This is a genomic window from Streptomyces sp. MK7 (genome assembly GCF_032658145.1).
Classification (GTDB): Bacteria; Actinomycetota; Actinomycetes; order Streptomycetales; family Streptomycetaceae; genus Streptomyces; species Streptomyces spiralis.
Genome location: NZ_JAVACL010000004.1, coordinates 228,080 through 340,872 on the forward strand (window position 1 = coordinate 228,080; position 112,793 = coordinate 340,872).

Here is a 112,793-nt window from a genome sequence, read left to right on the forward strand (position 1 = left end):
TGACAAATATGAGCAGACGGGACACGGACGACCGTCCCGCGGTCATCGAACGGGTCGTGACACTGACGGTGAACGGCCGCCCGCACACCCTGCGCCTGGACACCCGGGTCACGCTGCTGGACGCGCTGCGCGACCGGCTGGGCCTGACGGGCACGAAGAAGGGCTGCGACCAGGGCGCCTGCGGCGCGTGCACGGTCCACCTGGACGGTCGCAGAGTGCTGGCCTGCCTCACTCTGGCGGCCCAGGCCGAGGGCCGGGACGTCACCACCATCGAGGGCGTCTTCGGCACCGACGGCCGCCCCCACCCGGTGCAGCAGGCGTTCATGGAGCACGACGGCTTCCAGTGCGGCTTCTGCACGCCCGGGCAGATCATGTCCGCGATGGCACTCATGGCCGAGGGCCGGACCGGCTCGGACGAGGAGATCCGGGAGTTCATGAGCGGAAACCTGTGCCGGTGCGGTGCCTACCCCAACATCGTGGCGGCGATCCGCGAGGCGGCCGCCCGGGGAGGACACGATGCGCGCCTTTGACTACGTCCGGGCCACCGACACCCGCGAGGCGGTGCGCCTGCTGGCGGACGACCCGGAGGCGTCCTGCCTCGCGGGCGGCACGACACAGCTCGACCTGATGAAGGACGGGGTCCTTCAGCCGCCGCGGCTGATCGACATCACCCGGCTCCCCCTGCACGGCATCGAACACCGTGACGAGTCCCTGCACGTGGGTGCGCTGGTGACCATGGAGGAACTGGCCGCCGACGCCACGGTGGCCGAGCGGCTGCCCATGGTGCGCGAGTCCCTGCTGCTGGGGGCGTCGGTACAGCTGCGGAACATGGCCACCATCGGCGGCAACCTGCTCCAGCGCACCCGATGCCGCTACTTCCGCGACCCCACGGTCCCCGAGTGCAACAAGCGCGCGCCGGGCTCCGGCTGCGCCGCGGTCCAGGGAGCGGCGCGCATGCACGCCGTGCTCGGCGCGAGCGAGCGGTGCATCGCGCTCCACGCCTCCGACCTCGCCGTCGCCCTGGTGGCGCTCGACGCGATCGTGCACATCCAGGGGCCCAGCGGGTCCCGCACCGTGCCGCTGACCGAGTTCTACCTGACGGCGGACGTCAGCCCCGAGCGCGAGACCGTCCTGGAGCACGCCGAGCTGATCACCGGCGTCGAGATCCCGTTGCCGCCGCCGGCCGCCCGGTCGGGCTACCTCAAGGTCCGCGACCGGACGTCGTACGAGTTCGCCCTGACCTCGGCCGCGGTGCAGCTCGTCCTGGACGGCGGCACGATCCTCGAGGCCCGCATCGCCCTGGGCGGCGTAGGGACGAAACCGTGGCGGGCCCACGCGGCCGAACACCTGCTGACCGGCGCGCCCGCCACGACGGCGACGTTCACGGAGGCGGCCGAAGCGACCATGCGCGACGCCTGGACCGTCCCCGGAACGGCGTTCAAGGTGCCGCTCGCCCGGCGCACCCTGGTGCGCGAGCTGCAGACCGTCTCAGGAGTGACCGCATGAGCACCGTGGAGAGCAGGACGCGGATCGGCGCGGGCGTCAACCGCGTCGACGGCCCGCGCAAGGTCACCGGCACCGCCCCGTACCCGATGGACTTCAGCGTCCCCGGCCAGGCCTACGGCGCCCTGGTGCAGTCCACCGTCGCCGCGGGCCGGATCGTCCGCATGCACACCGAGGCCGCCGAGGCCGCCCCCGGCGTGATCACCGTCCTCACCCACGAGAACGCCCCGAAGGTCGGCACGGGGCCGGCCACGGTGCTCGGAGCGTCGCCGCCGTCACCCCTGCGCGACGACCGGATCCTCCACCACGGGCAGCACATCGCCTTCGTGGTGGCCGACACCCCCGAGCAGGCCACCGCCGCGGCGCGCCTGGTGCGGGCCGACTACGAGGCCACGGAGCCGCTGCTGGACCTCCAGGACCCGCGGGCCGAACAACTCGTCGACCCGTGGGGGACGGACACCTCGCGCGGCGACGCCGCCGCGGCACTGAAGTCCGCCGAGGTGACCCTCCAGGCCACCTACACCACCGCCGACAACACCAACAACCCGCTCGGCCTGTTCGCCACCCTGGCCGCCTGGGAGGGCGACGCCCTCACCGTGCACGACACCAGCCAGTGGCCGTCGATGGTGCGCACCACGCTCGCCATGGCCTTCGGCATTCCCGAGAGCTCCGTACGGGTCCTGGTGCCCTACGTCGGCGGCGGCTTCGGCGCCGGGCTGCGCGTGTGGCCGCATGTGATCCTCACCGCCATGGCCGCCCGGATGGTCAATCGGCCGGTCAAGCTGGTGCTGACCCGCCCGCAGATGTTCACCTCCATCGGGCACCGGCCCAGCGGGGTGCAGTGGCTGAGCGTCGGCGCCACCCGCGACGGCGAGCTGGTCGCCCTGGACCACCGCAGCCTCAGCTCCCTGAGCATGGAGGACAACGACTACGAGCCCTTCACCTGGGCGACCTCCTTCGCCTACCGCTGCCCCGACGTGACCACCCAGGACCGGCAGGCCCGGCTCAACATCGCCGTTCCGACATCCATGCGCGCCCCGGCCGAGGCACAGGGCAACTTCGCGCTGGAGTCGGCGCTCGACGAACTGGCCTGCAACCTGCGCATGGACCCCCTGGAGCTGCGGCGGCGCAACCACGCCGACGTCGATCCGCGCAACGGGCTGCCCTGGTCGGGCAAGGCACTCCTGGAGTGCTACGAGGTCGGCGCGCGGCGCTTCGGCTGGTCCGAACGGAACCCAGAGCCGCGCTCCATGCGCGACGGCAACTGGCTCGTCGGCTACGGCATGGCGGGCGCGCTCTTCCCCTACTTCGCGCAGCCCTGCGCGGCGCAGGCCACCGTCCGCAGGGACGGCAGCGCAGTGGTACGCAGCGCGGCCACCGACATCGGCACCGGCACGTACACCGTGATGGCCCAACTGGCCGCCGAGGAACTCGGGCTGTCCCTGGACCAGGTCCGCTTCGACCTGGGCGACTCCGACATGCCCCACTCGATGATGGCGGGCGGCTCAGGCCTCACCGGCGCGCTGGGCAACGCCGTGCACGACGCCTGCCGCCGACTGCTGCGCCAGTTCGCGGAACTCGCACGCGACGACGCCGACTCGCCCCTGCGAGGCTTCTCCCCGGACGACATGGAGTGCACCGACGGGCGGATCCACCCCACGGGCCGCCCCGACCTGGGCGAGCCCTACGCCGACATCCTGGCCCGGCACGAACTGACGGAACTCACCGCGAACGGCAACAGCACACCGCCGGTCCCCACCGAGCTGGGCATGTCCCTGGCCGGCGCGTACGGCGCGAAGTTCGTCGAGGTCAGGGTCGACGCCGACCTCGGACTCATCCGGGTCACGCGGGTGGTCTCCGTGATCGACGGCGGCCGCATCCTCAACGAGAAGACGGCGAGAAGCCAGATCATCGGCGGCACGGTCGGCGGCATCGGCATGGCCCTGCTCGAGGACACGGCCACCGACCCGCGCACCGGGCGCATCGCCAACGGCACGTTCGCCGACTACCTGGTCGCGGTCAACTCCGACATCCCCGACCTGGACGTGGTCTTCGTCGGCGAACCCGACCGCGCCACCGCCACCGGCACCAAGGGCGTAGGCGAGGTCGGCCTGGTCGGCATCGCGGCCGCCATCGCCAACGCCGTCCACCACGCCACCGGAAAGCGCATCCGCGACCTGCCGATCACTCTGGACGCCCTGCTCTGAGCCTGCCGGCGCGACGCCGATGGGACACGGCACCCAGGTCCCGACGAGGCCTTCGGCCCAGGCAGCTCCTGGCGTGCGGAAACGACGACGGGCAATTGCCACAGCGCGTCGAACGGGGGCACGATGCGGACGATGATGATCAGTGGGTCCCGCGGTGCCACGAGGAAGTAGAACCAGCCTCCGGCGGCGTCCATGCGGCGCAGGCCGCCCGGACGGGGGCCGTTGCCGAGGTCGCTGACGTCGATGCCGGTACTGGCAAGGTCGACGAGTTGGCCGGCCAGACGCTCTACTTCCGCCACCACCTGAGCGGGGATGCCGCCCGCCACGTGGGCGTGGTCGGGGTCGTACTCCCAGCGCCACTCCGTGCTCACCGGGCCGACAGGCCGATGGCCGCGTGGGCTTCGTCCAGGATCCGCCCGATCTCGGAGGCGGCTTGCCGTGCCTGGAGGGCGTCGCCCGACTCGGCGGTGTCTTCCCAGCGGCGGAGGTCCGCTGCCAGGTGGGGCTGGCGTTGGATGTGGACGTAGACGGCCCATTGGGCGATGAACCGCTGGAGCGGTGCCAAATCCGAGCTCTGCCGGGACTGATCGGCGGCCTGGTCCAGTTCCCGGGTGAAGGCCGGTAGCGCGGCAGGCGCGATCTGACGGATGGCCTGCCGCAGTGCGGTGACCGTGGCGGGGGGCTGGGGGATGAGCGGTTGCCCAGCGGCGGAGGTGGTCATGGCTGCTCCCATGGGCACGATTCTGATCCCGCGCCTCAGCGTATCGGGCATGGGCGCTTTTCCACCGCTCGAACGAGTGAGGGAGAAGCGATACAGCGACCGAGGTCGTCCCCTCGGACCACATGAGGGTACGACCTCGGTTGCTGTTGACGCGGGGGTGACGCGTGCTGTTCCGGGCGGTCGCGCGTGCGGTGGGCGACGCCACGGCCGCCCGGTCCGTAGGACGGTCCACCGATCTGTGGCTTCCGGTGCCGGCACGACCCCCGTCGGGCAGGATGCCGGATGCCTCCCAGTTCGTTTCGAACGCGTCACTCAGCTTGACCCCCATCCCACCCGGACCGCAGTAACCCGCTGGGTTCTTGTCGCGGTATTGGTGGTGCCAACACTCAACGGTCAAGGCGCGTCTCTGCCGCGTACGTGAGGAGGGCGGCGAAACGCGGCCACACCAGCAGGTAGGTGTTCAAAGGGGTGCAGCCGGGGTTGATGAGGCGGTGGATTCCGCTCACGGTGTCGGTCAGGGCTCGTTGAGTCGGGCGGTCCATCTGTCCGAGGTCCGTGAGACAGGACCCGGCGCAGGCGTCGAGGCGGGCGTGCAGTTCGGCGAGTTGTTGTGCCCGGCTGTGGTCGCAGAGCGTCTCGTCGGGGAACGGGTAGCGTTTGAACGACTCGTGGCGGTCGGCCGCAGCGGCGATGAGTCCCAGATGCGAGGGTGCTGTGTCACTGGGCCAGGAGAGTCCGCGCGGGAATGCCGTGTCGACAGGCCGAGGGGTTCGTCGGCCGGCCGCCTTTTCCACAGAGCGGCGCTCGGCGAGGGCCCGCACCTCCGTGAGCCGGACCGCGCGGCCGGCTTCCAGAGTGTCCAGCCCGCGGAGCATGGCCGCCGGATCCGTGCGCAGATCAGGGGAGGGGCAGGCGGTCGCGGCAAGGTAAGCCCAGGTCGCGTCGAAACCGAGCGGGCAGTAGTGCCCGACGGCACATCTGAGGGCGGTGTGCCGTCGAACGAGGGGCAGCTGCTCGTCGCGCACCCTGCGCGCGTAGGTTCTGAATCCCCCCCGGAGCTGTCAGCCCTCGGCCGGCGCCACACGGATCGGGCAGGACACACCCGTCCCGCCCAGACCGCAGTAACCCGACGGGGGGCACGTTTCGGCGGGCCGCAGAGCGAGACGCTGGGCCGCGGCATCACTCTGGTGGACCAGCGCGGGGCGTCCCATCGGGGCTTCCGTCGCCCGCGGGCTCGTTCGCCCAGTGGCCGACAAGGCCGTAACCGCGCGGCACCTGCGCGTTCCGCGGCGGCCAGTGGACGTCATGCGTATCCACCGGGGTGCTGCGACGATCGTCGGTAACCGGTAGCCGGCCGCGTACGAGGCTGGGCCCGCCGAGGTCCCAGCCCCCAGGCCGCAGGTGCCGTGTCCCACTGACCTGAGCCGAGGTGAGAAGCCCAGTGATCAGCAGACGGATCGTTCTTCATGCGGCTTTGGCGGGCGGAGCGTCACTCTTCTCCGTCCCCGGCACGGCGAGACCGCGGGTTTCGCCGACGGAAGCAGGCCCCCTTGATGCAGCGGCGATACCGAAGTACGCGGCCGAACTTGTGATACCCCCCGTCATGCCGTTGGACAGCGGGGCCGACCGGGACATCTACACGATCGGGGTCCGCCAGTTCCGTCAGCAGGTGCTCCCCCCGGGAATGCCGGCCACAACGGTGTTCGGATACGGCTCGACCGGGCGTCCCGAAACGTTCCACTATCCTGCCTTCACCATTGAAGCCAGGTACGGGCGGACAGTCCAGGTCACATGGGTCAACCAACTGGTCGACACAGACGGCCGCTATCTGCCGCATCTGCTGCCCGTCGATCCCACACTGCACTGGGCGAACCCACCGGGCGGGGCCAGGTGGCGGGACTCCCGGCCCACCTTCCCCTCGACACCCGGGCCGTACCACGGGCCGGTGCCCATCGTCACCCACCTGCACGGCGGGGCGAACACGGAGGAGAGCGACGGCTACGCCGAGGCCTGGTACCTGCCCGATGCGCGGAACACCCCCCGTGGTTACGCCCGAGTCGGATCCTTCTACGAAGAGTTCGCGACGAAGTCCGAAGCGAAGTTCGGCCAGTCCTGGGCCCCCGGCGAGGCCGTCTTCCACTACGCCAACCTGAACCGGGCCGCCACTTTGTGGTTCCACGACCACGCCCTGGGCATCACCCGCCTGAACGTGTACGCCGGAATGTCGGGCTTCTACCTGCTGCGCGGCGGACCGTCGGACCTGGGGGAGGGCATTCTGCCAGGGCCCGCGCCGAGGCTCGGTGATCCGCCGGGCACGCGCTACTACGAGATCCCCATCGTCATCCAGGACCGCTCGTTCCGCACCGACGGGACCCTTTTCTACCCGGCGAGCCGGGCGTCCTTCGACGGCTTCAAGGGCCCTTACTCGCCCGGCAGCGACATCCCGCCGATCTGGAACCCGGAGTATCTCGGCAACGTGATGGTCACCAACGGCAGGACCTGGCCGGTGCTGACGGTGGAGCCGCGCCGCTATCGATTCAGGTTCCTCAACGGCTGCAACGCACGCAGCCTGATCCTCAAGATTGTCGCTGATCCGTTGGGCCACAGGCCTGTGCCGGCAAAACTTGCCCTCTGGCAGATCGGAAGCGACGGAGGCTTTCTGCCCGCACCCGTGCAGCGCGACCAACTGCTGCTCGCGCCCGCTGAACGTGCCGACGTCATCGTCGACTTCTCCTCGGCCCTGGTCGGCACGGAGCTGTACCTGATCAACGAGGGGCCGGACGTCGTGTTCGCAGGGGGAACGGTCGGCGCCGGCTTTCCCGCGGCGAACACGAAGACCACCGGGCAGGTCATGAAGTTCGTGGTCAGACCGCTCGTCGCGGCGGACACCACGACGCCCCCGGCGCGGCTCACACTGCCGCCTTTCGAACCCCTCGGCGCCGCGGACCGTACCCGGCGGGTCAGTCTCGGCGAGGTGGCCTCGGCGCGTGTGCCGGGCGTGAGCCCCCGCGAAGCGCTCCTCGGCGTCATCGGTCCGAACGACAAACCGAAGCTGCTGGGATGGGCGGATCCCATCACGGAGAACCCTGCCGTGGGATCAACGGAGATCTGGGAGATCCACAACCTGACCAAGGACGCCCACCCCATTCACATCCACGAAGTGCAGTTCCAGGTCGTCGACCGGCAAATGCTCCCCGCCGGAGGTCGTCGTCCCCCGGAGGCGTGGGAGCGCGGTTTCAAGGACACGGTGCTCGCCTATCCTCAGGAGGTAACCCGGGTCAAGGTGCGCTTCGGTCAGGCCGGCCGGTACATGTGGCACTGCCACATCCTGGAACACGAGGACAACGAAATGATGCGCCCCCTGCGCGTCGGCCGGCCTTGAACCCGACCAGAGGACCGTCGGGGCCGCTCCGGGGAGACCTCACGGGACGTCCGGCGCCGGGGCGATGCCCGTCGGACAGGGCGCTCCCTCAGTTCGCTCCGGACGGGGCACTTGGCTTGACCCCCGTCCCCGCGAGCCCGTGATGCTACGTGACCTGTCGCTCACCCGGCGCGGCGGGCAGCCTGGCGGACGACACCACGCTGTCGGATGCTCGGCGCTCGACGGAGCGAGTCGGCCACGCGGTGATCGGCTCGCTGGACGCCGCCGTGGGACCGCTGGCCTTCCCCGCCAGGTCGAACGTCACTGGTCGTCGGAGCGGCGTGGTGTTGTCATGGGTAGGGAGACGGGCGTGGACGAGCGGTCGCGAAGGCCGGGCGCCGCGCCGTCGTGAAGCGGAGGAGGCCGATGCCATGCTGCACCGCCGTACGGTCGGTGACGTGATGACCGAAGAAGTCATCACCCTCAGCCCCGACACACCGTTCCACGAGATCGCCTCCCTCCTGGACGCGAACGACATCGCTGCGGCCCCGGTCATCGATGACGAGGGCACCCCCATCGGTGTCGTGTCCGCGTCCGACGTACTGCGGCACGAGACCGGCATGCCCGATCCGCAGGGGCAGGAAGGGAACGACGAGCGCGCGTGGGGCAAGGCTCGGGCCCGGACCGCGGGCGCGCTCATGAGCAGCCCTGTCTTCACCGCCCGTGCCGATTGGACGATCCCCCGGGCCGCGCGGGAACTTCGCAGGCGGCACGTCAAGCAACTGCCGGTTGTCGGCGACCACGGGCTCCTGACCGGCATCGTCAGCCGTAGCGACCTGCTGAACGCCTTCATCCGCTCCGACGTCGACATCCGCGGTGAGGTCGAGCGGGACGTCCTGGGGCGCATCCTCGGTCTGGAAGAGGGCAGCGTTGTGGCCGAGGTCCGGGACGGTGCCGTTACCCTGCGGGGCCACGTCCCGGAACCGCGTCTTGTCCCGGTGGTCGTGGGCCTGTGCCAGGGCGTCGACGGCGTCGTCGCCGTGGACGCCCACCTCGCGGCGGCCCGGGCGGGCTGAATGGTCGCTGCTCCGCGAGCCCGAGCGGTGCACGTCAGGGCGTCGCCCGCGCCTGATCGCTCGATGTCCGGGACTCACGGAACTGTCCAACGAGCTTTAAGAGCCCGGTCCTTGTGGCAGCGTCTTCGTCCGTGGTCAGCGGTCATGTCTCGTGGGCGCGTGGTACAGCGTGGAGTCAGCCGTTTCAGGCGGCCACTGATTTTCGACTGCCGTTCGCTGCGACGGAGAGCACCGGCCGCGGCATCGTGCATGCGCATTGCCGGTGCCACGGCGCCCGCTTCAGTATCTGCCGCACCACCCCCTACTTGTCCGTGACCTCCGGCGCCGGAGCGATGCCCGTCGGGCAGGACGCTCCCCAGTTCGTTTCGAAGGGGGTACTCAGTTTGACCCCCGTCCCGCCCAGCCCGCAGTAACCCGGTGGGTTCTTGTCGAGGTACTGCTGGTGGTAGGCCTCCGCCGGGTAGAAGGGGCGGTCGGTGGAGGGGAGGATCTCTGTGCTGATCGTGCCGTGGCCGGCGGCGGTGAGGACCTGCGGGTAGGCGGCTCGGGAGGCCTCGGCGGTGGCGGCCCGGGCGGGGGCCGAGCAGCGGGTTGCCGAGGACCGTGTGGCGGTCAGGCCGTGAACGCCGGCTCCGGGCGGCCGCGCAGAGCCTGCTCGGGGCTCGGCAGTTGCGGCGTACGGCTGTGCAGGAACATGCGGTCTCCAACCGGGGGTCCGATCTTCAACATGTGGGGGCGCCGGTGAATTCCGGCCGGCGGCCCGTCACGCGTTCCGCGCCGGCGCCTCAGTGCGGCAGCGTCGCCGGGCTGCCGCCGTTCGCCTCGTAGCCCGCCACCGCCAGGGCACGGTAGACCGCGAACTCCGCCGCCGGGTCCTCGGACAGGGTCCAGGGCAGCGCGCCCACGTGGCCGTCGACGCCTATGAGCTGGTTCATGGCCTCCGCCCAGCGCTCGGAGCGCACCAGGAAGAAGATCAGCAGATGGCGGACATGTGCCACGACCGGGTCGCCGGAGGGGGCCGAGTGGACCGCGTGCAGCGCGCCGTGCACCGCCTTGGTCACGACCTCGCTCTGGTAGAAGGTGCTGACCAGGTTCACCTCGGGCAGGTGCTCGAAGACCGCGAACAGGGGCAGCGCCGCCAGCAGCGAGCCCTGCGGCGCGCGGGCCGCCGCCGCCTCGGCGAAGGCCATCGCCAGCTTCCGCGAGCCGTGCCACTTCTCGCACCAGTAGTGCAGCGCCGCCAGGTGCGCGCCCATGTGGACCGGCGCGCGGTCCAGGATCTTCAGCCACAGCTTCTCGAACTCCGGCTGGGAGTAGGCCAGTCCGCGCGCCACCGACAGCTCGACGATGTACGGGACCGGGTCGCCCGGCGCGAGCAGGGCGGCCTGCCCGCACATCTCCCGGGCCTCCTCCATGATGATCCGGAACTCGTCCGTCCCCGGCGTCGCCGTCCGCCATGCCTGCTGCACCAGGAACTCGGCGTGCACCGCCGCACCACCGGGGTCCTTGGGCTGCTCGGCCCGCCACACCCGCAGCCACTGCCCGCCGGGCACCTCGTGGACCCCGCCCGGCCGGTGCCGCAGCTCGAGCGCCGCGGCACCGGCGAAGGCCTGCACCCGCTGCCAGCGCAGCTCGCCCTCCGTCTCCGTACCCGCGAGGAGTTGGGCGGCCGCGCGGTAGTCCTGCGTGCGCTGCACCAGGTCCAGCACGTCCAGCAGGTCCTGGTCGGGGCCCGGCATGCGCACGTCGAGCTCCTCCTGCGGCACGAACCCGTAGTTCGCCGGGTCCGCGGCGTCCGGATGCCCGGGCGGCACCTGCTCGATGACGCCACGCCTGCGCCTGAGGAACGGAAGCAGCACGAAGCCCAGCATGACCAGCGCCACCAGGACCCAGAGAATCTCCATGTCTCAAGCGAACCAGACCGCGCCGACAATTGGCCAACCCGTGCCCCGGGCCTGTGGAAATGGTCTGTGGAAAACTCCCGCGTTCCCGGCTCCTCTCCGCCCGCCCGGGCCCCGCCGCCGCGTGCCGCCACGCTCCGCTGCCCGGCTGTCCGCCACCAGCCCCGCGGGCGCACTACCCTCGGCCCCATGAGCGACAGGCACATCAGTCAGCACTTCGAGACCCTCGCGATCCATGCGGGCAACACCGCCGATCCCCTCACCGGCGCGGTCGTCCCGCCGATCTACCAGGTCTCGACCTACAAGCAGGACGGCGTCGGCGGTCTGCGCGGTGGCTACGAGTACAGCCGCAGCGCCAATCCGACCAGGACCGCCCTGGAAGAGAACCTCGCCGCCCTGGAGGGCGGTCGCCGCGGGCTCGCGTTCGCGTCCGGACTGGCGGCCGAGGACTGCCTGTTGCGTACGCTGCTCAGCCCGGGCGATCACGTGGTCATCCCGAACGACGCGTACGGCGGCACGTTCCGCCTGTTCGCCAAGGTCGTCTCCCGCTGGGGTGTGGAGTGGTCGGTGGCCGACACCAGCGACCCGGCCGCCGTACGGGCCGCGATCACCCCGAAGACGAAGGTGGTGTGGGTGGAGACCCCCTCCAACCCGCTGCTCGGCATCACCGACATCGCCGCCGTCGCCCAGGTCGCCCGGGACGCCGGCGCCAGGCTCGTCGTCGACAACACGTTCGCCACGCCGTATCTGCAGCAGCCGCTCGCGCTCGGCGCGGACGTCGTCGTGCACTCGCTGACCAAGTACATGGGCGGCCACTCGGACGTCGTCGGCGGTGCGCTGATCGTCAGTGACGCCGGGCTCGGCGACGAGCTGGCGTACCACCAGAACGCCATGGGCGGCGTCGCCGGACCCTTCGACTCCTGGCTGGTGCTGCGCGGCACCAAGACGCTCGCGGTGCGCATGGACCGGCACAGCGAGAACGCCGCGAAGATCGCCGACATGCTGTCCCGGCACGCGCGCGTGACGCGGGTGCTGTACCCGGGTCTGCCCGACCACCCCGGTCACGAGGTCGCCGCCAAGCAGATGAAGGCGTTCGGCGGCATGGTCTCCTTCCAGGTCGAGGGCGGCGAGGAGGCTGCCGTCGAGGTCTGCAACCGCGCCAAGGTCTTCACTCTCGGCGAGTCCCTGGGCGGCGTCGAGTCCCTGATCGAGCACCCCGGTCGCATGACGCACGCCTCGGCGGCGGGCTCCGCCCTGGAGGTCCCGGCCGACCTGGTCCGCCTGTCCGTCGGCATCGAGAACGTCGACGACCTGCTGGAGGACCTGCAGCAGTCCCTCGGCCGCTGAGGCCCTGCCGCCAGGTCTCCACCGCCAGGCCGCCACGGCCAGGTCTCCACCGCCAGGCCGCCACGGCCAGGCCCTCCCCAGCGGTCCGCCGGGCCGGCGGCAGCTCCTTCAGGGGCGGCCGCCGTGGCCCTCACCAGTCGCTCACCGGTGGAGTCGTCTGCGACGGCGGCTCCACCCAGGGCCGTACCGTCAGCGCCCACACGGTGAACGCGACCACCGCGGCGAACAGCAGCAGCCACATCGCGCGCCGGGCGAGCGTCCGGCGGCGCAGCAGGCGGCCGCCGCGGCGGACCACGTCGGCGTACAGCTCCGCCGGAACCTGCGGCGGGGTCTGCTCCAGGAGCCGCCGCACGGCCGCCTCACGTTCCACCCGGTTCACGTCCGCCTCCCCTGACTGGCCGCCGCCCGTCCGTTTTCTGGGTCTTCGTGTGCCGCCCCGACTCTGCGCGCCGCTACGACCGGGCCACCTCCGGGTCGCGCACCGCCGGGACGGGGCGCGCGGGCGGGCGGGTGAGCAGGGTGATCGCGCGGTCGCAGATGACGCGCACGCGTTCCGGGGGCAGGCCGAGCAGTGCCGCCGCCTGCTCCTCGGCGACCCCCTCGTACAACCTGAGGACGAGGACGAGGCGTTCCTGAGGGGTGAGGGCGGCCAGGGTGCCGGGGGGCCGGGGCCGGCCGCGGCCCAGGCCGTGCTGGTGCCACGCCTCACGGGCGAAGCGGGCGGCCATGTGCTGGCGGGCGCACGCGTAGGGGTCCTCTCCGCCCAGCCGGTCCCAGCACGCGTACGTCTGCGCGAGGGACAGGGTCAGCAGGCGACACGCGCGCGGGTTGTCGTCCGGGGCCTCCGCGGTGAGCAGTGTCGCGGCATGCAGCAGCCGCCCGGCCGCGCCCGCGACGAACGCCTCGAACTCCCGGGCCCGGCGAACGCCTTGGGACGCCTGCCGTTCCTGCACCGCGCCTCCCGCCAGGGGCGATCCTGAAGAAGCGGGACCCGTCCGCCGTACGGGATGCGGAACCGTGTGCGACAAGGACCCGGTCTCATACCAGGCCAGCAGCGGCCCGTGAGTCAAGAGCCGCGCGCCCATGCCGACGGGACGATCGGCGGAACGCGGCCCGCCGACGGGGCTCAGGACGCCGTCACGGCCCGGGACATCCGGGAGCGCATGGCCTCGTCACGCTCGGGACATCCGGGAGTTCGTGGGGCGTCGTCACGCTCGGGACATCCGGGAGTCCGTGGGGCGTCGTCACGCTCGGGACAGCGGGGAGCTCAGGACTCAGGACGCCGGCGCCGTCTCCGCTCCGGTCCCCGTGCCCGACACCGCCCCTGCCCCCGCCTCCGGCGCCGGCCCGCCGCCCTGGGTGGCCTGGCGGGCCGAGAGGGCGTGGTTGAAGCGGGTCAGGAGCGCGCAGAAGGTCTCCCGCTCCTCCGGCGCCCAGTCGTGGGTGAGCTCCGCCATCAGCTGGCGCCTGGAGGAGCGCACCTCCTCCAGCCGCGACACTCCGCGCGGGGACAACTGCAGCACCACGGCCCGCCCGTCCTCGGGATGCGAGGTGCGCTTGACGAGCCCGGTGTCGACGAGCGGCGCCACCTGCCGGGTGACGGTCGAGGAGTCGATGCCCATGCTCGCGGCGAGTGCCTTGACGCCCATCGGGCCCTCCCGGTCGAGCCGGTTGAGCAGCAGATACGCTGCACGGTCCATGGAGTTGCGCACCTGCCCGACCCCGCCGAGCCGGGTCTGTTCCGCACGGCGGGCGAACAGGGCCACCTCGTGCTGGAGGGTGTCGAGAAGACCGGTGTCACCGACGGTCGTCATGTCCATCGACATTTCAGGTGTTGTGGGCATGGCCGGAGGCTCACTTCTGAAGGGCTGCTGGGTTGGGGGACAGGGTACGCGGCCGGGCCGCAGGTCGTACCGGCGCTGAGCAAACCGGTCCCAGACGTTGGTCACACCGGCCCGTCGTGCTCGTGAACTGCGAGACTTGGCTCATGAGCTATGGCACGGCTGTCTCCTTCCCTCCCGTCACCCTCGACGACGTGCGGGGCGCCCAGAAGATGCTCTCGGGGGTGGCGCGGGTGACCGCGATGGAGACCAGCAGGCACCTGTCCCAGCTGGTGGGCGCGCCGGTCCACCTCAAGTGCGAGAACCTCCAGCGGACGGGCTCGTTCAAGCTGCGCGGTGCCTACATCAGGATCGCCGGGCTGCTGCCCGAGGAGCGCGCCGCCGGTGTGGTGGCGGCGAGCGCCGGCAACCACGCGCAGGGTGTCGCACTGGCGTCGTCGCTGCTCGGGGTGCACGCCACGGTGTTCATGCCGAAGGGCGCCCCGCTGCCGAAGATCAGCGCGACCCGGGACTACGGCGCCGACGTGCGCATGCACGGTCAGGTGGTCGACGAGACGCTGGCCGCGGCACAGGAGTACGCGGCCCAGACCGGCGCGGTGTTCATCCACCCCTTCGACCACCCGGACGTCATCGCGGGCCAGGGGACGGTGGGGCTGGAGATCCTGGAGCAGTGCCCCGAGGTGCGCACGATCGTCGTCGGCATCGGCGGTGGCGGGCTCGCGGCCGGCATCGCGGTGGCGGTGAAGTCGCTGCGCCCGGACGTGCGGATCGTCGGGGTGCAGGCGGTGGGCTCGGCGGCGTACCCGCCGTCGCTGGCGGCGGGGCACCCGGTGGCGATCGAGAACCCGGCGACGATGGCCGACGGCATCAGGGTGGGGCGGCCGGGCGACGTGCCGTTCGGGATCATCGACGAGCTGGTCGACGAGGTGCGCACGGTCAGCGAGGACGAGCTGTCCGCGGCGCTGCTGCTGTGCCTGGAGCGGGCCAAGCTGGTCGTCGAGCCGGCCGGGGCGAGCCCGGTGGCCGCGCTGCTGGGCGATGGCGGCGGTATCGCGGGCCCGGTGGTGGCGGTGCTGTCCGGCGGCAACGTGGATCCGGTTCTGCTGCAGCGCGTGCTGCGGCACGGCATGGCCGCGCAGGGCCGCTACCTGGCCGTTCGCCTGCGTCTGACCGACCGGCCGGGGGCGCTCGCCACGCTGCTCGGGGTGTTGTCAGTGGTCGACGCTAACGTCCTCGATGTGAGCCACGTACGGACCGACCCACGGCTCGGGCTCACGGAGGCGGAGGTGGAGCTGCACCTGGAGACGAAGGGCCCGGAGCACTGCGCCGAGGTCGGTCAGGCCCTGCGCGACGCGGGTTACACGGTCATCGACTGAGCGTCGGGCAGCGGAACACCGAGGTCAGCACCCTCTTCGTCACCCGTTCGGAAAAACCGTTGAGAGACGCGATACATCGCGTTATGGTGTGTCGCACACGTCGTGGCAGTCCGCGCCACCCATGCCATTCGCGCTCCACCGGCATGGACGGCGTCGGTGTCGCCGTGACACACCCGCAGGCCCGAAAATCCCAGGCGCACCAAGGTCAAGGCCTGCGAACCTAGGCTTTTCGACCCTGACCCATCCCCGATGACGTGGAGACTCACATGCCAGGCGCCATCTACGCCGAAGGTCTGGTGAAGACCTTCGGTGACGTAAGGGCTCTGGACGGCGTCGACCTCGATGTCCCCGAGGGCACGGTGCTCGGACTGCTCGGGCCGAACGGCGCGGGCAAGACCACCACCGTCCGCTGTCTGACCACCCTGCTCCGACCCGACAGCGGCAAGGCCGTCGTCGCGGGCATCGACGTGCTCAGGCATCCCAACGAGGTGCGCCGCTCGATCGGCCTGTCCGGTCAGTTCGCCGCGGTCGACGAGTACCTGACCGGCCGCGAGAACCTCCAGATGGTCGGCCGGCTGTACCAGATGCGGGCCAGGGCGGCGAAGGACCGGGCGCAGGAGCTGCTGGAGCAGTTCAACCTCGCCGACGCCGCCGACCGGCCCGCGAAGACCTACTCCGGAGGCATGCGCCGCCGGCTCGACCTGGCGGCGGCGCTCGTCGTCTCCCCGCCGGTGATGTTCATGGACGAGCCGACGACCGGCCTCGACCCCCGCAACCGCCAGCAGTTGTGGGAGGTCATCAAGCAACTGGTCTCCGGCGGTACGACCCTGCTGCTGACCACCCAGTACCTGGAGGAGGCCGACCATCTGGCGCACGAGATAGCGGTGGTCGACCACGGCCGGGTCATCGCCCGCGGCACCTCCGACCAGCTCAAGGCCCGCACCGGTGGCGAGCGCGTCGAGGTCGTGGTGCACGACCGCGAGGACGTCGCCGCCGCCTCCGAGGTGCTGCGCGGCTTCGGCAAGGGCGACACCACCGTGGAGGAGCACACCCGCAAGCTCACCGTGCCCGTCACCGGCGGCGCGAAGCTGCTGGCCGAGGTCATCCGCGAGCTGGACGGCCGCGGCATCGAGATCGACGACATCGGACTGCGCCGGCCCACCCTCGACGACGTGTTCCTGTCCCTGACCGGCCATGCGGCCGAGGAGAAGCCCGAGGAGGCCACCAAGTGAGCGCCGTCGCCGACGCCCTGCGGGTCGCACCGACCGCCAACCCCGTCATCCAGTCCTTCCGGGACTCGATGGTGGTCGCGAAACGCAATCTGATCCGTATGTCGCGGATTCCCGAAATGATCATTTATGGGCTGATCCAGCCCATCATGTTCGTGGTGCTCTTCACCTACGTATTCGGCGGTTCCATGCAGATCGGCGGCAGCACCAGCGCCACCGACTACAAGAACTTCCTGATGGCCGGCATCTTCGCGCAGACCGTCACCTTCGCCACCGCCAGCTCCGGCGCGGGCATCGCCGACGACATGCACAAGGGCCTCATCGACCGCTTCCGCTCCCTGCCCATGGCGCGCGGCGCGGTGCTCACCGGGCGGACCCTCGCCGACCTGGTGCAGACGGCGCTGACCCTCGTCGTCCTCGCCGTGGTCGCCCTGCTGGTCGGCTGGCGCGTCGGGTCGAACGGCGACACCAACGTGGGCAAGGTCCTCGGCGCCTTCGGACTGCTGCTCCTGCTCGGTTACGCCTTCACCTGGATCGGCGCCCTGATCGGCATGTCCGTGCGCACCCCGGAGGCGGCCACGTCCAGCGGGCTGATCTGGCTGTTCCCGGTCACGTTCATCTCGAACGCGTTCGTGGACACCAGCCACATGACCCCGTGGCTGCGCCACATCGCCGAGTGGAACCCCTTCAGCGCCACCGCGCAGGCCTGCCGGGTGCTCTTCGCCAACCCCGGTCAGTCCCAGTCGGACGCCTGGCCCATGCAGCACCCGGTGTGGGCCTCACTGATCTACTCGGTCCTGATCCTCCTGATCTTCCGTACGCTCGCGGTCCGCAAGTACCGCCGGGCGGCCGAGTGATGGTCCCGCGCATCCTGTCCGGGTGAAAGCCCGGACAGGGGCGTGCGGCCGTCGGACGCCGCCGATTGCGGGGCGGCAGCCGCTGTGGGCAAATAGGAACATGTCTGCCGCTCTGGTCCCGGAGGTGCGGATCATGACAGAGACCGGCCTCCGGTGACACCCTCCTCATGACTGCACGGCCGCGCGACGCCCGGCTCGTCCTCCATCCCGGCGGCTGCCGGCACCTTGCCCGGCTTGAACCGGTGGCCGGTCATCCTGGAAGCGATCATGTGCACCATCATCTCGGGCGCGAAGATCTCCTCGTAGCGCCCCGCGATCTCCAGATGGCGGTGACGGTGGTAGGCCTGGAGCATGAACCGGTGCCGGGGGTTGTCCGTGATCTCCAGCAGCCGCTCCACCGCGCCGTTCGTCCTGGTGATGTCCAGCTCGGCATGACGATCCGGCCTCTCCCGTCCCGGCCCCTCCGGCCCGTCGTGCTCGGCGGCGGAACGCCCTCCCAGCATGTGGTCGGTGTCCGTGACCAGCAACTCGAGGGCAGCGGTCGCCCGGCCGCGGTGTGCGCGCTGTCCCGTGCCGGTCACGCCGGTCACGCCGGTCACGACAAAGCCCCCGGTGCGCTCAGCGGGGCGCCGGGGGCTTCGTCGAAGGGGTGTACGCGCGGGTGCTCAGCCCGTGTACGGCTCGGCCTTGAGGATCGTCACCGAGGCCTTCCTGCCGTTCGGCAGCTCGTACTCCGCGTCCTCACCCACCTTGTGGCCGATCACGCCGGAGCCCAGCGGGGACTGCGGCGAGTAGGTCTCGATGTCGGCGCTGGCGTACTCGCGCGAGGCCAGCAGAAAGGTCAGCGTGTCGTCCTCGTCACCGTCGAAGGCGATCGTGACGACCATGCCCGGCGCGACCGCGCCGTCCGCGGACGCCGGAGCCTCGCCGACCTGGGCGTTCTCGAGGAGCTGGGTCAGCTGGCGCACGCGGAGCTCCTGCTTGCCCTGCTCCTCCTTGGCCGCGTGGTACCCGCCGTTCTCGCGCAGGTCGCCCTCCTCGCGCGCGGCCGCGATCTTGGCGGCGATCTCCGTGCGCGCAGGACCAGTAAGGTACTCAAGCTCGTCCTTGAGCTTGTTGTACGCCTCCTGGGTCAGCCAGGTGACGTTCTCGCTGGTCTGGGTCACAGGTGCTCCTCGTCGGTACTGGGAATACAAAGCATCGCCCTACCCAGAAGAATGTTCCCTCATGGATGGGCGAAACCACGAGCCTAACAATTCACCGGGGAAAGGGGGAGGACATAAGCCTCAGAATCACGTCAACGCAGGTCAGTGCCTACGTATTCCGGAGGGCACCGGAGCGTTCAGCCGGCGTGGCAGCCCAGCAGCTCGCCGGTCGTCCCCCGGGACGTCGTACGCAGCGTGAGGACCTTGTCGATCCGCTTGGCGTGCTCGTCGAACCGGAAGTCGGCGCGGCCCACCTCGTCGCCGTCGGCCGCCTGCGAGCGCAGCGTGCAGTAGCCGCGGGTGCCGGCGTCCTTGTGGACCTCCAGATGGACCCGCACCGCGTTGTCCGAGGTCTCGAACGAGACGACCTGTGCGCTGATCTCGTTCTGTGTGACGTAGTGGTAGCCGAACCAGCCGAGCAGTGCGAGCAGGACCGCGCCCAGGACGGCGCCCGTGATCTTGAGCTTGTGATCGGCGCGCTCGTCCGAGGAGCGGCCGTAGCGGCCCTCGGGCAGCCGGGTGCTCGCCGTACGCATGATCGTCCTCTCGGCCGGTGCGGGACACACGTCCCGCGAAGGGCTCGCGGAGCCGTACTCCGGAATTATTCCGCCCCCGATTCGGTCACTATAGAAGCCCCGGCGCGCCCCTCGGCCGCCGCCCCGCAACGACGGACACCCACCGGGGCGGCGCCGGCTCATGCCCGCCGGCACCGGGCACCGACCTGACCTTGAGGAATGAGCCTTGACTGACCAGCTGCGACTGATGGCCGTGCACGCGCACCCCGACGACGAGTCGAGCAAAGGCGCGGCCACCATGGCGAAGTACGTGTCCGAGGGGGTGGACGTGCTGGTGGTGACCTGCACGGGCGGAGAACGCGGCTCCATCCTCAACCCCAAGCTCCAGGGCGACAAGTACATCGAGGAGCACATCCACGAGGTGCGCAAGCGGGAGATGGACGAGGCCCGGGAGATCCTCGGCGTCACTCAGGAGTGGCTCGGCTTCGTCGACTCCGGCCTGCCCGAGGGCGACCCGCTGCCCCCGCTGCCGGAGGGGTGCTTCGCCATGGAGGACGTCGACAAGGCCGCCGGCGAGCTGGTGCGGAAGATCCGCGCCTTCCGCCCGCAGGTGATCACCACCTACGACGAGAACGGCGGCTACCCGCACCCCGACCACATCATGACCCACAAGATCTCGATGGTGGCGTTCGAGGGCGCGGCGGACACCGAGAAGTACCCGGAGGCGGAGTACGGCCCGGCGTACCAGCCGCTGAAGCTGTACTACAACCAGGGCTTCAACCGCCCCCGCACCGAGGCGCTGCACAAGGCCCTGCTGGACCGCGGCCTGGAGTCCCCCTACGGCGAGTGGCTGGAGCGCTGGGAGAAGTCCGGCCACAAGGACCGCACGCTCACCACGCATGTCCCCTGCGCCGACTTCTTCGAGATCCGCGACAAGGCGCTGATCGCCCACGCCACGCAGATCGACCCCGACGGCGGCTGGTTCCGGGTGCCGATGGAGATCCAGAAGGAGGTCTGGCCCACGGAGGAGTACGAGCTCGCGAAGTCCCTCGTGGACACCTCGCTCCCCGAGGACGACCTCTTTGCGGGCGTCCGCCGGCCCTGAGGGACAATGCCTGACATGAGCGCAAGCGCGAGCCTGGCAACGACGCACCTGGTCACTCTGGCCGAGTTCGACAAGGACAAGGTCACCCCCGGCGTCCTCGGCTTCATCGTCTTCGCGGTGATGGCCCTGGCCGTGTGGGGCCTGATGAAGTCCATGAACCGCCACATGGGCAAGGTGGACTTCAAGGAGACCCCGGAGACCGAGACGAACCCGCCCCGCAAGGGCGCCCCGGGAGGCGGCAAGGCCCAGCCCTCCAAGGGCTGACACAGCGGCTCACGCCCGCCTGCTCACCTAGTGCCGCAACAGGGCAACGTTCGCCCCGTCGCGACGCCCGGCATTCCCCCACTGCCTTGACGGCGTGGGAGGTGCCCCCACTCGCCGCACCGGGCACAAGCCCAGGGACGTCCAGTACGAGGGCTTGCACCCGGCACGGCGAGAGCACGCACCGGACGCCGCTCCTTGACGGGCAAACGTCGCCTGCCGCGGCACTGGAGTGCGGTGCCCGTGTCACCCCGCAGGGTGACGTGACGCCACGCCACCCTGCGGCGTGACACGGGTCACGCCGTGCTGCCGTGCCGCGCCCGCGGTCTCACCCCCGCACCCGTGCGACCTCCACCCCCATCACTTCGCGGGCGTGCCGGTCCGGCGCCATGCCCAGACGCCAGGCCTGCCAGCCCGCCTCCAGGTCGACACCGCGTTCCAGCAGCAGCTGGTAGGCGTCGATGTACTGCTCCAGCTTGCCGTCCCGCAGCGCATGACCGGCGCGGGCCAGAGCGGACAGCTCCTCCTGGGCGACCGCCGTGCCGACCTCCACCCCGCCGGGCGCCGCGTACGGCAGCAGCGTGCAGCGCAGGAAACGCGCCCAGTCCTCGCCGCGGCGGTCGCCGTAGGAGGCGAACAGGGCCAGCGCCTCGTCGCACAGGCCCAGCGCCTGCTGGGTGCGGGCGTTGCCCGCGTCCACCACGGCCAGCTCCAGACACGTCCAGGCCTCGCCGTGGGCGACACCGATCCGCTGGAAGTCGGCGCGCGCGTCGGCCAGCAGTTGGCGGGCGAAACCGGAGTTGCGCAGGGAACCCGTCTGCGCCGCCCGCTGATCGCGGGTCACCCGCGCCGAGTGGTGGCGGGCGCACGCCAGCCCGTAGACGTCCCGCATCCGGGAGAACATCGTGCGGGCCCGCTCCAGCTCGCGCACCGCCCGGTCCAGATCGCCGGTCTCCTCCAGGGCCTGGCCCAGGTGGTACAGCGTCCACGCCTCGCCGCGCGCGTCCTCGTTGTCACGGTGCCGGGCCGCCGCCCGGCGCAGCCCGTCCACCGCCTCGGAGCCGTCACCGGCCACCAGCCGGGCCCGCGCCAGCTGCGTCAGCGCCCACGCCTCGCCGCGGGCGTCACGCGTACGGCCGTAACGGTCCAGGGCCTGCGCCAGATCGGCCTCCGCGCGCTCCACCTCACCCAGTCGCAGCGCCAGCTGGCCCAGCTGGAAGTGGGCCCACGCCTCACCGTGCACCGAGTCGCCCTCGCGGTGCAGCACCAGCGAACGCGTCAGCAGGTCCAGCGCCTGGGTCAGGTTCCCCCGGTCCCGTTCCACCGCCGCGAGCGCGTGCATCGTCCACGCCCGGTCCGTCGCCAGCTCCTCGGCCGCCTGGAGCTCCAGGGCCTCGCGCAGCCTGGCCGCCGCCTCCGTGAGATGGCCCTGATGGTGCAGGGTGATCCCCAGGGAGTTCAGCGCGCGGGCCGCGCCCGCGTCGTGATGGGCCTGCATGTACAGATCCACCACCGACGTCAGCGTGGTGCGCGCCTTGTCCAGCTCGCCCAGCTGACGGGCCGCGATACCGGTGCGCCACTGCACCGAGCGGACCAGCAGCCCCTGGTCGACGGCCTGCGTCAGCTCGCTGATCTCACCCAGGCGGTACAGGTCGCCGCGCAGCAGGCAGTAGTCGCACAGCGCGCCCAGCAGATGCAGCACGGCCGCCTGGTCCACGCCCTCCGCGTGCTTCAGGGCCGCCGTGATGAAGCTCGACTCGTCGTCCAGCCAGCGCAGCGCCTCGTCCAGCGAGGTGAAGCCGTGCGGGCTGAAGCGGTCCGAGCGGGTCGAGTTGTTGCCGTCGACCAGGCGCAGTACCGAGTCGGCCAGCTCGGCGTAGTTCCCGATCAGCCGCTCCTGCGCCGCCGTACGCTCGTCGGGGTCCTCCTCGTCCAGCAGCCGGGCGTGGGCGAAGTCCCGCACCAGGTCGTGCAGCCGGTAGCGGCTGCCCCGCACATGGTCGATCAGGCCCGCCCGGGCGAGTTCCGCCAGCCGGCGGGACGCCTCCTCCTCGTCCGTGGCCAGCAGCGCGGCGGCCGCCGCCGCGCCCAGCGAGGTACGGCCCGCCAGCGCGAGGCGGCGCAGCAGCCGCCGGGCCGGCTCCGGCTGGTCGGTGTAGCGCAGCCACAGCACCCGCTCGACGGGCTCCACCGGCCCGTACGCCCCGAGATCCGTGGCCAGTTGGCGGGGCGAGCGCGGGCCGAGCGAGGAGCCCGCGATCCGCAGCGCCAGCGGCAGCCCACCGCACAGCCGGCGGATCCGCTCGGCGGACTCCGCGTCGTACGGCCCCGAGACATCCTGTGCCGCGGCGCCCAGCAGCTCCTCCGCGCCCGCCTCGTCCAGGGCCTGGACAGGCAGCTGGTACACCCACGCCGGCAGCTCGGCCGGCAGCCGCAGCGGTCTGCGGGCCGTCACCAGGACCAGGCTGTCGGAGCGCTCGGGGATCAGGGCGCGGACCTGCTCGGCGTCCTGGGCGTCGTCGAGCACGATCGTCACCGGCAGGCCCGTCAGATGCTGGTCGTACAGCTCGCCCAGCCGCTTGACCTGCTGGTCGGCGGGGGACCGCTCACGGAACAGCAACTGCTCGCGGGGCGCGCCGAGCCGGTTCAGCAGATGCAGCAGGGCCTCGCGGGTGGTCAGCGGCGCCTCCTCCGTGTTGTCCCCGCGCAGGTCGACGACGACCGCGCCGCGGAACTGGTCCTTGAGGTCGTGGGCCGCCCGGACGGCGAGGGTGCTACGGCCCGAGCCCGGCGCGCCGTGCAGCACGACGACCGTCGGCCGGGTCTCGCTGCTGGCACGGGCCGCCTGCACCCACTGCCGGATCCGCGCCACCTCCTGCCGCCGTCCGGCGAACACGCCGTCCGGTTGCGGCAGTTGACCGAAGGACTGTTCCAGCACGTTGCGCCTGCGGGCTGCCGCGCTCTTGTCCGTGCCGCGCAACCGGGGCGCCGCCTTCTTCGGCGCCGTGGAGGCGGTGAGCACGCGTTGCTGATCGAGGAAGGGACGGATCCCGCGCACCTCCAGCGCGGTCAGCCACTGCAGCCGCAGCTGCTCGGTGCCACCGGGCTGACCGGCGGCGCCCGCCCGGTGGTGGGCCGCGGGCAGATGCGCCGCGGTCACCTTCACGACGGTGGCCGCCGCGCCGGCCACGCCGGCCACGGCGCCCGCGCCGACGGCGGTACCCGGGCCGGTGCCGAGGGCGGCATCGGCCACGGCGGCGGCGAACGCGGCGACGACCGCGACCATCAGAGTGGTCCCGGCACCCTCGCGCGCATACCGCTGCGCGAAGGTGAGCTGCCCGGCCGCCGCCTCGTCCAGTGCCCGGGTGTACGCCTCGTACTCCTCGGCCGCCGGCTCGGCGAGGGTCTCCAGGGCCGCCCGGGCCCGTGACAGCAGCACCCCGCCGTCCACCCGGCCGCCCGACCGCCGCACCTCCTCCTCCACGGCGCGAGCCAGCAACCGCTCGGCCTCCACCCGATGCCCGTCCCGCATGAACCGTCCCCCTCCGGCGACAACTCCTGTGCCTACGAGTGTCCTTCGCGCCATCCACGAACGCGAGAGGGCGACGATCACGGCGGTGGAGGCGGTCCGGTACCGCCCGGCGGCGATCACGTTCCGTGCCTGGCCGGTGCGGGTGAGGCAGGATGGGGGTATGCCGAACCGACTGGCTCATGAGACGTCTCCGTATCTGCTCCAGCACGCCGGGAACCCGGTCGACTGGTGGCCCTGGTCAGGGGAGGCGTTCGAGGAGGCGCGCAGGGGGGACAAGCCCGTGCTGCTGAGCGTCGGGTACTCCAGTTGTCACTGGTGCCATGTGATGGCACACGAGTCCTTCGAGGACCAGGGCACCGCCGACTACCTCAACGAGCACTTCGTCAACATCAAGGTGGACCGTGAGGAGCGGCCCGACGTCGACGCCGTGTACATGGAGGCGGTGCAGGCGGCCACCGGGCACGGCGGGTGGCCGATGACCGTGTTTCTGACGCCGGAGGCGGAGCCGTTCTACTTCGGTACGTACTTCCCGCCCGAGCCCCGGCACGGCATGCCGTCCTTCCTGCAGGTGCTCCAGGGCGTGCGGCAGGCCTGGGAGACCCGGCGGGAGGAGGTCGGCGATGTCGCCGGGAAGATCGTGCGGGACCTGGCCCAGCGGGAGATCGACTTCGGCGGGACCCGGACGCCGGGCCCGGAGGAACTGGGACAGGCGCTGCTCGGGCTGACCCGTGAGTACGATCCGCAGCGCGGCGGATTCGGCGGGGCCCCGAAGTTCCCGCCGTCCATGGTGCTCGAGTTCCTGCTGCGCCACCACGCCCGCACCGGCTCCGAGGGGGCCCTGCAGATGGCCCGGGACACCTGCGAGCGGATGGCCCGCGGCGGCATCTACGACCAGCTCGGCGGCGGCTTCGCCCGCTACTCCGTCGACCGCGACTGGGTGGTGCCGCACTTCGAGAAGATGCTGTACGACAACGCGCTGCTGTGCCGTGTCTACGCCCACCTGTGGCGCACCACCGGTTCCGGGCTCGCGCGCCGGGTCGCCCTGGAGACCGCGGACTTCATGGTCCGTGAACTGCGCACCGGCGAGGGCGGCTTCGCCTCGGCGCTCGACGCCGACAGTGACGACGGCACGGGCAGGAATGTGGAAGGTGCCTACTACGTCTGGAAGCCGGAGCAGTTGCGCGACGTCCTCGGTCCGGAGGACACCGAACTCGCCGCCCAGTACTTCGGGGTGACCGAGGAGGGCACCTTCGAGCACGGAGCCTCCGTGCTTCAACTGCCGCAGCAGGAAGGCGTGTTCGATGCCGAGCGGATCGCCTCCGTGCGTCGCCGGCTGCTCGCCGCGCGTGCCGAGCGGCCCGCCCCGGGCCGGGACGACAAGGTCGTCGCCGCCTGGAACGGGCTGGCGATCGCCGCCCTCGCCGAGACCGGCGCGTACTTCGACCGGCCCGACCTGGTCGAGGCCGCGGTCGGCGCGGCCGACCTCCTCGTGCGGCTGCACATGGACGAGCACGCCGGGCTGTGGCGCACCAGCAGGGACGGGCACGTCGGCGCGAACGCCGGGGTACTGGAGGACTACGCCGACGTCGCCGAGGGCTTCCTGGCGCTGGCGTCGGTCACCGGCGAGGGCGTCTGGCTGGACTTCGCGGGCCTGCTCCTCGACCACGTCCTGGCCCGGTTCACCGACCCGGAGTCGGGTTCCCTGTACGACACCGCCGCCGACGCCGAGAAGCTGATCCGCCGGCCCCAGGACCCCACCGACAACGCCGCCCCCTCCGGCTGGACGGCGGCCGCCGGCGCCCTGCTCGCCTACGCCGCCCACACCGGCTCGGAAGCCCACCGCACCGCCGCGGAGCGGGCGCTGGGCGTCGTGCGGGCGCTCGGCCCGCGCGTGCCGCGCTTCATCGGATGGGGGCTCGCCGTCGCCGAGGCGGCGCTCGACGGGCCGCGCGAGATCGCGGTCGTCGGCCCCTCGCTCGCCGACGAGGCCGCGAGGGCCCTGCATCGTACGGCACTTCTGGGCGCCGCCCCCGGTGCCGTGGTCGCCTACGGCGTCCCCGGCAGCGACGAGTTCCCTCTGCTCGCCGACCGGCCCCTCGTCAACGGCGCGCCGACGGCGTACGTCTGCCGCGACTTCACCTGCGACGCGCCGACGACCGACCCGGAGCGGCTGCGGGCCGCCCTCGGCGGCTGACGCGGTCGAAACGGCCGGCGCGGCTCACACCGGCCGGTGTCAGCCGCGGTCCGCGTCCGCGTCCGCGTACTCGGTGAGCGCGCGCCGCACGATCGCCTCCAGCTGGTCGTGGTGGGCGCCCTTCCAGTAGGCGCGTCCGCAGGAGCGGCACTGGGCGAAGACGTCGTACGTGCGCTGAGTGCCGTGTTCCAGCTGGTCGGCGACCTCTTCCTTGGTGACCTCCTTCAGCAGGCCGTTGCAGGCGGTGCAGCGGGTCCAGGGCCGCAGCTCGGGGTGGAAGCGGTCGAGGACGTCGCGGAGCTGCTCGTCGGGGCGGGTGCTGTAGACGAAGGCGCCCGCCCACGGTTCGCGGCGGCGCAGCAGGCCCCGGTCGCGGCTGAGCATGACCCGTTTCTCCGCCGCCGAGCGGGCGGCGAGCGCCGCGTCGCCGATGTCCGTCGACTCGTACGCCGTGTCCACGCCGAGCAGGCGCAGGCGGCGGGCGAGGGTGCCGAGGTGGACGTCGAGGAGGAAGCGGAGGGGAGCGCCGGGAACCTGCTGGGGGCGTTCGACCGGCCGCACCGCCACAAAGTCACCCGCGGCCGGGACGTACGACGGCGGCACCTGGCGGCCGTCCACCACCAGCGCCCCGACCTCGGTCAGCGGCACGCCCAGCGACTCCACGACGTGGCCGAGGGAGGAGACGCCGTCGGTCGGGACCTCTCCGGCTCCCCGGCGCCGGCCGTTCGGGAGGAAGAGGGCCAGCTCGGGGGCGAACTCGACATGGATCTCGGGACCGTTCACCCGGTCAGGATGTCACGGACGGGGCCGTGGGGCTCAGGCGTTCTTGGTGGGCAGGCCGTGTTCCAGGACGTCCAGGGCGCGGTCCACGAGGTCGCTCAGTTCGCCCTGGAAGCCGGTCTCGGCCCAGTGCATGTAGACCTCCATCAGGCCGCCGGTGAGGGACATGGCGTAGACGCGCACGTCGAGGCTGTCCGGGTCCAGTCCGGTGCGTTCGGCGAGGGCCCCGCGGAGCATCCGCCCGGTCTCCGACATGCTCTCGACCATCCGGGAGCGGACGGCCGGGACATGGATCCCGAGGTGCGCCCGCATCCGGACCGCCTCGGGATCCTCCGCCATCATCGCGTCGAGGGACATGCGGAGCACGTGCCGCAGGGAGTCCATCCAGGGCTCGTCGGCGGGCCGGGTGCGCAACTCCTCCAGCATCAGAGGGTCGTACTCGTCCGTGAGGACGATGTCCTCCTTGGTCGGGAAGTAGCGGAAGACGGTCGACGGCGACACCTCGGCCCGGTCGGCGATCTGCTCGATCGTCGTGGCGTCGTACCCCTGCTCCCTGATCAGCGCATACGTCGCGTCGCGGATCGCCTCGCGGGTCTTGATCTTCTTGCGCTCACGAAGTCCCAGCTGGGGGCGGTCGGCGGGGGGAGAGGTACGTGGGGGCGTCATGGAGCCATTGTCTGGCATCGGCGGTGGGCGGATCCGGGAAGGGCGCTATGGCTCGAACTGGCGCCTGGTCGAAAAGGGCAGTTTCAGCTGAATGTGATCTTTCAGGTGAGTTTGCCCTACCAGGCTCGTACGGTGTTCGACGTGCAGCTTCGTTACCAGTACCGCGTCACCCCGACACCCGGCCAGTGCCTTCGCGCGGCCAGGGTGTTCGGGTGCCGACGCGTGGTCTGGAATGATGCCCTGGCGATCCAGAAGCCGCGCAAGGCGTCGAACAAACTGCTCGGAAGCCCGAAGGGCCGCCTTGCCGAGGGCCCGTACCAGCAGATCCCGAAGAGCGCCGAGCTGGGCAAGAAGCTGATCACTCAGGCGAAGGCGACCGCAGACCGGGCGTTCCTCTCGGACTGCCCGGTCGGTGTGCTGCAGCAGGCGCTACGGGACTTGGACGCGGCGTGGAGGGCGCATGAGGACTCGAAGACCGGCAAGCGCAAGGGGTCCACGGTCGCCCCGCCGCGGTTCAAGTCGAAGAAGGACCACCGGCAGACCGCCCGGTTCACCCGCTCCGATCGTTTCTCGATCACCAGGGCATCGATCTGGGCCTTACGCGGTTTGCCGTCCTCGCGGACGGTTCGCACATCGCCTCGCCGAAGTACCTACGGCGCGCGGAGAAAAAGCTAAAGAGGCGGCAGCGCGAGCTATCGCGCAAGCGGAAGGGTTCGAAAAACCGAGACAAGGCGCGGATCAAAGTCGCTCGCGCGCACGCCGCCGTAGCTGACGCTCGCCGGAACTTCCACCACCAGTGGTCCCACGGGCTGACGCGCGACAACCAAGCCGTCTGTGCGGAGACCTTGGATGTGAATGGACTGGCGCGTACATGGCTGGCCAAGAGCGTGCACGACGCGGGCTGGGCGCAGTTCCTGGCGTTCTGCGAGTACAAAGCGGCCCGGCGTGGCCGGGACTTTGTTCGGGTCGCCCGGGACTTCCCCAGTTCCCAGACGTGTTCCGCCCGCGGCTTCCGGGACGGCCCCAAGCCGCTGCACGTGCGCACCTGGACCTGCCCGGCCTGTCAGGTCCGGCAGGACCGGGACTGGAATGCGGGTAAGAACGTTCGACATGAAGGCCGCCGCATGCTCGCGGTGACAGCACCACCCACCCCAGGACCTGGGGCCTTGGGCCGGTAACGGCGCAAGTGAACGCCTGCGGAGCGCACGTAAGACCAGGGCATGCCGTGGCAGCGCGCGCAACCCCCGCTTTCGGTGGGGAGGAACCAGGAACTCATCCGAAGCCGATGAGCACCCACTCGGGGTGACCGTCGGCAGGCGGAGAATCCTCGGCCAGCAGGTCGCAGGAGGAGGTCAAGTTGAGGATCGTCGTGTCCGACGCTGAGCCGCGGGCGGTCGACGAAAAGGCCACGGCTCGTGCGAGCCGTGGCCGGGAGGGGCGTGAGGGGCCGGAGGGTGCGGAGGGTCAGGCGTGCTGGTACGCGACCAGGGAGATCCCCACGTAGTGCACCACGAAGGCCGCCAGCGTGAAGGAGTGGAAGACCTCGTGGAAGCCGAACCAGCGCGGGGACGGGTTCGGGCGCTTGATGCCGTAGACGACGCCGCCCGCGCTGTAGAGGAGTCCGCCGACGATCACCAGGACCAGGACCGCGATGCCGCCGGAGCGCAGGAAGTCCGGCAGGAAGAACACGGCCGCCCAGCCCATCGCGATGTAGCAGGGGGTGTAGAGCCAGCGCGGGGCGCCGACCCAGAAGACGCGGAAGACTATGCCGGCCAGGGCCGCCGCCCAGATCCCCCACAGCAGCCACTGGCCCTTGGCACCGGGCAGGAGCAGCAGGGTCAGCGGCGTGTAGGTGCCCGCGATGATCAGGAAGATGTTCGCGTGGTCCAGGCGCCGCAGTACGCCGCCCAGGCGCGGGCCCCAGTTGCCCCGGTGGTAGAGCGCGCTCACCCCGAACAGCAGGCATGCGGTCAGGACGTAGACGCCGCAGGCGATCCGGCCGCGGGTGGAGTCGGCCAGCGCGGTGAGCACCAGGCCCGCTATGAGCACGGCGGGGAACATGCCCAGGTGCAGCCAGCCGCGCAGCTTGGGCTTGACCGGGTGCGGGAGGGAGAGCGCCGCCGGACCGCGGCCACCGGCCGGCTTGTCCAGGGGCGCGTCGGAGGCGGACGCAGTCATGCGGGGCATCGTACCTACGTCACCGTAAGTCGGGTGTGAGCGCGCAGCGTGAGCGGCCGATGATCGCGTAGAGGCCCCGGAACGCAAAAAGTCCTTCTGCTGAACCCAAGGTGGACGCAAAGAACCACGGAAACCGTGGCCTTCCTCACGTTGCTCACCTGTGCGGCCCTCTGGACAGATGGGCGCAGTAGTCGGATGATCAAATGAGTGCGGTCGGCACCGGATGAGCGGCTGCGAAGCATCCGGGTCGAAGCCCCCACGGGGCGAACAAGACAAAAACCCCTCATTTAGGAGCGATCGTGGCGCGCGACATCGCGGCTCCCCCCGTCATTCCGACCAACCACCAGGACCTGATCTCATGGGTCAACGAGATCGCGGAACTCACGCAGCCGGACAACGTGGTCTGGTGTGACGGATCCGAGGCCGAGTACGACCGACTGTGCGAGGAACTCGTCCAGAAGGGCACGTTCAAGAAACTCGACCCGATCAAGCGCCCCAACTCCTACTACGCGGCCTCGGACCCCTCGGACGTGGCCCGCGTGGAGGACCGGACGTTCATCTGCTCCGAGAAGGAGCAGGACGCCGGACCCACCAACCACTGGAAGGCCCCCGCCGAGATGCGGGAGATCTTCCAGGGCACGGACGGCAAGGGCGGGGTCTTCCGCGGCTCGATGAAGGGCCGGACGATGTACGTCGTCCCGTTCTGCATGGGACCGCTGGGCTCCCCGCTCTCCGCGATCGGCGTCGAGATCACCGACTCCGCCTACGTCGCCGTGTCCATGCGCACCATGACCCGCATGGGACAGCCGGTCCTCGACGAGCTCGGCGACGACGGCTTCTTCGTCAAGGCCGTGCACACGCTCGGCGCCCCGCTGGAGCCGGGCCAGGAGGACGTCCCCTGGCCGTGCAACTCCACCAAGTACATCTCGCACTTCCCCGAGAGCCGCGAGATCTGGTCCTACGGCTCCGGCTACGGCGGCAACGCGCTGCTCGGCAAGAAGTGCTACGCCCTGCGCATCGCCTCCGTCATGGCCCGCGACGAGGGCTGGCTGGCCGAGCACATGCTGATCCTCAAGCTCACCCCGCCCACCGGTGAGTCCAAGTACGTCGCCGCCGCCTTCCCGAGCGCCTGCGGCAAGACCAACCTCGCCATGCTGGAGCCGACGATCTCCGGCTGGACCGTCGAGACCATAGGCGACGACATCGCGTGGATGCGGTTCGGCGAGGACGGCCGCCTGTACGCGATCAACCCCGAGGCCGGCTTCTTCGGCGTGGCGCCCGGCACCGGCGAGCACACCAACGCCAACGCCATGAAGACCCTGTGGGGCAACTCCGTCTTCACCAACGTCGCCCTCACCGACGACGGCGACGTGTGGTGGGAGGGCATGACGCCGGAGACCCCGGCCCACCTCACGGACTGGAAGGGCCGCGACTGGACCCCGGACTCCGCCGAACCCGCCGCCCACCCCAACGCCCGCTTCACCACCCCCGCCGCCCAGTGCCCGATCATCGCGCCCGAGTGGGAGGACCCCAAGGGCGTGCCGATCTCGGCGATCCTGTTCGGCGGCCGCCGGGCCAGCGCGGTGCCGCTGGTGACGGAGTCCTTCGACTGGAACCACGGCGTCTTCCTCGGCGCCAACGTGGCCTCCGAGAAGACCGCCGCGGCCGAGGGCAAGGTCGGCGAACTGCGCCGCGACCCGTTCGCCATGCTGCCGTTCTGCGGCTACAACATGGGCGACTACATGGGCCACTGGATCGAGATGGGCAGGACGGCGGCCGCCCGCGACGGCGACGAGTCCAAGCTGCCGAAGATCTACTACGTCAACTGGTTCCGCAAGAACGACGAGGGCAAGTTCGTCTGGCCCGGCTTCGGCGAGAACAGCCGCGTGCTGAAGTGGATCGTGGAGCGCCTGGAGGGCAAGGCCGAGGGCGTCGAGACCCCGATCGGCATCCTGCCGGCCAGGGAGTCGCTGGACACCGACGGCCTGGAGCTGTCCGAGTCCGACCTGGAGTTCCTGCTCACGGTCGACAAGGACGTCTGGCGCGAGGAGGCCGCCCTGGTCCCCGAGCACCTGAACACCTTCGGCGACCACACCCCGAAGGAGCTGTGGGACCAGTACCGGGCGCTGGTCGAGCGCCTGGGCTGAGACCCCGCCATCCGCGTCGTCCCGGGCGGCCGCCCGGGTGACACGAACTCCGCGGCCGGCCGCGACGTGCCCTGACCTGCGATGTCGCTCCGGTCGGCCGCGGCGTGGCCAGGCCCGGCAGGGCCTCAGGGGCCGGATACGCACAACGGCGTGCGCGTCCGGCCCCTTCGGCGTGCGCACCCGGCTCCCACCCCACCGGCGCGTGTCACGGTCTCACGAGAGGGGGAACGGGAACGCGATGGTGCACAAGGAGAAACCGACCTGCTTCGGGACCCCGGACCGGCGTCACTCGGTTCAGCTTTGGCCGGGTAGCGCGCCCGTGTGGCAGCCTTCGATGGAGAAAATCAGAACAAGCGACATTTGTCAGGCCGCGTCCGATCGGTGGATTTGACCCATACCCTGCGCCGGATCGAAGCGCCTTCTTCCCAGCTGGATGGCATCTTGTGACCGCTCCGCAGATGTGATCCACTCCCGGACGAAAGGCGTTTGGCATGCAATCACCGACCGTGCGCGGTGTCGCGCTGCCTCAGCAGCCGGCCGCAGCGGAGAAGGTGGAGGAGACGTCACCGCCTCGCGTGCGTCTGTCATCCGCGTGGTGGGTCTGGGCGCTGGCGGGCTCACTGTTTGCCGTCTACTCAGCCGTGTCGTTGCGCCTCCATCAGCGCATGCTGTCCCATAGCTACGATCTGGGCATCTTCGAACAGGTGATTCGCTCCTACGCATCGGGGCATCTGCCGGTGTCGGAGCTCAAGGGGCCGGACTTTCCGGCCCTGGGAGACCACTTCTCCCCGATTCTCGTTCTTGTGGCGCCGTTCTACCGAGTATGGTCGTCACCCGAATGTCTGCTCGTGGTGCAGGCGGCACTGCTGGCGGTAAGCGTGGTGCCCCTCGCCTTTTGGGCCCGCAAAGCCCTCGGTGACTCCGCGGCTCGGGTCATCGCCGTCTGCTATGGCCTTTCCTGGGGAATCGCAAGTGGTGTCGGCTTCGACTTTCATGAAGTGGCCTTTGCGGTTCCGCTGATCAGCTTCTCACTGGCCGCACTGTCGCTGGGCAGGCCCAGGACCGCGGTGGCCTGGGCCCTGCCACTGCTCCTCGTGAAAGAGGACCTCGGTCTCACCGTGGCCGCGATCGGCCTGTTGATCGTGTGGCGCGGAGACCGCCGGCTCGGTCTCCTCACAGCGGCGGCCGGCCTGATCGGAACGGCGCTGTGTCTCCTGGCCATCCTGCCGGCCATCAACCCGAGCGGGACGTTCGGCTACTGGTGGTTGGCCGACAGCCCGCAGGGCACTGCCGGCTCGGGAGGCGGACTGGCCGGATTCCTGTACAAGAGCACGATCGGCCTCATCACGCCCGAGACGAAGCTGACCACGTTCGTGCTGCTGCTGGCGCCGACCTTGTTCCTGGCGCTCCGGTCCTCGCTGATGCTGATCGCGGTACCCACCCTGGCGTGGCGGTTCCTCTCGAGCAACTCGGTGCACTGGGGCACCGACTTCCACTACTCGATGGTGCTGATGCCCATCGTCTTCGCTGCCTTCATCGACGCGCTTTCCCTTCGCCGTTCGAACCGCGGAAGCATGCGGCGCTATCTGCTCGGGTCTGCTGCCGTCGCTCTCCTGATCCTGCCGAACTTTCCCTTGTGGCAGCTGGTCCAGCCGGAAACGTGGCGAACGAGCCCACGGGTTGCCCTCGCCCACAAGATCATGGAAAGCATTCCTGACAATGCGACGGTCCAGGCCTCGACCCTTCTGGTGCCGCAACTCACCAACCGCACCAGCGTGAGCGTCTACGGCTGGTACAGCAGTCGCCCCCACCCTGACTGGATCATGGTGGACACGTGGGTGCCCACGAGCATGCGGTGGCCGCAAAGCTGGGCGGCGGAACAGCAGTCGCTGGCGCAGGCCAAGGCCCATGGCTACCGCACCGTCGTCGATGAGCAGGGCTTCATCCTGCTGCGCCGCCGGACGTGACCGTCGCACATCGATGACCACATCACACGTCCTGGCACCGGGAGTTGCCGATGTGCCAGGTCGTCGACCCTACGTCCATGAAGGCGGCAGCCGGTGAGTTCACCGTTACCGCTCTCCTCTTCGCGATCCCTTCGAACTCACATGGTTGGTGAAGCAGTGAAGCCGTCCATCTGCCTGTGCATGATCGTCAAGAACGAGGCAGCCGTGATCGAACGCTGTCTGTCCTCCGTCCGCGACCTGATCGACACCTGGGTCATTTCGGACACCGGGTCGACTGACGGAACCCAGGGGCTCATTCGTGCCGCCCTGGAGGGGATCCCAGGTGAACTGCACGAGGAGCCCTGGGTCAACTTCGGCCACAACCGGTCACTGAACATCCGGCACGCCCGAGGAAAGGCGGACTACCTCCTTCTGCTGGATGCCGATCACGTCCTGCGCAGGGAAGGTCCTCTGCCGCGACTGACCGCCGACGCCTATATGATCCGCCACGAGGGTGCCACCGAATACCGCATCAAGCGCCTGGTGCGTGGAAGCCTTCCGTGGCGTTACGAAGGCGTCACTCACGAATACATCGACACCGACGGACACCACACCAGAGACAACCTCGACGCGCTCGTCATCGAAGACCACGCGGACGGCGGAAGCCGTCATGACAAATTCGAGCGCGACGCACGTCTGCTCAGCGCCGAACTGGAACGGGACCCGAGCAACACACGAACCGTGTTCTACCTCGCGCAGACCATGCGGGACATGGGCAACTCGGCCGAGGCCATTCGGCTGTACGAGCGGCGGGCCGAGATGGGCGGTTGGGGAGAAGAGGTTTACTACTCGCTGCTTCAGGCCGGCGTCCTGTACGCGGAAACGGGTAAGTGGCCCAGGGCCATGGACGCGCTCTCCGCAGCCTGGCAGTCACGGCCCCAGAGACTGGAGGCCTGCTACGAACTCGCGTCGCGACTGCGGAAACGAGGTCACCACCAGGTGGCTCACGCAGTCGTACGCACCGCGCTGGACAGGAGAATGCCCGACGACATCCTCTTCGTTTATCCGTGGGTCTACCGATGGGGGCTGCTCTTCGAATACTCCATCGCCGCCTACTGGGCGGGTGACGCAGCAGCGTCGCTGCGCGCCTGCGACCGCCTCCTGGCAATGTCCGATCTACCGGAAGCCGTTCGCAGGCAGACGCTCGACAACCGCCGCTTCCCCGCGGAACGCCTCCGCGGGATTCCCCAGCCGGTGGTCAAGAGGAAGGCCGAACGAAAGGCATCCGTCTGAAGGACGGCATCCCGCGGTAACGGCTCCCGTTCCATCCCCGGCACATTGCGCGGCGTCGGGCTGCGCGCCGGTCCGACCGGGCTCGGCCTGGTAGCCCACCTGCGTCAGCGGCGCCGTGCTCGACGTGGTCGGCGACATCCGCACCGGTTCTCCGGCGGCCGATGAGGAGGGATGCGGTCCGGCCCGGCATTGCGACGCGTCGTTGCGTCCAACTCGCGAAAGGGCTGGGGCCACGCCTTCATGGCGCTGGAGGACAACTCACCATTCTCCGTCTGCGCTCGCAGTGATAGACGTCCGGCGCCCTCGTTTGCCGAATGCCCGGGATAACGCAGAAGTCTGCACGGCTTTGACTCCGCCCGGGTGATCATCAATCGCGACACGGGCAAATGCGTAACCGTTCGCTCGCGGAAAGTTAAGAATCGTCTCATCCGGCGCCAAGGGCGACGGAACAAAAAAGGTAGGTCGGCCCGTGTGCGCTCGCATGCCATGGTTCGGCCCCTACGAGAATGTTGGTGAAGTTCTCTTGAACCAAAGAACAATTCGACGTTCGCGTCTGAAGTCCGCCACGCTGGTGTCGGCGGGGGCGCTTGCCGTCGCACTCAACGTCGTTCCGAACACCATGACCATCGCCGGCGCGGTCAGCATGTCCGGCGGCCCCATGAGGTCGGTCCAGGCAGGCGGCGGCGACTCGTGTTACGACTACGGCGAGCACGGCGACTACGGCCCCAGCGGTGACTGCCACGACGGCAAGCCCGGCAAGACGGGCCCCACCGGACCTCGGGGTGCCACGGGCCCGACGGGTCCGCGGGGTGACACGGGCCCGACGGGTCCGCGGGGTGACACGGGGCCGACGGGTGACAAGGGACCGACGGGTGACACGGGGCCGACGGGTGACAAGGGGCCGACGGGTGACACCGGCCCCGCCGGGAACCTCTCCACCTACGTTGTGCCTGGCAACGTAGTCTCCGAGGACGACGCCTTGTCGATTGCCCTCTGCGATGACAACGACCAGGTCACCGGCGGCGGATTCATCATCATGGGCCCCGGTAACAGCGGGAACGTGTCCATGAGCATCCCGATCAAGGCGACGCCCAGGGACGGGTGGGAGGCAAGCGCCAATCACCTTGCCGGTGCCAATACTGACGGGACGGATTCCACGATCCAGGCCTTCGCGGTCTGCGCCAGGGTGCCGTAGCACCCAGGTGAGCGGCGGCCTGGTGCCGTCGGTCCGCTGAACCTGGACATGCCCGATGGTGCCCCGAGGCTTCGGCCTCGCGGGCACCATCGGCGTTCACTGCCCCGGTGCCGGAAATTCGGTGGCGGAACCGCCTGACCGACCAGCGGAAGGCCGCCGCAGCGTGCGGCGGCCTTCCTCATGGCGAAGGGTGTCGCGATCGACGTCATCCGGTGGTCTCTGTGCGGTGCGGAGTCGGCGGGGGACCGACGGACCCCCGGAGTCGTTCCGGTACCTGGGGAAGCAGCGAAGGATCGGCCGCGACGGCGCGGCGAAACTGCTGCGTGGCCTCGTGGTCACTGCCCTGCTCGGCCAGGAGGAGACCGAGTTGCATACGGATCGCGGTCGCCTTCGGCTCGGCCTCCGTGGCGCGCTTCAGCAGTTTCACGGCCTGATCGGGTCGACTCGACTTCAGCAGCGTCGCCTCGCTGAACAGAGCCGAGGTGAACGACGGGTCGATCTTCAAAGCTCTTTCGTACGCTGCCTGGGCATCCCCCATGTTGCCGTTCTGCTGAGCGAGGACACCCAGTCCGTACCACGCGACCTTGCTGCGCGGGTCCAGTTCCAGTGCCCGCCGGTAGGCCCGGGAAGCACCAGGAAAATTCTGTTTCCGCTGCTGTTCGAGTGCGGTCTGCAGAAGTGTTTCCACCTGCTCGGTCCGGACCACCGGCGGGGCTTTTGACTCGGGATGCGCGGCCGAGTCCGGTTGAGTGGCCCAGATACACGCCCCGGCGGCAACCGCTGCCAGGCCTGCGGCCCCTGCCCACAAACGCTTGTGTTTCACTTTGTCACATCTCGTGGAATGGTGAGGGAGACGGAGGTGGCTGGTTTTCTTCGGTCGAAACCGAAATTGTCGGAGCTCTCTCCGGGAGCCGACAGTACTGAAGCCCGAGCCACCGTCATTGCCGCCGACGTTACGAGGGCGCCCCGGCCAAGACTCCGTTCGGCAGGGTTGAGAGGTCTGCGGACCACCCGAATGCACGCCGCCTCCCATACATGTGGAGTAGACCTCCGGTGGGGCACACCGCGCATGTACGCGGCTTCTTCGGCGTGCGCGGGTGTGCGAGCCGACCTCCTTCGTGGTGCGCGGCCGTATGGCCGGGTCAGCTCGGGGGTACCCGGGAGTCACCCCGGTGAAGGAGGGTGATCAGGGCATGGCTGGAGATGGTGACTTCTACAAGCACGACCGCCCGGAGACCCCGGACCTGGCGGAGGACCGTCCGCGCGGCGGCGGCCCGGAAGAGCCGCAGGGCCGCGGGAACTGGCCGGTCTGGATGATCGTGCTCGCGATCCTGGTGGCGTTCGTCCTCTTTGTGGTGATCTTTGGCTGACGCGTACTCGTCAGGATGCCCGCCGTAGCTCACCCGGAATCCGGAGGACCGGAGGACCGAAGGGCGGGTCAGGAGGTCCCGGCCTGCGGCCGCCGCGATCGCCGGCACGGTGTGATGGCGCCCGGTCCGCGCGTCGCTGCGGGTGCACGCGGACCGGGGCCGTTCATGAGGCGGCGCCACTCAGCTCCTGGTGCTCTCCCCGCTCGGCGGCGGCCGCGTGCGCGTCCATCCGCTCGGCCGCCAGGATGGCCGCCGCGGTGTCCGCCCGGGACGCGGCGACGACGAGGGCGCGACCGGCGAGCGCGTGCGCCCTCTGGTGCAGCGCCGCCGCCTCGGCCGGACCCTGGCCGACGGCACCGGCGGTCATCGACGCGCGGACCGGGGCACGCCCCGCGCGCAGCCGGGTCACCTGGCCGGCGAGGCGCTCGGCCGCCGTGTCCAGGTCGGCGGAGGGGGTCATGGCGCGCAGCTCGTCCGTGGTGGCGAGCAGGGCCGCGAGATGACCCGCGAGCTGGATGTCCAGCTCCTCCTCCCGGGAACGGTGGGGGAAGTCGGAGGTGGTGCCGGCCATCGTGCTGTGGACCGACTTGGTGCGGATCGGTTCGTACATGGTGGATGGCCTCCTGTGCTCTGACAGAAGGCATCCTAGCTTAGAATCCGTCTAAAGTTGAGTCGGTTCGCGCAGCTGGGTCGTAAGGGCACCGTGAGTGAATGCGAGCATTGACCGGCGCCGGCCGTGACTCAGGGCTGGCTGTACCCGTCCAGGAAGGTGCCGATCCGGCCGACCGCGTCGCGCAGGTCGCCGACCGAGGGCAGCGTGACGACCCGGAAGTGGTCCGGCTCGGGCCAGTTGAAGCCCGTGCCCTGCACGACCATGATCTTCTCCCGGCGCAGCAGGTCCAGGACCATCCGACGGTCGTCCCTGATCTTGAAGACCTTGGGGTCCAGGCGCGGGAAGAGGTACAGCGCCCCCTTGGGGCGTACACAGGTCACCCCCGGGATCTGGGTGAGCAGCTCGTAGGCGACGTCAAGCTGCTCCTTGAGCCGGCCGCCCGGCAGGACCAGGTCCTTGATGGACTGCCTGCCGCTGAGCGCCGCGACCACGCCGTGCTGTCCCGGCATGTTCGCGCACAGACGCATGTTGGCCAGGATCGTCAGGCCCTCGATGTAGGAGTCGGCGTGGGCGCGCGGGCCGGAGATCGACATCCAGCCGACCCGGTAGCCGGCCACCCGGTACGCCTTGGACATGCCGTTGAAGGTCAGCGTCAGCAGGTCGGGCGCTATCGCGGCGGTCGGGGTGTGGGTGGCGCCGTCGTAGAGGATCTTGTCGTAGATCTCGTCGGAGCACACCAGCAGGTTGTGCCGGCGGGCGATGTCCGTCAGGCCCTTGAGCACGGACGGGTCGTAGACCGCGCCCGTGGGGTTGTTCGGGTTGATGATGACGATCGCCTTGGTGCGGTCGGTGACCTTGCGCTCCACGTCGGCGAGGTCGGGCATCCAGTCGGACTGCTCGTCGCAGCGGTAGTGGACGGCGGTGCCGCCGGACAGCGAGACGGCGGCCGTCCACAGCGGGTAGTCCGGTGCCGGTACGAGCACCTCGTCGCCGTCGTCCAGCAGCCCCTGCATCGCCATCACGATCAGCTCGGAGACGCCGTTGCCGATGAACACGTGCTCGACGTCGGTCTCGATGCCGAGGGTCTGGTTGTGCATGACGACCGCGCGGCGGGCGGCCAGCAGGCCCTTGGCGTCGCCGTAGCCGTGGGCCGTGGAGACGTTGCGGAGGATGTCCTCCAGGATCTCCGGCGGGCAGTCGAAACCGAAGGCGGCCGGATTGCCGGTGTTGAGCTTGAGGATGCGGTGACCCGCCGCCTCAAGCCGCATGGCCTCCTCGAGAACCGGGCCCCGGATCTCGTAACAGACATTGGCGAGCTTGGTCGACTGGATCACCTGCATGTCTGGGAGCTTACGGCTTGGTAACGCCCCATGGGTCGTGTTATCCGCCACGCGAGACGGCCGGAAAGGGGGATTACCGGCGGTAGCTGTCCCATGAGCCCCTCGGGTACCTAGGATTTCAGGCCATGTCCATGCCTCCGCAGACTCCTGGTGTCCCCCACTCGGGTGACGGGCCCCAGGAGCCGCCGAACGTGTACCACCCGCAGGCCGCGCCGACCCCGGCGTACGAGGAGTACGCCGACCCGGCGGCCGCCCATGGATGGCAGACCGCGTACGACGAGACACGGGAGCTGCCCCCGGTGCCGGGCGAACCGTCCTCGGTCGAGAGACGGCCGGGTGCGGAGCGGCACGAGGGCGCGGAACAGTACGGCGGGGTCGGACAGTACGGCGGGGCAGTACCGTACGGCGCTGCGGAGCCGTATCCCGGTCAGGAACCGGACAGCGGTGCCGAGCCGCACGGCGGTCCGGAGCCGGGCGGCCGCGCGGAGACGGCCGGCGGTGTGGAGCCGGCCGGCGGGCGGCGGGCGCGGCGGGCGGAGCAGCGGCGCGGTGCCCGGCGGTCGCGGCGCGCGGTGGTCGCCGCCGGGGCCGTGGGGGCCGTGTCCCTCGCCGTGATCGCCGGTTTCTCGGCGCTGAACTCGTCGGGGAGCGGATCGCGGGGCGACCGGGAGCACGGGGGGTCGACGGCCGGCACGGACACGGCCGCGAGCGACACCCCGTCCGCGGGGTCCCCGCAGGACCCGGCGTCGGCCGGCGTCCCAGGGGCCTCTGCCTCGGACGAGGGTCGTAGCTCCCCGGCCGCCACGTCGAGCGCGGACGCCACCGCGTCGCAGAGCGCCCCGGGCTCCCGGACGAGCGCGGCGCCGTCCCCGTCGGGTTCCACCTCCAGCACCTCGGCCACCGCCCCGACGCCGACGCCCACCCCCACGTCCAGCGCACCGGGTTCCGTCGGCCGCGGTCACGGGGGCCACGGCGGCGGGCACTGGCACTAGGGCCCTTCGTTTGGATCACGCCGGGCTCGCGGCCGCTGGCACCGCGCCTCGCCGCGTTGTCGTCGGTTGCCATGGCTCCGCCATGACGCCTCCTCCGCCTTGCGATGCTCCCTCACTGCCTGAATGGCGTGGGAGGTGCCCCCAGCACCAGACCCCGCTCCCTGATCCGGCCTGATCCAAACGAAAGGTCCTAGGTGTCCTAGGTCGTGTCTCGACGTCCGACGGCTCGGCACCTCCTGACGGCCCGTCGCCTGAAGGCCCGTCGCCTGAAGGCCCGTCGCCTGAAGGACCGTCGCCTGACGACCTCCCGCCCGACGACCTCCCGCCTGACGACTTACAGCCTGTCGGCTTCGGCCTGACGGCTTCTTGTGGCCGTCCCCTCGCGCTATCACAATGCGCATGACAAGACAGGCGACCGGAAGATCTCCGGCCGCCCGCGTCTGAAAGAGGGGACCCCCACATGAACAAGCCTCTCCTCGCCACGCTCGCGACCCTGGTGATCACCGGGGCGGGCATGGCACCCGCGGTCGCCGCCACGCAGACCGGCGGTGCGGCGCCCGCGCCCGCGACGAAGACGGCCGGCGCGGCGCCCGCGCTCAAGGCCGTCGACTTCGCCGGCACCGTCGCGCTGAGCAACTGCTCCGGCTCTCTCATCCGCTTCCCGGCCTCCGCGGACAGCGACCCGGCGCTCGTGCTCACCAACGGCCACTGCCTGGAGACCGGCTTCCCGGAGCCCGGCGAGGTCATCGTCGGCCAGTCCTCCAGCCGCTCCTTCGGCCTGCTCAACTCGGCCGGCACCCGGGTCGCGACGCTGCGCGCCGCCAAGGTCGCCTACTCGACCATGACCGACACGGACGTCACGATCTACCAGCTCACCCGCACCTACGCGCAGATCCGCGGCTCCTACGGCATCTCCGCGCTGACCCTGAGCGACACCCACCCGGTCGCGGGCACGTCCATCAAGGTCGTCTCCGGCTACTGGAGGCGCGTCTACAGCTGCAGCATCGACGGCTTCGTCTACCGCCTGAAGGAGGGCGACTGGACCTGGAAGGACTCCGTCCGCTACACCTCCGCCTGCGACACCATCGGCGGCACGTCGGGCTCGCCCGTCGTCGACACCGCCACCGGCAAGGTCGTCGCCGTCAACAACACCGGCAACGAGGACGGCGAGCGCTGCACGGTGAACAACCCGTGCGAGGTCGACGAGAGCGGCAACGTCACCGTCCGGCAGGGCATCAACTACGCCGAGGAGACGTACCAGATACCGGCCTGCTTCACCACCGGCAACAGGCTCGACCTGAACGCGAGCGGCTGCGTCCTGCCCAAGCCGTAGCCCTGCCGAGGGCCGTACTGTGCGCCGCGGCGGGCGGTCACGCCGGAGTACCGCGGACCGCCCGCCCCGCCAGCACGTCCGTGCGCCGCCCGTCCTCGATCACGAACCGGCCGTCGATCAGGACGTACGGGATTCCCGTCGGCAGTGCGCGCGGCTGTTCGAAGGTGGCGCCCGGTGCGACCGTGGCCGGGTCGAAGAGGACCAGGTCGGCCCGGTGGCCCTCGCGGACGATCCCCCGGTCCGGCAGCCGCAGCCGGGCCGCGGGGCGGCCGGTGAGGTGCGCGACGCACTCCTCCAGCGACAGCACGCCCAACTCCCGCACGTACCGGCCCAGATACTGCGGGAAGGTGCCGTAGGCGCGCGGATGCGGCTTGGTGCCCTGGAGGATGCCGTCGGAGCCGCCGGTGTGCACGCGGTGGCGCATGATCGTACGGACGTTCTCCTCGTGGCCGACGTGCTGGAGGATCGTCGTGCCGAGCCGGTCGTCGGTCAGGAGGCGGCGGGCGACCGTCCAGGGACTCTCGCCGCGCCGGTCCGCCGAGGCCCGGACGGTGTGGCCGACGTACTCCGCGAGCGCGGGCGCGGTCACCCCGGAGACCTCGATCGTCTCCCACTCCACCGGCACACCGTGGCAGCCGTCGGAGCCGGTGACCTCCAGATGGTGGCGGATCCGCTCGGCGGTCGCCTCGTCGGTGAGCCGCTTGAGGATCTGCTCCGGGCCGCCCTCGCTCGCCCAGCTCGGCAGCAGGGCGACCAGGGTGGTGCAGCCGGGGGTGTAGGGATAGGTGTCGAGGGTGATGTCGGCGCCGGCGGCGAGCGCGTCGTCCAGGAGCGCCAGCAGCTCGGGGGCCCGGCCCTTGTTCGGGCCGAAGTTCATGGTGGCGTGCGCGAGGTGCAGCGGGCAGCCCGCCTCGCGGGTGAGGGACACCATCTCCTCGTAGGCCTCGAGCGCCCCGGCGCCGTAACTGCGGTGGTGCGGGCAGTAGTAGCCGCCGTGCGCCGCCACCACCCGGCACAGCTCGGTCAGTTCGGCGTCCTTCGCGTACATCCCGGGCGTGTAGGTGAGCCCGGAGGACATGCCGACGGCGCCCTGCCGCATACCGTCGGCGACCAGGTGCCGCATCCGGTCCAGCTCCGCGGGCGTGGCCTCGCGGTCCTCCCAGCCCACGGCGAGCGCGCGGACCGTGCCCTGCGGGATCAGATAGGCCGCGTTGACGGCGATGCCCTCACCGCCGAAGCCGTGGTCGAGCCGGTCCAGGTACTCGCCCACCGAGCGCCAGCCGAAGTCGATGTCGTCGCCGTACCCGTTCCAGCCGGTGATCGCCCGGCGCACCTCCTGAAGGGTGCGGTCGTCGACCGGCGCGTACGACAGCCCGTCCTGGCCGATCACCTCCAGGGTGACGCCCTGCGCGGCCTTGGCGCTGTGGTCGGGGTCGCGCAACAGGGCGAGGTCGCTGTGGGCGTGCATGTCGATGAAGCCGGGGGAGAGGACCAGGCCCTCCGCGTCCAGCTCCCTCCGTGCACGGGGCCGCTGGCAGCCGGCCGCCGCGGCCTCCTTGACGATCGACACGATCCGGCCGTCCTTGATCGCCACGTCGGCGCGGCAGGAGGGCGCGCCGGTGCCGTCGACGACGTCCGCGTCACGGATGACGAGATCGGTGAGGTCGGCGAGTTCGACCGGATCCATGGGGGTCTCCTCCCGGTGCTTGTGGCTTGTGGCCTGTGGAAGAACGCCTCTGGCTTCTGCCCGGGCTTCTAGAAGAACGTGCGGATGTAGTCGACGACCGTGCCGTCCGCCTGTGCGACCGGGATCAGCGGCCACTTGTCGAAGGACGTGCACGGGTGCGACAGGCCCATGCCGATCCAGTCGCCGACCTCCAGGCCGGCCTCCGGCGTGGTGCGCAGCCAGGTGTGCTGGTCGGACAGCCCGGTGACGGTGATGCCGGTGGCCAGGCGTTCGCCGCCGCCGTCGCCGCCCCTGCGTACCACCTGGGCGAAGGGCAGGTCGAGGTCGTAGGCGGCGTCCCGCTTGCCGGCGTTGGCGAAGGCCTGCTCGGCGGTGGGACGGGAGACGACCTGCGCCCACAGGCGGAAGGCGGGCTCCAGGGCACCCTCCTCGGGGACGCGGTTGAAGGGGGTGATCTTCCGGTAGTGGCCGTCGTCGTGCGAGACGTACGCGCCCGAGCGCAGCAGCTTCAGCACCGGCAAGGACAGCGCGGGGATCTCGGCGAACACGTCGGCCACCGCGTCGAACCAGGCGCTGCCGCCCGCGCTCACCACGATCTCGTCGGTCCCGGTGAACCGCCCGGCCTTGTCGAAGTCCACGGCGAGGGCGACGAGCCGGCGCAGCCACGATCGCACCCGCTCCGGGTCCGCCTGCGGGACCTCGCCCTCGTACCCGGCGACCCCCACCAGCCGCAGGGTCCCGGTGGCCGCCACCGCGTCGGCGACGGCCGCGCACTCCGCCTCCGTACGGATCCCGGTGCGCGCGCCCTCGCCCGCGCCGAGCTCCACGACCACGTCCACCGCACGCGCGGCCCCGGCCTCCCGCAGCGCGGCGTCCATCAGTTCGACGCCGCGCACGGAGTCGACGTAGCAGACGAAACGGAAGGACGGGTCGGCGGCCAGCTCGGCGGCGATCCAGCGCAGGGCGGCCGGGTCCACCAGCTCGTTGGCCAGGAAGACCCGCTCGACGCCGAACGCCCGTGCGACGCGCACCTGATGCGGTACGGCGAGCGTGATGCCCCACGCCCCGTGCTCGATCTGCCGGTGGAAGAGCCGGGGCGCCATGGAGGTCTTGCCGTGCGGTGCGAAGGCGAGGCCGTGGCGGGCCGCGTACGTCTCCATCAGCCTCAGGTTGTGCTCCAGGTGCTCGGCGGACAGCGCGAGCACGGGCGTGGCGAAGCCGTCGGCGAAGAGGTTGCGGCGCTGGGCGGCCAGCTCGCCGACGGTCAGCCCGTCCGCGTCCGGCGGGAGTCCCTTGAACCGGTGGTCGACGCGTTCCTCGGCCAGGCGGGCGAGCGCCTCACTCTTCATGGGACCTCCCTGATCAGGTGCGTTGCATATAATGCAATGCTCATTGCATGTGTCGCTTACTGCTGTCTAACATCCTGGCCACACGAGGTCAACGAACGGAAGTCCCGCGACCATCACCTCACTCACCTCCCGAGGAGCCACGAGCATCGTGACCGTCACCGGACCCTGCAACAGCCCCGGCGTCGTGGACGTCGTCGCGCTCGGCGAGTCCATGGTCACGTTCCTGCCCACCCGCCCCGGCCGCCTCGCCGACGTACCGTCGTTCGAACGCGCCATCGGCGGCGCCGAGTCCAACGTGGCCTGCACGCTCGCCGCCGCCGGGCACTCCGTGCGCTGGGTCGGCCGGGTCGGCGCGGACGGCTTCGGCGACCATCTGGTGGAGACGATCGGCTCCTACGGCGTCGACGTCTCGGCCGTACGGCGCGACCCGGCCCGCCCCACCGGCATCTACTTCCGCACCGCCGGGGACCGCGCCACCGACGCCCACGAGGTCGCCTACTACCGGGCCGGTTCGGCGGCCTCCGCGATGGCGGTCGGCAACGTCGACACGGCGGCGCTCGGCGCGTGCCGCGTGCTGCACCTGTCGGGCATCACGGCGGCGCTCTCCGACGACTGCCTCGCGCTGATGCGCGCGCTGACGGCGCCCCGCCCCGGACGCCCGCTGGTCTCCTTCGACGTCAACTTCCGGCCCGGACTGTGGCGGGACGCCGACGGGCCGGGGGTGCTGCTGGAGCTGGCGCGCCGCGCCGACCTGGTGTTCGTCGGCGACGACGAGGCCCGTGAGGCCTGGGGACTTCACGGTGGCCGGGCCGTCCGGGAGGCGCTGCCCGAGCCGGAGACCGTCGTCGTCAAGCACGGCGCGGGCGGAGCGACCGCGTTCGACAGGAACACCGACGGCCTGGAGGACGGCGACGGCCACGCGACGTTCGTCCGGGCCCCCGAGGTCGACGTCGTCGCCCACGTCGGCGCCGGGGACGCCTTCGCCGCCGGCTTCCTGTCCGCCACCCTGCGCGGGCTGCCCGTACGCGACCGGCTGCGCCACGGCCACCTCATGGCCGCCGCCGCGCTCACCGTCCCCGGAGACCTCGCCGCGCCCGCCGCCCGCGACCACGCCGACCGGCTGACCGCCCTCGACGAGGACGCGTGGGGGAGACTTCGACTCGGCCCCGGCTGGACGGGCACCGCACAGGGGGCCGAGGAGGAGGTACGTACGCCATGAGCCAGACCGTCGACCGCGCGCTGAGCATCCTGCCGCTGCTCGCCGAGGGGCCCGCCGACCTCGGACAGGTCGCCGACCGCCTCGGCGTCCACAAGTCCACCGCCCTGCGGCTGCTGCGCACCCTCCATGAGCACGGCCTGGTCTACCGCCAGTCCGACCAGCGCTACCGCCTCGGCGCCCGCCTCTTCGCCCTCGCCCAGGAGGCGATGGAGAACCTCGACATCCGCGAGATCGCCCACCCGCACCTGACCCGGCTGAACGAGAGCTGCGGACACACCGTCCACCTCGCCGTGTACGAGGAGGGCGAGGTGCTCTACATCGACAAGGTGGAGAGCCGCTACCCGGTGCGCATGTACTCGCGGATCGGCAAGCCGGTCGCCATCACCGTGGCCGCCGTGGCCAAGCTGCTGCTGGCCGACCTGCCCGAGGCCGAGCGCCGCGCCGTCGCGGAGAAGCTCGAGTACCCCCTGTACACGGCCCGTTCGACACCCAACGCCGCTGCTTTCCTCAAGGAGTTGGCGACGGTGCGCGAACAGGGCTGGGCCACCGACCTCGGTGGCCACGAGGAGTCCATCAACTGCGTCGCCGCCCCCGTCCGGGGCGCCGACGGCCGGGTGGTCGCCGCGATGTCGGTCTCCGCGCCGAACGTCGTCGTCACCGCCGAAGAACTCCTCACCCTGCTCCCGCTGGTGCGCCGTACCGCGGACGCCATCAGCGGCGAGTACTCCGGGAGAACCCCCGTGACCACCCCCGCGACCACCCCAGACAGGGACACCGCATGACCGAGAAGACCGCGCTCACCCCCAAGACCCACACCACCCCGCCCGCGAAGTTCTCCCACGGTGTGAAGAAGGGCAACATCCTCCAGGTCGCCGGACAGGTCGGCTTCCTGCCCGCCGAGGAGGGCAAGCCCCCCACGCCCGCCGGCCCCACCCTGCGCGAGCAGACCCTCCAGACCCTCGCCAACGTCAAGGCGATCCTCGAAGAGGGCGGCGCCGGCTGGGACGACGTGATGATGATCCGCGTCTACCTCACGGATGTGGACCACTTCGCCGAGATGAACAGCATTTACAACGCCTACTTCGAGGAGCAGGGCCTGACCCGGCCGCCCGCCGCGCGCACCACGGTCTACGTCGGACTGCCCGCGGGACTCCTCATCGAGATCGACGCGCTCGCCGTCCTCGGCTGACGCCGCTCTCCCCTCCCCCACCCCCCTCAGCACCGCCTGCACGGCCCGGCGCCCACCATCCCCCGGGCGCCGTGCCGCGATCCGCCCTGCCCGAAAGCCGAATGTACTTACCCAGAGGACCCCCCTATGTCCCATCCGCTCGCCGCCCCCGCTCCCGCCGCACCACCCCACACCGGAGGGCTGCTCCTCCTCGTCGACGGCACCACCGGACTCCTGCTGGTCGCCGCCCTCGGCATAGCGCTGCTGCTCTTCCTGATCATGAAGGCGAGACTCCAGCCGTTCGTGGCGCTGCTCGCCGTCTCCATAGCCGTCGGCCTGCTCGCCGGTCTGTCCGTCACCGAACTCTTCGGCACCGTCCAGCGCTCCGACGCCGTCTCCACCATCGAGTCCGGCATGGGCGGCATCTTGGGCCATGTCGCCGTCATCATCGGCCTCGGCACCATGCTCGGCGCGATCCTCGAAGTCAGCGGGGGCGCGGAAGTGCTCGCCTCCCGCCTGCTGGGGCTCTTCGGTGAGCGGCGCGCACCCCTGGCCATGGGTCTGACCGGTCTGATCTTCGGCATCCCGGTCTTCTTCGACGTGGGCATCTTCGTGCTCGCGCCCCTCGTCTACGCCGCCGCCAAGCGCAGCGGCAAGTCGATCCTGCTGTACTGCCTGCCGCTGCTCGCGGGCCTGTCCATGACGCACGCGTTCCTGCCCCCGCACCCGGGTCCGGTGGCCGCGGCCGGCCTGCTCCACGTGCAGCTCGGCTGGATCATCCTCATGGGCATCGTCTGCGGCATCCCGGCGGTGCTGGCCGCCTGGGCGTACTCCGCGTGGATCGGCAGGCGGATCTTCGTCGAGGTGCCGCAGGACATGGTCGAGGCGGCGGACGAGGCCAAGCGCGCGGTCCTGGAGGAGCAGCGACGCTCGGGCGTACGGCCCCAGGAGCAGCCGGTGGCGCTCGCGACGGTTCTCGGCATCATCGGTACGCCCCTGGTGCTGATCCTCGCGGCCACCTTCTCCTCGGTCGCCCTGGACCCGTCCACGGGCCGGTCGGTGATCGAGTTCTTCGGCCACCCGTTCGTGGCGCTGACGATCGCGCTGCTGCTGGCGTACTACCTGCTGGGCATCCGCCGGGGCTGGTCCCGCAAGTCGCTGGAGACGGTGTCCACGGCGTCCCTGAAGCCGGTCGGCAACATCCTGCTGGTGGTCGGCGCGGGCGGGGTCTTCGGCGCGGTCCTGAAGGCGAGCGGGGTCGCCCAGGCCCTGTCGGACACCTTCAACGGCGTGGGCCTGCCGGTGATCGTGCTCTCCTACCTGATCTCGCTGGTGCTGCGGGTGGCGCAGGGTTCGGCGACGGTGGCGATCGTGACCACGGCGGGCATCGTGGCCCCGCTGCTGGCCGAGGGCCACCACTCGCAGGCCTTCGTCGCCCTGGTCATCATGGCGATCTCGGCCGGCTCGATCTTCGCCTCGCACGTCAACGACGGCGGCTTCTGGATGGTGGCGAAGTACTTCGGCATCAGCGAACGGGACACGCTGAAGACATGGACGGTGCTGGAGAGCGTGCTGTCGGTCGCGGGCTTCGCGGTGGCCGCCGTGCTGAGCGTGTTCGTGTGAGCGGGTGTCAGGTGGTGCCGTTGTAGGCATCCGATAACGAAGTAGGGGCTGGCTGTGCCGGGCACAGGATCGTCGACCATACTGCCCGCTGTGGAGCAGCGCATAGGTTCGAGCAGCCAGCCCCTGAAGAACGAGCCCGTGACGGGCGCCGGATTCGACCCGGCGTTCATCCCCGGCCTCACGCCCCCGGCGACCGACGAGCCGGACGACGCGAAGCCGGAGGGCGCGACGCCGGAGGACGCCAGGCCGGACGGCACGAAGCCGGAGCCGGAGGAGGCGAGCGCGGAGGCCGGGGAGGCCGCCGCCGAAGGCCCCGAGGAGCCCGCGGCGGAAGGGGCCGAGGAGCCCGCCGCTGACGACGAGGCTCCCGACGGCCCCGTCTTCGAGGCCGCCGACCGCCGCGCCCGGATCGTCGCCGACCACCGGGGCGTACGTCTCGGCCTGGACGACCAGGAGTGCGAGTTCCGCTGGGACGAGATCGGCGCCGTGGAGACGGCGACGCCACGCTTCGGCAAGCGGTTCACGATCACCGTGCACACACCGGAGCGCCGCTGGTACCCCATCGAGATCGAGGCACCCTCCAGGTCCCGCTTCGGCGAGTGGGAGAGCCGGCTGGACGAGGTTCTGGACGCCTACTTCGACGACGGTGAGGCGGACGACCAGGACGGCGCGGCGGACGAGTCCGGCGCGGCGGAGCAGGACCAGGCCTCCGGAGAGGCGGACCAGGACCACCCCTCCGGCGCGGCGGACGAGGACACGGCGATCAGCCGATCTTGAGCCACTTCTGGTCGGTGGCGATCGCCTCCAGCTGCTTCATGGTCAGGGCCGGGGCCTGACGGGTCGCCGGGGTGTTCTGCGCACCGGAGTTGAAGGCGCTGATGACCACACGGCGGCCGTCGGGCCGGATGGTGTCCACGGTCCACATGACGATCCCGGCGATGCCCTTCTCGCCGTCCTGCTTGCGCCGGACGACCTTGGTCCCGTCGGGCAGGGTCCTGGTCCCGGGCCCGAAGAGCTGATCCTCCACGTCCCGCATGTCCGGCTGGACGTTGATCTGCACCAGGCTCTTGCCCCGGCCGTCGTCGACGACGACGTACCCGAACTCGTAGTCGTCCGACCGGCTCCGGGAGACGACCTTCACGCCGTGCGGCATCAGTCGGGCGAGCGTCGCCGGGATCGAGCCGTGGTGGGCCGTCGTCGCGCTCGGCGCGGCGGTCATCCGGGGATCGACGGGGATGGCGCCCGCGGCGGCACGCCATTCGGGCGCGGTGACCAGCGTCTTCAACTGCTCGGCGGACAGCGGCGGTTGGGCGCGGGTGACGGGCGAGTCCTTCTCGGTGGCGGCGTTCCACTCCTGCACGCTGACGTGCGCGCCCGCCGGCGTCACGAGTTCCGCGCGCCACAGCTTCGTTCCGCTGCGCTTGTTCGGGTACTCGTAGCCCTTGAGGATCATCAGGGCGGAACCGTCGGACAGCTTGGTGCTGGTGCAGCTGTCGTAGGCGATGTACACCCGGTCGGGGCACTCGGTGGTCTGGGCGGCCTCCTGGCTGCGGGGCTGTACCAGACCCAGGGACAGGGCGATGGCGGCCTTGCCCCGGCCGTCGTCGTACACGACCTGGGCGAAGGGGCTCGGGTAGGCCCCGGGTCCGTCCGTCTCATCGGTGCCGCGGCCGGTCGTGTCGGTGAACTTTCCCTTCGGCAGCAGCTTTTCGAGGGTGCGGACCAGCTCGTCGCCGGAGACGCCGGAGCCGGCGGACCCGGGCGCGGCGGCTCCGGAGGCGCCGGAGCCGGCCCGCCCCGAGGACGGGCCCCCGGCCACGGACCGCCGGCCGCCGCCGTCCCCCTGCCCGCCGGGCAGGACCAGGGCGCCGCCCACCCCGATGAGCGCGACCGCGGCCACACCGCCCGCGACGGCGGCCCGTCGCCGCGCCCGCAGCCGCCGCCCGCGCGCTTGACCGCCGGCGGCCAGCTCCTGCTGGTCGGTCGCGAACGTGGTGCCGGCGTCGCGCAGGGCGTCGGCGAACCGTTCCTCGAAGGGGTCGTGGTGTTCGTCGTGGTGTTCAGCAGGCATGGCGAACCGCCGTTTCTGGGACGTTGGTCGATGATGCGTGCGCCGGAGGAGCGGGTCAGGGGCGGGCGTACTCGCCGAGGGCGTCACCGAGGAGCAGACGCAGCCGGGCGAGCGCGCGGACGCAGCGCGTCCGCACGGCGGCCGAGCTGGTGTTCATCACGGCGGCCGTCTCCTCGATGCTGCGGTCCTCCCAGTAGCGCAGGACGACCACCGCCCGGTCCTTGGCGGACAGCCGTCCGAGCGCGTCCAGCAGGGTCAGGCGCAGCGGAGCGTCACCGCCCGCGTCCGGCTCCGGGACCTCGGGGAGCACTTCGGTGGCGCGCTCCCGACGGCTGCTGTGACGGCGCCTGTGGGCGAGGAAGGTCCGGGTGAGGACGGTCTGCGCGTACCCGGCCGGATTGCCGACCCGGGAGATCCGGCCCCAGCGGACGTACACGCGCCCGAGGGTCTCCTGGACGAGGTCCTCGGCGAGATGGGTGTCCCCACCGGTGAGCAGGCAGGCGGACCGGTAGAGCTGCCCGGCACGCGCCGCGGCGAACTCCGGATACCCGTCGTGCCCCTCTCCCCGCCTCTGCCTCATGCGTCCCCGCTTCCCGCTCGTCTCCAGCACTCTCACCTCATTGATGCGCCGGACCCCCCGGAATGTTTCATCCGTCCGAGAACGCGGGCGACGCCCGGAACCCTGCGGGTCCGGGCGTCGCATCGGATCGGTGGGGTCAGGTTACGGCAGCGCGTGGACGTGGGCGCCGACCGAGTTGGACCAGGCGTTGCCGGCCGCGGCGTCCCAGTTGGTGGACCAGGTCATGGCGCCGCGCAGGTCGGGGTAGGTCTTCGACGGCTTGAAGGTGCCGCAGCCGGTGAGCTTGGTCAGGCAGTCCAGGGCGTTGTTGACGGTGGTCGGCGAGACATAGCCGCTGCCCGCGCCGCTGGGGGAGGCGGGGAGGCCGAGGCCCACCTGGGACGGGGCGAGGCCGCCTTCCAGCTGGATGCAGGCCAGGGCGGTCAGGAAGTCCACCGAGCCCTGCGAGTACACCTTGCCGTCACAGCCCAGCATCGAGCCGCTGTTGTAGTACTGGGTGTTGACGACCGTCAGGATGTCCTTGATGTTCAGGGCCGTCTTGAAGTAGCTGCCCGAGGTCGACTGCATGTCGATCGTCTGCGGCGCCATGGTGATGACGAGGTTGGGCCCGGCCTTCGCGGACAGGGCGCGCAGCGCCTGCGTCATATAGGTGGGGTTCAGGCCGTTCTCCAGGTCGATGTCGACGCCGTCGAAGCCGTACGTCTGCATCAGGGAGTAGACCGAGTCGGCGAAGTTCGTCGCCGATGCCGGGTCGCTGACCGACACCGTGCCCTTCTCACCGCCCACCGAGACGATGACCTTCTTGCCGGCCGCCTGCTTGGCCTTGATGTCCGCCTTGAACTGGTCGACGGTGTAGCCGCCCAGGCCCGCGGAGTCGAGGTTGAAGGTCACCGCGCCGGGCGTGGTCGTGGCGTCGGCGAAGGCGACCGCGATGATGTCGTAGGCGGAGGGGACGTCGGAGATCTTCTGGACGGTCGCGCCGTTGTTGAAGTTCTGCCAGTAGCCCGTCACCGCGTGCTTGGGCAGGCCGGTGACCGGGCCGGGGTCCCCGCTGCCCGCCGTCGTGGCCGTCACCGTCGCCGATTTCGCCGACTCGCCCGCCGCGTTGGTCGCCGTGACCTGGAAGGAGTACGACGTCGAGGCCGTCAGGCCGGTCACCGTCGCCGAGGTGCCCGTCACCGAGGCGACCTTGGTGCCGTTGCGGTAGACGTTGTAGCCGGTCGCGTTCGAGACCGTGCTCCAGGACAGGGACACCGAGGACGACGTCGTCCCCGTCGCCGTCAGGCCGGTCGGGGCCGCCGGAGCGGTCGGGGCCGGGTCACCGCCGCCACCCCCGTCCGGGCCGAACACCGAGACGTCGTCGGCGTAGTAGGCGGCCGTGCCGTACCAGCCGTGCAGGTAGATCGTCACCGACGTGGTCGAGGAGCCGGTGGTGAAGGTGGTCTGCAGCTGCTTCCAGGCCGGGGTGTCGGGCGTCCAGGTCGAGACGTCCGTGGTGCCCGTGCCGGTGGCGCCCAGGTAGGCGTACCCGCCCTGCACCCACGCGCTCAGCGTGTACGTCGAGTTGGGCTTGACCGCCACCGTCTGGGTGCACTGGGCGTTGTCCAGCCCCGCCGGCGTGGCCTTGAGCGCGGCCGAGCCGCTGTGCACCGGGGAGGAGACGGTTGTACCGCTGCCGGCCGAGCACGTCCAGTTGCCCAGACCCGACTCGAATCCGGCGTTCTTGGCGTTGTTGACGTCGGCCGCCGACGCCTGGCCGGCGCCCGCGAGGGAGAGGGCGACGGCCGCGGTCACGGCTCCGGACCAGATGCGCAGCGGCCGCAGCCGTCTGCTCGTGGGCATGCCTGGTACGCGGTCCACTGAGGCCTCCGGGGAAGGGAGAGGTGGGATGAGAGGGGAAGGGAAGCAGGGAGGAGCAGGGGGGAGCAGGGGGGACGGTGGCCACCGCTGGGGCCTTTCGTTTGGATCATGCCGGGCTCGCGGCCCCTGGCACCGCGCCTCGCCGCGTTGTCGTCGGTTGCCATGACTCCGCCATGACGCCCTCCTCCGCCTTGCGATGCACGGCACCAGACCCCGCTCCCTGATCCGGCCTGATCCGAACGAAAGGCCCTAGCCGTACAAGTTGGTCCAGACCAATTGCGTTGTCAAGAGGTCCAGACCAACTTCCCCGCAGCTGTCCGCGTTTGACACTCCTTCGGCCCGTGCACTCGGCTCAGGGTCAACGGCCGGACGCCGGGCCCACGCTTTCGGGCCGTTCCCGATGCTCAAGCTGCCCCGTTTTGCCGTGACTTGTGCAAGAGCGGTTGCCACCCAGCTACGGATTCGCTGTTCTCCGCTCACAGAGGCGTGGATACAGTGCTGAGGTAGTCACGCAGTGAAGTCAACTGAGTGCACTGGAGGAGCGACGACGGTGCACCGACGGGCGTCAAACGGGGAGCTGGCGTGTCAACTGCGATCGCTGTCACCAGCGCCGACATGGCGCTGCCCGCCCAGGACGAGCGCACCGTGCCCGCCGTCGTCCTCCAGGACCTGGACCGGCAGCCGCTGGAGCAGACCCTCGACGGCATGGCGGCCCTGCTCGACCAGCACGGACACGTGATCGTCGTCTGCTCGCCCGCCGTCCCCGACGGTGTCCAGCGCCGGCTGCACACCGTCCGCTCCCTGCTGGAGAGCGACCGTATCGCCCTGTTCCGCCCCGAACTGCCCCCGCTCGGAACCGCCGTCCTCGTCCGCCAGTTGAGGCAGCTGGCCTCCTGTGACCTCGGCCCCGGCGTCCTCGCCTCGGCGGGCCGCCTGCTCACCCACTACGTCCACTGCGGCGCCGTACTCAATTCCGTCACCCGCCTGGACCGCGTCCCCGTCGGGCTCAAGGCGCATGCCAAGTCCTGGGTGCCGGGCAGCCAGTTCGGCGTGATCGCCCACCCGGAGCCGCAGCTGGTGCGGATCGGGCCGGAAACCGTCCTCGCCGGGCCGGACTTCGCCACCTGGATGCTGGTCGCCAGGGGCCGGCTCCAGACCGACTGGATCGCCACCGCTCTCGCCCCGGCCTGGCGCGTGCTCGGACTGCGCGAGGCCGCGCTCCCGGCCGAGTCCGCCACCTGGTGGGGGACGGGAAAGCTCGTCGAGTTCTGCACCTACCTGCCCGACCTGTCCGTGCTGTACCAGCTGGTCACCTCGGTGCGCCAGAGCGTGTGCCACTGGTGCGGCATCGACGTCATCGGGGACCGCTGCGTCTTCTGCTCCGCCACACCGCCCGGTCTCGACAGGCCCGTCCAGCACAGTCACGCATCCCCGGGGTGAGCCGTGAGTCCTGAGCCGAGAGCCTGAGCCGCCTGCCAGGGTGAGCCCGCACCGCGGGCGTCACCGCCCCCCACCATCCGACCCCGCTCGACCGAGATCCCCGATGAGGTTGCACGGTCCATGAACTCCCGTCAGCGCCGCGGCGTGATACTCCTGCTCCTGTCCGTCATCTGCGCCATCGGCGCGTTCGCGGGCGTGCTCTCCGTGATCAGCGACGTCAAGTCCAAGGTCGGCCCCGAGGTCACCGCGTACCAGCTCAAGAGCGATGTGAAGCCGTACACGCCGCTGAACGCGAGCCAGTTCGAGAAGATCAGGATGCCCAAGCGGTGGCTGTCGCCCAACGCGGTCACCGACCTCGCCCAGATCCGGGGCAAGATCGCGGTCACCACGCTCCGGCACGGCTCTCTGCTCCAGAGCGACATGATCGTGAACCAGCCCGCCCTCCAGCCGGGGCAGCAGGAGGTCGCCATCATGATCGACGCGGCGACCGGCGTGGCCGGCAAGATCACACCGGGCTCCACGGTCAACGTGTACGCCACCTTCCCCGGACAGCGTCAGGGCGACCCTGCTCAGTCCAAGATCATCGTGACCGGTGCCAAGGTGCTCGACGTGGGCGAGATCACCGCGCTGGACCCGAACGCCGACAACAAGAGCCAGCAGTCCACCGAGACCGTCCCCATCACCTTCGCGCTCTCCACGATCGACGCCCAGCGCATCACCTACGCCGAGTCCTTCGCCCAGCGGGTCAGGCTCGCGCTGGTCGCGCCCGGCAGCGACACCAGCGTCCCGGCCAAGGACCGGACCTACGAACTCGCGAACGACAAGTGAGAGGCCCGCACGCATGCCCACCAGGATCCTCCCGGCAGTCGGCGACGCGGACGCGGTCCGGTCCCTCACGACACTGCTCAGCCAGCTCCCCGACGCGGAGCCGGTGAACCCTGTCGCCGACTCCACCCAGCTCGTCGACACCCTCGCGCGCCTGGCCGCCGAGTCCATCGACGAGCTGCCCGAGGTCGTGGTGGTCCACGAACGGATCGGCCCGGTACCGGCCCTGGAACTGATCCGCGAGGTCGCCCTGCGCTTCCCGGCGGTCGGCGTCATCCTCGTCACCTCCGACGCCAGTCCGGGCCTGTTCTCGGCCGCCATGGACTCGGGGGCACGGGGGCTCGTGGCCCTGCCCCTGAGCTACGAGGAGCTGGTCAGCCGGGTGCAGGCGGTGGCCCAGTGGTCGGTGGGGGTGCGGCGCCACCTCGGGCACGGCGGCGACGTGTTCACCGGGATCGGCGGCCGCGCGGTCACGGTGAGCGGCGCCAAGGGCGGCGTGGGAGCCACGGTCACGGCCATCCAGCTCGCCCTGGCCGCACAGGCCTCGGGGCACAGCACCGCCCTGGTCGACATGGACCTCCAGGCCGGTGACATCGCCTCCTACCTGGACGTGCAGTTCCGCCGCTCGGTCGTGGACCTGGCCGCCATCGCCGACATCTCCCCGCGGGTCCTGGCCGACGCCGTCTTCCGCCACGACACCGGCATGGCCCTGCTGCTCGCCCCCGGCGAGGGCGAACGCGGCGAGGAGGTCACCGACCGGGCGGCCCGCCAGATCGTCAGCGCCCTGCGCTCCCGCTACGAGGTCGTCGTCCTGGACTGCGGCGCCCAGATGAGCGGAGCGAGCGCGGCCGCCGTGGAGATGGCCGACACCGCCCTGCTGGTCACCACCCCGGACGTGGTCGCGGTGCGCGGCGCCAAGCGGACGGTACGGATGTGGGACCGGCTCCAGATCCGCAAGGCCGAGGAGACGACGATCGTCGTCAACCGCCACACCCGCGGTACGGAGATCCAGCCGCCGCTCATCCAGAAGATCACCGGCACGGCGGTGGCGGGCACGGCGATCCCCGCGAACTTCAAGGAACTCCAGGGCGCGGTCGACGCCGGCCGCATCCACGAGCTGGACAACAGGAGCACGGTCAAGCAGGCCCTGTGGGGCCTCGCGGGCGAGCTAGGGATCGTCAGGACGGCCGAGGGGGACCGCAAGGGCGGCGGCCGGCTGAAGGGCGACCGGGGGTCGGTGAGTTTCCGGCGGCGCAGGGGGGCGGGGGGATGAGGGGACGTGCCGTCGGTGCGGGGCGCCGGTTACGGCTGCGGCTCCGCTCGGACAGCGGTCTACGGCTGCGGCCCGGTTCGGACAGCGGTCTACGGCTGCGGCTCCGCTCGGACAGCGGGCAGGTCGCCATCGAGTTCCTCGGCATGGCGCCGACCATCGTCATCACGCTGGTGCTGCTGTGGCAGTGCGTGCTGCTGGGATACACGTACACGCTCGCGGGGAATGCTGCGGACGAGGCGGTGCGGGCGGGGGCGGTGGGGAAGGCATGTCAGCAGGCGGGCGAGAAGGATCTGCCGGGCGCGTGGCAGGACGGCGCCGACATCACCTGCGACGGGACAGGGACCGGCTACGTCCAGGCCACCGTCAGGCTCAAGGTACCGGTGCTGCTCCCCGGCCTGATCGGCTTCCCGATCCCGGTGACCGGCCACGCCGGAGCCGTGGAGGAGGTGCCGCACTGACATGCCGTACGCCCGCAGCTGCCGACGCAGGCACAGAGACGGCGATCGTGGTCAAGTCGCCATCGAGTACCTCGGGTTCATCCCGATCCTGATGCTGGTCGCCATGGCGGCCATCCAGATCGGACTCGTCGCCTACACCGCGTTGCAGGCAGGGACGGCCGCCCGGGCGGGTGCGCGTGCGGCCTCGCTGCAGCAGAGCGCCCAGCAGGCCTGCGCCCAGGCGGTCAGCAGCTGGCTCGCGAGCGGTACCACGTGCGAGGCCTCGCCCGGCGACGACACCGTCAAGGTCACCGCCACCGTCCACATCCCGTCGATCATCCCTCTCTGGGACCCCATCGGCGACGCCCACAAGACCGCCACCATGCCGCTCGACCACTGACCGAGGACGAGGAGCCCTGGACCCATGAGCCTCCGCGCACGCATCAACTCCCCCGAGGAGCACGTCGGCCGGGGCGAGGACGGTCATCTCGTCGCCTCCTACCGGGCGAAGCTGCTGGAGGAGATCGACCTCGCGGAGATGAGTTCGCTGGCCGCCGCCGAGCGGCGGGTGCGGCTGGAGCGGGTGCTCGGGCACATCATCAGCCGGGAGGGCCCGGTCCTGTCGACCGTGGAGCGCTCGCAGCTGATCCGCCGGGTGGTCGACGAGGCGCTGGGCCTCGGCATCCTCGAACCGCTGCTGGAGGACGCCTCCATCACCGAGATCATGGTCAACGGTCCGGACGCGATCTTCGTCGAGCGCGGCGGCCGGGTCGAACAGCTGCCGCTCCGCTTCGCCTCCACCGACCAGCTGATGCAGACCATCGAGCGGATCGTCTCCACGGTCAACCGCCGCGTGGACGAGTCCAACCCGATGGTCGACGCCCGGCTGCCGTCCGGCGAGCGCGTCAACGTGATCATCCCGCCGCTGTCGCTCACCGGCCCCACCCTCACCATCCGCCGCTTCCCGCGCTCCTTCACCCTCCAGGAACTGATCGGCTTCGGCTCGCTCGACGAGCACATGCTGTACCTGCTGGCCGGGCTGGTGCAGGCGAAGTTCAACATCATCGTCTCGGGAGCCACCGGCACCGGGAAGACGACCCTGCTCAACGCCCTGTCCGGGCTGATCCCCGAGGGCGAGCGCGTCATCACCATCGAGGACTCCGCCGAACTCCAGCTCCAGCAGCAGCATGTGATCCGGCTGGAGTCCCGCCCGCCGAACGTCGAGGGGCGGGGCCAGATCACCATTCGCGACCTGGTGCGCAACTCGCTGCGCATGCGCCCCGACCGCATCGTCGTCGGTGAGGTGCGCGGCGGCGAGTCGCTGGACATGCTCCAGGCGATGTCGACCGGTCACGACGGCTCCCTCGCCACCGTGCACGCCAACAGCGCCGAGGACGCGCTGATGCGCCTGCAGACCCTCGCCTCCATGTCCGACGTGGAGGTGCCCTTCGTGGCGCTGCACGACCAGATCAACAGCGCCGTCGACGTGATCGTCCAGCTCACCCGCTTCGCCGACGGCGCCCGCCGGGTCACCGAGATCGCCGTACTCGACAGCCACGGCAGCGAGCCGTACCGGCTGGCGACCGTGGCCCGCTTCGCCGCACAGCCCATGACGGCCGACGGCCGGATCCACGGCGCCTTCGAGTACCACCCGCTGCCGCGCCGCACCGCCGACCGCCTCTACATGGCGAGCCAGCCCGTTCCCCAGGCCTTCGGCGTCGCCCAGTCCGCAGACCAGTTGGCCACCCGAGAAGCCAGGTAGGCAGGTAGGAACCGTCCCCATGGATCTGAGCACCCTCGTCACCCTCACCACCGGCGTCACCCTGCTGACCTGCGTCCTGGCCGTCATGGGCCTGCACGCCTACGCCATGGGCCGGGCCCAGCGGGCGGCACTCGTCGACCGGCTGTCCCACACCGGCCAGGTCACGGTCGGCCGCCGGCGCCGCTTCCGCAACCTGGACCGCCGGCTGCGCCGCACAAGGCTGGGCCGCAGGCTGGAACTGAGGCTGGCCGCGACGGGCCTGGACGTCACGCCGGGCGAGTTCTTCGCCTGCATGCTCGCCACGGTGGCCGCCCTGTGGCTGATCGGCCAGGCCGCCCTGGCGCCGTTCTTCGGCCCACTGGCCGGGCTGCTGGGTGTCGGGGCGGCGATGCAGTTCCTCAGCTGGCAGCGCCAGAAACGCATCGAGAAGTTCATCAACCAGCTTCCCGAACTGGCCCGCATCCTGGCCAACGCCACCCACGCCGGCCTCGCCCTGCGCACCGCCATCGGCATGGCGGCGGAGGAACTGGAGGCCCCGGCCGGTGAGGAACTGGGCAAGGTCGCCCACCAGTTGGCGCTGGGCTCCTCGATGGACGACGCGCTGGGCGAGCTGGCCGACCGCCTGCCCTCCCGTGAGCTGGTCGTCCTGGTCACCACACTCGTCCTGTCCAACCGGGCGGGCGGCCAGGTGGTCAGCGCCCTGCGCAACCTCACCGAGACCCTGGAGGAGCGCAAGGAGACCCGCCGCGAGATCCGCACCCAGCTCTCCCAGGTCAACATGACCTCGTACGCGGTCCCCGTCCTGGGCATCGGCGCGCTCCTGCTCATGAACGGCGTGAAGGCGGGCGCGCTGGACCGGATGACGGGCTCCCCGATCGGCCAGGGCGCGGTGATCATCTCGTTCGCGCTGTACGCCGTCGGGTTCATCCTCATCCGCCGCCTGTCCCGCATCGACGTCTGAGCCCAGGCCCAGGGAAGGGAACCGGGGATGGCACTGCTGCTCGCACTGGTGACGGGCCTCAGCGTCTGGGGCGTCTTCGCCGGCATCCGCATGTACCGGGCGGACGCCAGACTGCCCGACGACCTGGCGCTGGCCCTGGAGGTGGGCTCCACCCGCACCGGCGCGGTGGACTCCGTGATCGACCGCCTCGGCATGCGCTATGCCCCGGCCGTACTGCGCCTGATGGGCCCCAAGCTGGTGGCCAGGTACCGCCGCAAGATCGACCTTGCGGGTAACCCGGGCGGCCTGACGATCGACCGCTACGCGGCCCGGCGGGCGGTGTACGGCTTCCTGGGCGGTGTGGGCGGCCTGGTGTTCGTGCTGCGCGGCCAGTTCCTGGTGGCGCTGCTCCTCTTCGCCTTCGGCGCGTTCTGGACGGAGGTCGGCATCTGGTCCGCCATCCGCATCCGCAGGGACGTGATCGAACGGACCCTGCCGGACTTCCTGGACGTGCTGGCGGTCGTGGTCAGCGCCGGCCTGGGCTTCCGCCAGGCACTGGACCGGGTCGCCTCCAAGTACGAGGGCCCCTGGGCGGACGAACTGCGCATCACCCTCCGTCAGATGGACCTCGGCATGAGCCGCCGCCAGGCCTTCGCGGAACTGCGGCGCCGCAACGACTCCGAGCAGGTCGCCATGTTCGTCACGGCGCTCCAGCAGGGCGAGGAACTGGGCGCGCCCATCGTGGACACCCTGGTCGCCCTCGCGAAGGACATGCGCCGCACCGACGCGCAGAACGCCCGCCGCAAGGCCGCCCGCGCGGTCCCCAAGGCCACCATGATGATCACCACCTTCATGGTCCCGGCCACCATGATCCTCCTCACCGCGGGCCTGCTCCTGGGCTCCGGCGTGGACTTCAGCTCGGTCACGGGCAAGTAGGGGGGCTGAGGAGATCATGACGACGGCGAAGGAACGTACAGGACGCACAGAACGCACGGAACGGGCAGAGCGCACAGCACGCACGGGCCTGCTGCGCCGCCGCTCGAGAACCGCCGAGATCACGACACCCCCGGCGGGCACGGTTCTCCCCGCCCACGTCCGCACGGGCGCCCCCGACATCCCGGTGACATCGGCGACCCCGGCCCTGCCACCGGGCTGGGAACCGGCGGAGGACACGGGGACCCAGCTGCCCCCCGGACGGAAGACCGCCGACGGCGAGAAGGTCCCACAGGGGCCACCCGCACCCGACCACGAAAGCCGCACGGGTGCTGCGGGCGAGAACGAGAACCCGGCCGAAGGCGAAGTCGAGGCCGAAACCGCGGCGCACCCCCCGGAGGACCTCGCCCCCGAGAAGATCCAGATCAGCGCCCTTCAGGCGATGTGCCGCCACGTCTTCGCCTTCCGCCTGGCGATGATCGCCCTCTCCGCGCCCGCCGCCCTGGTCCACGCCGCCCCCGGCCTGGCCACCCGCCTGGTGGGCGCGGCCGTCGTCGTCACCTTCATGGGCTCGTACGTCCTCTTCAGGGACTGGGAACGCTTCGGCCCCCTCCTCCTTCGCCACCCCACCCTGCTGGCCCTGGACACCCTCTTCGGTTCGCTGCTCCTGATCGCGGCGGGCCCGGACAGCACCCTGGCCTACGTCAGCGTCTGCACACCGCTCCTCGCCGGCCTCGTCTACAGCTGGCGCGGAGCGGCGGGCTTCGCCTCGCTCCAGTCGCTGATCCTGCTCGTCGTCTACGCCGGCGACAGGGAGCTGCACGCCAATTTGGCCCAGTCGGCCCTGTTCCCCGGCCTGTGCCTGATCGCGGGCGCGGCCGGCGCGACCCAGCGCACCCTGCTGCTCCGCTTCGGCGCGGCCACCCGCGCCCTGACCACGGTCCAGGCCCGCCTGGCGGTCACGGAGGCGGTGGGCGCCGAACGCGCCCGCCTGGCCCGCGAGATGCACGACTCGGTGGCGAAGACCCTGCACGGCGTGGCGCTGGCCGCGGACGGCCTGGCGGGCTCGGCGGGCGCCGACCGCATGGACCCGGCCCTGGTCAAACACCAGGCCGAACTGGTCGCCCGCTCGGCCCGCAGGGCCGCCGCCGAGGCCCGCGAACTGCTGACCGACCTGCGCCGCGAGCACGACCCGACCCACGGCACGGACGTCCTGGTCGAGCTCGCGGCCCGCACCCGTGACTTCGGCGCCCGCACCGGCCTGCCCGCCGCCTACCGTCCGACGGGCGCCCCCGGCGTACCGCCCGTCCCGCCGGCCGTGGCCCGCCAGATCCTGACCATCGCCTCGGAAGCGATGGAGAACGCCCACCGCCACGCGGCCCCGAGCCGGGTCGACGTAGAGGCGGGCGTCCACGGCGACCTGCTGCGCATCAGCGTCTACGACGACGGCAGGGGCCTGCCCCCCGGCACCACGCTGGAACAGCTCCGCCGCACGGGCCACTTCGGCCTGGTCGGCATGGTCGAGCGCGCCGCCTCGGTGGGCGCCCGCATCCGCATCGGCCGCGGCAGCCACCCCAAGGGCACGGAGGTCCGGGTGGAACTCCCGGTGGGCGCGTTGACAGCACCGCCAGCACCGCCGGCTCCGCCAACCACAGCACCCACGACGCCCAGGACCTGAGAGGAGGAGACCGCGGATGCGGGACCAGACACCGAACCCCTTCGAGACCTTGCCGCCCGCGCCACCGCCCGCACCCTTGCGCGTGGTCGTGGCGGACGACAACCCGGTGGTCCGCGCCGGCCTGACGGCGCTGCTCTCCGGCCGCGCGGACATCACGGTGGTCGCGGAGGCGGCGGACGGCCGGACGGCCTGGGAGGCGGCCCACACGCATCGCCCGGACGTCGTTCTGCTGGACGTCCGCATGCCGGGCGTTGACGGCATCTCCGCACTCCCGTACCTGGTGCGGATCGCCCCGGTCCTCATGCTGACCTACAGCCGCGAGTCCGAGATCGTCCAGGAGGCCCTGCGCCGGGGCGCGGGCGGCTACCTGGTCCACGGAGAGTTCACGGCGGACCAGTTGGTCGATGCCGTACGGGACACCAAGGAGGGCAGGCCCCATTTCACCGCCACGGCGGCGGGCGCGCTGCTGGCACAACTGCGCCGGGACCGGTCGTCCAGCATCCTCCCTGACGACCCGGGAGGTGCGACTGCACACGAAGCGGGAATCCCAACACCCGGCACGCGCCTCACTTCTGCGGAACATCTTTCGCAACTGCAACCAGATGTGGGACAGTCGTCGTCTGGGTGGACAGGTGGCCCCCCGGCCGCCGTCGACAGGTCGAGGTTCCAACTCAGCACGAGGGAGGCGGAGATCATGGACCTCATCGCGTCCGGCATGACCAATCAGCAGATCGCCGCTACTTGCTTCATCAGCGAGAAGACCGTCAAGAACCACATCAACCGCATCTTCGCCAAGCTCCACAGCACCAGCCGCGCCGAGGCCGCCGCGAAGTGGCTCGGCACGGCCCCGGACCCGTCACCACGAGGACTGAGGTGATGTGAGATGACGACGGTACGGGGGAGGAGCGGCTGGGTCACCCTTTGGGCCCGGTATTGGGCCCAGGGACCCTCCGTTCGAAGCGGCCTTCCGCCTTACCTTTCCGGTGTCGCAAGCGGCACGAAGACTCGACCCGGAGGGGAACACCATGAGCGACCTGATGCTGAAGACCGCGGTTGCGACCAAGGTCCGCGTGAACGGCTGGAAGAACACGACGGCCCAGGCACTCCAGCGCCGCGCCGGCGACAGGGGGCAGACCGCGGTCGAGTACCTGGGCATCATCGCGGTGGTGGTCGCGATCGTGCTGGCGATCACGGGCACCAGCATCGGTCAGACGATTCTGACCAAGATCACCGGCCTGATCGGCAAGGTCGGCAATTGACGCGACCGCGACGCTACGGCGACGTAGGGCAGGCCTTCCCCATCTACATCACGGTGGTGGGGGGCCTGCTCTTTCTTGCGCTCGCTTACTTCGCGGTCGGCCAGGCGACGGTGAACCGAAGCGGTGCCCAGACGGCGGCTGACGCCGCGGCGCTCGCGGCGGCTCAGGACAGACGTGATCAGCTCGCGGGCGAGTGGGTGAAGGACGTACTCGATCCGACCAAGTGGCAGCAGGTCTTTGACGGCGTTGGCCAGGAGCTCCGTCCTCCGTGCCGACGTGCGTATGAACTCGCCTCACAGAACGACGCCCATGTGCTTGATTGCGGGCCCAGCGGCCCGCTGGCCTACACGGTAGATGTCGAGACCAACAAGACCATGGGCAAGTCGGTCGTCCCCATCACGGAGAGCAAGCGCTCCAAGGCGCACGCCGAAGCCGTGATCACGCGGCGCTGCGAGTTCAAGCCCTTGCCCGTGAACGCCGGGTCCGACGCGCTGCCTCGCCTCACATGCAAGGACGGAAAGTACTGGGACCTCGACCCGAAGGATCTCACCGATCTGCCGAAGCCCCAGGACCTCTTCGATGTCCACCTGGTCGACTGACAAGCGAACAACGAGCGATGAAGGAAGCAGAGTGATGAGCATTCGGTTCACTGCGAAGGCCCGCAGGGGGATGGCCGCGCTGATCATTGCGACCGGTCTTGCCGTGGGCGTGGCCAGTTGTGGTGGTGGCGGCGGTGACGACAAAAAGCCGGATGCTACGGCCTCTGCCTCCAAGGATGGCGGGTCTGAGCCGAGTGCTCAGGAAGGGCAGTCAGCAGCACCGCTGGCTGAGCTCAGGGGCGCAGATGGCCTGCTGATTCAGATCGTCTCAGCCCAACGGGACTCCGGAGGGTTCGTCACGGTGAATGGCAACCTGAAGAATGACGGCGCCCAGTCCGTTCCCATTCCGGCCCAGGTCAGTGGTGACGAGACTGAAATCATCAAGCACGGGATCTCGCTAGGTGGCGCCACCTTGGTGGACTCCAAGGGTAAGAAGCGGTATTACGTCCTGCGGGATACCGAGGGGCGCCCGTTGACGACGACTGGGCTGGGCACGGTAGACGCGGGCCAAACCATCCCCGTCTTCATGCAGTTCCCCTCACCCCCAGCGAACGTCACCGACGTAAGCCTGCAACTCCCCACCTTCTCCAGCGGCACCATCAAGATCTCCGGCTGAGGCGGCCCACCATGACCCACACCCGAACCCGCCTCACCCTCACCCTCACAACCGCCACCCTCCTCGTCACCGCGAACCTCTACGGCGCCATGGCGGCCCACGCCGACACGGGCCCGAGCGAACCACCAGGCACCGAGCCATCGCCCTCCGCCCCCGTGAAGGTGGACCCGAACGACCCGGACCTGAAGCTGCCCGAGGGGGCCACGCTCGCCGCGCCCAAGGTGCTGGACATCAAGTCGGTGGTGGAGGACCAGGGCGGCGAGGAGCGCCGTGAGGACACCAACACGGACGTGACGTTCGCGCTCCAGGCCGAGGTGCTGTTCGCGAAGGACAGCGCGAAGCTGAGCGACCAGGCGAGGGCCCGTATCGACGGGATCGCGCAGGAGATCAAGAAGCAGCACGCGACCCAGGTCCGCGTCTTCGGCTTCACCGACAACCTGGGCACCCACGAACACGGCGTGGTCCTGTCCAAGCAGCGCGCGAACGCCGTCCAGGACGTCCTCTCCCAGGAACTGAACGACCCGGACATCACCTTCGACGTACGAGGCTACGCCGAGCAGTACCCCATCGCGGACAACGCGACGGAGGACGGCCGCAAGAAGAACCGCCGGGTGGAGGTGACGTTCCCGCGCACGCAGAGCTGATCCACCACCGTGCCCCCGGACCATCCTGTGCTGTCGCCGGCCGGGGCCCCCACCCAGCGGGTCACACAGCCACGGCGCGGACCTTGTCGCCGCACAGCTTGTTCATGTCGTCCACGTCGGAAGTGACGATGATCCGGGGGCCGGAGAAACCCAGGGCTGTCGCGGCCACCACGGAATCGATCGCGTACTTGTGTCCGTGCAGGTTGGCGTTGCGCAGTAGGTCAATGGCGCGCCATGTGATGGCGTCCGTGACCGGAAGGATCTCCAATCGGGACACATGCCAGCGCAGGTGGTCCATACGGACCTTGGAGTGCCAGGCCTCGATCAGCGTCAGATTGCTCAAGGCCACCAGGGTGTCCTTGGCCTGGGCGGTACGGACCAGCCCCGTGAGGTACGGGTCGTTGGCCATGAACTTGCTCAGCCCCTCGCTGTCGAGGAGCAGCACGCCATGGCTCAACTGGCCTTGTGCGCGTGCCATTCCGGGCCGTCGCTCTCTCCCTGGCTTCGCGCGGCCTCTTCGTGCGCTGCCATCGACTCGGCCTCACGGAAGATCTCCGCGGCCCATTCCTGGACCTCGGGCGTGGGTGGGCCGATCTCCGCCTCCTTCTCCTGGAGCAGTTCCTCCAGCAGATCACGCTGTATCTGCCGCTCGACGGCCGCACTCACATACGCGGAGAAGCCGCGCGCACCCACGCGTGCCTTGACGGCCGCGATGCGCCCCGCAGGCATGGACACGCTGACTTTCTGGGCAGGCCCCTCATCCTTGCCGAACTGCTCCTGATCCTCCATGAGGCAAGAGTAGCAAAAGGTGTAGCAAATCACTGCTCGGCCGCGTAACGGCAGATGATCGGCTGAGCGACCTCCCCTGGTCTCGGTCCCCGGGGCCAGGGGGAAGGGGCACCGGCTGCCGGTTACACGTATACAAGTGGCATGCCCGACGCGTTGATCCCCGTGCCCGCCGAAGTCCGTGATCAGCTTGTAGCCGTTGCCGGGGCCCGGGGGATCAGCCTTCGTGCCCTCCTGCAGGACATGGCTCAAACCCTGACTTCCGACGAGATCAGGGGACGTGCCGACCGTACCCGTGTCCTGCTCGCCGAGCGGTTCGGGCACTACGTGACGGACGAGGAATCCACCGAGATGCGGCGCAGGATGCGGGAAGCCACCCCGGCAAGCCGGAAGCGCTGATCCCTACAGCAGGTGATCGGCCCTCCCCGCCTTGATCTCCCGGATCAGGGCCCGGAGGGCGTCTCTGCTGTCGGTCAGCGGGCGGTCCTCCTGCCCGGCGACGGCGATGTAGGCGTTGCCTTCGGAGTCGGTGCCTATGCGGAAGCAGTTGTTGCCCTCGCCGCAGTAGGGCTCTTCCCAGTCGATCTCGGCCACGGTGGCGTCCTCACAGTTCGCGGGCGATGGTTCGGATCAGGTCGCGCGAGGCTGTCGGCGGCAGTGCCGCGTCGTCCATCCAGTCCAAGTGGGCACGGTACTTGGTGAGCTGGGCCTCGGCACCGGTGAATTCCGGGCCGTGCGCGGAGTCCAGTTGCACGGTGTCGAGCTGTGGCACGACGCCTTCCGCGTACAGGAGTGCGTGTCCGGCACCGGGGAAGCCGCTGACGCTTGTGGGGACGACTCGCACCTCGATGCTGTCCTGTTCGGACCGCTCCGCCAGGTGTTTCAGCTGCTGCCGTGTCACCTCGGTGCCGCCGAACCGCATATGCAGGGCTGCCTCGTGGACGTATGCGATGTAGGGGAGAGGGTGCTCTCGCTCGAAGACCTGTTGCCGGCCCATGCGGTGCGCCACGCGCAGCTCGACTTCGAGCCGGCTCAACGGCGGCAGGACGGCGGCGAAGACGCCACGGGCGTAGTCCTCGGTCTGGAGCAGACCGGGCACGTGCATGAACTGCACGGTCCGCACCCGCGTGGCGTGCCACTCCAGTTCGGCGATGTCCAGCAGCCCGGCCGGTAGTGTGCCTCGGTCCTGCTCCCACCAGCCACGTTCCTTGTCCTCGGCCACGGCCACCAGTGCGTCGACGTAATCGCCGTCCGAGCAGGAGTAGTTGCACGCGAGGGTGCGAATCCGTTCTGCCGAGAACGGCCGGATGCCTGACTCCATGTTGGACAGCCGAGTCCGCTCGATTCCGAGCAGCCCTGCCGCGTACTCGGTGGTGACTCCCGCTGCGAGCCGCATCTTCCGCATCTCGGTACCGAGCCGCTTCTGCCGCTCCGTCGGCGTGCTTCTCGTGGCCATGGACCTCAGTCTGCCTGGGGCGCACCGCGCAGGTCCAATCCCGTAAGGGGTAAATATCTCTGAATTCTTGGACACTGTGACTCTCAGGGTCTTACATTGCGTGACAGGTCGACTACGACCCTCCGCCCCCGGACGGAAGTGCATCACCCGTGCCATGCCAGGCCCAGGTGACAGGCCACCGTGCGCACGTGCGGAGCGACAACCAACCCCACTGACCAAGGGAGTTGCCATGTCCGTATCCGCGATCTCGGCCTGCCTGCCCACGACCCCCGTCGACTGGCCCGCCACACACCCGACCCCCGAAACCCTCCGCTACAGTCTCACCCTCCCTGCCGCCCCGCGCACCCCGGCGATCGCCCGCGCGACCACCCGCACCGTCCTGCGCGCCCACGGCCTCGCGGACATGACCGACCCCGCTGTCCAGGTGGCGAGCGAACTCGCCGCATCAGCCCACCGTTTCACGACTTCCCCGGAGGTGTGCTTCTGTATCCGCTACCGCGACGACGCCCTCCGCGTCGTCCTCTATGACGCGCACCCGCGCCACACCCACCCCCGCCTCGCCGCCGCATGTGACGCGCGCCGCCGCTCGTCCCTTCGCCTGCCGGCCTGCGTGGTGCGCGCCTGCGGCGGCGACTGGGGCTTCGGCGACGCCCGCGAACCCGGCGGAGGCACGCGCACGTGGGCGGTGCTGCCCAGGGAGGGTGCGACGGCATACCTCGCCCGCGTGCACACGAGTGTGTGACGGCGGCCTGGAAGCCTGTCGGCGCGAACCGGCGCCGTCCGCGTTCCTGGGGTGACGGCGTCCCTGTCAGGAGTGACGTGCGTCTGTGCGATTTGGGTACCGGTTTGGGCCCAGAGACCCATCCTGGGCGGGCAGTTGCTTCCTAGCCTCCCCTGAGTGTGTCAACACGGGGAGGGAGCATGGCCTCGATCGGGGGAGTGCCGGAGTCCGACGGGGCGTGGCCGTCCGGGCGCGGGGGACGGCGGAACATGCCCCGCTCCCTGTCCGTGGCGCTCGTGCTGGTGCACACGCTGTTCGTCGCGACGGTGCTCGGCGGGATCGGGCTGCTGCTCACCGCCTCGTCGTACAACGCACTCGACGGCGGGGTCGTCGCCCTCACCGCCTACGCCGCCGCGCCCGGTGTCCTCGGATGGTGGCTGGCGCGGCGGACGTGGGAGGGCGGGGCCTGGGTACGGTGGGCGCTGATCGCCGTGCAGGCCTGGCTGATCCTCGGCGGGCTGGTCAACCTCGCGGGCGGCTCGGCACGCGGCGGCGTCCAGCTCTTGCTGCCGGTCCTCATCGTCCACTTCCTCCTCCAGTCCGAGAGCCGCGAGTGGTACGGGCTCCCGGAACTCGAGCGCGCCGAGCGCCGGGGCTTCTCCCTCGCCCGGATGATCCGGTGGCGGCGGCGGGACGAGGGACAGACCGCGATCGAGTACGCGGGCCTGGTGGCGATCGTCGTCGCGATCGTCACCGCTCTGGTCGTCAGCGGGCTCGGGACGCAGATATGGGGCGGCATACAGACCCAGGTCTGCAAGGTCGTCGGCGCGGGCTGCCCCGCCCCCACGGGCGACGGGGGCGTCGGCACCGGCACAGAGGCCGGCAGTAACGCCGGTTCCGGCAACGGCAACAGCACCACCAGCGGCAACGGCAGCACGATCACCGACGGCGGCAACGGCAGCACGACCACCGACGGCGGCGACGGCACCAAGGAAGGCGACAAGAAGGATGACAAGAAGGATGACAAGAAAGGCGACGGCTGCTTCTCCGGCGTAGGAGCCTTCTTCGGATGTGCCGGCAATCAGCTCAAGCAGGCCGGCGAGGGTCTGTTCGTCGACGGCGTCTGGGGTGACCTCACCGGCATCTGGGGAATGGTCCGGCACCCCCTCGACACCCTCAAGGGCATCGGCGACTACGGGAAGCAGCTCGGCGAGGAGTGGTGGAACAACTCCAAGGGCGCCCGCGACAAGTGGTCCAAGGGCGACTACTTCGGAGCCGTCTGGGACTGGGGCGGAGCCTCGCTGCACACCGGCGGGACGGTGCTCTACGACCTGTTCATCGGCGACGACGTGGCCGACGACTGGAACAAGGGCGACAAGACCCGCGCCGTCACCCACGTCATATGGAACGTCGGCTCCCTTTTCATCCCCGGCTACGACGGGGCCAAGATCGTGGAGAAGGTCGGCGAGCTGGGGAAACTCGGCAGGCTCGGGAAGCTGGGCAGGCTCGCGGAGAAGGCGGGCAAGGCGGCCGAGGACGCCAAGAAGGCGGCCAGGGCCGGGGACGCCGAGGGCGCCGAGAAGGCGGCCAAGCGGGCCGACGAGGCGGCGGACGAGGCCGAGAAGAAGGCCCGGGAGTCCGGCTGCGTCCTCTCCGCCCCGGCGCGCAGGGTTCCATACGGCGACGACCCGTACGAGGAGCCCGGCGGGCCGGTCATCGGCTCCGCCGGCACCGGCACCACCGTCCTGGCCGCCGACGCGTCCTCCCCGTACGTCGTCCTCGCCGAGGGCGGTTGCGACGAGGAGGCCAAGAAGGCGGCCCAGGAAGCCCGCAAGCAGGCGGACGAGGCGGAGGCCGCCGCCGAGGAGGCCCAGCGGAAGGGCGGCAGACCCGCCAACGAGTGGCAGGCCAGGGAAGACGTTCCCGGCCCCGCGCGCGGAAAGGTCCTGAAGTTCCCCAACAAGCGCCACACGGTCAGCGGAGCGTCCAGTGGCCAGGTGAAGGAACGGAACACGGTGATCCTCAGGGGCAACGAAGACCTTGTGCGCTCCGACATCGAAGGGATCGCGAACGGTCGCGCGAAACTCCTGTCGGACGGCAACACGTACGAGATCAACGGGCGGAGGTACGAGGTGGAGGGCAACGGAACCGTCTTCCCGAAGTCCGGACCCGGGCTCGTCGAGCTGGACCGCATCGAGTACGCGGCGCTGAAGGAGATCGCCCGCAACAAGGGGGACCTCAGCAAGTCGCAGCAATTGCAGCGTGACCCCAAATTCGTCAACAATCCGGCGAAGGTGCAGAAGGCGAAGGAAATCTACGACGGGACGTACAAGTGATCGGCAACCTCTTCACGGTCGCGGCTACGGAGCCGGCCGTTCTCCGTGCGGCGCTGGCCGGCCTGCTGGCGGTGCCCGAGGAAGCCGTGGACGTGGCGGAAACGGACGGGGACCAGGAAGGGCGCGACTGGGAGGCTCCCGTGCTGTGCACCTACCGCCGGCTGCCGCCGGGTGACCTCTCGCTGGAACTGGACGTCACGGTGGAGGAACGGATCGCCGGACGTCTTACGGAAGGAGTTCTCGCACAGCGGCTGGCGGTGAGCACGGGTGGCTCCGTGCTCTATCCGTCGGAGATCGAACTGCCCAGTGCGTACTGGGTCGCGGTGCCGGACGGTCGTTCCGTCAGGTGCCGTCTGGAGGCGGTGGACCACGGGGACGACACGGGATATCGCGTCGGAGCCGTGGAGGAGCGAGTGGAGGACCTCCCCGGGGCGAGTGTCGAGATCCTGCCGGAGATCTTGGACAGGCAGCACATCGACACGCCGGTGGCGGACGCCTTCCTCAGCGGATATCCGACGGGTACGACCGCGACGGTCGAGGGCCATGTGCACTATGCCCTGCGCGTATGGGAGCGACTGGCCCGGCGGCTGGAGTCCGACTGGCTGCCCTCAGGCCGCTACCGGCATGACCTGTTCCGGCGCGACTTGGAGGCTCGGGACGACCTCGCGGACGCCCTTGCCGGCGTGAGCGCGCCGCATGCCGAAGAGCTGCGGACCGCTGTGGCGCAACTGGACGCGGTCTTCGCCGAGCACACCGAGGATGACGCCGACGGTAAGACCGGCGAGAAGGCGGACGGCTGGTGGTGGCATCGCCGTCCCAGGAGCATCCCGTGGTGACGGTCGGCAAACGCCGGGCGGCGACCGGAGGTCATCTCCTGCCCGCCGCGATGCGCGAGCCGCCGCCGTGGAACGACCGGCCCGGGTCCTGTCCGGCATCGAGGACCTGCTCGCCCGGCCCGTGCCCATGACAGGGCCGATGACCAGCGGCCACGAACCGCCGCGGCCGCCCCGCCGCTACCCCGCCTCCGCTTTCCCCGCGGCCGCCGGATCCGCCCTCACCTCCACTTGCGCCCCCGCTCGCAGCCCCCACCCCGCCATGGCGCCCGCCTCCGCCTCCAGGACGTGGCGGGAGCGGAGGCGGGGCAGACCCAGGCGGCCCGGCTTCATGGTGCGGACGGTGAGGACGCGCAGGCCGCGGTCCAGGTAGGCCACGTCGATGGGGATGCGCATGCCGAAGGTGTGCACGCTGCCCGCGGGGGAGAGGAGGACCGCGCCGTCGACCGCGTCACGGCCCAGCAGCCCCTTGGTGCGGGCCCGGTAGGAGGTCGCCAGCTCCAGCGGGACCACCACCGGTGCCGCACCCTCCCGGGCGGCCTGTCCGGCGCCGTGCACCACCAGCTCGCCCCGCCCGTCCCGCCAGCGTCGCCCCATCCCCGGCCGCCTCCCCCAGTTGATGTCTCGTGCCGCCAGGCGACCGTATCCGTACGGCAGTGGGCCCCACATGGGTCCACGGGCCCATGCCGCGCCCGGAGGGCCGGGGCTAGGGTCCGGGCGTGCGCGTACTGCTGATCGTCCTCGCCGCCCTGTGGGGCGCGGGCGCCGGGCTGCTGGTGCCCCGCGCCGTCCACCGGTTCTCGGTCGACGCCGGGGAGGCGTGGCGCGAGGAGTGCCCGGGCGGGCATGCGATCACGGGGCCGTTCGGGGGGTGGGCGGGGCGGGCGCGGTGCACCGCCGCCGCGGGCTGTGGGGCGTACGGTCCGAGCACGCCGGTCGTCGGCGCGGTGACCGGCTTCGTCTGTGCGGTGCTCGCCGCCGCGACCGGGCCGCGGCCGGAGGTCGTGGTCTGGCTGCTCGCCGCGCCGGTCGGGGTGCTGCTCGCGCTCGTCGACCACCGGGTGCACCGGCTGCCGGACGTCCTGACGCTGCCGCTCGCCGCCGCGACCGCCGTCCTGCTGGGCGTCGCCGCGCTGCTGCCCGCCGCCGCGGGATCGTGGCCGACGGCGCTGCTCGGCGGACTCGCCCTGGGCGCCACGTACTTCGTCCTCTTCCTCGTCAACCCCTCCGGGATGGGCTTCGGCGATGTCAAACTGGCGCTGGCGCTCGGGGCGGTGCTCGGCTGGTACGGCTGGTCCGTCCTGGTCGTGGGCGGCTTCGCCGGGATCCTCTACGGCGCCTGCTACGGGCTCGGTCTGGTGGTGCTGCGCCGGGCGCGGCGCACGTCCGCGATGCCGCTGGGGCCGTTCATGATCGGCGGGGCGTTCACGGGGCTGCTGCTGGGCGCGTTCGCGGTGGCGTGAGAATCGGGGCCGGCGGGGAGGAAGTCGTCATGACTGGACTCGGTGCTGTCTTCCGGCCCCAACTGCCCCCCGAGCGGCTGCGCTCGATCGCCCGCCTCGCCGACGACGCGGGCCTCGAGGAACTGTGGCTGTGGGAGGACTGCTTCCTGGAGGGCGGGATCTCCACGGCGGCGGCCTCGCTCGCCTGGACCCGGCGACTGCGGGTCGGGGTGGGCCTGCTGCCCGTGCCCCTGCGCAACGTCGCCGTCACCGCCATGGAGGCCGCCACGCTGCACCGGCTCTTCCCCGGCCGCGCGATCCTCGGCGTCGGGCACGGCGTCCAGGACTGGATGGAGCAGGTCGGCGCGCGGGCCGAGTCCCCGCTGACCCTGCTGCGCGAACACCTGGGCGCCCTGCGCGCCCTGTTGCGCGGGGAGCGGGTCACGACCAAGGACGGCCGCTACGTCCGTCTGGACGACGTGGCCCTGGACTGGCCGCCGCCACCGGAGAGCGCCGTCCCGGTCTTCGCCGGCGCCACCGGACCGCGCACCCTGCGCCTGTCCGGCGAGGCGGCCGACGGCACGGTCCTGACCGCGGCCACGCCCCCGGACGGCGTACGCCGGGCCCGCCGCCTCATCGACGAGGGGCGCCACGCGGCCGGCCGTACCGACACGCACCGCGTCGTCGTCTACCTCCTCACCGCGACCGGGCCCGGCGCCGAGACCCGGCTGCGCGCCGAGCTGGCCGCCGAGGGCCTCACCGACGTCCCCGAACTGGGCGCCGCCGGGGACGCCGCGGCCGTCGCCAAGGCCGTCCGGGCGCTCGCCGACGCCGGCGCCGACACGGTGATCCTCCAGCCCACGGCCGACGAACCGGACCCCGAGGGGTTCATCCGCTTCACCGCCGAGGAGGTACGGCCGCTGGTGCCGTGACCGTATGCCCGGTCGCGATACGTCCCCGTCGTGATGCCGGACGAAAATCAGGAGCCGTCGGGCGTCCTTGCCTGCGACGATCACCGTATGGCAGCAGACCGGCAGCACCGCTCGTTCGAGGACCTCGTCGCCGAGGGGGCCGCCGTGCCCACCGAAGGATGGGACTTCTCGTGGTTCGAGGGGCGGGCCACCGAGGCGCGGCCGTCCTGGGCGTACGCCGTCTCGATGGCCGGCCGGCTGTCCGGTGCGCACGCCGTGCTCGACGTGCAGACCGGCGGCGGAGAGGTCCTCGACTTCGCCCTCGGCCGGGCCACCCGCCGTCCCGCGCTGCTCGCCGCCACCGAGGGCTGGCCGCCCAATGTCACGAAGGCCACCGAGCTGCTCCGTCCGCACGGGGCCGTGGTCGTGGCCTGCGCCGAGGACGCGCCGCTGCCGTTCGCGGACGGCGCCTTCGACCTCGTCGTCAGCCGGCACCCCGTCCGCCCGCACTGGGCGGAGATCGCCCGCGTCCTCGGACCCGGCGGTACGTACTTCGCCCAGCATGTGGGACCCGCCAGTGTCTTCGAGCTCGTCGAGTACTTCCTGGGGCCGCGGCCGGAGCGGTCGCGCGGCGCCCGGCATCCCGACCGGGAACGGGCGGACGCGGAGGCCGCCGGTCTGGAGGTCGTCGATCTGCGCGCCGAGCGGCTGCGCGTGGAGTTCCACGACATCGGAGCCGTCGTGCACTTCCTGCGCAAGGTGATCTGGATGGTCCCCGGCTTCACCGTCGAGGCGTACGGGCAGCGGCTGCGGGAGCTGCACGAGCGGATCCGGCAGGAGGGCCCGTTCCTGGCGCACAGCACCCGCCATCTCGTCGAGGCACGTAAGCCCGGGTGAGGCCCTTGACGCGCCGGACGGTCCGCCCCGGAGCGTCACAGTTTCCACATCGTTACCGCAGGCCCCTCCCCTCACCGCCATGGCTCCATTAAGTTCAGACCAACGTAATTCGCGTGAGCAAAGCTGCGCGGGTGGCATCGCGCAGTGGAGGGGGCTGCGCGACGCCGTGCCCGCTGATGGCGGCGGCTCCGCGTGCCCCGGAGCGCCGAGGCCGGGCGGCCGTCGGCGTCAAGCGGGCGTTCGCGACCGGATCGCCCGTCGGAGGGATGCGGGGACAACTCGCCGAGCGCTCCCCAGATGGCGCAAACCCTCCGGATCTCGCCGCATCCCACCTGTTTTTCCTGTGAATCCGCCGTGATCCGGCCATGATCGGACGCGGAATGGCCGCTTCCAACGCTCTCGACGCGTCGCCGGGCGATTCCGGAGAGTAGTTGTGGCGCGCTGATGCACGCAGCATCACTTACGAAGGGTTATGGTGGAAACCCCCCCTCGGGCCGGTCCGTCTCCCCCCCACGGACCGGCCCGTTTTCTTGTACGAGCGACGGGGCCCCCGTTTGATACACCCCGGATGGATCCAGGGCCCGGAGCAGGCACGAAGCGGCTGCGGGACGGACCCGGAAGGGGCCCGTCGGGCACGGTCGGGTACGGGTTTCGGCACGGCTCTGCCACAAGTGGGAACCGGACACCGCTTCAGGGCGCGCATGACAACCCTTTGGGGGACCCTGGGTGTACCGGGGGTAGGCTTCGCCCCCGGGGACCGCCATACGGACCAGGCCGCCGCACGGACAGGGAACGCCCCGGCCGCGCCTGTCCGATCCATACGGAGGGGCTGACGAACACGTGAACCTGCGCGACAAGCTGCGCGGCCTGCTGGTCAGGCTGTACGCGCGCCGGGTGGAAGGCCACCTGGACCACGCTCAGGTGCCCAAGCACATCGGCGTCATCATGGACGGCAACCGGCGCTGGGCGAAGGCCGCGGGTTCCACCACCGTGCACGGTCACCGGGCGGGCGCCGACAAGATCGAGGAGTTCCTCGGCTGGTGCAGCGAGACCGACGTCGGGGTCGTCACCCTCTGGCTGCTGTCCACGGACAACTTCGACCGCCCCCAGGAGGAGCTCGTCCCGCTCCTCGGCATCATCGAGGACGTCGTCCGCTCGCTGGCCGCAGACGGCCGCTGGCGCGTGCACCACGTCGGCACCATGGACCTGCTCCCGCCGGGCATGCAGGCCACCCTGAAGGAGGCCGAGGAGGCCACCGCCGACGTCAGCGGCATACTCGTCAACGTCGCCATCGGTTACGGCGGCCGCCAGGAGATCGCCGACGCGGTGCGCTCCATGCTCCACGACGCCCACGAGCGGGGCGTCTCCATGGAGGACCTCGCCGAGGCCGTCGACGTCGACATGATCGGCCGCCACCTGTACACCAAGGCCCAGCCCGACCCGGACCTGGTCATCCGCACCAGCGGCGAGCAGCGGCTGTCCGGGTTCATGCTCTGGCAGACCGCGCACTCCGAGTACTACTTCTGCGAGGTCTTCTGGCCGGCCTTCCGCAAGGTCGACTTCCTGCGCGCGCTGCGCGACTACGCGGCCCGCCACCGCCGTTACGGCGGCTGAGGGGAGTCACCCGGTCGGCGGAGACGTACCGCCGCAGGTCATGGGGAGTTCATCCGTGCGTCACCCCATGCATTTGCATGGCGGCGCATGTTCGAGGGCATAAGCCAGACAGGTCGACACCCGAACCACGGGTGTCGGATCTCAGCGGGCGGCTCGGAGCCGTCCGCCCGGGAGGCCCTTTGCACCAGCCGCACCGTGCGGTCACAGCACGGACAAGGACGCTTCAGGGCCGGTTCTCGGCCCGCGTGTGCGGGGGCCGGCGACCGGCCCCTATGCCCCCGTCCTCCCGGCCCGGCATCAGCTTCGTCGCTCCCCGACCTCATCCGAGGGGGTACGTCCTTCCGTGGTGACCAGCACAAAGCGCCACAAGCCAGATCGGCGCACCTACGTTCTCGACACCAGCGTCCTGCTGGCGGACCCGAACGCCCTGACCCGCTTCGACGAGCACGAGGTCGTGCTCCCCGTCGTCGTGGTCACGGAACTGGAGGCCAAGCGGCACCATCCCGAACTCGGTTACTTCGCCCGGCAGGCCCTGCGCCTGCTGGACGACTACCGGGTCCGGCACGGCCGTCTGGACGCCCCCATCCCGATCGGGGACCTCGGCGGAACGGTCCGGGTCGAGCTCAACCACTCGGACCCCGGCGTGCTGCCCACCGGCTACCGCCTGGGGGACAACGACTCCCGCATCCTCGCGGTCGCCCGCAACCTCCAGGCCGAGGGACACGACGTCACGGTCGTCTCGAAGGACCTGCCGCTGCGGATCAAGGCGTCCTCCGTGGGGCTCCTCGCAGAGGAGTACCGGGCCGAGCTCGCCATCACGGAGAACTCCGGCTGGACCGGCATGTCCGAACTCACCCTGCCGGGTGAACAGGTGGACGTCCTCTTCGAGGAGGGACACGTTTACGTTCCCGAGGCCGCCGAACTGCCGGTGCACACGGGCCTGACGATCCAGTCGGAGCGCGGCAAGGCGCTGGGCCGGGTGACGGCCGAGGGCAATGTCCGGCTGGTGCGCGGAGACCGGGAGGCGTTCGGCATCAAGGGCCGCAGCGCCGAGCAGCGCATCGCGCTCGACCTGCTGCTCGACCCGGACGTCGGGATCGTCTCGATGGGCGGCCGGGCCGGCACCGGCAAGTCGGCGCTGGCGCTGTGCGCGGGCCTGGAGGCGGTGCTGGAGCGCCGTCAGCACCAGAAGGTGATGGTCTTCCGCCCGCTGTACGCGGTCGGCGGGCAGGAGCTCGGCTATCTGCCCGGCACCGAGGCGGAGAAGATGAGCCCCTGGGCGCAGGCGGTCTTCGACACGCTGTCGGCGGTCACCTCACGGGAGGTCATCGAGGAGGTCACCGCGCGCGGGATGCTGGAGGTGCTGCCGCTCACCCACATCCGCGGCCGGTCGCTGCACGACGCGTTCGTCATCGTGGACGAGGCCCAGTCTCTGGAGCGGAACGTCCTGCTGACCGTGCTGTCCCGGATCGGCGCGGGCTCACGGGTGGTTCTCACCCATGACGTGGCACAACGGGACAATCTGCGGGTCGGCCGCTACGACGGTGTGGTCGCCGTGGTGGAGAAGCTGAAGGGACATCCGCTCTTCGCCCATGTGACGCTGACCCGGTCCGAGCGGTCGCAGATCGCCGCTCTGGTGACCGAAATGCTGGAGGACGGACACATCTGATCCGTTGATCCTCGTTCGCACTGGTGTCCCATGATGCGGCCTATGTGCGACAGTTGGCGCCGTCCGGTGCCTCGGGCAAAGCCCGAGAGCCTAGCCGGGCGGCGCCGTCGTGTGTGGGACATTCGCGGAATCGCGTGCTCCAAACGGGATGTGAGCTTTCACACGCAACGCAGAATTGCCTTGCGGGTCGGGTTACGGCAGAGTCTCACTCCTGTCAGGCCCCGCATACGACACATCTGTACCCCCAGCGGTACAGCACCACCTGAGCACCACCCCGAACTGCATAGCGTCGTCGTATGCCGCCCGAGCACCACGCGGCGCTCCCGTGACGGGAGTTGCCCACCGGGCCCGTGCCTCCCGTGACCCCGCAGTTGGGAGGCCAGTGCCAGGGGCACGATTGCGTCCGCCAGGGTCACCGAAGCGGGCGATGCTGGAAGGAAACCGTGTGAGCCGGATCTCGGTCCGGGGATTCGCAGTGGCCTCGGCCACCGCGGTCACCGCTGTCGGAAGCGTCGTCGGCGTTGCCTCGGGCAGCACCGCGCAGAACAACGACGCCGAAGCGACGGCAGCCGACGCGACGCTGCTCGCCGACATACCCGCGGGTCAGCAGGCCCAGGTACAGACGGCCTCCCTCGCGCAGCAGGCCGACGCCCAGGCCATCGCCGCGGACACGAGCGCCAAGAAGGACGCCGAGGAGGCCGCGCGCAAGGCGGCCGCCCAGACCGCGTACGCCAAGAAGGCCGAGGCCGAGAAGGCCGCCAAGGAGGCCAAGGAGCGCGCCGAGCTGAAGGAGGCGGCCAGCCGCAGCGCCGCCCGCGACTCCTCCAGCTTCCCCGTCCGGAGCTCCTACAGCGTCGCGCAGATACAGGCGATGGCGCGTCAGATGGTGCCCAGCGGCCAGTTCCAGTGCTTCAGCAACATCGTGAACCACGAGTCCAGCTGGAACTACCAGGCGGTCAACGCCTCCTCCGGCGCCTACGGCCTCTTCCAGGCGCTGCCGGCCGGCAAGTACGCCTCCGCCGGCGCCGACTGGCGGACCAACCCGGCCACCCAGATCAAGTGGGGCCTCAACTACATGAACAGCCGCTACGGCAGCCCGTGCGAGGCCTGGTCGTTCTGGTCGGCCAACCACTGGTACTGAGACGAACCACCGGTACCGAGACCGCGGAGCCGGAAAGGTTCCGATCCGGCCCGGGTTCCGCCCCGTGCCTCTCAACCCCGCACAGCCCCTCCCCGTCCTAGGGGGAGGGGCTGTTGCCATGTAGCGTCTGACGGGACGACTCCAGGGGGGAGTGGTGGGGAGAGACGGGGGAAGAGGACGGATCATGTCGCGAGTGCCAGGGTGGCTCGGACGGCTCGGCGCGGGGCTGACCGAGATGGGTGAGCGGTTGGACGAGCGCCGTGCCGAGGTGGAGAAGGAGCACGCCGGGCCCGAACCGGAGCCCGTCGTGGACGCCACACCGGTTCTGGACCACGTGACCGTCGTGCCCGCCCGGCCCGACCCCGCCCAGGTCGTGCCCTGGGGCGTGCGGGTGGCCGCGGAGACCGGCTGGCGGGTGCTGGTGCTCGCCGGAACGGTGTGGGTGCTGATGCGGGTCATCAGCGCCGTCCAGCTGGTGGTGCTGGCCTTTGTGGCCGCGCTGCTCATCACCGCGCTGATGCAGCCGACGGTGGCACGGCTGCGGCGCTACGGGCTGCCGCGCGGGCCCGCCACCGCGCTCACCGCGATCCTCGGCTTCGTCATCATGGGCCTGATCGGGTGGTTCGTGACCTGGCAGGTCATGGAGAACATCGACAACCTCTCCAACCAGGTCCAGGACGGCATCGACGAGCTGCGCAAGTGGCTGCTGAACAGCCCGTTCCACGTCACCGACAAGCAGATCAACCAGATCGCCAAGAACTTGCGCGAGGCCATCGGAGCCAACACCGACCAGATCACCTCGGCCGGCCTGGAGGGCGTGACGGTGGTCGTGGAGGCGCTGACCGGGATCCTCCTGACCATCTTCTCCACACTGTTCCTGCTCTACGACGGCCGGCGGATCTGGGAGTGGACGCTCAAGCTGGTGCCGGCGGCGGCCCGGCCGGGCGTGGCCGGTGCCGGTCCGCGCGCCTGGCGCACGCTGACGGCGTATGTGCGGGGCACGGTGATCGTGGCGCTGATCGACGCCATCTTCATCGGCCTGGGGATCTACTTCCTGGACGTGCCGATGGCCGTGCCGCTGGCCGTGTTCATCTTCCTGTTCTCCTTCATCCCGCTGGTGGGCGCGGTGGCCTCGGGTGCGCTGGCGGTGGTGGTCGCGCTGGTCACCCAGGGCGTGTTCACGGCCGTGATGGTGCTGGTGGTGGTGCTGGCGGTGCAGCAGATCGAGGGGCATGTGCTGCAGCCGTTCATCCTGGGCCGGGCGGTCCGGGTCCATCCGCTGGCGGTGGTCCTGTCGGTCGCCGCGGGCGGCATGATCGCGGGGATCGGCGGTGCGGTCGTGGCGGTGCCGCTGGTCGCGGTCACCAACACGGTGGTCGGGTATCTGCGCGCGTACTCCCACGAACAGGCTCTGCGCCACTCGCCCCGGCCGCACGGCGCGACTCCCTCGTCCGACGTCGTGGCGCGGCAGGCGGACACACGGACGGAGCAACGGCCGGAGCCCCGCTCACCACAGGGGTGAGCGGGGCTCCGGGGAGCGACAGCGCTCGGGGGCGACGCGCCGGCCGTACTACTCGGCCAGCGCCGCCTCCGCGTCCAGGGTCGTCGCGACGGCCTGGACCACCGCGGCGATCTTGAAGGCCTCCTGGACGACCTCACGGTCGACGCCCGCCTTGCGCAGCACCTGCTCGTGGGAGTCCAGGCACATGCCGCAGCCGTTGATGGCGGAGACCGCGAAGGACCACAGCTCGAAGTCGACCTTGTCGACGCCCGGGTTGCCGATGACGTTCATCCGCAGACCGGCGCGCAGGGTGCCGTACTCGTGGTCCGACAGCAGGTGCCGGGTGCGGTAGAAGACGTTGTTCATCGCCATGATCGCGGCGGCGGACTTGGCCGCGGTGTAGGCCTCGGGCGACAGGTTCTCCTTCGCCTCCGGCTCCAGCTCGCGCAGGACGATCGGCGAGCGCGCGGCGATCGCCGTGGCCAGCACCGTGCCCCACAGCTGCTGCGCGGGCAGGTCGCTGTTGCCGATGACCGAGCCCAGGTTGAGCTTGAGGTCCTTGGCGTAGTCCGGCAGGGCGGACTTCAGGGAGTCGAGGGACATGCCTCACTCACCGGCCAGCAGCGCGACCGGGTCGAGGGTCTCGTCGCCCTTGGTCCAGTTGCACGGGCACAGCTCGTCGGTCTGCAGGGCGTCCAGGACCCGCAGGACCTCCTTGGGGTTACGGCCGACCGAGCCTGCCGTCACCATGGAGAACTGGATCTCGTTGTTCTGGTCGACGATGAAGACGGCGCGCTTGGCGAAGCCGTCCTCGTCCTCGATGCCGAGGTCGCGCATGAGCTCGTGCTTGGAGTCGGCCATCATCGGGAAAGGCAGGTCACGCAGGTCGTCGTGGTCCTTGCGCCAGGCGTGGTGGACGAACTCCGAGTCACCGGAGAAGCCGAGGATCTGGGCGTCGCGGTCGGCGAACTCCTCGTTCAGCTTGCCGAAGGCGGCGATCTCGGTCGGGCAGACGAAGGTGAAGTCCTTGGGCCAGGCGAAGATCACTTTCCAACCCTGGTAGGTCTTGTGGGTGATCTTCTCGAACTCCTTGCCCTTCTCCAGCGAGACACAGGCAGTCAGTTCGAACTCGGGGAACTTGTCACCGACAGTGAGCACACGCTCTCCTTGCAGCGAGGAAACACCACTTTTGGCGGGGCTTCCCATGGGGTTGGACCTTGCCGATGGTGGCACACCGTCGATTGATTGCGGAAATAGCTACACTTGGTCGTGTTGATCGGAGGTGGCTATCAGTGACTGTCGGTAATGTGGGCGGCCGCCGGAGGCAGCTGCCCAGCCTCTCCCAGCTGCGTGCCTTCGCCGCCGTGGCCGAGCATCTGCACTTCCGGGACGCCGCCGCCGCGATCGGCATGAGCCAGCCGGCGCTCTCCGGCGCCGTCTCCGCGCTGGAGGAGACCCTCGGGGTCACCCTGGTGGAGCGTACGACGCGCAAGGTGCTGCTCTCGCCCGCCGGTGAGCGCCTCGCCGTGCGCAGCAGGGCGGTGCTCGAGGAGGCCGGTGCCCTGCTGGAGGAGGCCGAGGCCCTCCGGGCGCCCTTCACCGGCGTCCTGCGGCTCGGCGTCATCCCGACCGTCGCGCCGTATCTGCTGCCCACGGTCCTGCGCCTGGTCCACGACCGCTACCCCGACCTGGACCTCCAGGTCCACGAGGAGCAGACCGCGAACCTGCTGGAGGGGCTGGCCGGCGGCCGGCTCGACCTGCTGCTGCTCGCCGTGCCGCTGGGCGTGCCCGGGGTCACCGAACTGCCGCTGTTCGACGAGGACTTCGTGCTCGTCACCCCGCTCGACCACCGGCTCGGCGGCCGCGAGGGCCTACCGCGCGAGGCCCTGAAGGAGCTGAACCTGCTGCTCCTGGACGAGGGGCACTGCCTGCGCGACCAGGCCCTCGACATCTGCCGGGAGGCGGGACGCGAGGACGCTCCGGTGACGACGACCGCGGCGGGCCTGTCGACACTCGTCCAGCTTGTCGCCGGCGGGCTCGGCTGCACGCTGCTGCCGCGCACCGCCCTCAAGGTCGAGACCTCCCGCAGCAACCAGCTGCTGACCGGCTCCTTCGCCGACCCCGCCCCCTCCCGCCGGATCGCCCTCGCCATGCGTGCCGGCGCGGCCCGCGGGGCCGAGTACCAGGAACTGGCCGCCGCCCTGCGCGAGGAGATGCGGGCCCTGCCGGTACGCGTGCTGGTCCCGGACGCCTGAAGAGCCCCTCCCGGCAGTCCGCCTGACGGGAAGGGCCCTTCCGCTCACCTCTCCGCTACTCCGTGCGCAGCCCCTCCGGGCGCATCAGGCGCAGCAGCGGCGGCAGGCTGAGCAGGGTGACGGCGAGGACCACTCCCGCGCCTGCACCGGTCATCGACAGCACGCTCGGCCAGTCCACGCTCACCGTGGCTCCCACCATCTTCAGCAGCACCACGCCCAGCGTCAGCCCCACGGCCGAGGAGAGCAGCAGGCCCAGGGCGATCGGGATCGCCGTCTGCCACAGCACCGACAGGCTCAGCGTGCGCCGCCGGGTGCCGAAGGCGACCAGCGCCGACAGCAGCCTCCTGCGCTCGCGCAGCTGCTCCAGCTGGGACACCAGCAGGCTCGCGCCGATCAGCGCCAGTACACACACGGCCCCGACGAACAGGCCGGTGCGGATGGAGGTGAACTGCGTCGACCGCTCGGTGGACGCCCACAGCACCGCGTCCGCGAGCGGATCCACCGCCGCCGCCGTGTTGCGGATGTACTCGTGCGCGTCCGGCACCGAGTCGTCGACCGACAGGTACACCGACCCGCTGAGCGTGCGGTTCACCCGGGCGTCGGCGGCGGCCGGGGTCAGCAGCAGGCCGCCGCTCGTGCCCCCGTTCGGGCCGGTGATCGTGCGGGCCTGCTTCAGCCGGGCGGGCACGGTCCACACGGTGTCCCGGCCCGCGTCGGGGCCGTTGGCCGTGTCCAGGTGGAGGACGCGACCCGGCCGGGCGAGCTTCACCGCGTCACCGTCGGTGTCCCCGCCCGTCGACACGAAGACGTCCCCGTCGCGGCAGGAAGGCAGCCGGGCCACCTCGCGCAGGGAGGCGCAGGTGCCGACGGTCAGCTGCGTCGCGGCGTTCGGCTCCTTGCCGCTCTGCCAGGCGCGGTCCGCCAGTTCGGCGGTGCCCAGCGCGGTGACCTTCCGCACCCCCCCGGTGGTGGTGAACTTCTCGGCGGCCGGGATCAGGGGCACGCCCCGCGACAGATTGACCTGCATCTGCACGCGTTCGGTGTCCTGCCCGGTGTTCTTGGTGTAGTCGCCCTGGATGCCCGCGAGCAGCATCTGCATCGCGATCGCCCCGGCCACCGCGACGGCGATGCCGTTCACCATGCGGGCCGCCGAACCGCTGCTCAACTGCAGTCGCCGTACCGCCAGTTGCCAGGCCACGCCGCCGCTGCCCAGCCGGGCCACCACCGCCTCGACGACCCACGGCAGCAGCGCCGTCACGCCGACCAGCAGCAGCAGCACGCCGCCGATCACCAGGTATTCGTTGAAGGAGCCGCTCGTGCGGCCCTGGCCGATCATCGGGGCGAGCATCGCCAGACCGCCCAGCGGCAGCAGCAGCCGCCACCACAGTCGGCGGCGCCTGGGCCTGGCCGTGCGGACCACGCCCAGCGGCTCGATGACCACCCCGCGCAGCGCGAACAGCGTGACCAGCACCGCCGCCGCCGGAACGGCCACCGCGACCAGGGCGGCCAGCGCGGGCGCGGGGTTGAGGTAGCTCGGGAACACGCTGATGCCCATGATCTCGACCGAGCCCGCGAGCTGACGGCCCAGCAGGAAGAAGACGGTGCCGAAGACCAGCCCGACCAGCGATCCGGCGAGCGCCTCGCCCGCAGCGATCCGCCGGGTCATCCGGCTGTCGGAGCCCACCAGCCGCAGCGCGGCCAGCCTGCGGTCGCGCCGCTCGCCGCCGAACCGCACGGCCGCGGCGATGAACACGGCGACCGGCATCAGCAGCACCACGAAGACGACCACCACCAGCAGCAGCAGGACCGGGTCCGGCGATTCCGGCCTCGCCGGCTGCTGCGGCCCGAACTGGGTGATCCGGGCCGTCTGCCACCCGTTGATGCGCGGGGCCAGGTTCTTCACCCCGGCGTAGTAGGCGAGTTCCTGCGAGCCGATGAGCCCGCTCTCGCCGATCGTCCCCACGATCCGGTACGGCAGCCGCTCGCGCAGCAGCTTGCCGTCACCGGAGTCCAGCAGCTCCTTCAGCGCGGGGGAGACGACCATGTCGCCCGGCGCCGGATACCTGGTCAGGCCCGGTGCGATCGGTGCGCGCGGGCCCTCCGGCTCCACCAGCCGGCCGCGCACGTCCTTGCCGTGGTACGACGTGTCGGCGTCGCCGATCACCAGGGTGTTCGCCGCCTTCGGCCGGTGCGGGCCGTAGGTGTAGTCCTGGCGGTCCTGGTCGCGCTGGTGCCGGACCGCCAGCGCGTTCGGTATCGCGGTCGTCAGCAGCAGCAGCGCCACGCCGAGCCCCACGCCCACGGCCGTCAGCAGCAGCCGGACCCATCCCTCGCGCCCGCCGGTGAAGGCGAACTTGGCCCCCATGCGCAGATCGCGGGCCCACTGCGGAACGGAAGGGGCGGCGCGAAGCGCCTCGGTCGGGGTAATGGTGGGTGACGGGCGGGCACTCATACGAGGCGCTCCATGTCCCGGGACTTCCCGTCCCGTACGACGATCTCGCGGTCGGAGTAGGCGGCCACCCGCGCCTCGTGGGTGACGAGCACGACGGCCGCGTTGGCGGACCGGGCGGCGTCCGTGAGGAGTTCCATCACGCGTTCGCCGTTGAGGGAGTCCAGGGCGCCGGTCGGCTCGTCGGCGAACAGCACGCGCGGGTTCGTGACCAGGGCGCGGGCGACGGCGACGCGCTGGCCCTGACCGCCGGACACCTCGCCGGGCCGCTTCCTGGCGAGGTCGTCGACCTCCAGGCGCTCCATCCACGCCAGCGCGGTGCGCTCGGCCTCCTTGCGGGCCGTGCCGTTCAGCCGCAGCGGCAGGGCCACGTTCTCCACACAGCTGAGCTCGGGCACCAGTTGGCCGAACTGGAAGACGAACCCGAACTCCGAGCGCCTGAGCGCGCTGCGCTCGGCGTCGGACATGGCGGTCAGCTCACGGCCGTCGTAGGTGATCGACCCCGAGTCGGGGGTGACGATCCCGGCCAGGCAGTGCAGCAGCGTGGACTTGCCGGAGCCGGAGGGGCCCATCACGGCGACGACCTCGCCGGGGTGGATGGAGAACTCCGCGCCGTCCAGCGCGGTGGTCGGACCGTAGGTCTTGCGCAGGTCGTCGGCGGCCAGCAGGGAGCCGGGGGGAGCGGTCACCGGGTCACCGCCTCACGGAGCCGGTCGAGACGGGCGGCGGTCAGCTCCAGCCACCGCAGGTCCGCCTCCAGGTGGAACAGGGCGTGGTCGCAGATGAGCTGGTCCGCCAGGTCGCCCTTGCGCTTGCGGTCGGTCAGGATCCGCATGTTGCGCAGGTGCTCGGCGCGCTGCGTGTCGAGGATGTCGGCCGCGTCGCGGCGGGTGAGCAGGGCCAGGACCAGCTTGGTGTAGAGGGTCGACTGGAGGTACGGCTCGGGCTTCTCCGGGGTGGCCAGCCACCGCTCGACGTCGGTGACGCCGGCCTCGGTGATGGCGTAGCGCTTGCGCTCGGGACCGTCGCCGGCCTCGATGCCGTCGACGACGACGAGCCCGTTCTTCAGCAGCCGCGACATCGTCGAGTAGACCTGGCCGTAGTGCAGCGGCCGGTCGTGACCGAACTTCTCGTCGAAGGCCCGCTTGAGGTCGTAGCCGTGGCGGGGCCCGGACTCCAGGAGTCCCAGGAGGGTGTGACCGATGGACATGGCGAGCACAGTACACGGGGTGTATACGCATGATGTATACACCTGGTGTCTACACGGACCCCGAAGGGCGGACGCGGGGTGCCCGACCGCAGGTGGGAGGCGATCGTCACGGTTCTGCTACGGCGCCCCGGAGGGGTCGCGCGGCGGGCGGCCCCGGCGGGGCACAGGGCCTGCATCGCCCGGGAGACGGCCCGCCTCCGCCAGGGCGCGGCGCAGCAGGAACTCGATCTGGGCGTTGGCCGAACGAAGTTCGTCCGACGCCCAGCGCGCGAGCGCGTCGTACACCGACGGGTCCAGCCGCAGCAGCACCTGCTTGCGCTGCTGCGGCCGGCGGCGCCGGGGGGTCGCTCCCTCGGGCGGATCCGTCTCCGGCGTCGTCACTGGTAGAGCGTTCCCGTGTTGAGGACCGGCTGCGGGGCGCGGTCCCCGCACAGCACCACCATCAGGTTCGACACCATCGCCGCCTTCCGTTCCTCGTCGAGCTCCACGATGTCCTGTTCGGCGATCCGGTTCAGCGCCGCCTCGACCATGCCGACCGCTCCGTCCACGATCTGCCGCCGGGCCGCGACGACCGCGCCCGCCTGCTGGCGCTGGAGCATCGCGGAGGCGATCTCGGGAGCGTACGCGAGGTGGGTGAAACGGGACTCGATGATCCGCACTCCGGCCGCCTCCACGCGCGCGTGCAGCTCGGCGGCGAGCTTCTCGGTGATCTCCTCCGCGTTGCCGCGCAGCGACAGACCGTCCTCGTCGTGGGCGTCGTAGGGGTACTCGATGGCGATGTGCCGCACGGCCGCCTCGGTCTGGGTGGAGACGAACTCCAGGTAGTTGTCCACCTCGAAGGAGGCCTGCGCGGTGTCCTGCACCTTCCACACCACGACGGCGGCCAGCTCGATCGGGTTGCCGTAGGCGTCGTTGACCTTCAGCACGGCGGTCTCGTGGTTGCGGACCCGGGTGGAGATCTTCTCCCGGGAGGTGAACGGGTTCACCCAGCGCAGACCGTCCTCGCGGATGGTGCCCCGGTAGCGCCCGAAGAGCTGCACGACCCGCGCCTCGCCGGGCGCGACCATGTTCAGCCCGCTCATGGCGAGCAGGGCGGCGATGCCGGTGAGGATGCCGACGACTATCAGCGCGGCCTTGGCGCCCGCGCTCGTGACGGTCGCGCCGGAGGCGACCAGTGCCGCGGCGACCAGCAGCCCGAGCAGGCCGAGCAGCAGCGCCAGACCGCCCGGGATGCTGCGCGCCGGGAACTCCCGGACCTGCGGCGCCGGCATCTCCGGGGCGTCGGGCACGACGGTGGCGGGTGAGGTGTCGCGGGTGGGGCTGGACATGGTGGGTTCCCCCGTTCTCGTACGGCGTCGTCCGTCGCGATCCATAGCAACGGCTTAGCTAAGTGATATCACTTTTCCCGGACGCGGCAACCCTGAACCCTCCCCGGACGTCGGTTCCGTTGGAACGGGTGCTGATTGTCACGTCCGTAAAAGCCGGGATCGAGGGCCCTTTGTCACAGAGGGCGGTGTTAGCTTTCTGAGCTGACCTGGGCCACGTACGTGAGTGACAGCCGAGACGGAAGCGGAGCGGACGGACGCATGGGACGAGCGGAAGAGAGACGAGCGCGTCAGCGCGGTGGCCGCCGCGCGGCGCCCCGGCGCTCGTCCGGGACGCCGGCGGTCGGTGTCGGGGGCGGTGCGACGGGTCCGGCTCCCGGTGGCCGCGCCGCGGCCCGGCGGGCGGCCCGGCCGGGCAAGGCCCGCAAGAGCGGCATACGCGCGCTGTTCACCTGGAAGAAGGTCCTCGGCACGCTCTTCGGGCTCTGCCTGCTCGGCATCGGCACCTTCATCGTGCTCTACATGATGGTGGACATACCCAAGGGCAACGCCGTCGCGCAGCAGGAGAGCAACGTCTACAAGTACAGCGACGGCTCGGTCCTGGCCCGCAAGGGCACGGTCAACCGCGAGAGCGTGTCCCTGGACAGGGTGCCCAAGGAAGTCCAGCACTGCTTCGTCGCGGCGGAGAACAAGACCTTCTACCACGACTCCGGCGTCGACCTGAGGGGCACCGCGCGCGGTCTGCTCAACACGCTCTCCGGCAAGGGCGCCCAGGGCGGTTCGACGATCACCCAGCAGTACGTCAAGAACTACTACCTCACCCAGGACCAGACCGTCACGCGCAAGCTGAAGGAACTGGTCATCTCGCTGAAGGTGGACCAGAAGCTGTCCAAGGACGACATCCTGGCCGGCTACATCAACACCAGCTACTACGGCCGCGGCGCCTACGGCATCCAGGCCGCCGCGCAGGCCTACTACCGCGTCGACGCCTCCAAGCTCACCGTCGAGCAGGGCGCCTACCTGGCCGCCCTGCTCCAGGCGCCGAGCCAGTACGACTGGGCGGTGGCGAGCCCGACCGGCAGGAAGCTGGTGCAGGCGCGCTGGAACTACGTCCTGGACAACATGGTCGAGCAGCACTGGCTCGACGCCGGCAAGCGGCAGACGATGAAGTTCCCGATCCCCAAGGACCCCAAGGGCGCCCCCGGCCTGGAGGGCCAGAAGGGTTACCTGATCGACCTCGCCAACAAGCAGCTCGAACAGCAGCTGATGAAGGACGAGGGCATCTCCCAGTCCCAGGCGGAGGCCGAGGTCGTGGACCGGGGCTGGACCATCACCCTGAACATCGACAAGAAGAAGCAGGCCGCCCTGGAGAGCGCGGTCAAGGACCAGCTGACCAGCAAGCTGGACCCGAAGAAGCGCAAGGTCGACGCCGACGTCCAGGCCGGCGCGGTCTCCGTCGACCCGAAGACGGGCAAGGTCCTCGCCCTCTACGGCGGCCAGGACTACTTCAAGCACTTCTACAGCAACGCCACCCGCCGGGACTACCAGCCCGCCTCCACCTTCAAGCCGGTGATCCTCGCCGCCGCCCTGGACGAGAGCGCCAAGACGCAGGACGGCCTGCCGATCGACGCCAACACCGTCTACGACGGCACCAGCGGCCGTCAGGCCGTGGACCACGGCACCAAGGTCGGCTTCGGCCCGCCGAACGAGGACGACCACGACTACGGCGACATCACCGTCCAGACGGCGATGAACCAGTCCGTCAACTCCGTCTTCGCGCAGATGGGCGTGGACGTCGGCATGGAGAAGGTGATGGAGGTCGCCGGCAAGCTCGGCATGGACACCAAGGGCATGCAGCCGGTGCCCGCGCAGACGCTCGGTTCCATGGGCGCGAGCCCCCTGGAGATGGCCGGCATCTACGCCACCTTGGACAACCACGGCAAGAAGGTCACCCCGACCGTCGTCGAGCGCGCCGAGAACAAGACGCGCACGGTGAAGATGGACGACCCGATCGGCGATCAGGTGATCAGCCGCGAGGCCGCCGACACCGTCAGCTCGGTGCTCACCGGCGTGGTCGACGACGGCACGGCGCGGACGTCGGTGCGGAACAATCCGCTGCGCGACGGCCAGCAGGTGGCGGGCAAGACCGGTACCTCCGACGAGAACAAGTCGGCCTGGTTCACCGGATACACGCCCCGCCTCGTCACCTCCGTCGGTCTGTTCGGCGAGGACGACAAGACCCACAACCATGTGTCGCTCAAGGGCGCCACGGGACTGATCCCGGGCAGCGGCCGCATCAACGGCGGCGGCTACCCGGCACAGATCTGGGCGGCGTACACCTTCGGGGTGATGGACGGCGTCAGCAAGTTCGACCTGGACACCACGCAGGGCGCGGCCGTGAAGCCGTCGACGTCGCCGTCGGTGAGCGAGTCGCCGAGCCAGTCGCCGAGCCAGTCGCCGTCGCAGTCGGCGTCCAGCTCGCCGCCGGCCTCCCAGTCGCCCTCGCGGACGCCGAGCCAGTCACCGAGCCAGTCGCCGTCGCAGTCGCCGTCGCGGACGCCGAGCCAGTCGCCGAGCCAGTCGCCGAGCCAGTCGCCCTCCGGCGATGGCATCAACGACAACCCGCTCAATCCGAACGACCAGCAGCAGCTGAACGGCAGACAGCCGGCACAGTAGGACACGGCGAAGGGCGCCCGGCTGAACCGGGCGCCCTTCGCCGTGCTCCGGGGCGTGTGCCGGCCCCTCAGGTCCGGTTCAGTTCGAACCAGACCACCTTGCCGGTGCTCAGCCGGGTCGCGCCCCAGCGGCGGGCCAGCCTGTTCACCAGGTACAGGCCCCGTCCGCCCTCGTCGGTGGCGCGGGCCTGGCGCAGCCGCGGCAGCTGCGGGACGTCGTCACCGACCTCGCAGCGCAGCACGTCCGTGCGCAGCAGACGCAGCGTCACCGGGCGGGAGGCGTAGCGCACGGCGTTGGTGACGACCTCGCTGACCAGCAGCTCCACCGAGTCGGTGAGCTCCTGAAGGCCCCAGCGGTCCAGCGCCCGGCGGGCCAGGCGGCGGGCCCGGCCCGGCGCCGCGTCCTCCGGCTCCAGGAACCAGTACGCCACGTCGCTCGGCGCGATCCCGTCGAAGCGGGCGGCGAGCAGCGCGATGTCGTCGTCCCGGTCGCCCGGGCCGAGCATGTCCAGCACCTCGTCGCACAGGGCCTCCAGGGGCGGCGGGTGGTCCGGGCCGGTGAGCTCCGCCGTCGCCTGGAGCTTCTCGCGCAGCTGCTCTATGCCGGTCCACACGTCCCGCAGCCGCGACTCCACCAGGCCGTCGGTGTACAGGAGCAGCGTGCCGCCGGCCGGTGCGTCCAGCTCCACCGCCTCGAAGTCGACACCGCCGACGCCGATCGGGGCGCCCGGCGGCACCCGCAGCACCTCGGCCCGGCCGCCCAGGTGCAGCAGGACGGGCGGCGGGTGGCCGGCGTTGGCGATGGTGATGCGGTGCGAGACCGGGTCGTAGACGGCGTACAGGCAGGTCGCCATGCGGTCGGTGCCCAGGCGCTGCGCCTGCTCGTCCAGGTGGTGCAGAACCTCCTGCGGCGGCAGGTCCAGGCCCGCGAGGGTCTGTGCGGTGGTGCGCAGCTGACCCATGATCGCCGCCGACGTCATGGAATGGCCCATCACATCGCCGACGACGAGGGCGACCCGGCTGCCGGGCAGCGGGATCGCGTCGTACCAGTCGCCGCCCACCCGCGCGGTCTCGGCGGCGGGCAGATAGCGGGAGGCCAGCCGCACCCCCGTGGGGCGGGGCAGCGTCTCGGGCAGCATGGTGCGCTGCAACTCGTCCGCGATGTACGCCTCACGGCCGTACAGCACGGCCTTGTCGATGCCGAGCGCGCTGTGCGTGGCGAGCTGGGCGGCGACCAGCAGGTCGTCGGGCTCGAACTCCGGGCGCTCCGGGCGGCGCAGGAACAGCGCGGCGCCGATCACGCGGCGCCGCCCGCGCAGCGGGGCGAGAATCGTGCGCTGCCCGCAGGGCACCGCCAGTTCCGAACCCTCGCCGAGGAGTTCGCTCAGCGCGGCGCCCGCCGGGTCCGTGTCCGTGAACACCGGCCGTACGCCGCGCAGCACCTCGCCGAGCGCGCTGCCGGGCCGTACCTCGCACAGCTCGTTGGTGACCACGGACAGCTCGGCCGGCTGCTCGGGCGCGGGCGCGGGCAGGAACCCGACCTCCGGGTCGCGCTCGGCCGGTATCCGGTCGGTACGGCGCAGCCGCAGCACGAGCGGGCCCACCGGCCGTTCGTCGCCCACCGGCAGCGGCTCGCGCAGATAGACGAGGATGGCGTCGGAGAACGTCGGCACGGTCGCCCGGCACAGGCCCATGACGATCTCGTCCAGGTCCATGCCGCGGGCGATCCGCCGGGTGGCCGCGCCCACGAACCGCAGCCGGTCCCCGTCCCGCCGCATCGGCAGCGGACGGCCGGGCGGCAGGCCCTGTCCGGTGCGGCGCTCCCGCCCGCCGGGGCCGCGCCGCTCCCGCCGGCCGGACACGCCCGGCGTCCCGGGCTCATCGGTGCGGCCGGAGGCGCCGGAGGTGCCCGTGGTGCCCGGGCTCCCGGTGGTCCCCGCGTTCCTGGCGCCCGCGCCGTCCGGCTGTGCCGGGATGCCCTCCGGCACGGGGCGCGGCCGGGGCACGTCGGGTTCGGCGGACACGGGCTGCGCGTGCTCGTACCCCGCCTCAGGCGCCGCCTCGGTGCCGCGCGGCGCGTTCGTCCCGGCCCCGCGCGGTGGCTCGCCCTGCGCGCCCTGCGCCGCGGCCGGGCAGGGCGGGGCGCCGGCGGGGCGCGGCTGTGGCGGTAACGCCGGAGACGGTTCGGGGGTACGCAGGAGTGCCCCGCGGGCGTCCGCGGGGTCGGCGCCCGCCTGGGGGCGTTCGAAGGAGGTCGGCTGCTCCGTCACGCGTGTCGAATCCATCCGTCCGGGGCTGCGCGCCGGGCGCGCAGTTCGTCCCGCCGAAGACCCGATACCCGGAATACGTGCCCCAGGAACGGATTTCCGGCGTGGTCAGCGGCTGTTCCTGTGCCACCGGCGAACCGTATGCGGTCCGCACGGGCAGGGCCCGCGTCGGCGGCGTGTCCCGCCGGACGGGCCCGAGGGCCTGTCCGACAGGCCCTTGTGCGCTCGTACCCCTCGCTCACGTCCTGCCGCCCCTCGGTGACGTTGGGTCAGACTCGGCGCCCGCTTCGGGAGTTGCACTGCTCCGTGCCTCCCTGCGCCCTTGCGGAGGACGATCCTACGTTTCCTGCCCGGGGGCGCATCAAGGGTCTCATGAGGACACGTGCGCGGGCGTACGGTCCCAGTCCTCCGGCAGTGACGGTACCGCCCAGGACGGGTCCGGGCGCCAGTGCTGCCAGTTCTCCGAGAACGGCGGCCCCCAGGCGCGGATCACCTCCACCGCCGACCCGCCGGCCGCCCGCACCCGCTCGGCCAGACCGGCGTCCACCAGCCCGTCCCGCTGGGCCTGCGCGAACTCGTCCTCGTCGTGCCAGTGCCAAGTGCGGTCCGGGTACACGGAGATGTCCAGAAAGTGATCCTCGGAGTCCACCCCGCCCTCCCACCGGATCAGCGGTTCCTCCAGGTTGACGTACCAGTTCTTGAACCGCCAGCCCGGCTCCCAGAACAGCCACACCGACCACGGCTCACCGGGCCGGGCCAGCTTCAGCACGCCCGTGCCGAACCAGCGGTCGCGCTGCACGGTCCGAGGCTTGGTGTAGCGGGACGCGAGCGGTTCCAGATGCACGGGCGTGCCGTCGGCGAGCACGGGCTTGACGCACTCGGTGCCCGGAGCCATCCACACGGCCAGCACCTCCGCGTCGTCGCGTACGACGGTGACGGGACGCGCGATGTGGAAGCCCGGGCCGCCGTTCGCCCGGTACCGCCACAGGATCTGGCTCCCGGGCGCCCAGTGGGCGGTCTTCACGCGTCTCATCGGGTCTCTCCTTCGTGGATACCCCGGCCTTGAGGCCGGGTGGGGGTACCTCCCGCTTGCGGGGGAGAAACGAAGCTCCTGCGGAGCAGGGGGGGAAGCCGGTTCGCCGCCAGGGCGGAGGGGCGTGCACCGTCCACCGGCCGACACCGGCCGCTCACACGGAACCTGATACGGTGTGAGGCATGACGCAGCAGGTCAAGCGGGCGTTCAAATACCGCTTCTACCCCACGGACGAGCAGGCAGCTGAGCTGTCCCGCACGTTCGGCTGCGTCCGCCTCGTCTACAACAAGGCGCTCCAGGAACGCACTCGGGCCTGGTACGGCGAGCAGCGACGCATCTCCTACATACAGTCCTCTGCCGCGCTGACGCAGTGGAAGAAGACCGAGGAACTCACCTTCCTCACCGAGGTGTCCTCCGTCCCGCTTCAGCAGGCGCTGCGCCACCTTCAGACGGCGTTCGCCGACTTCTTCGCCAAGCGCGCGAAGTACCCCCGCTTCAAGAGCCGGAAGAAGTCCCGCGCGTCGGCCGAGTACACCCGCAGCGCCTTCACGTGGCGCGAGGGGAAGCTGACTCTGGCGAAGATGGCGGAGCCGCTGGACATCCGCTGGTCGCGTCCGCTGCCCGAGGGTGCGGAGCCGGTGACGGTGACAGTGTCTCGCGATGCGGCCGACCGCTGGTTCGTGTCCCTGCTGTGCGAGGACACCATCAACCTGGCCCCCGCCACCACGGCGAGCGTGGGCATCGACGCCGGGATCACCTCCCTGGTGGCGCTGTCCACTGGAGAGAAGATCACCAACCCGAAGCACGAGCGGCGTGACCGCGCCCGGCTGGCCCGCGCGCAGCGTGAGCTGTCGCGGAAGGCGAAGGGCTCGGCCAACTCCGAGAAGGCTCGGCGTCGCGTCGCCAAGGTCCACGCCCGGATCACTGACCGGCGCCGGGACTTTTTGCACAAGCTGTCCACTCGTCTCGTCCGTGAGAACCAAACGGTCGTGATCGAGGACCTCACCGTCCGCAACCTGCTGAAGAACGGCCGCCTCGCGCGCGCCGTCTCGGATGCGGCGTGGACGCAACTGCGCTCCATGCTGGAGTACAAGTGCGCCTGGTACGGGCGCGAACTCGTCGTGATCGACCGCTTCTTCCCCAGCTCGAAGCTGTGCGGGGCCTGCGGCACGGTCGTGGCGAGGCTGCCGCTGCACGTGCGCGAGTGGACGTGCGAGTGCGGCGCGGTGCATGACCGCGACGTGAACGCGGCACGCAACATCCTGGCCGCCGGGCTGGCGGTGTCCGCCTGTGGAGACGGTGTAAGGCCTCAACGGGAGTCCTCCCGGACGGGGCGGTCGTCGGTGAAGCAGGAACCCCAGCGGGCGACCGCTGGATTCCCCCGCCTTCAGGCGGGGGAGGAAGTCAAGCGCAGATATTAGGTGTCATGTGTCATGTGACATGCATGCGTGCATGTGCAGGCATACGACGCTGCGGTGAGCGTCATGGTTCACGCCCGCGTACGGACTGCTCACGGGCGTGTCATCCGCAGGACGTCCAGCGCCTCGTCCAGCTGCTCCTCCGTCAGGTCGCCGCGTTCGACGTAGCCGCCCTCCAGCACGGCCTGACGGATCGTCTTCTGCTCCGTGAGCGCCCTCTTCGCGACCTTCGCCGCCTCCTCGTACCCGATGTACCTGTTCAGCGGGGTGACGACGGACGGCGAGGACTCGGCGTACTCGCGCGCCCGCTCCCGGTGGGCGACGATCCCGTCGACGGTCCGGTCGGCCAGCAGCCGCGAGACGTTCGCGAGCAGCCGGACCGACTCCAGGACGTTCTTGGCGATGACCGGCAGCATGACGTTGAGCTCGAAGTTGCCGGCGGCGCCGGCGGTGGCGACCGTGGCGTCGTTGCCGGTCACCTGGGCGCAGACCATGAGCACCGCCTCGGGGATGACGGGGTTCACCTTGCCCGGCATGATCGAGGAGCCCGGCTGGAGGTCCGGCAGGCTGATCTCGGCCAGCCCGGTCCGCGGCCCGGAGGACATCCACCGCAGATCGTTGGCGATCTTCGTCAGGCTCACCGCGATGGTCCGCAGCTGACCGCTGGTCTCCACGATCCCGTCCCGCGCGCCCTGCGCCTCGAAGTGGTCACGGGCCTCGGTGAGCGGCAGCCCGGTGGTGCGGGCCACCTCCTCGATGACGGCGGCGGAGAAACCCGGCGGGGTGTTGATGCCGGTGCCCACGGCGGTGCCGCCCAGCGGCAGCTCGGCGAGCCTCGGCAGCGAGGCCTTCAGCCGCTCCACGCCGTGCCGGATCTGGGCCGCGTACCCGCCGAACTCCTGGCCCAGGGTGACGGGCGTGGCGTCCATCAGATGGGTCCGCCCCGACTTCACCACGTCCGCGAACTCCTCGGCCTTGCGGGCCAGGGCGGCGGCCAGGTGCTCCAGGGCCGGGATCAGGTCCCGGGTGACGGCGGCCGTGGCCGCGATGTGGATGGAGGACGGGAAGACGTCGTTGGAGGACTGGGAGGCGTTGACGTGGTCGTTGGGGTGCACGTCCCGCCCGAGGCGCTCAGCAGCGAGGGTGGCCAGGACCTCGTTGGTGTTCATGTTCGACGAGGTGCCGGAGCCCGTCTGGAACACGTCGACCGGGAAGTGCTCGTCCCACCGGCCCTCGGCGACCTCGGCCGCCGCCTCCTGGATCGCCAGCGCGACGTCCTTGTCGAGCACGCCGAGCTCCGCGTTGACCTTGGCGGCGGCGCCCTTGATACGGGCGAGGGCCTCGATGTGCGCGCGCTCGAGGCGCTGCCCGGAGACGGGGAAGTTCTCCACGGCGCGCTGCGTCTGGGCGCGCCACTTGGCGAACGCGGGGACCTGGACTTCGCCCATGGAGTCGTGCTCGGTGCGGTATTCGGTCATACCCGGTACAGCGTGGGAGGTGGCGCGGATGTTCCGGCGGTGCAGCGAACGGGTGCCTGGGCAGCGGTCAGCGGGCCCGGAGCTGCTCGTCGAGCCGGCCGAGTTCGTCGAGGAGCTCGCCGCCGTCCTCTCCCACGCTCGCCATGCAGCGGCGCAGGGTCGCGCGGTCCACGGCCAACGGCTCGGCCCTGGGCATGCTGCGGATCGCCCGGACGTACTCGGCGGCCTCCGGAGTGCCCCGGAGCTCGGCCGGCGCCGAGAAGAACGCCGGGCCGCCGGCCGGTGACGTCGAGCAGGACGATCTCCGCGTCCGTGAGCCCTTCGTCTTCGCCGCGGCGGGCTCCCTCGTCTCACGCGCGGAGGACGTGTCCTCGGCGGTCATGCCGGTGCTCATGGCCACCCTGGTCCCCTTCGGCGTGGCCATCGCCACCGCGCAGGATTTGAACGCCACCTGGGTGCGGGTGGTCCAGTACCTTCCGCCGTTCTCCATGCTGGTCATGCCGTTGCAGGTCAGCGCGCATCATGCGGGATGGGGCCCCAACCTGCTGGCGGCCCTGCTGATGATGGCCGCAGCGGCCGGGCCGGCGGTGCTGTCCGCACGGGTCTACCAGCGGTCGATCCTGCGCATAGGGACCGCGGTGCGCCGGCGCGAGGCGTTGATGTCGGTGGCGTAACCCTCTCATGGCAGGCGAGGGCTCCTCGGACGATCCCTCACCATCGCCGCGGGGGCTGACTCCTTCACGCTCCCCGGCGGACAGCCGGCGGCGGAACAGGCCCTCGTCGGCGCGCCCGACGCCACGGTGCGGCTGGCCTCGCTGCGTGGAGTGGACGCGGCCCAACTGATCCTCGCCGACGCCGAACTGTTGGGGTGCCTGTTCACCGGGACGGTGCACTTGGACCAGGCGCGGCTGGAGGGCGCCTGCTCCCTCGACGGGGTCCCGCCCGGCACCCACTGGCGGCGCGGGCGCCCGGTGCGGTTCACCGGGCCGCACCCTCGCCCAAGAAAACCACTGGCGCGCGAAGCAGCCGGATGCCGTCCGGGACCGGAACGTGGCGGTGCTCGGCGCCGAGCGCGCCGGCCCGGCGCAGCCGGCGCCGGTGTGCCGGGCGCTGCGCAAGGCGTTCCAGGACGGCAGGAGCGAGCCGGGAGCGGCGGACTTCTACTACGGCGAGATGGAGTTGCGCCCCCACGACCGTACCGGCCTCACCCGCACCGAACGCGGACTGCTGTACGGCTACTGGCTGCTGTCCGGCCATGGCCTGCGCGCCTCCGGGACTGCTCCATGGCGGTGTCATCGAAGTCCGGGAACTCCCGGGTCGCCTGCTCGGACCCTCCCGATGCCGCCGTGCCGGTGTCAAGGGTGCGCTTCAAGCCACGGGAGCGGGGCTCATAGCGCCACCCACGGGACAGCAGCAGGCCCCCCGGCGACGCCGAGGGGCCTGTGAGGCTCTTCAGGGGTGGCTCAGGCCAGGCCAGGACCCCGCACCGGGATGCTGGTGAACGTCGGCTGCGGCGCCGGGTCCTGGAAGAAGTCGTTGCCCTTGTCGTCGACGACGATGAACGCCGGGAAGTCCTCGACCTCGATCTTCCAGACGGCCTCCATGCCGAGCTCCTCGTACTCCAGGACCTCGACCTTCTTGATGCAGTCCTGGGCCAGGCGGGCGGCGGGGCCGCCGATGGAGCCGAGGTAGAAGCCGCCGTGGGCGTTGCACGCGTCGGTGACCTGCTTGCTGCGGTTGCCCTTGGCCAGCATCACCTTGGAGCCGCCCGCCGCCTGGAACTGCTCGACGTAGGAGTCCATGCGGCCGGCCGTCGTCGGGCCGAAGGAGCCGGACGCGTAGCCCTCGGGGGTCTTCGCCGGGCCCGCGTAGTACACCGGGTGGTCCTTCAGGTACTGCGGCATCTCCTCGCCCGCGTCCAGCCGCTCCTTGATCTTGGCGTGCGCGATGTCGCGGGCCACGACCAGCGGGCCGGTCAGCGACAGGCGGGTCTTGACCGGGTACTTGGTCAGCTCGGCGAGGATCGTGTCCATCGGCTGGTTGAGATCGATCTCGACGACGTCGGAGGACTCGTCCAGGTGCTCGTCGGTCGTCTCCGGCAGGAAGCGGGCCGGGTCGGTCTCCAGCTGCTCCAGGAACACGCCCTCGGCGGTGATCTTGGCGACGGCCTGGCGGTCCGCAGAGCAGGACACCGCGATCGCGACCGGGCAGGACGCGCCGTGCCGGGGCAGGCGCACCACGCGCACGTCGTGGCAGAAGTACTTGCCGCCGAACTGCGCGCCGATGCCGATCTTCTGGGTCAGCTCGAAGACCTTCTGCTCGAGGTCCTTGTCGCGGAAGCCGTGGCCGAGCTCCGAGCCCTCCGCCGGGATCTCGTCCAGGTAGTGCGCGGAGGCGTACTTCGCGGTCTTCAGGGCGTACTCCGCGCTGGTGCCGCCGACGACGATCGCCAGGTGGTACGGCGGGCAGGCGGCCGTACCGAGCGAACGGATCTTCTCCTCCAGGAACTTCATCATGGAGGCCTCGTTCAGGACGGCCTTCGTCTCCTGATAGAGGAAGGACTTGTTGGCGCTGCCGCCGCCCTTGGCCATGAACAGGAACTTGTAGGCGCCGCCGTCGGTGGCGTACAGCTCGATCTGGGCGGGGAGGTTGGAGCCGGTGTTCTTCTCCTCCCACATGGTCAGCGGGGCCATCTGCGAGTAGCGCAGGTTCAGCTTGGTGTAGGCGTCGTAGATGCCGCGGGAGAGGGCCTTCTCGTCCTCGCCCTCGGTCAGGACGTTCTGCCCGCGCTTGCCCATGACGATGGCCGTGCCGGTGTCCTGGCACATCGGCAGCACGCCGGCGGCGGCGATGTTGGCGTTCTTGAGCAGGTCCAGGGCGACGAACTTGTCGTTCGCGCTGGCCTCCGGGTCGTCGATGATGCGGCGCAGCTGGGCGAGGTGGGCCGGGCGCAGGTAGTGCTGGATGTCGTGGACGGCCTCCTCCGCCAGCTTGCGCAGCGCCTCCGGCTCGACCTTGAGGAACGTACGTCCGTCGGGCCCCTCGACGGTGGAGACGCCTTCGGACGTCACCAGCCGGTACGGGGTGGTGTCCTCACCCTGGGGGAGCAGATCGGTGTACGCGAACTCAGGCATCGCAGCCCATTCCTCACTCTACGGACGGCTGCCCGCCGACGCCGGCGGGCACCGACCAGCGTAGAACCTGCCACTGACGGTGAGGCTGTGAGGTCCGGCTCAGTTCACCGGCCGCTCATCGCCGGCCCGGTCCGGCTCGGTTCCCCGGCCGCTTCTCGTGCGCGGAGGTGTCGCGATCTATCGTGTTTGGGTACGCTGCTGCCGTGGACCTTCAGAAGCAGACCGCCGCCCCCGCCACGGAGCTGCGCGCCTCGGACGCCGACCGTGACCGCATCGCCGACATCCTGCGCGACGCCCTCGCCGAGGGCCGTCTGAGCGCCGACGAGCACGCCGAGCGCGTCGAGGGGGTGCTGAGCGCCAAGACGGTCGGCGAGCTGGAGGTCTTCATCCAGGACCTGCCCGCCGCCCACCAGGGCCGTACGGCACCGGCCTACACCTCCGCGCCCCATCGCCCGGCCGCCGGTGCGATACCCCCGGAGGCCGACGAGAACGTGGTGGCGGTGTTCAGCTCGGCCATGCGCAAGGGCCGCTGGCGCGCCGGGCGGCGGCTGCACGCGTACGCGGTCTTCGGCAGTGTCGAGATCGACCTCAGCGAGGCGCTCTTCGAGTACCAGCAGGTCGTGATCAAGGCCGTCTCCGTCTTCGGCGACGTCCAGATCCGCGTCCCGGAGAACGTGTCGCTGCGCGGCACCGGCGGCGGCGTCCTCGGCAACTTCGACGTGGCGCCGCTGGACTCGTCCGAGTCCGACGCGCCCGTCGTCTACGTCGACGGCTGGGCGATCCTGGGCAACGTCGAGGCACGGCCCAAGCGCGGCAAGCTCGTCGCCGACATCCTCGACCGTGTGCAGCGCAAGGTCGACAGGAGTGTGGGCAAACATCTGTGAGGCGGTCGCGAACAAGCCACGGAGCACCTCTGACCAACCGCACGGTCGGGAACTCAGTGCATAGGCGCGCGCACAGCGGGTAGGCCTTGCTGCATCGTCTCTCGCTCGCGAAGCCGTCGTCAGGAGAAGACCGTGCTGCAACCGCCGCATTCGTCCCTGCAGGTAGCTGCCGTTCCGGCCCCGCGGGTGCCAGTGCGGGACAGGGACCAAGACGCACCCTGGCACACCGAGGCGGTGTGCCGGCGCGACGAGGCCGGCCTGTTCTTCGCGCCCTCGAAGGAGCCCACCGCCGCGCGGCTGTCGCGCGAGGAGGCGGCCAAGCGGGTCTGCGCGCGCTGCCCGGTGATGGTGGAGTGCCGTGAGCACGCGCTGCTGCAACCGGAGCCGTACGGCGTCTGGGGCGGCCTCACCGCCGCCGAGCGCCGCGTCGTCCTCGCCCGGCGCCGCCGGCGCGAACTGGAGCTCAAGAAGGCGGCCCGCGCGACGGGCCGTATAGCGGCGGCCGGCTAGCCGGATCCCCGGCAGGGCCATTCCCGGCACGCCGGCACGCGTTCCTCGGCACGCGTATGGGGCGCTCCCTCCGCACAGGGAGCGCCCCATACCTGCTCTGTACCGGGCCTTCGGGCGGGGCGCCGGCCGCCCGCCCGCTACCTCGCGCGGTCGAAGTCGATCGCGCTGTACGCCCGCAGCTTGCTCAGCCGGTGCTCGGACTCGATCCGCCGCACCGTGCCCGACTTGGAGCGCATGACGATCGAGTCGGTCGTCGCCGTCTCCGAGCGGTAGCGCACCCCGCGCAGCAGCTCGCCGTCGGTGATGCCGGTCGCGACGAAGAAGACGTTCTCGCCCGAGACCAGGTCGTCCGTGGTCAGCACGCGGTCGAGGTCGTGCCCGGCGTCGATCGCCCGCTGCCGCTCCTCGTCGTCCTTGGGCCACAGCTTGCCCTGGATCGTGCCGCCCAGGCACTTCACGGCGCAGGCCGAGATGATGCCCTCGGGCGTGCCGCCGATGCCGAGCAGCAGGTCGACGCCGGTGCCCTCGCGCAGTGCGTAGATCGAGCCGGCCACGTCGCCGTCGGAGATCAGCTTGATGCGCGCGCCCGCCTCCCGGACCTCCTGGATGAGGCCCTGGTGCCGCGGCCGGTCCAGGATGACGACGGTGACGTCCTCGGGGGTGCCCCGCTTGGCCTTGGCGACGCGCTTGATGTTCACCGACACCGGCGCGTCGATGTCCACGAAGTCGGCCGCGTCCGGGCCGGTCACCAGCTTGTCCATGTAGAACACGGCGGACGGGTCGAACATCGCGCCGCGTTCGGTGGCGGCCAGCACCGCGATCGCGTTCGGCATGCCCTTGGCGGTCAGCGTGGTGCCGTCGATCGGGTCGACCGCGATGTCGACCTCCGGGCCGGTGCCGTCGCCCACGCGCTCTCCGTTGAAGAGCATCGGGGCCTCGTCCTTCTCGCCCTCGCCGATGACGACGACGCCGTTCATCGACACGGTGGAGACGAGGGTGCGCATGGCGCGGACCGCGGCGCCGTCGGCGCCGTTCTTGTCACCGCGCCCGACCCACCGGCCCGCGGCCATCGCCGCGGCCTCGGTGACCCGGACCAGTTCCAGGGCGATGTTGCGGTCGGGAGCCTCTTCGGGGACTTCCAGCTCGGACGGCAAAAGATGATGTTCGGTCATCGGAGCGCACCTTTCTGATACGACGACGGCCGGATGAGGGTGTGTCCCGACTCTATCGCTGAGCAGACAAAATGAGCAGGGGACCCCACGGATGAGCGGTCCGGGCACCTGCGACGATAGGGGGCGTGGCAGGTTCGAACGGCAAGCAGAAGTCGGTCCGGAGCATGATCCTCTCCCTGGGAGTGATCGTGATCGCGGCCGCGAGCATCTATCTCTTCATCCCGCACGACGATCACGCTCCCGACATCCAGCGGGTCGACTACCGCGTCGAACTGCTCACCGCGCGCCGCGCCGCCCCGTACGCGGTGGCCGCGCCCGAGGGCCTGCCCGAGACCTGGAAGCCCACCTCCGTCCGCTACCGGGCCGACCAGGACAACCGCTGGCATCTGGGTTTCCAGGATCCCGAGGGCCAATACGTGGCGATCGAGCAGTCCACTCAGAAGCGCAAGGACTTCATCGACGACGCCAGCCAGGGCGGCCGCGCCACCAAGGTCACCCAGGAGATCGACGGCCGCACCTGGACCCGGTACACCGGCGGCCGCTACGACGCCCTCGTACTGGAGGACGCCAAGGGCTCCACCACGGTGGTGGCGGGCACGGCCTCCTTCGGCCAGCTGACGAAGATGGCGCAGGCGCTGGAGCTGAAGAAGTCCTGAAGTACTGACCTGACCTCCCGCTCCCCGGGGACCTCACCCGCTCCTGAGGACCTCACCCGCGCCCGGGACTACCCGCCCCCGGAGACCTCACCCGGAGGATTCCGCCTCGTCCTCGGCCGCCTCCTCGGCCAGTGCCGCGTCCAGGCGCGCACGGGCGCCCTCCAGCCAGCGCCGGCAGACCTTGGCCAGCTCCTCGCCCCGCTCCCACAGCGCGAGGGACTCCTCCAGGCTCGTACCGCCCGCCTCCAGACGCCGGACGACCTCGATCAGCTCGTCCCGTGCCTGCTCGTAGCCGAGCGTCTCGTCCGCGGCCGCCGTGCTGCCTGCTGCGGTGTTGCTTGTCATCCGCCCACCCTATGTGTCGACCCGAACTGTGAACTCGCCCCCGGCGACCCGGGCGCGCAGCGCCTCGTCCGCCGCGACCTCGGCCGGGTCGCGGACCACGTGCCCGTCGGCCTTCTGCAGCACGGCGTACCCGCGGCGCAGTGTCGCGGCGGGGGAGAGGGCCACTACGCGCGCGTGCGTGTGCGTCAGCTCCGAGTCGGCGCGGTCCAGCAGGTGCCGCAGCGTGCGCCGGCCGCGGTCCAGCAGCGAGGCGACATGGTCCGACCGCTCATCGATCATGCGGTGCGGATCCTCCATGCAGGGCCGCGCCAGCGCGTGGGCGAGGCCCCGCTCCTCCCGCTCGACCAGCGCACTCACGCACCGCCGGGCGCGGTCGCGCAGCTGCCGTACCCGCTCGAGCTCCTCGCCGACGTCCGGCACGACCTTCTTGGCGGCGTCGGTGGGCGTGGAGGCGCGCAGGTCGGCGACGTAGTCGAGCAAAGGGGTGTCCGGCTCGTGCCCGATCGCGGAGACGACCGGCGTACGGCAGGACGCCACCGCGCGGACCAGCTGCTCGTCGGAGAACGGCAGCAGGTCCTCCACGCTGCCGCCGCCGCGCGCGACGATGATCACGTCCACCTCGTCGAGCGCGTCGAGCTCCTTGACGGCCTGTACGACCTGCGGAACGGCGTGCACGCCCTGCACCGCGACGTTGCGCACCTCGAAGCGGACGGCGGGCCAGCGGTGCCGGGCGTTCTCCAGCACGTCCCGCTCGGCGGCGGAGGCGCGGCCGCAGACCAGGCCGATCAGCTGGGGGAGGAAGGGCAGCACCTTCTTCCGCTCGGGCGCGAACAGTCCCTCGGCGGCCAGCGACTTCTTCAGCTGCTCCAGGCGGGCCAGCAGCTCGCCGACGCCCACCGGCCGTATCTCGGCGGCCCGCAGGGACAGCTGCCCGCGCGGGGCGTACCACTCCGGCTTGGCGTGCACGACGACGCGGGCGCCCTCGCCGACGACGTCGGCGACCGCGTCGAACACCTCGCGGTAGCAGGTCACGCCGACCGAGATGTTGTACGACGGGTCGCGCAGCGTCAGGAACACCACGCCCGCGCCCGGCCGCCGCGACAGCTGGGTGATCTGACCCTCGACCCACACCGCGCCGAGCCGGTCGATCCAGCCGCCGATGAGCCGCGAGACCTCACCGACCGGCAGCGGGGATTCGGGGGACGTGGTGACAGCCATGTCCGCGAGCGTAGCCGCCGCCACCGACAACGCGGGCGGTGGCGGCACCGCGCGGGGGTGATCGCGCCGTCGCGCCGGGCCGGTGCTCCCGGCGACACCCCCGGCGATCTTCCGGCCGCCGGGTGCGGCCTTACGATGGGTGCCATGACTGCTACGTCTGGCCGCCGTGTCCTGCTCGCCGCCCCCCGGGGCTACTGCGCGGGTGTGGACCGTGCCGTGATCGCCGTCGAGAAGGCCCTGGAGCAGTACGGGGCTCCGGTGTACGTCCGGCACGAGATCGTCCACAACAAGTACGTCGTGCAGACCCTGGAGAAGAAGGGCGCCGTCTTCGTCGAGCGGACGGAGGAGGTGCCGCCGGGCAACATCGTGATGTTCTCCGCGCACGGCGTGGCGCCCGTCGTCCACGAGGAGGCCGAGCGCGGCCGCCTCGCCACCATCGACGCCACCTGCCCGCTGGTCACCAAGGTCCACAAGGAGGCCGCCCGCTTCGCCAAGGAGGACTACGACATCCTCCTGATCGGGCACGAGGGCCACGAGGAGGTCATCGGCACCTCCGGCGAGGCCCCCGACCACATCCAGCTCGTCGACGGTCCCGAGGACGTCGCCAAGGTCGAGGTCCGTGACCCGTCGAAGGTCGTCTGGCTCTCCCAGACCACGCTGTCGGTGGACGAGACCATGGAGACGGTCGACGCCCTGAAGGAGAAGTTCCCGCAGCTGATCTCCCCGCCGAGCGACGACATCTGCTACGCCACGCAGAACCGCCAGCTCGCCGTCAAGCAGATGGGCGCCGAGGCGGACCTGGTGATCGTGGTCGGCTCCCGCAACTCCTCCAACTCCAAGCGTCTGGTGGAGGTCGCCAAGCTCGCGGGCGCGGCCCAGGCCTACCTCGTGGACTTCGCCGACGAGATCGACGAGGCCTGGCTGGAGGGCGTGACGACGGTCGGCGTGACGTCGGGCGCGTCGGTGCCCGAGGTCCTGGTCGAGCAGGTGCTCGAGTGGCTGGCCCGGCGCGGCTTCGAGGACGTGGAGATCGTCAGGGCGGCGGAGGAGTCCATCACCTTCTCCCTGCCCAAGGAGCTCCGCCGGGACCTGCGCGAGGAGGCCGCCGCGATGGTGGCCGAGCGCGGCGGATCGGGTACGCCGCAGGCGTGATCGCCGATGACGCCGTGGCTGTCAGTCGCACGTCGTAACGTGGAGCCATGCAGATCTTCGGTGTGGACATCGGCGGGTCGGGGATCAAGGGCGCCCCGGTGGACCTGGGCAAGGGCGACCTGGCCCAGGAGCGCTTCAAGGTGCTGACCCCGCATCCGGCGACGCCCGACGGGGTGGCCGACGGTGTCAAGCAGGTCGTCGACCACTTCGGCTGGACGGGACCGGTCGGGCTGACGTTCCCGGGCGTGGTCACCGGCGGCGCCACGGTCCGCACGGCGGCGAACGTCGACAAGAGCTGGATCGACACCGACGCGCGCGCCCTGTTCGGCGAGCGGCTGGGCGGCCTGCCGGTGACCGTGGTCAACGACGCGGACGCGGCGGGCGTCGCCGAGATGCACTTCGGCGCCGGCCAGGGACGCCGGGGCACCGTGATCCTGCTGACCTTCGGCACCGGCATCGGCAGCGCGGTCTTCGTCGACGGCACCCTCGTCGCCAACACGGAGCTGGGCCATCTGGAGCTGGACGGCCACGAGGCGGAGAAACGGGCCTCCAGCAAGGCCAAGGACGACCACCAGCTGTCCTGGGAGCAGTGGGGCCACCGCGTCGAGAAGTACCTCGCCCACCTCGAGATGCTCTTCTCCCCGGAGCTGTTCATCCTCGGTGGCGGCGTCAGCCGCAAGGCCGACAAGTTCCTGCCCGTCATCAAGGGCGTCAGAGCCCCGATCGTCCCCGCCCAGCTGCAGAACAACGCGGGCATCGTGGGCGCGGCGATGCGGGCGGCGGAGGGCGCGTAGCCGAGCGGCGGGGCGCCCGGGACCGGAGGGGGGAGCGCCCAGGTGCTCCCGTCCCTCACCGCGGCGGGCGGCGTCCGGCCCGTGCCCGGGCGGGCGCGGGTGCGGGTGCGGCGCGCCGCAGCAGAGCCGTGACCCCCGCGATCAGCGTTCCCCCGTACAACCACAGCGCCTGCGCGGCGAGCGCGGTGACCAGGCTGACCAGCGTGCCGAGAAAGCCGTCGCCCTCGGCCAGGGGCAGCAGGCCCACGGCGAACCCGATGGGCACCACGACCGGCGAGGTCAGCAGATCGCCCCGGCGCACCCACACGGCGGTCAGCACACACACCGGCAGGAACAGCACGCCGTACCCGGTCTGGGACCCGCCGAACAGCAGCTGGTCGAGACAGCCCAGCAGGAACATCAGCGTCCCGCAGAACAGTCCGGCCCCCAGGCCCGTGAACTGCGGGTTGGGCAGCCGCCGCAGCCGTCGTATGGCGGCGGCGGGGCCGGAGACGGGAGCCGCGGCGGCCGGACGCCGCGCCCCCGCGGGGTGCCGTGCCGAGGGCCGGCGGCCCTGCGCGCCCTGCCGTGCCGCCTGCGGCGGCGTCGGGGGCCCGCCGCGTCGCGGTCCGTGCTGCTGAGGTCGCGTCCTGGGTTGCTCCACTGGACCAACCTAGGTCTGTTTATGTGCTGAATAGGCCGTTTGACACGCCGCGTGGCGCGGCCTGGCCAAGCGTTCGAACCGCCGCGGGGGCCGGGTCGCGACACGCCGTAGACTGGTGGATCGGCCGCCTGGCCGCCAGTCTCCTCACGTACGGGAAGTCGCAACGTGTCGCTCACGATCGGAATCGTCGGTCTGCCGAACGTCGGCAAGTCGACCCTGTTCAACGCCCTGACCAAGAACGACGTGCTCGCGGCCAACTACCCGTTCGCCACGATCGAGCCGAACGTCGGTGTCGTGGGCGTCCCGGACGGTCGTCTCGCCCAGCTCGCCTCGATCTTCAAGTCGGAGCGGATCCTGCCGGCCACGGTCGACTTCGTCGACATCGCCGGCATCGTGCGCGGCGCCAGCGAGGGCGAGGGCCTGGGCAACAAGTTCCTCGCCAACATCCGCGAGTCGGACGCGATCTGCCAGGTCATCCGCGCCTTCAAGGACGAGAACGTCGTCCACGTCGACGGCAAGGTCTCGCCGAAGAACGACATCGAGACGATCAACACCGAGCTGATCCTCGCCGACCTCCAGACCATCGAGAAGGTCCTCCCGCGCCTCCAGAAGGAATCGCGGATCAAGAAGGACGTGGCCCCGAAGGTCAAGGCCGTCGAGGAGGCCAAGGAGATCCTGGAGAAGGGCGACACGCTCTTCGCGCACGGCATCGTCCAGGGCAGCGAGCGCGCGGAACTCCTCCACGACCTGCACCTGCTCACGACGAAGCCCTTCCTCTACGTCTTCAACGTCGACGAGGACGAACTGATCGACGAGGACTTCAAGAACGAGCAGCGCGCCCTGGTCGCCCCCGCCGAGGCGATCTTCCTCAACGCCAAGCTGGAGGCCGACCTCGCCGAGCTGGACGAGGAGGAGGCCCTGGAGCTGCTGGAGTCCGTCGGCCAGCACGAGCCGGGCCTGGCCACCCTCGCCCGCGTCGGCTTCAACACCCTGGGCCTGCAGACCTACCTGACGGCCGGCCCCAAGGAATCCCGCGCCTGGACCATCAAGAAGGGCGCCACCGCCCCCGAGGCCGCCGGCGTGATCCACACCGACTTCCAGAAGGGCTTCATCAAGGCCGAGGTCATCTCCTTCGGGGACCTCCTCGAGGCCGGCTCGGTCGCCGAGGCCCGCGCCAAGGGCAAGGCCCGCATGGAGGGCAAGGAGTACGTGATGCAGGACGGGGACGTGGTGGAGTTCCGCTTCAATGTCTAGCCGGTGACATGACATCACTTCAATGATCTGGCAGACATGCAGGTCGGAGGGGGTCTGACTCTTCGGGGTCAGGCCCCTGGGTGTCGTCCTGCCGGTCGCGTGACGCACAGCGCGGCCGCCCTGGTTTCGGCGCGCTTTCGGACCGGAACATCGTGCACCTTCGGCGCCGCCGGGGTGGCGGCGGCGATGAACCCGCGACCTACTTCATGGAGGTCGGCTCCGACGGCCGCAGGCTGCGCCAGGTCGAGCTCGCCGACGACGGAACCGCGCTGAAGAGCGGCCCCGATGACTGAACCCCGGCCTCGTGAAGGTCTTGGCCGGTCCAGGCTGTGGCCAGGTCTGCTGCCCGCCGTACCGAATCGGCGGAGGCGGCCAGCAGCGGCAGCCGGACGGCCGGGCTGGGAATGCGGCCCTGGGCGTGCAGCAACCCCTTGATCACGGTCGGGTTCGGCTCGGCGAAGAGCGCGGTCGACAGCCGGGCCAGCTCGGCTCCCAGCCTGCGGGCCGGTCCGGTGGCGTCGCTCTGCCAGAGCGAGATCAGCTCGGCATAGTCGGCGGTGCGGACGTTGGCCGACGCCAGGATGCCGCCGCGGGCGCCCGCCGCGAGCAGTGGCGAGATGACGGCGTCATCGCCGCCGAGCACCGAGAAGCCCGGAGCCGACGAGCCGAGCAGTTCCATCGTGGCGGCGTCGATCGCACCGGTCGCGTACTTGACCCCGACGACCTCTGGAATGTTCCTCAGCGCGTGCAGCGTGCCGGTACTGAGGGGCTGGCCGGTGCGGTACGGGATGTCGTAGACGACCAGCGGCAGGCCCCCGTGTTCGGCGAGTGCCGTGAAGTGCGCCAGCGTTCCCGCCTCGCCTGGCCGGATGTAGGGCGGTGCGGGAACCAGCGCCGCAGTGACGTCACCGCTCTGAGCGAGTTCCCGGAGTGTCGTGATGGCGGCGACGGTGTCGTTGGTGCCGACGCCGACGATCAGCGGAGCTCCGTGTGCCCGGCAGGCAGCCGAGCAGATGCGGACCACGTCCTGCTTCTCCTCGGTGGTCAGCGTGGCCGCCTCCGCGGTGGTTCCCAGGGCTACAAGTCCGCGGGCGCCGCCGACCGACAGCGCCTCATCGGCGAGGCGGCCGAGCGCGTCCGGAGCGAGGCGCAGGTCGTCGGTGAAGGGGGTGACCAAGGGGACGAACAGGCCGCTGAGGTTCGCTTCAGGCTTCATACGCCCAGCCTGGCCCACGGAAACCAAGTAGATCCAGTTCATGTTTCTTCGCCTATGCGTAAGCTCACCTTATGCTTGATGTCCGACGTCTCCACCTGCTGCGCGAACTGGACCGACGTGGCACCATCGCGGCCGTGGCCGAGGCCCTGACCTTCACCGCCTCGGCCGTGTCACAGCAGTTGGGGGTGCTCGAGCGCGAGGCGGGGGTGCCCCTGCTGGAACGAAGTGGCAGACGGGTGGTGCTCACACCCGCGGGCCGCACCCTTGTCACTCACGCCGACGCCATTCTCGAACGCCTCGAACTGGCGGTCTCTGAACTGGCCGGGGCACGTGAGGGCATCGGCGGGCCGCTACGGATCGGGACGTTTCCCTCCGGCGGCCCCGCGATCGTGCCCGCCATCCTGGCCGCGCTGGCCCAGCGGCATCCCGCGCTGGAACCGATGGTGCAGGAGATCGACTCGGCGCGGGTCTCCGACTGCCTGCGCGCCGGCGAACTCGACGTGGCACTCGTTCACGACTACGACTTCGTGCCCGCGTCACCGGACACCACGGTCGACCAGGTGCCGCTGCTGGAGGAGCCGATGTATCTGGCCACGGGAAGCGCCGACAGCGCTCCTGCGACCGGTTCCGCCGCTCGCGGCAACACTCTGGCGGAGCTGCTCGGACCGTGGGCCACGTCCGTATGGATCACGGCCAGGGACGGCACGACGGGTCACGCGATGGCCGTACGCGCCTGTCAGGCGGCCGGCTTCCAGCCGCGGATCCGCCATCAGGTCAACGACTTCCGTACGGTCCTTGCGCTGGCCGCGATCGGGCAAGGCGCCGGATTCGTACCGGAGATGGCCGCCACGCACGTCCCCGAGGGCGTGGTCCTGACCCGGCTGCCCCTGTTCCGTCGCTCGAAGGTCGCCTTCCGCGCGGGTGGCGGCACCCACCCGGCGATCGCAGCCTTCGTGGCGGCGGCCCGAACAGCGGTGGGCGCCACCGGCGGTGCCTCCTCACCGAACGTCTCGAATTGAGTTGCACTACACGGCTGCGACGTGCTCCATCTCGCTCGCCGGCACCGGTGCCCCGTGGGATCGGCGGCGGGGCTGTACGTCAGGCCGCCGGGCCGCAGTGTCGTGCGGTGGACGAGCCAGTCTTCCACGGAGGGAAGGCGCGCAGCCGGTCAGCGGGGCCGCGTCCGGTCTCAGCCTGGGGCCGGCGAGAGCGCTCACGGCGACACACCCTGGGCGGCCGTCCGGGAAGGTGGTGGAGAACCTCGAAGGCGCCGGTGACACCTGAAGGTGGCGCCCGGCCGGCTGGACGCGCCCGTCGCAGGTCGTGGACCTCGCCCAGGGCAGCCCGGTGGGCCGCGCCGTACGTGTACGGCCCTTGGAGACCTCGCCGGTGAAATGGCGTCACGATGGCTCACCCCCACGACGCCGACGGCCCGCACCGCCGGTGTCTCTCGTCTCAGGGCCAGCGAGTTTCGGCAGCTCAACCCGTATGCCCACACCTCGATAGGGCGGCGATAGCCGCTCCGGTTCGGCCGGATAGCGCGGGGCGCAAGAGTGGTTTCCGCCAAGGCAGCCCCCCACCGAATCGTGAGGACCTGAAGATGACCGAAACCCAACTCCGTCCGGCGCCGAGGGAGGTGAGGTCCCCGGAAGCCCCCGCCGCCGTGCTCAGCACGGTCGTCAAGCGGTTCCGCAACGCCAAGGGTGAGGAGTTCACCGCCGTCGACGGGCTGGACCTGCGGATCCGCCGCGGTGAGGTGGTGGCCTTCCTCGGGCCGAACGGCGCCGGCAAGACGACCACCATCGACATGCTGCTGGGACTCACCCGGGCCGACTCCGGTCATGTGGAGCTGTTCGGGCAGGCCCCGCAGCAGGCGGTGCGCGCCGGGCGGGTCGCCGCCGTGCTCCAGTCCGGTGGGCTGCTGCCCGACCTGACGGTCGAGGCGACCGTACGGATGCTCGGCTCGCTGCACCCCGGCGCCGACGCCGAGCACGTCATGGCCCGGGCCGGCATCACGCCGCTGCGCCACCGGCGGGTCGCCGAGTGCTCCGGCGGCGAGCAGCAGCGGCTGCGGTTCGCGGTCGCGCTGCTGTCGGACCCGGACTTCCTGGTGCTGGACGAGCCGACCGCCGGTATGGACGTCGTCGCCCGCCGGGAGTTCTGGGCCACCGTCCGCGAGGACGCCGAGCGCGGCATGACCGTCATGTTCGCCACCCACTACATGGAGGAGGCCGACCAGTTCGCCGACCGTGTGGTGATGATCGACCGGGGCCGGGTCGTCGCCGACGGCTCCGCCTCCTCCATCCGCGCGGCCATGACCGGACGTACCGTCTCCGCCCTGATCGGCCCGC

The 112,793-nt window shown here is 70.8% G+C and carries 107 protein-coding genes and 2 pseudogenes (1 of these 109 cut by a window edge); 63 read left to right on the forward strand and 46 right to left on the reverse strand.

What is annotated here, in order from left to right; translation table 11 throughout:
* Positions 1-8 precede the first annotated feature (8 nt).
* Genes R2S09_RS07775 through R2S09_RS07785 form a run of 3 tightly spaced genes read left to right on the forward strand, consistent with a single transcriptional unit; the run spans position 9 to position 3,710 of the window.
* Positions 9-530 (forward strand): (2Fe-2S)-binding protein, encoded by a 522-nt coding sequence (locus tag R2S09_RS07775; RefSeq protein ID WP_306186164.1) that lies wholly within the window; start codon positions 9-11, stop codon positions 528-530.
* The gene (locus R2S09_RS07780) at positions 517-1,506 is read left to right on the forward strand and encodes a xanthine dehydrogenase family protein subunit M (protein WP_316740233.1); all 990 of its coding nucleotides are present in this window, start codon (positions 517-519) and stop codon (positions 1,504-1,506) included. The genes R2S09_RS07775 and R2S09_RS07780 overlap by 14 nt, the downstream gene beginning before the upstream one ends.
* The gene (locus R2S09_RS07785; protein ID WP_316740234.1) at positions 1,503-3,710 is read left to right on the forward strand and encodes a xanthine dehydrogenase family protein molybdopterin-binding subunit; all 2,208 of its coding nucleotides are present in this window, start codon (positions 1,503-1,505) and stop codon (positions 3,708-3,710) included. Before R2S09_RS07780 ends, R2S09_RS07785 begins: the two co-directional genes overlap by 4 nt.
* A 101-nt stretch (positions 3,711-3,811) precedes the next feature.
* On the opposite strand, the pseudogene R2S09_RS07790 reads toward R2S09_RS07785, so the two are convergent.
* From R2S09_RS07790 to R2S09_RS07800, 3 genes and pseudogenes are all read right to left on the reverse strand, one after another.
* Positions 3,812-4,081: pseudogene (locus R2S09_RS07790) on the reverse strand (hypothetical protein); the annotation flags it as partial.
* A complete protein-coding gene (locus R2S09_RS07795; RefSeq protein WP_316740339.1) occupies positions 4,078-4,431 on the reverse strand; it encodes a DUF6247 family protein in 354 nt (117 codons plus the stop codon). The pseudogene R2S09_RS07790 and the gene R2S09_RS07795, both read right to left, overlap by 4 nt.
* Positions 4,432-4,817: 386 nt before the next feature.
* A complete protein-coding gene (locus R2S09_RS07800) occupies positions 4,818-5,456 on the reverse strand; it encodes a hypothetical protein (protein WP_306186160.1) in 639 nt (212 codons plus the stop codon).
* Positions 5,457-6,034: 578 nt separating this feature from the next.
* Between R2S09_RS07800 and R2S09_RS07805 the strand changes: the two genes are divergently transcribed.
* Together R2S09_RS07805 and R2S09_RS07810 are read left to right on the forward strand one after the other, a co-directional pair.
* Positions 6,035-7,813 carry a multicopper oxidase gene (locus R2S09_RS07805; RefSeq protein ID WP_316740235.1) on the forward strand — a complete coding sequence of 593 codons (1,779 nt, stop codon included), beginning with the start codon at positions 6,035-6,037 and terminating at the stop codon, positions 7,811-7,813.
* 410 nt (positions 7,814-8,223) lie between these two features.
* A complete protein-coding gene (locus R2S09_RS07810) occupies positions 8,224-8,868 on the forward strand; it encodes a CBS domain-containing protein (RefSeq protein WP_306186157.1) in 645 nt (214 codons plus the stop codon).
* A 301-nt stretch (positions 8,869-9,169) separates the two neighbouring features.
* Here the strand turns inward: R2S09_RS07810 and R2S09_RS07815 are convergent.
* A pseudogene (locus R2S09_RS07815) lies at positions 9,170-9,445 on the reverse strand (peptide-methionine (S)-S-oxide reductase); the annotation flags it as partial.
* Between the two features lie 208 nt (positions 9,446-9,653).
* Positions 9,654-10,772, reverse strand: a complete 1,119-nt coding sequence (locus tag R2S09_RS07820) for a hypothetical protein (RefSeq protein ID WP_316740236.1) — start codon at positions 10,770-10,772, stop codon at positions 9,654-9,656.
* A gap of 186 nt (positions 10,773-10,958) precedes the next feature.
* On the opposite strand from R2S09_RS07820, the gene R2S09_RS07825 reads away from it, so the two are divergent.
* On the forward strand, positions 10,959-12,116 hold the full coding sequence (locus R2S09_RS07825) for a cystathionine gamma-synthase (protein WP_306186153.1): 1,158 nt from the start codon (positions 10,959-10,961) through the stop codon (positions 12,114-12,116).
* A 130-nt stretch (positions 12,117-12,246) separates the two neighbouring features.
* Here R2S09_RS07825 and R2S09_RS07830 read toward each other — a convergent pair whose 3' ends face one another.
* The 3 genes from R2S09_RS07830 to R2S09_RS07840 all read right to left on the reverse strand — a co-directional run bounded on the left by R2S09_RS07830 (position 12,247) and on the right by R2S09_RS07840 (position 13,942).
* The gene (locus R2S09_RS07830) at positions 12,247-12,495 is read right to left on the reverse strand and encodes a hypothetical protein (RefSeq protein ID WP_306186152.1); all 249 of its coding nucleotides are present in this window, start codon (positions 12,493-12,495) and stop codon (positions 12,247-12,249) included.
* A 73-nt stretch (positions 12,496-12,568) separates the two neighbouring features.
* Complete coding sequence (locus R2S09_RS07835) at positions 12,569-13,069, reverse strand: sigma factor-like helix-turn-helix DNA-binding protein (RefSeq protein ID WP_306186151.1); 501 nt, start codon at positions 13,067-13,069, stop codon at positions 12,569-12,571.
* A gap of 321 nt (positions 13,070-13,390) precedes the next feature.
* Positions 13,391-13,942 (reverse strand): MarR family winged helix-turn-helix transcriptional regulator, encoded by a 552-nt coding sequence (locus tag R2S09_RS07840; protein ID WP_372337669.1) that lies wholly within the window; start codon positions 13,940-13,942, stop codon positions 13,391-13,393.
* A 161-nt stretch (positions 13,943-14,103) separates the two neighbouring features.
* Here R2S09_RS07840 and ilvA point away from each other — a divergent pair, with 161 nt between their 5' ends.
* From ilvA to R2S09_RS07855, 3 genes are all read left to right on the forward strand, one after another.
* Positions 14,104-15,333: a threonine ammonia-lyase gene (ilvA, locus tag R2S09_RS07845; protein ID WP_306186147.1), complete on the forward strand. Its 1,230-nt coding sequence runs from the start codon at positions 14,104-14,106 to the stop codon at positions 15,331-15,333.
* A gap of 266 nt (positions 15,334-15,599) precedes the next feature.
* The gene (locus tag R2S09_RS07850) at positions 15,600-16,565 is read left to right on the forward strand and encodes an ATP-binding cassette domain-containing protein (protein ID WP_316740237.1); all 966 of its coding nucleotides are present in this window, start codon (positions 15,600-15,602) and stop codon (positions 16,563-16,565) included.
* Positions 16,562-17,419 (forward strand): ABC transporter permease, encoded by an 858-nt coding sequence (locus R2S09_RS07855; RefSeq protein WP_306186144.1) that lies wholly within the window; start codon positions 16,562-16,564, stop codon positions 17,417-17,419. Before R2S09_RS07850 ends, R2S09_RS07855 begins: the two co-directional genes overlap by 4 nt.
* A gap of 131 nt (positions 17,420-17,550) precedes the next feature.
* Here R2S09_RS07855 and R2S09_RS07860 read toward each other — a convergent pair whose 3' ends face one another.
* The 3 genes from R2S09_RS07860 to R2S09_RS07870 all read right to left on the reverse strand — a co-directional run bounded on the left by R2S09_RS07860 (position 17,551) and on the right by R2S09_RS07870 (position 19,160).
* Complete coding sequence (locus R2S09_RS07860) at positions 17,551-18,009, reverse strand: hypothetical protein (RefSeq protein WP_316740238.1); 459 nt, start codon at positions 18,007-18,009, stop codon at positions 17,551-17,553.
* 75 nt (positions 18,010-18,084) lie between these two features.
* On the reverse strand, positions 18,085-18,585 hold the full coding sequence (greA, locus tag R2S09_RS07865; RefSeq protein ID WP_306186140.1) for a transcription elongation factor GreA: 501 nt from the start codon (positions 18,583-18,585) through the stop codon (positions 18,085-18,087).
* A gap of 176 nt (positions 18,586-18,761) precedes the next feature.
* On the reverse strand, positions 18,762-19,160 hold the full coding sequence (locus R2S09_RS07870) for a DUF4307 domain-containing protein (protein WP_316740239.1): 399 nt from the start codon (positions 19,158-19,160) through the stop codon (positions 18,762-18,764).
* Positions 19,161-19,365: 205 nt separating this feature from the next.
* Here R2S09_RS07870 and mca point away from each other — a divergent pair, with 205 nt between their 5' ends.
* The gene (mca, locus tag R2S09_RS07875) at positions 19,366-20,244 is read left to right on the forward strand and encodes a mycothiol conjugate amidase Mca (RefSeq protein WP_306186136.1); all 879 of its coding nucleotides are present in this window, start codon (positions 19,366-19,368) and stop codon (positions 20,242-20,244) included.
* A gap of 6 nt (positions 20,245-20,250) precedes the next feature.
* Entirely contained in the window at positions 20,251-20,508 is a 258-nt protein-coding gene (locus R2S09_RS07880; RefSeq protein ID WP_306186134.1) for a hypothetical protein, read from the forward strand.
* A gap of 325 nt (positions 20,509-20,833) precedes the next feature.
* Here the strand turns inward: R2S09_RS07880 and R2S09_RS07885 are convergent, their stop codons facing one another.
* Complete coding sequence (locus R2S09_RS07885; RefSeq protein ID WP_316740240.1) at positions 20,834-24,037, reverse strand: tetratricopeptide repeat protein; 3,204 nt, start codon at positions 24,035-24,037, stop codon at positions 20,834-20,836.
* Between the two features lie 160 nt (positions 24,038-24,197).
* Here R2S09_RS07885 and R2S09_RS07890 point away from each other — a divergent pair, with 160 nt between their 5' ends.
* On the forward strand, positions 24,198-26,231 hold the full coding sequence (locus tag R2S09_RS07890) for a thioredoxin domain-containing protein (protein WP_316740241.1): 2,034 nt from the start codon (positions 24,198-24,200) through the stop codon (positions 26,229-26,231).
* A 39-nt stretch (positions 26,232-26,270) separates the two neighbouring features.
* Here R2S09_RS07890 and R2S09_RS07895 read toward each other — a convergent pair whose 3' ends face one another.
* Together R2S09_RS07895 and R2S09_RS07900 are read right to left on the reverse strand one after the other, a co-directional pair.
* Positions 26,271-27,014: a Mut7-C RNAse domain-containing protein gene (locus R2S09_RS07895; protein WP_306186129.1), complete on the reverse strand. Its 744-nt coding sequence runs from the start codon at positions 27,012-27,014 to the stop codon at positions 26,271-26,273.
* Between the two features lie 33 nt (positions 27,015-27,047).
* Complete coding sequence (locus tag R2S09_RS07900) at positions 27,048-27,677, reverse strand: TetR family transcriptional regulator (RefSeq protein WP_316740242.1); 630 nt, start codon at positions 27,675-27,677, stop codon at positions 27,048-27,050.
* Positions 27,678-27,809: 132 nt separating this feature from the next.
* Here R2S09_RS07900 and R2S09_RS07905 point away from each other — a divergent pair, with 132 nt between their 5' ends.
* Positions 27,810-28,352: a helix-turn-helix domain-containing protein gene (locus R2S09_RS07905; protein WP_316740243.1), complete on the forward strand. Its 543-nt coding sequence runs from the start codon at positions 27,810-27,812 to the stop codon at positions 28,350-28,352.
* On the forward strand, positions 28,310-28,855 hold the full coding sequence (locus tag R2S09_RS07910) for an RNA-guided endonuclease TnpB family protein (protein ID WP_316740340.1): 546 nt from the start codon (positions 28,310-28,312) through the stop codon (positions 28,853-28,855). The genes R2S09_RS07905 and R2S09_RS07910 overlap by 43 nt, the downstream gene beginning before the upstream one ends.
* A gap of 286 nt (positions 28,856-29,141) precedes the next feature.
* Here R2S09_RS07910 and R2S09_RS07915 read toward each other — a convergent pair whose 3' ends face one another.
* Positions 29,142-29,855: a hemolysin III family protein gene (locus R2S09_RS07915; RefSeq protein ID WP_306186126.1), complete on the reverse strand. Its 714-nt coding sequence runs from the start codon at positions 29,853-29,855 to the stop codon at positions 29,142-29,144.
* A 299-nt stretch (positions 29,856-30,154) separates the two neighbouring features.
* Here R2S09_RS07915 and R2S09_RS07920 point away from each other — a divergent pair, with 299 nt between their 5' ends.
* The 4 genes from R2S09_RS07920 to R2S09_RS07935 all read left to right on the forward strand — a co-directional run bounded on the left by R2S09_RS07920 (position 30,155) and on the right by R2S09_RS07935 (position 36,436).
* Positions 30,155-32,002, forward strand: a complete 1,848-nt coding sequence (locus tag R2S09_RS07920) for a phosphoenolpyruvate carboxykinase (GTP) (RefSeq protein WP_316740244.1) — start codon at positions 30,155-30,157, stop codon at positions 32,000-32,002.
* Positions 32,003-32,493: 491 nt separating this feature from the next.
* The gene (locus tag R2S09_RS07925) at positions 32,494-33,969 is read left to right on the forward strand and encodes a DUF2079 domain-containing protein (protein ID WP_316740245.1); all 1,476 of its coding nucleotides are present in this window, start codon (positions 32,494-32,496) and stop codon (positions 33,967-33,969) included.
* Between the two features lie 180 nt (positions 33,970-34,149).
* Positions 34,150-35,241 carry a glycosyltransferase gene (locus R2S09_RS07930; RefSeq protein WP_316740246.1) on the forward strand — a complete coding sequence of 364 codons (1,092 nt, stop codon included), beginning with the start codon at positions 34,150-34,152 and terminating at the stop codon, positions 35,239-35,241.
* A 481-nt stretch (positions 35,242-35,722) separates the two neighbouring features.
* On the forward strand, positions 35,723-36,436 hold the full coding sequence (locus R2S09_RS07935; RefSeq protein WP_316740247.1) for a hypothetical protein: 714 nt from the start codon (positions 35,723-35,725) through the stop codon (positions 36,434-36,436).
* Between the two features lie 205 nt (positions 36,437-36,641).
* On the opposite strand, the gene R2S09_RS07940 is transcribed toward R2S09_RS07935, so the two are convergent.
* Complete coding sequence (locus R2S09_RS07940) at positions 36,642-37,259, reverse strand: tetratricopeptide repeat protein (protein ID WP_316740248.1); 618 nt, start codon at positions 37,257-37,259, stop codon at positions 36,642-36,644.
* A 370-nt stretch (positions 37,260-37,629) separates the two neighbouring features.
* On the opposite strand from R2S09_RS07940, the gene R2S09_RS07945 reads away from it, so the two are divergent.
* On the forward strand, positions 37,630-37,806 hold the full coding sequence (locus R2S09_RS07945; protein ID WP_316740249.1) for a hypothetical protein: 177 nt from the start codon (positions 37,630-37,632) through the stop codon (positions 37,804-37,806).
* A gap of 163 nt (positions 37,807-37,969) precedes the next feature.
* Here R2S09_RS07945 and R2S09_RS07950 read toward each other — a convergent pair whose 3' ends face one another.
* Together R2S09_RS07950 and R2S09_RS07955 are read right to left on the reverse strand one after the other, a co-directional pair.
* Positions 37,970-38,416: a hypothetical protein gene (locus tag R2S09_RS07950; protein ID WP_316740250.1), complete on the reverse strand. Its 447-nt coding sequence runs from the start codon at positions 38,414-38,416 to the stop codon at positions 37,970-37,972.
* Positions 38,417-38,547: 131 nt separating this feature from the next.
* Positions 38,548-39,759 (reverse strand): pyridoxal phosphate-dependent aminotransferase, encoded by a 1,212-nt coding sequence (locus tag R2S09_RS07955; protein WP_306186118.1) that lies wholly within the window; start codon positions 39,757-39,759, stop codon positions 38,548-38,550.
* A 125-nt stretch (positions 39,760-39,884) separates the two neighbouring features.
* Between R2S09_RS07955 and R2S09_RS07960 the strand changes: the two genes are divergently transcribed.
* Positions 39,885-40,751: a hypothetical protein gene (locus R2S09_RS07960; RefSeq protein ID WP_316740251.1), complete on the forward strand. Its 867-nt coding sequence runs from the start codon at positions 39,885-39,887 to the stop codon at positions 40,749-40,751.
* Between the two features lie 460 nt (positions 40,752-41,211).
* Positions 41,212-42,084 carry a serine protease gene (locus tag R2S09_RS07965; protein ID WP_306189595.1) on the forward strand — a complete coding sequence of 291 codons (873 nt, stop codon included), beginning with the start codon at positions 41,212-41,214 and terminating at the stop codon, positions 42,082-42,084.
* Positions 42,085-42,121: 37 nt separating this feature from the next.
* Here the strand turns inward: R2S09_RS07965 and R2S09_RS07970 are convergent, their stop codons facing one another.
* Both R2S09_RS07970 and R2S09_RS07975 read right to left on the reverse strand, forming a co-directional pair.
* Positions 42,122-43,771: a D-aminoacylase gene (locus R2S09_RS07970; RefSeq protein WP_316740252.1), complete on the reverse strand. Its 1,650-nt coding sequence runs from the start codon at positions 43,769-43,771 to the stop codon at positions 42,122-42,124.
* A gap of 68 nt (positions 43,772-43,839) precedes the next feature.
* Positions 43,840-45,120, reverse strand: a complete 1,281-nt coding sequence (locus R2S09_RS07975; RefSeq protein ID WP_306189593.1) for an alanine racemase — start codon at positions 45,118-45,120, stop codon at positions 43,840-43,842.
* Between the two features lie 148 nt (positions 45,121-45,268).
* Here R2S09_RS07975 and R2S09_RS07980 point away from each other — a divergent pair, with 148 nt between their 5' ends.
* The 5 genes from R2S09_RS07980 (at position 45,269) to R2S09_RS08000 (ending at position 49,907) form a co-directional block, all read left to right on the forward strand.
* Positions 45,269-46,339: a sugar kinase gene (locus R2S09_RS07980; RefSeq protein ID WP_306189592.1), complete on the forward strand. Its 1,071-nt coding sequence runs from the start codon at positions 45,269-45,271 to the stop codon at positions 46,337-46,339.
* Complete coding sequence (locus R2S09_RS07985) at positions 46,336-47,121, forward strand: IclR family transcriptional regulator (protein WP_306189591.1); 786 nt, start codon at positions 46,336-46,338, stop codon at positions 47,119-47,121. Before R2S09_RS07980 ends, R2S09_RS07985 begins: the two co-directional genes overlap by 4 nt.
* Positions 47,118-47,528, forward strand: a complete 411-nt coding sequence (locus R2S09_RS07990) for a RidA family protein (RefSeq protein WP_306189590.1) — start codon at positions 47,118-47,120, stop codon at positions 47,526-47,528. The genes R2S09_RS07985 and R2S09_RS07990 overlap by 4 nt, the downstream gene beginning before the upstream one ends.
* A 126-nt stretch (positions 47,529-47,654) precedes the next feature.
* Positions 47,655-49,130, forward strand: coding sequence for a gluconate:H+ symporter (locus R2S09_RS07995; RefSeq protein WP_316740253.1), 1,476 nt, complete (start codon positions 47,655-47,657; stop codon positions 49,128-49,130).
* A gap of 90 nt (positions 49,131-49,220) precedes the next feature.
* The gene (locus R2S09_RS08000; RefSeq protein WP_316740254.1) at positions 49,221-49,907 is read left to right on the forward strand and encodes a hypothetical protein; all 687 of its coding nucleotides are present in this window, start codon (positions 49,221-49,223) and stop codon (positions 49,905-49,907) included.
* Here the strand turns inward: R2S09_RS08000 and R2S09_RS08005 are convergent.
* From R2S09_RS08005 to R2S09_RS08015, 3 genes are all read right to left on the reverse strand, one after another.
* Complete coding sequence (locus tag R2S09_RS08005; RefSeq protein WP_316740255.1) at positions 49,894-51,201, reverse strand: hypothetical protein; 1,308 nt, start codon at positions 51,199-51,201, stop codon at positions 49,894-49,896. The two genes, R2S09_RS08000 and R2S09_RS08005, sit on opposite strands and share 14 nt — an antisense overlap.
* Positions 51,202-51,256: 55 nt before the next feature.
* A complete protein-coding gene (locus R2S09_RS08010) occupies positions 51,257-51,781 on the reverse strand; it encodes a SigE family RNA polymerase sigma factor (protein ID WP_316740256.1) in 525 nt (174 codons plus the stop codon).
* Between the two features lie 141 nt (positions 51,782-51,922).
* A complete protein-coding gene (locus tag R2S09_RS08015; protein ID WP_316740257.1) occupies positions 51,923-53,623 on the reverse strand; it encodes a glycoside hydrolase family 18 protein in 1,701 nt (566 codons plus the stop codon).
* A gap of 633 nt (positions 53,624-54,256) precedes the next feature.
* Here R2S09_RS08015 and R2S09_RS08020 point away from each other — a divergent pair.
* The 14 genes from R2S09_RS08020 to R2S09_RS08085 all read left to right on the forward strand — a co-directional run bounded on the left by R2S09_RS08020 (position 54,257) and on the right by R2S09_RS08085 (position 66,047).
* On the forward strand, positions 54,257-55,081 hold the full coding sequence (locus tag R2S09_RS08020) for a hypothetical protein (RefSeq protein WP_316740341.1): 825 nt from the start codon (positions 54,257-54,259) through the stop codon (positions 55,079-55,081).
* Between the two features lie 120 nt (positions 55,082-55,201).
* Complete coding sequence (cpaB, locus tag R2S09_RS08025; protein WP_306189584.1) at positions 55,202-55,909, forward strand: Flp pilus assembly protein CpaB; 708 nt, start codon at positions 55,202-55,204, stop codon at positions 55,907-55,909.
* Positions 55,910-55,922: 13 nt separating this feature from the next.
* Complete coding sequence (locus tag R2S09_RS08030) at positions 55,923-57,179, forward strand: AAA family ATPase (RefSeq protein ID WP_316740258.1); 1,257 nt, start codon at positions 55,923-55,925, stop codon at positions 57,177-57,179.
* The gene (locus R2S09_RS08035) at positions 57,176-57,637 is read left to right on the forward strand and encodes a pilus assembly protein (RefSeq protein ID WP_316740259.1); all 462 of its coding nucleotides are present in this window, start codon (positions 57,176-57,178) and stop codon (positions 57,635-57,637) included. Before R2S09_RS08030 ends, R2S09_RS08035 begins: the two co-directional genes overlap by 4 nt.
* Before the next feature lies 1 nt (position 57,638).
* On the forward strand, positions 57,639-58,016 hold the full coding sequence (locus tag R2S09_RS08040; protein ID WP_306189581.1) for a TadE/TadG family type IV pilus assembly protein: 378 nt from the start codon (positions 57,639-57,641) through the stop codon (positions 58,014-58,016).
* Between the two features lie 24 nt (positions 58,017-58,040).
* Positions 58,041-59,378, forward strand: a complete 1,338-nt coding sequence (locus R2S09_RS08045) for a CpaF family protein (RefSeq protein WP_306189580.1) — start codon at positions 58,041-58,043, stop codon at positions 59,376-59,378.
* Between the two features lie 19 nt (positions 59,379-59,397).
* Complete coding sequence (locus R2S09_RS08050) at positions 59,398-60,339, forward strand: type II secretion system F family protein (RefSeq protein ID WP_316740260.1); 942 nt, start codon at positions 59,398-59,400, stop codon at positions 60,337-60,339.
* A 27-nt stretch (positions 60,340-60,366) separates the two neighbouring features.
* Complete coding sequence (locus tag R2S09_RS08055) at positions 60,367-61,254, forward strand: DUF5936 domain-containing protein (RefSeq protein WP_306189578.1); 888 nt, start codon at positions 60,367-60,369, stop codon at positions 61,252-61,254.
* Positions 61,255-61,270: 16 nt separating this feature from the next.
* Positions 61,271-62,929 (forward strand): histidine kinase, encoded by a 1,659-nt coding sequence (locus tag R2S09_RS08060; RefSeq protein ID WP_316740261.1) that lies wholly within the window; start codon positions 61,271-61,273, stop codon positions 62,927-62,929.
* A gap of 16 nt (positions 62,930-62,945) precedes the next feature.
* Complete coding sequence (locus tag R2S09_RS08065) at positions 62,946-63,806, forward strand: response regulator transcription factor (RefSeq protein WP_316740262.1); 861 nt, start codon at positions 62,946-62,948, stop codon at positions 63,804-63,806.
* A 148-nt stretch (positions 63,807-63,954) separates the two neighbouring features.
* Positions 63,955-64,188: a hypothetical protein gene (locus R2S09_RS08070; RefSeq protein WP_316740263.1), complete on the forward strand. Its 234-nt coding sequence runs from the start codon at positions 63,955-63,957 to the stop codon at positions 64,186-64,188.
* Positions 64,185-64,787, forward strand: a complete 603-nt coding sequence (locus R2S09_RS08075; protein WP_316740264.1) for a pilus assembly protein TadG-related protein — start codon at positions 64,185-64,187, stop codon at positions 64,785-64,787. The genes R2S09_RS08070 and R2S09_RS08075 overlap by 4 nt, the downstream gene beginning before the upstream one ends.
* Positions 64,788-64,821: 34 nt before the next feature.
* The gene (locus R2S09_RS08080; RefSeq protein ID WP_316740265.1) at positions 64,822-65,403 is read left to right on the forward strand and encodes a hypothetical protein; all 582 of its coding nucleotides are present in this window, start codon (positions 64,822-64,824) and stop codon (positions 65,401-65,403) included.
* An 11-nt stretch (positions 65,404-65,414) separates the two neighbouring features.
* Positions 65,415-66,047: an OmpA family protein gene (locus tag R2S09_RS08085; protein WP_316740266.1), complete on the forward strand. Its 633-nt coding sequence runs from the start codon at positions 65,415-65,417 to the stop codon at positions 66,045-66,047.
* Between the two features lie 61 nt (positions 66,048-66,108).
* Here the strand turns inward: R2S09_RS08085 and R2S09_RS08090 are convergent, their stop codons facing one another.
* Together R2S09_RS08090 and R2S09_RS08095 are read right to left on the reverse strand one after the other, a co-directional pair.
* The gene (locus tag R2S09_RS08090; RefSeq protein WP_316740267.1) at positions 66,109-66,525 is read right to left on the reverse strand and encodes a DNA-binding protein; all 417 of its coding nucleotides are present in this window, start codon (positions 66,523-66,525) and stop codon (positions 66,109-66,111) included.
* The gene (locus R2S09_RS08095; protein WP_316740268.1) at positions 66,501-66,836 is read right to left on the reverse strand and encodes a hypothetical protein; all 336 of its coding nucleotides are present in this window, start codon (positions 66,834-66,836) and stop codon (positions 66,501-66,503) included. Before R2S09_RS08095 ends, R2S09_RS08090 begins: the two co-directional genes overlap by 25 nt.
* A 141-nt stretch (positions 66,837-66,977) precedes the next feature.
* Between R2S09_RS08095 and R2S09_RS08100 the strand changes: the two genes are divergently transcribed.
* Entirely contained in the window at positions 66,978-67,232 is a 255-nt protein-coding gene (locus R2S09_RS08100) for a hypothetical protein (protein ID WP_316740269.1), read from the forward strand.
* Positions 67,233-67,235: 3 nt separating this feature from the next.
* On the opposite strand, the gene R2S09_RS08105 is transcribed toward R2S09_RS08100, so the two are convergent.
* Entirely contained in the window at positions 67,236-67,427 is a 192-nt protein-coding gene (locus R2S09_RS08105; RefSeq protein ID WP_316740270.1) for a hypothetical protein, read from the reverse strand.
* A 10-nt stretch (positions 67,428-67,437) separates the two neighbouring features.
* Positions 67,438-68,289 (reverse strand): helix-turn-helix transcriptional regulator, encoded by an 852-nt coding sequence (locus R2S09_RS08110; protein WP_306189567.1) that lies wholly within the window; start codon positions 68,287-68,289, stop codon positions 67,438-67,440.
* Between the two features lie 229 nt (positions 68,290-68,518).
* Here R2S09_RS08110 and R2S09_RS08115 point away from each other — a divergent pair, with 229 nt between their 5' ends.
* The 3 genes from R2S09_RS08115 to R2S09_RS08125 all read left to right on the forward strand — a co-directional run bounded on the left by R2S09_RS08115 (position 68,519) and on the right by R2S09_RS08125 (position 72,182).
* Positions 68,519-69,031 carry an ATP-binding protein gene (locus R2S09_RS08115; RefSeq protein ID WP_316740271.1) on the forward strand — a complete coding sequence of 171 codons (513 nt, stop codon included), beginning with the start codon at positions 68,519-68,521 and terminating at the stop codon, positions 69,029-69,031.
* Positions 69,032-69,210: 179 nt separating this feature from the next.
* Positions 69,211-71,346, forward strand: coding sequence for a hypothetical protein (locus tag R2S09_RS08120; RefSeq protein WP_316740272.1), 2,136 nt, complete (start codon positions 69,211-69,213; stop codon positions 71,344-71,346).
* Positions 71,343-72,182: a hypothetical protein gene (locus R2S09_RS08125; RefSeq protein WP_316740273.1), complete on the forward strand. Its 840-nt coding sequence runs from the start codon at positions 71,343-71,345 to the stop codon at positions 72,180-72,182. Before R2S09_RS08120 ends, R2S09_RS08125 begins: the two co-directional genes overlap by 4 nt.
* Positions 72,183-72,359: 177 nt before the next feature.
* On the opposite strand, the gene R2S09_RS08130 is transcribed toward R2S09_RS08125, so the two are convergent.
* Entirely contained in the window at positions 72,360-72,776 is a 417-nt protein-coding gene (locus R2S09_RS08130) for a DUF192 domain-containing protein (RefSeq protein ID WP_306189563.1), read from the reverse strand.
* A 122-nt stretch (positions 72,777-72,898) separates the two neighbouring features.
* Here R2S09_RS08130 and R2S09_RS08135 point away from each other — a divergent pair, with 122 nt between their 5' ends.
* The 7 genes from R2S09_RS08135 (at position 72,899) to R2S09_RS08165 (ending at position 81,375) form a co-directional block, all read left to right on the forward strand.
* Positions 72,899-73,642, forward strand: coding sequence for an A24 family peptidase (locus R2S09_RS08135; protein WP_316740274.1), 744 nt, complete (start codon positions 72,899-72,901; stop codon positions 73,640-73,642).
* 29 nt (positions 73,643-73,671) lie between these two features.
* Positions 73,672-74,553 (forward strand): LLM class flavin-dependent oxidoreductase, encoded by an 882-nt coding sequence (locus tag R2S09_RS08140; RefSeq protein ID WP_316740275.1) that lies wholly within the window; start codon positions 73,672-73,674, stop codon positions 74,551-74,553.
* Positions 74,554-74,640: 87 nt separating this feature from the next.
* A complete protein-coding gene (locus tag R2S09_RS08145; protein ID WP_306189560.1) occupies positions 74,641-75,429 on the forward strand; it encodes a methyltransferase domain-containing protein in 789 nt (262 codons plus the stop codon).
* Between the two features lie 840 nt (positions 75,430-76,269).
* Positions 76,270-77,043 carry an isoprenyl transferase gene (locus R2S09_RS08150; protein WP_306189559.1) on the forward strand — a complete coding sequence of 258 codons (774 nt, stop codon included), beginning with the start codon at positions 76,270-76,272 and terminating at the stop codon, positions 77,041-77,043.
* A 343-nt stretch (positions 77,044-77,386) separates the two neighbouring features.
* Positions 77,387-78,712, forward strand: a complete 1,326-nt coding sequence (locus R2S09_RS08155; protein WP_306189558.1) for a PhoH family protein — start codon at positions 77,387-77,389, stop codon at positions 78,710-78,712.
* A gap of 445 nt (positions 78,713-79,157) precedes the next feature.
* Positions 79,158-79,853 (forward strand): transglycosylase SLT domain-containing protein, encoded by a 696-nt coding sequence (locus tag R2S09_RS08160; protein ID WP_306189557.1) that lies wholly within the window; start codon positions 79,158-79,160, stop codon positions 79,851-79,853.
* 184 nt (positions 79,854-80,037) lie between these two features.
* Positions 80,038-81,375 (forward strand): AI-2E family transporter, encoded by a 1,338-nt coding sequence (locus R2S09_RS08165; protein ID WP_306189556.1) that lies wholly within the window; start codon positions 80,038-80,040, stop codon positions 81,373-81,375.
* A gap of 48 nt (positions 81,376-81,423) precedes the next feature.
* Here R2S09_RS08165 and R2S09_RS08170 read toward each other — a convergent pair whose 3' ends face one another.
* Both R2S09_RS08170 and R2S09_RS08175 read right to left on the reverse strand, forming a co-directional pair.
* Positions 81,424-81,957, reverse strand: a complete 534-nt coding sequence (locus R2S09_RS08170) for an alkyl hydroperoxide reductase (protein WP_316740276.1) — start codon at positions 81,955-81,957, stop codon at positions 81,424-81,426.
* Positions 81,958-81,960: 3 nt separating this feature from the next.
* Positions 81,961-82,512 (reverse strand): peroxiredoxin, encoded by a 552-nt coding sequence (locus R2S09_RS08175; RefSeq protein ID WP_030184284.1) that lies wholly within the window; start codon positions 82,510-82,512, stop codon positions 81,961-81,963.
* 134 nt (positions 82,513-82,646) lie between these two features.
* On the opposite strand from R2S09_RS08175, the gene R2S09_RS08180 reads away from it, so the two are divergent.
* A complete protein-coding gene (locus R2S09_RS08180; RefSeq protein WP_316740277.1) occupies positions 82,647-83,609 on the forward strand; it encodes a LysR substrate-binding domain-containing protein in 963 nt (320 codons plus the stop codon).
* Positions 83,610-83,664: 55 nt separating this feature from the next.
* Here the strand turns inward: R2S09_RS08180 and R2S09_RS08185 are convergent, their stop codons facing one another.
* The 5 genes from R2S09_RS08185 to R2S09_RS08205 all read right to left on the reverse strand — a co-directional run bounded on the left by R2S09_RS08185 (position 83,665) and on the right by R2S09_RS08205 (position 88,596).
* Positions 83,665-85,974, reverse strand: coding sequence for an FtsX-like permease family protein (locus tag R2S09_RS08185; RefSeq protein WP_316740342.1), 2,310 nt, complete (start codon positions 85,972-85,974; stop codon positions 83,665-83,667).
* Positions 85,975-86,057: 83 nt separating this feature from the next.
* On the reverse strand, positions 86,058-86,747 hold the full coding sequence (locus R2S09_RS08190) for an ABC transporter ATP-binding protein (RefSeq protein WP_306189552.1): 690 nt from the start codon (positions 86,745-86,747) through the stop codon (positions 86,058-86,060).
* The gene (locus tag R2S09_RS08195; protein WP_306189551.1) at positions 86,744-87,268 is read right to left on the reverse strand and encodes a PadR family transcriptional regulator; all 525 of its coding nucleotides are present in this window, start codon (positions 87,266-87,268) and stop codon (positions 86,744-86,746) included. The genes R2S09_RS08190 and R2S09_RS08195 overlap by 4 nt, the downstream gene beginning before the upstream one ends.
* A 117-nt stretch (positions 87,269-87,385) precedes the next feature.
* On the reverse strand, positions 87,386-87,649 hold the full coding sequence (locus R2S09_RS08200; protein WP_306189550.1) for a hypothetical protein: 264 nt from the start codon (positions 87,647-87,649) through the stop codon (positions 87,386-87,388).
* The gene (locus R2S09_RS08205; RefSeq protein WP_316740278.1) at positions 87,646-88,596 is read right to left on the reverse strand and encodes an SPFH domain-containing protein; all 951 of its coding nucleotides are present in this window, start codon (positions 88,594-88,596) and stop codon (positions 87,646-87,648) included. Before R2S09_RS08205 ends, R2S09_RS08200 begins: the two co-directional genes overlap by 4 nt.
* Positions 88,597-88,854: 258 nt before the next feature.
* Between R2S09_RS08205 and R2S09_RS08210 the strand changes: the two genes are divergently transcribed.
* The gene (locus R2S09_RS08210; RefSeq protein ID WP_306189548.1) at positions 88,855-91,269 is read left to right on the forward strand and encodes a transglycosylase domain-containing protein; all 2,415 of its coding nucleotides are present in this window, start codon (positions 88,855-88,857) and stop codon (positions 91,267-91,269) included.
* 67 nt (positions 91,270-91,336) lie between these two features.
* On the opposite strand, the gene R2S09_RS08215 is transcribed toward R2S09_RS08210, so the two are convergent.
* Positions 91,337-93,553, reverse strand: a complete 2,217-nt coding sequence (locus tag R2S09_RS08215; RefSeq protein WP_306189547.1) for a SpoIIE family protein phosphatase — start codon at positions 93,551-93,553, stop codon at positions 91,337-91,339.
* 352 nt (positions 93,554-93,905) lie between these two features.
* Positions 93,906-94,568, reverse strand: coding sequence for a DUF402 domain-containing protein (locus R2S09_RS08220; protein ID WP_316740279.1), 663 nt, complete (start codon positions 94,566-94,568; stop codon positions 93,906-93,908).
* A 182-nt stretch (positions 94,569-94,750) separates the two neighbouring features.
* Between R2S09_RS08220 and R2S09_RS08225 the strand changes: the two genes are divergently transcribed.
* Complete coding sequence (locus R2S09_RS08225; protein ID WP_316740280.1) at positions 94,751-95,989, forward strand: RNA-guided endonuclease TnpB family protein; 1,239 nt, start codon at positions 94,751-94,753, stop codon at positions 95,987-95,989.
* A gap of 89 nt (positions 95,990-96,078) precedes the next feature.
* On the opposite strand, the gene R2S09_RS08230 is transcribed toward R2S09_RS08225, so the two are convergent.
* Both R2S09_RS08230 and R2S09_RS08235 read right to left on the reverse strand, forming a co-directional pair.
* Positions 96,079-97,464 carry a class II fumarate hydratase gene (locus R2S09_RS08230; RefSeq protein WP_316740281.1) on the reverse strand — a complete coding sequence of 462 codons (1,386 nt, stop codon included), beginning with the start codon at positions 97,462-97,464 and terminating at the stop codon, positions 96,079-96,081.
* Positions 97,465-97,531: 67 nt separating this feature from the next.
* Entirely contained in the window at positions 97,532-97,660 is a 129-nt protein-coding gene (locus R2S09_RS08235; RefSeq protein ID WP_316740282.1) for a hypothetical protein, read from the reverse strand.
* Here R2S09_RS08235 and R2S09_RS08240 point away from each other — a divergent pair.
* Positions 97,659-98,138, forward strand: a complete 480-nt coding sequence (locus R2S09_RS08240) for a hypothetical protein (protein ID WP_316740283.1) — start codon at positions 97,659-97,661, stop codon at positions 98,136-98,138. The genes R2S09_RS08235 and R2S09_RS08240 overlap by 2 nt on opposite strands.
* A gap of 304 nt (positions 98,139-98,442) precedes the next feature.
* Here the strand turns inward: R2S09_RS08240 and R2S09_RS08245 are convergent, their stop codons facing one another.
* Positions 98,443-98,721, reverse strand: a complete 279-nt coding sequence (locus tag R2S09_RS08245; protein WP_316740284.1) for a hypothetical protein — start codon at positions 98,719-98,721, stop codon at positions 98,443-98,445.
* A 206-nt stretch (positions 98,722-98,927) separates the two neighbouring features.
* Positions 98,928-100,598, reverse strand: a complete 1,671-nt coding sequence (locus R2S09_RS08250) for a fumarate hydratase (protein WP_316740285.1) — start codon at positions 100,596-100,598, stop codon at positions 98,928-98,930.
* Between the two features lie 203 nt (positions 100,599-100,801).
* On the opposite strand from R2S09_RS08250, the gene R2S09_RS08255 reads away from it, so the two are divergent.
* Both R2S09_RS08255 and R2S09_RS08260 read left to right on the forward strand, forming a co-directional pair.
* The gene (locus R2S09_RS08255) at positions 100,802-101,482 is read left to right on the forward strand and encodes a DUF1707 domain-containing protein (protein ID WP_306189540.1); all 681 of its coding nucleotides are present in this window, start codon (positions 100,802-100,804) and stop codon (positions 101,480-101,482) included.
* Positions 101,483-101,614: 132 nt separating this feature from the next.
* Positions 101,615-101,992, forward strand: a complete 378-nt coding sequence (locus tag R2S09_RS08260; protein WP_306189539.1) for a WhiB family transcriptional regulator — start codon at positions 101,615-101,617, stop codon at positions 101,990-101,992.
* A 137-nt stretch (positions 101,993-102,129) separates the two neighbouring features.
* Here the strand turns inward: R2S09_RS08260 and glpX are convergent, their stop codons facing one another.
* Positions 102,130-103,164, reverse strand: a complete 1,035-nt coding sequence (gene glpX, locus R2S09_RS08265) for a class II fructose-bisphosphatase (protein ID WP_306189538.1) — start codon at positions 103,162-103,164, stop codon at positions 102,130-102,132.
* 125 nt (positions 103,165-103,289) lie between these two features.
* Here glpX and R2S09_RS08270 point away from each other — a divergent pair, with 125 nt between their 5' ends.
* Positions 103,290-103,820, forward strand: a complete 531-nt coding sequence (locus R2S09_RS08270; RefSeq protein ID WP_316740286.1) for a DUF4245 domain-containing protein — start codon at positions 103,290-103,292, stop codon at positions 103,818-103,820.
* Positions 103,821-103,907: 87 nt separating this feature from the next.
* Here R2S09_RS08270 and R2S09_RS08275 read toward each other — a convergent pair whose 3' ends face one another.
* Positions 103,908-104,165, reverse strand: a complete 258-nt coding sequence (locus tag R2S09_RS08275) for an exodeoxyribonuclease VII small subunit (protein WP_306189536.1) — start codon at positions 104,163-104,165, stop codon at positions 103,908-103,910.
* Positions 104,166-104,174: 9 nt separating this feature from the next.
* On the reverse strand, positions 104,175-105,383 hold the full coding sequence (gene xseA, locus R2S09_RS08280) for an exodeoxyribonuclease VII large subunit (protein WP_306189535.1): 1,209 nt from the start codon (positions 105,381-105,383) through the stop codon (positions 104,175-104,177).
* Between the two features lie 135 nt (positions 105,384-105,518).
* On the opposite strand from xseA, the gene R2S09_RS08285 reads away from it, so the two are divergent.
* Both R2S09_RS08285 and ppgK read left to right on the forward strand, forming a co-directional pair.
* Positions 105,519-106,535, forward strand: a complete 1,017-nt coding sequence (locus R2S09_RS08285) for a 4-hydroxy-3-methylbut-2-enyl diphosphate reductase (RefSeq protein WP_316740287.1) — start codon at positions 105,519-105,521, stop codon at positions 106,533-106,535.
* A gap of 47 nt (positions 106,536-106,582) precedes the next feature.
* Positions 106,583-107,329, forward strand: coding sequence for a polyphosphate--glucose phosphotransferase (gene ppgK, locus R2S09_RS08290; protein WP_306189533.1), 747 nt, complete (start codon positions 106,583-106,585; stop codon positions 107,327-107,329).
* Positions 107,330-107,384: 55 nt separating this feature from the next.
* Here ppgK and R2S09_RS08295 read toward each other — a convergent pair whose 3' ends face one another.
* Positions 107,385-107,972, reverse strand: a complete 588-nt coding sequence (locus tag R2S09_RS08295; RefSeq protein WP_316740288.1) for a DUF6542 domain-containing protein — start codon at positions 107,970-107,972, stop codon at positions 107,385-107,387.
* Between the two features lie 165 nt (positions 107,973-108,137).
* Between R2S09_RS08295 and ychF the strand changes: the two genes are divergently transcribed.
* Positions 108,138-109,226: a redox-regulated ATPase YchF gene (gene ychF, locus R2S09_RS08300; RefSeq protein ID WP_306189531.1), complete on the forward strand. Its 1,089-nt coding sequence runs from the start codon at positions 108,138-108,140 to the stop codon at positions 109,224-109,226.
* Between the two features lie 199 nt (positions 109,227-109,425).
* Here the strand turns inward: ychF and R2S09_RS08305 are convergent, their stop codons facing one another.
* Positions 109,426-110,442, reverse strand: coding sequence for a dihydrodipicolinate synthase family protein (locus tag R2S09_RS08305; protein ID WP_306189530.1), 1,017 nt, complete (start codon positions 110,440-110,442; stop codon positions 109,426-109,428).
* Positions 110,443-110,513: 71 nt separating this feature from the next.
* Between R2S09_RS08305 and R2S09_RS08310 the strand changes: the two genes are divergently transcribed.
* Positions 110,514-111,461 carry a LysR family transcriptional regulator gene (locus R2S09_RS08310; protein ID WP_306189529.1) on the forward strand — a complete coding sequence of 316 codons (948 nt, stop codon included), beginning with the start codon at positions 110,514-110,516 and terminating at the stop codon, positions 111,459-111,461.
* Positions 111,462-112,042: 581 nt separating this feature from the next.
* A protein-coding gene (locus R2S09_RS08315; protein WP_316740289.1) for an ABC transporter ATP-binding protein crosses the window boundary here: on the forward strand, positions 112,043-112,793 show its 5' portion. Its footprint extends 215 nt past the window's final position; 751 of the gene's 966 nt are visible here — the first part of the coding sequence; its start codon is at positions 112,043-112,045; the stop codon falls past the right edge of the window.

Bases quoted from the DNA above. Each gene is read 5' to 3' on its own strand.
- R2S09_RS08115 (WP_316740271.1), top strand. From the start codon at position 68,519: ATGTCCGTATCCGCGATCTCGGCCTGCCTGCCCACGACCCCCGTCGAC.
- R2S09_RS08165 (WP_306189556.1), top strand. From the start codon at position 80,038: ATGTCGCGAGTGCCAGGGTGGCTCGGACGGCTCGGCGCGGGGCTGACC.
- R2S09_RS07795 (WP_316740339.1), bottom strand. From the start codon at position 4,431: ATGACCACCTCCGCCGCTGGGCAACCGCTCATCCCCCAGCCCCCCGCC.
- R2S09_RS08110 (WP_306189567.1), bottom strand. From the start codon at position 68,289: ATGGCCACGAGAAGCACGCCGACGGAGCGGCAGAAGCGGCTCGGTACC.
- R2S09_RS08245 (WP_316740284.1), bottom strand. From the start codon at position 98,721: ATGGCCGGACAGCAGCCAGTAGCCGTACAGCAGTCCGCGTTCGGTGCG.
- R2S09_RS08215 (WP_306189547.1), bottom strand. From the start codon at position 93,553: ATGGATTCGACACGCGTGACGGAGCAGCCGACCTCCTTCGAACGCCCC.
- R2S09_RS08210 (WP_306189548.1), top strand. From the start codon at position 88,855: ATGGGACGAGCGGAAGAGAGACGAGCGCGTCAGCGCGGTGGCCGCCGC.
- R2S09_RS08285 (WP_316740287.1), top strand. From the start codon at position 105,519: ATGGGTGCCATGACTGCTACGTCTGGCCGCCGTGTCCTGCTCGCCGCC.
- R2S09_RS08250 (WP_316740285.1), bottom strand. From the start codon at position 100,598: ATGCCTGAGTTCGCGTACACCGATCTGCTCCCCCAGGGTGAGGACACC.
- R2S09_RS07915 (WP_306186126.1), bottom strand. From the start codon at position 29,855: ATGACTGCGTCCGCCTCCGACGCGCCCCTGGACAAGCCGGCCGGTGGC.
- R2S09_RS08085 (WP_316740266.1), top strand. From the start codon at position 65,415: ATGACCCACACCCGAACCCGCCTCACCCTCACCCTCACAACCGCCACC.
- R2S09_RS08005 (WP_316740255.1), bottom strand. From the start codon at position 51,201: ATGCCTGCTGAACACCACGACGAACACCACGACCCCTTCGAGGAACGG.
- R2S09_RS08275 (WP_306189536.1), bottom strand. From the start codon at position 104,165: ATGACAAGCAACACCGCAGCAGGCAGCACGGCGGCCGCGGACGAGACG.
- R2S09_RS07970 (WP_316740252.1), bottom strand. From the start codon at position 43,771: ATGGATCCGGTCGAACTCGCCGACCTCACCGATCTCGTCATCCGTGAC.
- R2S09_RS07870 (WP_316740239.1), bottom strand. From the start codon at position 19,160: ATGCGTACGGCGAGCACCCGGCTGCCCGAGGGCCGCTACGGCCGCTCC.
- R2S09_RS08030 (WP_316740258.1), top strand. From the start codon at position 55,923: ATGCCCACCAGGATCCTCCCGGCAGTCGGCGACGCGGACGCGGTCCGG.
- R2S09_RS07805 (WP_316740235.1), top strand. From the start codon at position 6,035: ATGCCGTTGGACAGCGGGGCCGACCGGGACATCTACACGATCGGGGTC.
- R2S09_RS07780 (WP_316740233.1), top strand. From the start codon at position 517: ATGCGCGCCTTTGACTACGTCCGGGCCACCGACACCCGCGAGGCGGTG.
- R2S09_RS08035 (WP_316740259.1), top strand. From the start codon at position 57,176: ATGAGGGGACGTGCCGTCGGTGCGGGGCGCCGGTTACGGCTGCGGCTC.
- R2S09_RS08235 (WP_316740282.1), bottom strand. From the start codon at position 97,660: ATGCCCAGGGCCGAGCCGTTGGCCGTGGACCGCGCGACCCTGCGCCGC.
- R2S09_RS07955 (WP_306186118.1), bottom strand. From the start codon at position 39,759: ATGCAGGTGATCCAGTCGACCAAGCTCGCCAATGTCTGTTACGAGATC.
- R2S09_RS08020 (WP_316740341.1), top strand. From the start codon at position 54,257: ATGGCGCTGCCCGCCCAGGACGAGCGCACCGTGCCCGCCGTCGTCCTC.
- R2S09_RS08010 (WP_316740256.1), bottom strand. From the start codon at position 51,781: ATGAGGCAGAGGCGGGGAGAGGGGCACGACGGGTATCCGGAGTTCGCC.
- R2S09_RS08070 (WP_316740263.1), top strand. From the start codon at position 63,955: ATGAGCGACCTGATGCTGAAGACCGCGGTTGCGACCAAGGTCCGCGTG.
- R2S09_RS08090 (WP_316740267.1), bottom strand. From the start codon at position 66,525: ATGGCACGCGCACAAGGCCAGTTGAGCCATGGCGTGCTGCTCCTCGAC.
- R2S09_RS08040 (WP_306189581.1), top strand. From the start codon at position 57,639: ATGCCGTACGCCCGCAGCTGCCGACGCAGGCACAGAGACGGCGATCGT.
- R2S09_RS08130 (WP_306189563.1), bottom strand. From the start codon at position 72,776: ATGGGGCGACGCTGGCGGGACGGGCGGGGCGAGCTGGTGGTGCACGGC.
- R2S09_RS08220 (WP_316740279.1), bottom strand. From the start codon at position 94,568: ATGAGACGCGTGAAGACCGCCCACTGGGCGCCCGGGAGCCAGATCCTG.
- R2S09_RS07885 (WP_316740240.1), bottom strand. From the start codon at position 24,037: ATGCGGGACGGGCATCGGGTGGAGGCCGAGCGGTTGCTGGCTCGCGCC.
- R2S09_RS07900 (WP_316740242.1), bottom strand. From the start codon at position 27,677: ATGACGCCCCCACGTACCTCTCCCCCCGCCGACCGCCCCCAGCTGGGA.
- R2S09_RS08120 (WP_316740272.1), top strand. From the start codon at position 69,211: ATGGCCTCGATCGGGGGAGTGCCGGAGTCCGACGGGGCGTGGCCGTCC.
- R2S09_RS08080 (WP_316740265.1), top strand. From the start codon at position 64,822: ATGAGCATTCGGTTCACTGCGAAGGCCCGCAGGGGGATGGCCGCGCTG.
- ilvA (WP_306186147.1), top strand. From the start codon at position 14,104: ATGAGCTATGGCACGGCTGTCTCCTTCCCTCCCGTCACCCTCGACGAC.
- R2S09_RS07890 (WP_316740241.1), top strand. From the start codon at position 24,198: ATGCCGAACCGACTGGCTCATGAGACGTCTCCGTATCTGCTCCAGCAC.
- R2S09_RS07850 (WP_316740237.1), top strand. From the start codon at position 15,600: ATGCCAGGCGCCATCTACGCCGAAGGTCTGGTGAAGACCTTCGGTGAC.
- R2S09_RS08230 (WP_316740281.1), bottom strand. From the start codon at position 97,464: ATGACCGAATACCGCACCGAGCACGACTCCATGGGCGAAGTCCAGGTC.
- R2S09_RS07975 (WP_306189593.1), bottom strand. From the start codon at position 45,120: ATGAAGAGTGAGGCGCTCGCCCGCCTGGCCGAGGAACGCGTCGACCAC.
- R2S09_RS07935 (WP_316740247.1), top strand. From the start codon at position 35,723: ATGCCATGGTTCGGCCCCTACGAGAATGTTGGTGAAGTTCTCTTGAAC.
- R2S09_RS07810 (WP_306186157.1), top strand. From the start codon at position 8,224: ATGCTGCACCGCCGTACGGTCGGTGACGTGATGACCGAAGAAGTCATC.
- R2S09_RS08170 (WP_316740276.1), bottom strand. From the start codon at position 81,957: ATGTCCCTCGACTCCCTGAAGTCCGCCCTGCCGGACTACGCCAAGGAC.
- R2S09_RS08100 (WP_316740269.1), top strand. From the start codon at position 66,978: ATGCCCGACGCGTTGATCCCCGTGCCCGCCGAAGTCCGTGATCAGCTT.
- R2S09_RS08240 (WP_316740283.1), top strand. From the start codon at position 97,659: ATGCTGCGGATCGCCCGGACGTACTCGGCGGCCTCCGGAGTGCCCCGG.
- R2S09_RS07825 (WP_306186153.1), top strand. From the start codon at position 10,959: ATGAGCGACAGGCACATCAGTCAGCACTTCGAGACCCTCGCGATCCAT.
- R2S09_RS07925 (WP_316740245.1), top strand. From the start codon at position 32,494: ATGCAATCACCGACCGTGCGCGGTGTCGCGCTGCCTCAGCAGCCGGCC.
- R2S09_RS07990 (WP_306189590.1), top strand. From the start codon at position 47,118: ATGACCGAGAAGACCGCGCTCACCCCCAAGACCCACACCACCCCGCCC.
- R2S09_RS08050 (WP_316740260.1), top strand. From the start codon at position 59,398: ATGGATCTGAGCACCCTCGTCACCCTCACCACCGGCGTCACCCTGCTG.
- R2S09_RS08095 (WP_316740268.1), bottom strand. From the start codon at position 66,836: ATGGAGGATCAGGAGCAGTTCGGCAAGGATGAGGGGCCTGCCCAGAAA.
- R2S09_RS08195 (WP_306189551.1), bottom strand. From the start codon at position 87,268: ATGTCCATCGGTCACACCCTCCTGGGACTCCTGGAGTCCGGGCCCCGC.
- R2S09_RS08060 (WP_316740261.1), top strand. From the start codon at position 61,271: ATGACGACGGCGAAGGAACGTACAGGACGCACAGAACGCACGGAACGG.
- ppgK (WP_306189533.1), top strand. From the start codon at position 106,583: ATGCAGATCTTCGGTGTGGACATCGGCGGGTCGGGGATCAAGGGCGCC.
- R2S09_RS08225 (WP_316740280.1), top strand. From the start codon at position 94,751: ATGACGCAGCAGGTCAAGCGGGCGTTCAAATACCGCTTCTACCCCACG.
- R2S09_RS07945 (WP_316740249.1), top strand. From the start codon at position 37,630: ATGGCTGGAGATGGTGACTTCTACAAGCACGACCGCCCGGAGACCCCG.
- R2S09_RS08305 (WP_306189530.1), bottom strand. From the start codon at position 110,442: ATGAAGCCTGAAGCGAACCTCAGCGGCCTGTTCGTCCCCTTGGTCACC.
- R2S09_RS07950 (WP_316740250.1), bottom strand. From the start codon at position 38,416: ATGTACGAACCGATCCGCACCAAGTCGGTCCACAGCACGATGGCCGGC.
- R2S09_RS07775 (WP_306186164.1), top strand. From the start codon at position 9: ATGAGCAGACGGGACACGGACGACCGTCCCGCGGTCATCGAACGGGTC.
- R2S09_RS08145 (WP_306189560.1), top strand. From the start codon at position 74,641: ATGGCAGCAGACCGGCAGCACCGCTCGTTCGAGGACCTCGTCGCCGAG.
- xseA (WP_306189535.1), bottom strand. From the start codon at position 105,383: ATGGCTGTCACCACGTCCCCCGAATCCCCGCTGCCGGTCGGTGAGGTC.
- R2S09_RS07960 (WP_316740251.1), top strand. From the start codon at position 39,885: ATGTCCATGCCTCCGCAGACTCCTGGTGTCCCCCACTCGGGTGACGGG.
- R2S09_RS07785 (WP_316740234.1), top strand. From the start codon at position 1,503: ATGAGCACCGTGGAGAGCAGGACGCGGATCGGCGCGGGCGTCAACCGC.
- R2S09_RS08205 (WP_316740278.1), bottom strand. From the start codon at position 88,596: ATGTCCAGCCCCACCCGCGACACCTCACCCGCCACCGTCGTGCCCGAC.
- R2S09_RS08310 (WP_306189529.1), top strand. From the start codon at position 110,514: ATGCTTGATGTCCGACGTCTCCACCTGCTGCGCGAACTGGACCGACGT.
- R2S09_RS07995 (WP_316740253.1), top strand. From the start codon at position 47,655: ATGTCCCATCCGCTCGCCGCCCCCGCTCCCGCCGCACCACCCCACACC.
- R2S09_RS07930 (WP_316740246.1), top strand. From the start codon at position 34,150: ATGATCGTCAAGAACGAGGCAGCCGTGATCGAACGCTGTCTGTCCTCC.
- R2S09_RS07985 (WP_306189591.1), top strand. From the start codon at position 46,336: ATGAGCCAGACCGTCGACCGCGCGCTGAGCATCCTGCCGCTGCTCGCC.
- R2S09_RS08065 (WP_316740262.1), top strand. From the start codon at position 62,946: ATGCGGGACCAGACACCGAACCCCTTCGAGACCTTGCCGCCCGCGCCA.
- cpaB (WP_306189584.1), top strand. From the start codon at position 55,202: ATGAACTCCCGTCAGCGCCGCGGCGTGATACTCCTGCTCCTGTCCGTC.
- R2S09_RS08140 (WP_316740275.1), top strand. From the start codon at position 73,672: ATGACTGGACTCGGTGCTGTCTTCCGGCCCCAACTGCCCCCCGAGCGG.
- R2S09_RS07820 (WP_316740236.1), bottom strand. From the start codon at position 10,772: ATGGAGATTCTCTGGGTCCTGGTGGCGCTGGTCATGCTGGGCTTCGTG.
- R2S09_RS08055 (WP_306189578.1), top strand. From the start codon at position 60,367: ATGGCACTGCTGCTCGCACTGGTGACGGGCCTCAGCGTCTGGGGCGTC.
- R2S09_RS07965 (WP_306189595.1), top strand. From the start codon at position 41,212: ATGAACAAGCCTCTCCTCGCCACGCTCGCGACCCTGGTGATCACCGGG.
- glpX (WP_306189538.1), bottom strand. From the start codon at position 103,164: ATGACCGAACATCATCTTTTGCCGTCCGAGCTGGAAGTCCCCGAAGAG.
- R2S09_RS07840 (WP_372337669.1), bottom strand. From the start codon at position 13,942: ATGTCGATGGACATGACGACCGTCGGTGACACCGGTCTTCTCGACACC.
- R2S09_RS08015 (WP_316740257.1), bottom strand. From the start codon at position 53,623: ATGCCCACGAGCAGACGGCTGCGGCCGCTGCGCATCTGGTCCGGAGCC.
- R2S09_RS08185 (WP_316740342.1), bottom strand. From the start codon at position 85,974: ATGGGGGCCAAGTTCGCCTTCACCGGCGGGCGCGAGGGATGGGTCCGG.
- R2S09_RS07880 (WP_306186134.1), top strand. From the start codon at position 20,251: ATGCCTGACATGAGCGCAAGCGCGAGCCTGGCAACGACGCACCTGGTC.
- R2S09_RS08045 (WP_306189580.1), top strand. From the start codon at position 58,041: ATGAGCCTCCGCGCACGCATCAACTCCCCCGAGGAGCACGTCGGCCGG.